This window comes from Streptomyces coacervatus (assembly GCF_029223485.1).
In the GTDB taxonomy this organism is placed as follows: Bacteria; Actinomycetota; Actinomycetes; order Streptomycetales; family Streptomycetaceae; genus Streptomyces; species Streptomyces coacervatus.
In genome coordinates, this window is sequence record NZ_JARHTP010000014.1 from 114691 (window position 1) to 230033 (window position 115343).

Below are 115343 nucleotides of genomic sequence, written 5' to 3' on the forward strand. Positions count from 1 at the left end.
TGCCCATGGCCATCGGGGCGCTGACATGAGCGGCGGTGACGATCCGGGCGACGAACTGCTTGCCCGTGTCCTTCTCAGCCGTGTCCTCGAACCGGGGGACGAGGTCGGCGGACGGTGGCTGCGGGAGCTCGGGGCGGTGGAGGTGGCGCGACGGGTGCGCGACGGCGGGCCGCAGCTCGTCGGCGTCACCGACAAGCGGTGGGCCGGGCTGCTGGACCGGGCAGGCCAGGCCGAGCCGGAGCGGGACCTTGCCGTCGCACAGGAGGCCGGGATGCGGTTCGTGGCGCCCGGGGACGGAGAGTGGGCCAGGCAGCTCGACGATCTGGGGGACGCGCGGCCAGTGGGACTGTGGGTCCGGGGACACCCCAGTCTGCGGATGTGGGCGCTCAGATCCGTCGCCGTCGTCGGGGCAAGAGCATGCACCGAGTACGGGGCGCACATGGCGGCCACACTCGGCGCCGGGCTCGCCGAGCACGGGTGGGTGGTCGTGTCCGGCGGCGCCTACGGGGTCGACGGAGCCGCACACAGAGGCGCGCTCGGCGCCGGCGGCGCCACCGTCGCGGTGCTGGCCTGCGGGGTCGACCGGGCCTACCCGCGCGGACACACCGAGTTGATCAACAGGATCGCGGAACAGGGACTGGTGATCGGGGAGTTGCCGCCCGGTGATCATCCGACGCCGAGCAGATTCATCGTCCGCAACCGCGTGATCGCCGCTCTGACCAGGGGCACCGTGGTCGTCGAGGCCGCCCACCGCAGTGGCTCGCTGGTCACGGCACGGGCGGCGCAGCGCCTGGGGCGCCACACGATGGGCGTGCCCGGGCCCGCCACCAGCGGCCTCTCCGCGGGAGTGCACGAACTCCTGCGGGGCGACGCCGTGCTCGTCACCGACGCGGCGGAAGTCGTCGAACTGGTCGGCGACATGGGAGAGCTGGCTCCGGACCGGCGCGGACCCGTGCTGCCCCGCGATCTGCTGGCGCCGGCCGCCCGGCGTGTCCTGGCCGCACTGCCGGGCCGCGGGGCGGCGCCGCCCCGCGAGATCGCGCGGGGTGCACAGACGACGCAGGACGACGCGATCGCGAGACTGTACGAACTCCGATCACTCGGTTACGTCGAACGACACGGCGACGGCTGGAAGTTGACACGCCAGGCGATGATCTCCGTCCGCGGGGGTCGGAGCCGATGCTGACCGAGCGTGTTCGGCCGTCCGGGGGAAGCCTGACACCTGTGGAAATACCCGCAGTTGACCTCCCCCGGAGGTCACGCACAGCGACCGCCGTGACCCCGTGGGGCGCCCTGCGGAACGTATCTGCGCACACCATCCGCGCCGACCTTCGCGCACCGCGACACTCCAGTCACGCTACGCTCACGAGGATTCCGGCACAGCCCGGCATCTCGACATCAGACCGACAGCTCACCCAGGCACCCCCACTTCACGGCAGAACGGCACAAGGCGACGAATGCCCCAGCACACCTCCGGGTCCGACCGGGCGGCGATCCCCCCAGCCGCCCGTGACGGTGGCAGCGTGCGGCCGCCCGCTCCCTCGACGCTCGACGAGCTGTGGCGGTCGTACAAGGACACGGGGGACGAGCGGCTGCGGGAGCAGCTGATCCTGCACTACTCGCCGCTGGTCAAATACGTGGCCGGCCGGGTGAGCGTCGGTCTGCCGCCGAACGTGGAGCAGGCCGACTTCGTCTCCTCCGGGGTCTTCGGGCTGATCGACGCGATCGAGAAGTTCGACATCGACCGGGAGATCAAGTTCGAGACGTACGCGATCACGCGGATCCGGGGCGCGATGATCGACGAGCTCAGGGCGCTGGACTGGATTCCGCGCTCGGTGCGGCAGAAGGCGCGGAACGTGGAGCGGGCGTACGCGACCCTGGAGGCGCGTCTGAGGCGGACGCCGTCGGAGGGGGAGGTGGCCTCCGAGATGGGCATCCCCGTGGATGAACTCCATGCGGTGTTCAGCCAGTTGTCGCTGGCCAATGTGGTGGCGCTGGAGGAGCTGCTGCATGTCGGGGGTGAGGGCGGCGACCGGCTCAGTCTGATGGACACGCTGGAGGACACCGCCGCGGACAACCCCGTGGAGGTGGCCGAGGACCGGGAGCTCAGACGGTTCCTGGCGCGGGCGATCAACACCCTGCCCGAGCGGGAGAAGACCGTGGTCACGCTGTACTACTACGAGGGGCTCACGCTCGCCGAGATCGGGAACGTGCTCGGTGTGACCGAGAGCCGGGTGAGTCAGATCCACACCAAGTCGGTGCTGCAGCTGCGGGCGAAGCTGGCGAGCTTCGGACGCTGAGCGGCCCGACTCACTCCCGTCGGGGGTGGTGCGTCCGTAAAGTGGTTGACGTGCCAAGGATTCGAGCGGCCTCCGTGGCCGAACACCGGTCGATGCAGCGAGCCGCCCTGCTGGACGCGGCCCGGTCACTGCTGTCCGAGGGTGGGACGGAGGCGCTGACGTTCCCGGCCCTCGCCGAGCGGACGGGGCTGGCGCGGTCGTCCGTGTACGAGTACTTCCGGTCCAGGGCGGCCGTCGTCGAGGAGCTGTGCGAGGTCGACTTCCCGGTGTGGGCTGCCGAGGTCTCGGCGGCGATGCAGCGGGCGGGGTCGGCCGAGGGCAAGGTCGAGGCGTATGTGCGGCAGCAGCTGGTGCTGGTCGGGGATCGGCGGCATCGGGCTGTTGTGGCGATTTCAGCGAGTGAGTTGGATGCGGGGGCTCGGGAGAAGATCCGGGCTGCGCATGGGGGGCTTGTCGCGATGATCGTCGAGGCGTTGGGGGAGATGGGGCATTCGGAGCCTCGGTTGGCTGCGATGTTGTTGCAGGGGGTTGTCGACGCGGCTGTGCGGCGGATCGAGCTGGGGGCGGCTGAGGATCCGGCGGCGATTACTGAGGCTGCCGTGGCTATGGCTTTGCGGGGGGTTCGCGGCTGAGGCCGGTCTGGGTTGCTCTGGAGGTGGGTTCGCTTGCCGCGCTTGCGGGGTGCCGCTCACTTTGGGTCGGGAGCCGCCCCAGCGGCACGACTGCCCGCAGGCTAGGGCAGTGGTACGCCCAGTACCGGCAGCAGCCTCGATGGGCCCCTGTGCAGTAGCCACGGTGGTAGGAGTGACAGTGGGTCGAGGTAGGTCTTGCCCCTCAGTAAGCCCCAGTGCACGCACGTGACCGGGCAGTGCCCGTCCGTCGGTTCCACCATCCCCACCACCTCGCCCGCCTCCACCTCGTCCCCCTTCTGCACCGACGCCTTCACCGGTTCGTACGTCGTTCGCAGGTCCGTGTCCGTCAGCTGTACGGAGACCACGCCCCGGCCCGCCACCCGGCCCGCGAAGGACACGCGGCCGGCTGCCACCGCTCTTACCGGTGTTCCGGCCGGGGCCGCCAGGTCCACGCCCCGGTGGCCGCGGCCGTAGACCGTCGCCGGGGGTTCCCAGCCTCGTAGGACATCGGGGTGCGTTCCCACGGGCCAGGCGCGGCCGACGGCCGGGACCGGTGGGCTCGGTGTCGGTGGTGGCGGTGGGGTGTCCGCCCACGCCCAAGGGGCCAGGACGGTCAACGTCAGTCCCAGCAGTACCGCCCACGTCATCTGCACGTATCGCCTCGCTCGCATGCAAGAACCGTCCCGCAACCCCGCCGATCATGGCCGGGAGCTGTGGACTACTGCCCGGTTGTGGACAGCGGCGTCACCCGGTGCCTCGCGGGTCCCGTACACTTCTTCTGGCGATCCGGGTCACCGGGTCGACTTCGCACGCCCCGACACCTGGTGGTCAAAAGCCGGTGTCAGCGCCCCTCGGTCCTTTGTGGCACGGCGCATGTGGGCGTCAGGCGCGGGAGCCGTCCGGCCCCCGCGGCACAACCGAGAAACTCAAGGAGAACGGCCATGGCCGTCGTCACGATGCGGGAGCTGCTGGAGAGCGGCGTCCACTTCGGTCACCAGACCCGTCGCTGGAACCCGAAGATGAAGCGCTTCATCTTCACCGAGCGCAACGGCATCTACATCATCGACCTGCTCCAGTCGCTGTCGTACATCGACCGCGCCTACGAGTTCGTCAAGGAGACCGTCGCCCACGGCGGCACGGTCATGTTCGTCGGCACGAAGAAGCAGGCGCAGGAGGCCATCGCCGAGCAGGCCACCCGCGTCGGCATGCCCTACGTCAACCAGCGCTGGCTGGGCGGCATGCTCACCAACTTCTCCACCGTCTACAAGCGTCTGCAGCGCCTCAAGGAGCTTGAGCAGATCGACTTCGAGGACGTCGCCGCTTCGGGTCTGACCAAGAAGGAGCTTCTCGTGCTCTCGCGCGAGAAGGCCAAGCTGGAGAAGACCCTCGGTGGTATCCGCGAGATGCAGAAGGTGCCCAGCGCCGTCTGGATCGTGGACACCAAGAAGGAGCACATCGCGGTCGGTGAGGCCCGGAAGCTCAACATCCCGGTCGTCGCGATCCTCGACACCAACTGCGACCCCGACGAGGTCGACTACAAGATCCCGGGCAACGACGACGCGATCCGCTCCGTCACCCTGCTCACCCGTGTGATCGCGGACGCGGTCGCCGAGGGTCTCATCTCCCGCTCCCGCGTCGCCACCGGCGACAAGGGCGAGAAGGCCGCGGGCGAGCCGCTGGCCGAGTGGGAGCGCGACCTGCTCGAGGGCGAGAAGAAGGCCGACGAGGCTCCCGCCGCCGAGGCCGAGAAGCCGGCCGAGGCCGCTGCTGAGGCCCCCGCCGAGGCTCCGGCTGCCGAGGCCCCCGCGGCTGAGGCTCCGGCCGCCGAGGCTCCGGCCGCGGACGCCGAGCAGGCCTGACCCGTCAGCGTCAGAGTTGACGGCGGGGGCGGCGACATTCAGTCCGCCCCCGCCGTTCACCCGTAGGTCGGCGGAGAGTCAGCGGCCCCCGACTACATGGGGGCCGTAGACCCCGTAGATCTTCGATCTTCCAGACTTCGAGAAAGATTCACAGACTCATGGCGAACTACACCGCCGCCGACGTCAAGAAGCTTCGTGAGCTCACCGGCGCCGGCATGATGGACTGCAAGAAGGCGCTGGACGAGGCCGAGGGCAACGTCGAGAAGGCCGTCGAGGCGCTCCGTATCAAGGGCCAGAAGGGCGTCGCCAAGCGCGAGGGCCGCTCCGCCGAGAACGGCGCCGTGGTCTCGATCATCGCCGACGACAACTCCTCCGGCGTCCTCGTCGAGCTGAAGTGCGAGACGGACTTCGTCGCCAAGGGTGACAGGTTCCAGGCCGTCGCCACCGCGATCGCCGAGCACGTCGCCAAGACCTCCCCGGCCGACCTCGAGGCGCTGCTCGCCTCCGAGATCGAGGCCGGCAAGACCGTCCAGGCGTTCGTGGACGAGGCCAACGCCAACCTCGGCGAGAAGATCGTCCTGGACCGCTTCGCCCAGTACGCCGACGGCTTCGTGACCGCGTACATGCACCGCACGATGCCCGACCTGCCCCCGCAGATCGGTGTCCTCGTCGAGCTCGACAAGCCCAACGCCGAGATCGCCAAGGGCGTCGCCCAGCACATCGCCGCCTTCGCGCCGAAGTACCTCTCCAAGGAGGACGTGCCGGCCGAGGTCGTCGAGTCCGAGCGCCGTGTCGCCGAGGAGACCACCCGCGCCGAGGGCAAGCCCGAGGCCGCCCTGCCGAAGATCGTCGAGGGTCGCCTCAACGGCTTCTTCAAGGACGCCACGCTGCTCGGTCAGCCGTACGCGCTCGACAACAAGAAGTCCGTCCAGAAGGTCCTGGACGAGGCCGGTGTCACCCTGAAGCGCTTCACGCGCATCAAGGTCGGCATCTGAGTCCGTACCGCGATCGGCGCGCGAGACCGATAAGGTCGAGTGCAGTCGTCAGCGTGCCGGGCGTATGCCGTGTCGCACGCGTGCGAGACGGACAGCAGATCTGACGAGGAGGCCATTGCCGAGCATGGGATGCGAAAAGCCACCCCAGCGGCAATGGCCTTCTTCGTATGTGCAACACGTGAAAGAGGCGGGATCTCCATGACCACCAAGCCCCAGAAGAGCGACGACGGCAAAGTACGCGGCCGGTTTCTGCTGAAGCTGTCCGGTGAGGCCTTCTCCGGTGGCGGGGGCCTGGGTGTGGACCCCGACGTGGTGCACAAGATCGCCCGCGAGATCGCGGCCGTCGTCCGGGACGGCGCCCAGGTCGCGGTGGTCATCGGCGGCGGCAACTTCTTCCGTGGTGCCGAGCTGCAGCAGCGCGGCATGGACCGGGCCCGCTCGGACTACATGGGCATGCTCGGCACGGTCATGAACTGCCTCGCCCTCCAGGACTTCCTGGAGAAGGAGGGCATCGACAGCAGGGTGCAGACCGCCATCACCATGGGCCAGGTCGCCGAGCCGTACATCCCGCTGCGCGCCGTGCGGCACCTGGAGAAGGGCCGCGTGGTCATCTTCGGCGCCGGTATGGGCATGCCGTACTTCTCCACGGACACCACCGCCGCGCAGCGCGCCCTGGAGATCGACGCCGAGGCGCTGCTGATGGGCAAGAACGGCGTGGACGGGGTCTACGACTCCGACCCGAAGACCAACCCCGACGCGGTCAAGTTCGACTCCCTCGGCTACGGCGAGGTCATCACGCGTGACCTCAAGGTCGCCGACGCCACCGCCGTCACGCTGTGCCGCGACAACAAGCTGCCGATCCTCGTGTTCGAGCTCCTGGCGGAGGGCAATATCGCGCGCGCCGTCAAGGGTGAGAAGATCGGCACGCTTGTGGGTGACCAAGTCAGCCAGGGCTGATGACCCTGACCGGGGGATGGACAATGTCCTGCCGGTCGGGAACCGTGCAGGAAGAAGACGCGACGCAGCCGGCCGCCGCCCCCACGCATATGGAACAGCAGCCGGGCCTACTCAAGACACGCAGGAGCAAGTGGTGATCGAAGAGACCCTCCTCGAGGCCGAGGAGAAGATGGAGAAGGCCGTCGTGGTCGCCAAGGAGGACTTCGCCGCAATCCGCACCGGCCGGGCGCACCCGGCGATGTTCAACAAGATCGTGGCCGACTACTACGGTGCGCCGACGCCGATCAACCAGCTGGCTTCGTTCTCCGTGCCGGAGCCGCGCATGGCGGTAGTGACCCCGTTCGACAAGACGGCGCTGCGCAACATCGAGCAGGCGATCCGCGACTCCGACCTGGGCGTCAACCCGAGCAACGACGGCAACATCATCCGGGTGGTGTTCCCGGAGCTCACCGAGGAGCGCCGCCGCGACTACATCAAGGTCGCCAAGGGCAAGGCCGAGGACGCCCGGGTCTCCATCCGCTCCGTGCGCCGCAAGGCCAAGGACGCCATCGACAAGCTCATCAAGGACGGCGAGGTCGGCGAGGACGAGGGCCGCCGCGCCGAGAAGGAGCTCGACGACTCCACCCACAAGTACGTGGCCCAGGTGGACGAGCTCCTGAAGCACAAGGAAGCGGAGCTGCTCGAGGTCTGATGAACGACTCTTCCTGGGGAGCGCCGCCACACACCGGGTCGGGGACCGGGTACTGGGGGCCGTCCGCGCAGGGGCATGTCCAGGGGGCTGCCCCGGCGGGTCCCGCGTACGATGCGCCCAAGGCGCAGCAGACTCGCCCCATGCCCATCGTGCCCGAGGTACCCGCGTACGGCGGTGACCAGGATGACGACCGGGGGGCCGCTCGGCTGAGCGGCCCCTTGTTCCGCGACCAGCCGCCGCAGTCGCCGCCCCACCCAGCGGCGCAGCAGAATCCGGAGCCCATGCCCGACGCCCCCCAGCCGGCGCCCCGCCCGCAGAAGAAGAGCGCGGGCCGTGACCTGGGCGCGGCCATAGGGGTCGGTGTCGCGCTCGGTGTGGTGATCATCGCGTCGTTGTTCGTCGTCAAGGCCGTCTTCGTCGGCGTGGTCGCGGTCGCGGTCGTGGTGGGCCTGTGGGAGCTGACCAGCCGGCTCCAGGAGCGCAAGGGCATCAAGGCGCCCCTGGTCCCGCTGGCACTCGGCGGCGCCGCGATGGTCGTCGCCGGTTATGTCCGGGGCCCCGAGGGCGCATGGGTCGCCATGGCACTCACGGCGCTGGCAGTGCTCGTATGGCGCATGACGGAGCCTCCGGAGGGCTACCTCAAGGACGTCACGGCGGGCGTCTTCGCGGCGTTCTACGTCCCGTTCCTGGCGACGTTCGTGGCGCTGATGCTGACGGCCGACGACGGCCCCTGGCGCGTCCTGACCTTCCTGCTCCTCACCGTGGTCAGCGACACGGGCGCGTACGCCGTCGGCTGGCGCTTCGGCAAGCACAAGCTGGCCCCGCGCATCAGCCCCGGCAAGACCCGGGAGGGGCTGCTCGGTGCGGTGACGTTCGCGATGGTGGCGGGCGCGCTGTGCATGCAGTTCCTGATCGACGACGGCTCCTGGTGGCAGGGCCTGCTCCTCGGTCTCGCGGTGGCGGGCAGCGCCACACTGGGCGACCTCGGCGAGTCGATGATCAAACGGGACCTGGGCATCAAGGACATGGGCACGCTGCTCCCCGGTCACGGCGGGATCATGGACCGGCTGGACTCGTTGCTGCCGACGGCGCCGGTCGCGTGGCTTCTGCTTGTGGTGTTCGTCGGGTCCGGCTGACGGTTCCGGCAGGCGGCTGTGGAAGTCCCGCTCGGTCGATGGCGTCGCCGTCGACCGAGTGGGACGATTCCGGTGTAAGCCCTCAAAGGGGATCTCCCGAAGAGGAGGCGCCATGTCCGCCATCCATGAAGAGTTCGACGTGGACCGCCGTCCCGAGGATGTCTGGGCGTACATGATCGACCCTTCCCATCTGCCGGAGTGGCAGCTGAGTGCGGTCGCCGCCGAACAGCTCGACGACCGCCCCTTCGGACTCGGATCCCGGGTCCGGGTCACCCGGCACGTGGGCCGCCGCGACATTCCGATGACCATGGAGTGCACCGAGTACGAACCGCAGCGGGCCTGGACCGTGCAAGGGGTCGACGGCCCGATCAGGGGCCGCTTCCACGGCGAGGTCGCGCCCATCGACGAAGGCCGCCGTACCCACGTGACGATGGACCTCGAATTCGAGGGACACGGCATCGGCAGGGTCCTGCTGCCCCTCGTCGTACGCCCCCAGGTCCGCAAGGAACTGCCGCGCAACGAGCAGCTGCTCAAGGACAAGCTGGAGCACACCACCGCCTAGCCGGGCACCTCACGAGGCACAGACGTCCTTCAGTTCGTCGGCCGCCTTGTCGATCCTGCGCGAGTCCGGGTTCTCGCCGTTCAGGACGGCCTTGTTGTAGTCGGCGACGGCTTGGTTCAGGTCGGCGACGGCCTTGTCGACCTTGCTGTCGTCCGTCTTCCCACCGCTCTTCCCACCGATCTTGTCGAGGTTCTTCTCGATCGTCTCGATGGACTCGCCGGTCCGCGAGGGGTCGCTCGCCGCGGCCGACCCGGCCTCGTGGATCGCCTTGAGACTGTCGACGATCGTGTCGTAGTTCCGCGCGCAGTCCAGCGAGTTGTTCGAGTTGTCCGAGTTGTCGAGGGCATCGGGGTTGCAGCCGGTGACCAGTCCTGCGGTCAGTACGACGGCTGTCACGGCAGTGGCGATGGCGGTGGTGCGACGACGGTTGGCGGCCATGGGACGGTCCCCTCCTGGAAGGCTCTGGTGGCGCTGTGCACCGTCCACGATCCCGGCGCGGAGCATGCCGTCACGAGGGAACCTCCACCCGCATTCATGGTGGAGCGGGCTACACCACGGGATCTGCGACACTGGTATGGCTATGCCTAAGCCCGGAGAACTCACTTTCGTTGCCCCCCGCGGAGCCAAGAAGCCGCCGCGGCACCTTGCCGACCTCACGCCCGCCGAGCGCAAGGAAGCGGTCGCCGAGATCGGTGAGAAGCCGTTTCGTGCCAAGCAGCTCTCGCAGCACTACTTCGCGCGGTATGCGCACGACCCGGCGGAGTGGACCGACATCCCCGCCGGTTCGCGCGGCAGGTTGCAGGAGGCGCTGCTTCCCGAGCTGATGACGGTCGTACGGCATCTGTCGACCGACCAGGGGACGACGCGCAAGACCTTGTGGCGGCTCTTCGACGGCACGCTCGTCGAGTCCGTGCTGATGCGCTACCCGGACCGGGTGACCATGTGCATCAGCTCGCAGGCGGGGTGCGGGATGAACTGTCCCTTCTGTGCCACCGGGCAGGCCGGGCTGGACCGGAATCTGTCGACCGCCGAGATCGTCCATCAGATTGTCGACGGGATGCGGGCGCTGCGGGACGGGGACGTGCCCGGGGGCCCTGCGCGGCTCTCCAACATCGTCTTCATGGGGATGGGTGAGCCGCTCGCCAACTACAAGCGGGTCGTCGGGGCCGTCCGTGCGCTGACTGATCCCGCGCCGGACGGGCTCGGGCTCTCCCAGCGCGGCATCACCGTGTCGACCGTCGGGCTGGTGCCCGCCATCCACCGGTTCGCCGACGAGGGCTTCAAGTGCCGGCTGGCCATCTCGCTGCATGCGCCGGACGACGAGTTGCGCGACACCCTCGTGCCCGTCAACACGCGGTGGAAGGTGCGCGAGGTCCTCGACGCCGGGTTCGAGTACGTCGAGAAGAGCGGGCGAAGGCTGAGCATCGAGTACGCGCTCATTCGCGACATCAACGATCAGGCGTGGCGCGGTGACCGGCTCGGGCGGCTGCTGCGCGGCAAGCCTGTACATGTCAATCTCATCCCGCTGAACCCCACCCCCGGGTCCAAGTGGACCGCCTCGCGGCCCGAGGACGAGAAGGCCTTCGTCGAGGCCATCGCGGCGCACGGGGTGCCGGTCACCGTCCGGGACACCCGGGGGCAGGAGATCGACGGGGCCTGCGGTCAGCTTGCGGCCACCGAGCGGTAGCCTGAGCCCGTACGTACACATCTTCATATTCCGACAGGGGAGCGCCACAGCGCTGAGAGTGCGGCAACCAGGCCGCAGACCCTCTGAACCTTGCCCAGGTCATTCTGGGTAGGAAGTTCGGTCTTCACTCAAGCTGTTGCGCCCTGCCCGGGAGCCGGTGGAATGCTCCGGCGGTCCCGGGCAGGGCCGCGTCTCTTCCTGGTCAGCCAGGAGGAATTCAGTGCACACCAAGATGTTGCACACCAAGACGTTGCACACCAAGACGTTCGTGGCCGCCGCGGTCGGCCTCGGCCTGATCACGCTCTCCGCGTGCGGGTCGTCGTCCGGCAGCGAGGGCTCCGGGAACTCCAAGACCGTCACCCTCGTCAGCCACGACTCGTGGGCGGTCTCGAAGAGCGTCCTCGCCGACTTCGAGAAGCAGTCCGGATACAAGGTCAGGGTCCTCAAGAGCGGCGACGCCGGGCAGGCCGTCAACAAGGCCATCCTCACCAAGGACAATCCGCAGGGCGACGTCTTCTTCGGCGTCGACAACACCCTGCTCTCGCGGGCGCTCGACAACGGTCTCTTCCAGTCCTACGAGGCGAAGGGTGCGGGGCAGATCCAGTCCCAGTACCTCGTCGACCAGGACAAGCACCGGGTCACGCCCATCGACTCCGGCGACATCTGCGTCAACTACGACAAGGCGTACTTCAGCAAGCACAGGCTGACCCCGCCCCAGTCGTTCGACGATCTGATCAAGCCCGAGTACAAGAACCTCCTCGTCACCGAGAACGCCTCCACCTCCTCGCCCGGCCTCGGCTTCCTGCTCGGCACCGCCGCCAAGTACGGCGACGACAGCTGGCAGGGCTACTGGAAGAAGCTCAAGGCGAACGGTGTGAAGGTCGTCGATGGCTGGGAGCAGGCCTACAACCAGGAGTTCTCCGGGTCCGCAGGAGGCAAGAAGGCCAAGGCGGACCGGCCGCTCGTCGTCTCCTACGCCTCCTCGCCGCCCGCCGAGGTCATCTACGGCGACCCGAAGCCGAAGACCGCGCCGACCGGGACGTCGTACGGCACCTGCTTCAGGCAGATCGAGTACGCGGGACTGCTCAGCAACGCCGCGAACACCAAGGGCGGCAAGGCCTTCCTCGACTTCCTGGTCACCAAGGAGTTCCAGGAGGACATGCCGCTGAACATGTTCGTCTACCCGGTGATCAAGGGAGCGGGCGTGCCCGAGGAGTTCACGAAGTACGGGCAGCCGGCCAAGGACCCCGAGACCATGGCGCCGACGAAGATCGCCGCCGACCGTGACCAGTGGGTCAAGTCGTGGACCTCGCTCGTACTGAAGTAGCCCGGCGCAAGGCCCGCAGGCAGGGGAACGCGGCGCGGCTGGGGCTCATGGCCGGGCCCGTCGCGTTCTTCGCGGTGTTCTTCGCCTGGCCCGTCGCCGCGATCGTGGCGCGCGGGCTCAAGGTCGACGGGGCCTGGCAGTTCGAGCGGATCGCGGATGTCGTCGCGCAGTCCGACATCCGACACGTCCTCTGGTTCACCACCTGGCAGGCGCTCGCGTCCACCATGCTCACGCTGGTGGTCGCGCTCCCCGGCGCGTATGTCTTCGCGCGCTTCGAATTCCCCGGCAAGCAAGTGCTGCGGGCCGTCGTCACCGTCCCGTTCGTGCTGCCGACCGTTGTCGTCGGTACGGCCTTCCTGGCGCTCGTCGGGCGTGGGGGACTGCTCGACGAGTGGTGGGGCGTACGGCTCGACACCACCGTCTGGGCCATCCTGCTGGCGCATGTCTTCTTCAACTACGCCGTCGTCGTACGGACCGTCGGCGGGCTGTGGGGGCAGCTCGACCCGCGTCAGGAAGAGGCGGCGCGGATGCTGGGGGCCTCGCCCCTGAGCGCCTGGCGCAAGGTCACGCTGCCCGCGCTCGCGCCCGCCGTGGCCGCCGCCGCGCTGATGGTCTTCCTCTTCACCTTCACCTCCTTCGGCGTGGTGCAGATCCTCGGCGGTCCGACCTTCTCCACCCTTGAGGTCGAGATCTACCGGCAGACGTCCGAGATCTTCGACCTCTCCACGGCCGCCGTGCTCACCATCGTCCAGTTCGTGGCGGTGGGCGCGATCCTCGCCGTGCACGCCTGGACCGTACGGCGGCGGGAGAGCGCGCTGCGGCTGGTGGATGCGTCCGTGACCGCGCGGCGGCCGCGCGGGGCCGGGCAATGGGCGCTGCTGGCCGGGGTCCTCGGCACCGTCGCCGTCCTGCTCGTGCTGCCGCTGGCCGTGCTGGTGCAGCGGTCCCTCGGCGCCTCCGACTTCGGCTACTACCGAGCGCTGACGCACGACGACGGCGGGACCTTCCTGGTGCCGCCGATCGAGGCGATCGGCAATTCGCTCCAGTACGCCCTCGCCGCGACCGCCATCGCCGTGGTCGTCGGCGGTCTCGCCGCCGCGGCCCTGGCCCGCCGGGACGCGGGCCGGCTGGTCCGCGGCTTCGACGCGCTGCTGATGCTGCCGCTCGGCGTCTCCGCGGTGACGGTCGGCTTCGGGTTCCTCATCGCGCTGGACAAGCCGCCGCTGGATCTGCGGAGTTCGTGGATTCTGGTGCCGCTCGCCCAGGCCCTGGTGGGCGCCCCCTTCGTCGTACGGACCATGCTGCCCGTGCTGCGGGCCGTGGACGCGCGCCTCAGGGAGGCGGCGGCCGTGCTCGGGGCGTCGCCGTGGCGGGTGTGGCGGGAGGTCGATCTGCCGATGGTGCGGCGGGCGCTGCTGGTCGCGGCCGGGTTCGCGTTCGCGGTGTCGCTCGGGGAGTTCGGGGCGACCGTGTTCATCGCGCGGCCCGACAACCCGACGCTGCCGGTCGCCGTGGCTCGGCTGCTGGGCCGGCCCGGCGAGCTCAACTACGGGCAGGCGATGGCCCTTTCGACGATTCTGATGGTGGTGTGCGCGGTGGCGCTGCTGGTCCTTGAGCGGCTGCGCACCGACCGGAGCGGGGAGTTCTAGATGCTGCTGAGCCTTGAGGACGCGACCGTGCGGTTCGGCGGGCGGGCCGTGCTGGACGCCGTCGGCCTCGATGTCGCCGAACACGAGATCGTGTGCGTGCTCGGGCCCAGCGGCAGCGGCAAGTCGACACTGCTGCGGGCGGTGGCCGGGCTGCAACCCCTGGACGGCGGGCGGGTGTTGCTCGACGGACGGGATCAGTCGGGGGTGCCCGCGCACAGGCGGGGGGTGGGCCTGATGTTCCAGGACCATCAGCTGTTCCCGCAGCGGGACGTCGGCCGGAACGTCGCCTTCGGGCTGCGGATGCACGGGGCGTCCCGCCCTCAACAGGACGAGCACGTACGGCAGTTGCTGGATCTCGTGGGGCTGCCGGGTGCCGCCCGCCGGGCCGTCGCCTCGCTCTCCGGTGGAGAGCAGCAGCGGGTGGCGCTGGCCCGTGCGCTCGCGCCCCGCCCGCGGCTGCTGATGCTGGACGAGCCGCTGGGCCAGCTCGACCGCTCGCTTCGGGAGCGGCTGGTCGTCGAACTCCGGGAACTCTTCGGGCAGTTGGGCACCACGGTCCTCGCTGTGACACACGACCAGGGCGAGGCCTTTGCGCTCGCCGACCGGGTCGTGGTGATGCGGGACGGGCGGATCGCCCAGTCCGGTACGCCACTGGAGGTGTGGCAGCGGCCGGCGGACGAGTTCGTGGCCCGCTTCCTCGGCTTCGACAACGTGGTCGAGGGGATGGTGAGCGGAGAGGCCGCGGACACCCCCTGGGGCAAGGTGCCGGTGCCCCAGGACGCCCCGCAGGGGACGCACACGCTGCTGGTACGGCCCGCCGGCGTCCGGCTCGTCCCCGCCGACGAGGGCCTGCGCTGCACGGTGGCCGCACGCACGTTCAAGGGCACCCATGTCGCCGTACAGGTACAGCCTGAGGACGCGCCGCGGATCGAGGCGGCGGTGGCGCTGCGGGACGCTCCGCGACTCGGGGACGAGGTCGGCGTGGAGTTCGACGCGGCCGAGATCGTCGTGCTCGGCTGAGGGGTGCGTCCCTGACGACTGTGGCCCGTCCCCCGGGGATACGGGGACGGGCCACAACGGTGTTCTGCGGGAGGCGTCAGCGGCCGCTGTTCGCCCCGCGACGGCGCATGCCGAAGTAGACGGCGCCGCCGCCGATGACGACCAGCGCGCCCGCGACACCGGCGATCAGGCCGGTGTTGGAGTTCGCACCGGTCTCGGCGAGGTTCGAGTCACCGGCCGCCGGGGACGGGGCGTTGCTGGAGGTGTCCGCCGGGGCGGTGCTGCTCTCCGAAGCCGACGGGGTCGGGGTCGGGGACTCCTCGGCCGGGGTCGAGGCGGACTCCGACGGGGACGGGCTCGGCGAGTCCTTCGCGCAGCCCTCGGACGGGGTCTTCAGGTTGCCGTCGATGTCCTTGTCGACGATCGGGTGGTCCTTGTCCTTCCCGGCCGTGACGTGGATGCGGTACTCGGCGTTCGCCGCCCAGTCCTCGTTGAAGGTGACGACGACACCCTCGCGGGAACCGGTGACGTCCTGCTCGCCGACCTGCTTGGCGTCGGCGCCGTTGTTCTCGAGGAACACGGTGATGGTCGCCGGGGTACCGGAGGCGTCCTTGTCGGTGACGGTGATGACGCCCTTGCTGCCGTCGCACTTGGCTTCGGCGGAGAACTCACTGATGTTGCAGGCGAGCGCACTGCCCGCGGCGCTCAGCGCGAGCGCGGAGGAGGCGGCGGCGACGCCAAGGATCTGCACGGAACGACGTGCGGTACGGCGAGTTATGGACACGTTTGCCCTTCACGGGATGCGCAACTGCGGGGGGTTGACGAGGGACGTGAAGCGACGGTGGAGGTGAAGCCTCACACTCCCCATGAGACTCAAAGGTTTATAAGCGTTCGATAAGGAGTGTCAATGCGTAGGCATACCTGGGCCGTTGGCTTTGCACTCTTATTAACCGCCGAGACGTTTCAGCGCCTCCGGAGCCTGCTCGATCCGGTCAACGAGGGCTATACGGGACTCCATCGAGCGTTCCCGGGCGAGTGACTGCAAGAGGGGCCAGGCCGGCAGCCGCTCCGTCCAGTGCGCGCGGTCGACCAGCACCATGGGCGTCGGCTCGCCGCGCGACTGGTAGTAGTTGGGCGTCGCGTTGTCGAAGATCTCCTGTACGGTCCCGGCCGCGCCCGGCAGGAAGACCACACCCGCGTTGGAGCGGGCCAGCAGGCCGTCCTCACGGGTGGCGTTGGCGAAGTACTTGGCGATGTGCGACGCGAAGGCGTTCGGCGGCTCATGGCCGTAGAACCAGGTGGGAATGCCGAGGGAGTGGTTGCCCTTCGGCCAGCGGGTGCGCACCTCGAACGCGGCCCGTGCCCACTCGGTGATCGAGGGGGTGAACGACGGTGACTTCGCGAGGAGTCGGCACGCCTCGTCCAGCATGGCCTCGTCGTACGGCGCCGCGTATGCGCCCAGGTTCGCCGCCTCCATCGCGCCCGGACCGCCGCCGGTCGCCACGGTGAACCCGGCGCGGCTCAGCTCGCGGCCGAGGCGCGCCGCACCGGCGTACGCCCGGGTCCCGCGGGCCATCGCGTGACCGCCCATGACGCCCACCACCCCTGCGCCGCGCAGGAGTTCGTCCAGGGCGTCGGAGACGGAGTCGTCGTGGACGGCACGCAGCATCGAGGCGAATATGTCGCCGTCGGCCTTGGTGCGCTGGAACCAGGCGTAGGCGAGGGCGTCCGGGGTCTCCTCGTACCCCTTCTCCAGCGAGGCGAACAGCTCGTCGGGCGTGTAGAGGTGCCCGCGGTACGGCTCGAAGGGCAGATGCGGGACCGGGGGGAAGACCAGAGCGCCGTCGGCACGGACCTTCGCCGCCGCGTCCTCCCGCATCGGACAGCCGAGGAAGACGGCCTGAGCCGTGTCGGTGGTGAGCAACTCCCTTGTACGGTCCGTCAGATCGACGCCCTGTACGCGGTATCCGGCGAGGGTGCCGCGGGCCGAGACGGTCGCGTCGAAGTCCTCGAGCGTCTCGATCTCGCGGTCGTCGTGGTGGGCCGCATGGGCCGGGCTCGTCTGCACGGGCCCATGCTAGGCACGCCGTTCGTCGAAGCCGTTGGTCAGCCCTGGACCGCCGCCGGGTCCATCCACACGACCTCCCAGCTGTGGCCGTCGAGGTCGTCGAAGGAGCGGCCATACATATAGCCGTGGTCCTGGACGTCGGAGTTGGCGGTGCCGCCTGCCGAGACCGCCTTGTTCACCAGTTCGTCGACCTTCTCGCGGCTCTCGGCGCTCAGACACAGCAGCACCTCGCTGGTCTTCGTCGAGTCCGCGATCTCCTTCTTCGTGAAGTCCGCGTAGCGCTGCTTGCTGAGCAGCATCGTGATGATGGTGTCGCTGATCACGACGCAGGCGCAGTCGTCGGTGCTGAACTGCGGGTTGATGGAGTAGCCGAGCTCGGTGAAGAACTTCTTCGACGCGTCGACGTCGTTGGTGGCCAGGTTCACGAAGATCATCTGCTGGTACATGCGAGGCCTCTCCCCTTGGGTGTGTGTCGTTCGCAGGGGTAGACCGGGGGCCCGCGCGGAACTCATCGGCTCCGGGGAATTCCGGTGGTACGAGTTCTCAGCGGGCCAGTGGCAGTGCCGCCAGCTCGGCCACGACCAGGGTCAGCGGGCCGAAGAGGGCGAGCAGCGCACCGGCCCGGAGGGCGGCGGCGCTGCGCAGCATCGTCGCGGGGGCGCCGAGGCGCAGCAGGGCGGCCGTGGTGTCGGCCCGGGCGTGCTTGGCCTCCACCGCCGCGGTGAGCAGCGTGGCGACCGTGCAGCCGCTCACGACGAGGGTGCCGAGCGTGGTGAGCGGGCCGAAGGCGGGGGCGCTCGTGTCGTACAGCGCCGTCATGGCGAACGCGCCGGAGGCGACCGCGCAGACGACGCCGAGGGGGCGGCCGATGCGGGTGGCCTCCTCCATCAGGACACGGCCGGCGAGCAGGCGCAGGGCGCCCGGGCGGGCCGTCTGCAGGAGGCGGCCGCACAGATGGGCCAGGCCGGGCCCGGCGACGGCCAGGCCGAGGACGGTGAGGGCCCAGCCGACGAGGACCGCGGGGGCGCCGATGGCGAGACGGCCGGGGAGGTCGAGGCCGGTGGCCGCCGGGGTGCGGCCGGCGTAGGTCTGCACGGCCAGGCCGGTGGTGAGGACAGCGATGCCCCAGGGGAGGCCGGCGGGGGTGGTGCCGGGTGCCGGGGGGTGGTGCGGGTCGTGGTCGGCGGCGGTGTTCGACTGGGCGTCGGTCGAGTCGTCGCCGGCCGGTGCCGCGAGTGCGGAGTCGCCGGCCTGCACCGGCGGGGTGCCGTCCTGCTCCGGGTCGGGAGCCGCGCCGGCGGTACGACTGCCCGCAGGTTCGCTGCGCCCGCGTGCGCCGAAGCGGCCGTACGCCCCGAAGGTCTCCCGGGCCACCGTCCGGCCGTACGCCCCGAAGCGGCCGTATCCCTGCCGTACCGCCCGTGCCGCGGCCGGCCTCGCGTCCCGGGGGAGCAGTACCAGCGCCACCGTCAGCGACGCGATCGCCGGGACCAGCGCCAGCAGCGTCAGGGCCGCCGGGACGGGCAGCGGCTGCCTCGCGGCCAGGAATTCCGCGGCCGCGCCGTCGAAGGGAATGCCCGTGAAGTCGCCGCGGAGGTGGAGGAAGAGGAGGAGGGCCAGCAGTGAGCCCAGCGTGCAGGACAGGGCCGTGGCCATGGCCGAGACCGTCATCAGGCCGATCGGGCCCAGGCCGACGGCCGAGAGGCCGGTGCGGGGTTTCGTGGCCGGGTCGGTGCGGGCCACCGCCACCGCGAAGTGGACGGTGGCGGCCAGCGGGGTCAGGCACCAGGCGAGGCGGAGGGCCGAGCCGCCGGGGTTCTCCGCATGGCTCATCGCGTAGCCGAGGGTGGACAGGAGGAGAAAGCCCGTGCCGGCCGCGGCCACCGCCAGCAGGAGGCGGCGCAGCTGTACGGCCGGGCGGGCGCCGCGGGTCAGACGGAGAGCGAGCACGCGGCCCGGCCTTCCGTCTCGGCGACCGGGGGCAGATGCACCGTGTTCACGCATCGGCCGTCCAGCAGCGACAGTGTGCGGTCGGCGATGGCCGCGGTCTCCACGTCGTGGGTGGCCACGACGACCGTGATGCCGTGCGAGCGGGCCGCCGTGGTGAGCGTGCGCAGGACATGGGCGCGGTCGGCGCGGTGCAGGGGAGCCGTGGGCTCGTCGGCGAAGAGGACGGTGGGGGCCTGGGCGAGGGCCCTGGCGATCGTCACGCGCTGCCGCTCGGCCTGCTTCATCTCGTGCGGGCGCCGACGGGACCGGTCGCCGACGTCGAGGCGCACGAGCCACTCCAGGGCGGCCGCTCTGGCGCGCTCGCGGCTGGTGCCGCGGAGCATCAGCGGGAGGGCGGCGTTCTCCAGGGCGTTCAGCTCGGGTACGAGCACGGGGGACGGGTCGATCCAGCCGAAACGGTCGCGGCGCAGGCGCTCCCGGGCGTGCGGGGCCATGGTGTGGACCGGCACGCTGTTGAACCAGACCTCGCCGCGCTGGCCCGTCACCAGACCGGCCAGGCAGCGCAGCAGCGTCGTCTTGCCGCTGCCCCGAGGTCCGCTGACGGCGAGGATCTCGCCCTCCCGGACACCGAACGAGACGCCGCTGAGCGCGGGCGAGCCGTCACTGTGCTGGAAGTGCAGTGAGCGTGCCCAGAGCACGTCGTTGTCCGGCGGGTCCACCATCCGCGTACACCTCGTTCAGATCCGTTGTTCCCGTGCCGATCCCCCGTGCGGGGGAACGAGGACAGGGCCGATCGGTTACCAGGCACGCTAAGGAGCCGGGAGCACGACCCCGGACAGCACGCGGCCCGGGGTGCACCCTTCTCACTCGTACGGGTGCACCCCGGGCCGTATAAACGGCTGAACCGCCGGAGGCTAGAGCTTGGTCCACGCCTCCGTGAGCGTCGCGCGCAGGATCTGCTCGATCTCGTCGAAGGTCTCCTGGTTGGAGATCAGCGGCGGGGCGAGCTGGACGACCGGGTCGCCGCGGTCGTCGGCACGGCAGTACAGGCCGTTGTCGTAGAGGGCCTTGGAGAGGAAGCCGTAGAGGACCCGCTCGGTCTCCTCGTCGTTGAAGGACTCCTTGGTGTGCTTGTCCTTCACAAGCTCGATGCCGTAGAAGAAGCCGTTGCCGCGGACGTCGCCCACGATCGGGAGGTCGTGCAGCTTCTCCAGGGTCGAGCGGAACGCGCCCTCGTTGTCGAGCACGTGCTGGTTGAGGCCCTCGCGCTCGAACAGGTCGAGGTTTGCGAGGCCGACCGCCGCGGAGACCGGGTGGCCGCCGAAGGTGTAGCCGTGCAGGAAGGTGTTGTCGCCCTTGTAGAAGGGCTCGGCCAGGCGGTCCGAGACGATGCAGGCGCCGATCGGGGAGTAGCCCGAGGTCATGCCCTTGGCGCAGGTGATCATGTCCGGGACGTAGCCGAACTTGTCGCAGGCGAACGTCGTGCCGAGGCGGCCGAAGGCGCAGATGACCTCGTCCGAGACCAGCAGCACGTCGTACTGGTCGCAGATCTCGCGCACCCGCTGGAAGTAGCCGGGCGGGGGCGGGAAGCAGCCGCCGGCGTTCTGCACCGGCTCCAGGAAGACCGCGGCGACCGTGTCCGGGCCCTCGAAGAGGATCTGCTGCTCGATCTGGTCGGCGGCCCAGCGGCCGAAGGCCTCCGGGTCGTCGCCGTGGATCGGGGCGCGGTAGATGTTGGTGTTCGGGACCTTGTGCGCGCCCGGGACGAGCGGCTCGAAGGGGGCCTTGAGGGCCGGCAGGCCGGTGATGGACAGGGCGCCCTGCGGGGTGCCGTGGTAGGCGACCGCGCGGGAGATGACCTTGTACTTGGTGGGCTTGCCGACCAGCTTGAAGTACTGCTTGGCGAGCTTCCAGGCGGTCTCGACCGCCTCGCCGCCGCCGGTGGTGAAGAAGACCTTGTTCAGGTCGCCCGGGGCCTCGTCGGCGAGGCGCTCGGCCAGCTCCACGGCCTTCGGGTGGGCGTAGGACCACACCGGGAAGAACGCGAGCTCCTGCGCCTGCTTGAAGGCGGTCTCGGCGAGTTCGGTGCGGCCGTGACCGGCCTGGACCACGAACAGGCCCGCGAGACCGTCGAGGTAGCGCTTGCCCTTGTCGTCGTAGATGTAGGTGCCCTCGCCGCGCACGATCGTCGGGACGGGGGAGTGCTCGTACGAGGACATGCGGGTGAAGTGCATCCACAGGTGGTCGTACGCGGTCTTGCTGAGGTCCTTCTGGCTCACGGTTATCGGGTTCCCCACATGTAGGTCTGCTTCTTGAGCTTCAGATAAACGAAGCTCTCGGTGGAGCGCACGCCGGGCAGCGCCCGGATGCGTTTGTTGATGACGTCCAGCAGGTGGTCGTCGTCCTCGCAGACGATCTCGGCGAGGATGTCGAACGAGCCCGCGGTCATCACCACGTACTCGACTTCCGACATGTCAGTCAGCGCTTCGGCGATCTTCTCCACGTCGCCCTCGACGTTGACACCGACCATCGCCTGCCGGCGGAAGCCCACGGTGAGCGGGTCCGTGACGGCGACGATCTGCATCACGCCCTGGTCGAGCAGCTTCTGGACGCGCTGGCGCACGGCCGCCTCGGACAGGCCCACGGCCTTGCCGATGGCGGCGTACGGCCGGCGGCCGTCCTCCTGGAGCTGTTCGATGATGGCGAGGGAGACGGCATCCAGATGGGGGGTGCCGTTCCTGGACTCGCGGGACGAGTCCCTGTGCTCTGCGCTTCGACTGGCCACGACCTCACTGTGCACGACGTCTCGACAGTTCCGCAAGGGTGGACCGATGAAATTCGTTGTTTACGTGAGTGAGACCTGCGGATTTCGCAGTCTTGATGCGACTGGGGGTGTTGAAAACGTGGGAGCGCGGATTAGGGTGGGTGTCTCAGTGGTTGGACACCCGAAAGATCAGACCTGACAGGAGGCCGGCAGTGAGCACCGAGCTGCGTGGGCTGCGCACACTCCGCAACTACATCGATGGTGAGTTCCGGGACGCCGCAGACGGACGGACCACCGAGGTGGTCAACCCCGCGACGGGCGAGGCGTACGCGACCGCGCCGCTGTCGGGCCAGGCGGATGTGGACGCCGCAATGGCGGCCGCCGCCGCGGCCTTCCCCGCCTGGCGCGACACGACCCCCGCCGAGCGGCAGAAAGCCCTGCTGAAGATCGCGGACGCGTTCGAGGAGCGGGCCGAGGAGCTCATCGCGGCCGAGGTGGAGAACACGGGCAAGCCGATCGGGCTCACGCGGTCCGAGGAGATCCCGCCCATGGTCGACCAGATCCGCTTCTTCGCGGGTGCGGCCCGGATGCTGGAGGGGCGCTCCGCCGGTGAGTACATGGACGGGATGACGTCCATCGTCCGCCGTGAGCCGGTCGGTGTCTGTGCGCAGGTCGCGCCGTGGAACTACCCGATGATGATGGCCGTGTGGAAGTTCGCACCGGCGATCGCGGCGGGCAACACGGTGGTCCTGAAGCCGTCGGACACCACTCCGGCTTCGACCGTCCTGATCGCCGACATCATGGGTTCGATCCTGCCCAAGGGTGTCTTCAACGTCATCACCGGTGACCGTGACACCGGCCGCCTGATGGTCGAGCACCCGACTCCGGCGATGGCGTCCATCACCGGTTCGGTGCGGGCGGGCATGTCGGTCGCCGAGTCCGCGTCCAAGGACCTCAAGCGGGTCCACCTGGAGCTGGGCGGCAAGGCGCCGGTCGTCGTCTTCGCCGACACGGACATCGCCAAGGCCGTGGAGGACATCTCGGTCGCGGGCTTCTTCAACGCCGGGCAGGACTGTACGGCGGCCACGCGTGTGCTGGTGCAGTCGTCGATCCACGACGAGTTCGTGGTGGCGCTGGCGAAGGCGGCCGCCGAGACGAAGACCGGGCAGCCGGACGACGAGGACGTGCTGTACGGGCCGCTCAACAACCCGAACCAGCTGAAGCAGGTGTCCGGGTTCATCGAGCGGCTGCCCGCCCACGCCAAGGTCGAGGCCGGCGGTCACCAGGTCGGTGAGAAGGGGTACTTCTACGCGCCGACCGTGGTGTCCGGGCTGCAGCAGGACGACGAGATCATCCAGAACGAGGTCTTCGGTCCGGTCATCACCGTGCAGTCCTTCTCCGACGAGGAGCAGGCGGTGGAGTGGGCGAACGGGGTCGAGTACGCGCTGGCTTCGTCCGTGTGGACCAAGGACCACGGGCGTGCGATGCGGATGTCGAAGAAGCTGGACTTCGGGTGTGTGTGGATCAACACGCACATTCCGCTGGTCGCGGAGATGCCGCACGGCGGATTCAAGAAGTCGGGGTACGGCAAGGACCTGTCCGCGTACGGGTTCGACGACTACACGCGGATCAAGCACGTGATGACCTCGCTGGAGGCGTAGGCCCTACGGACGTTGCGGCCCCGGACGGAACAACTGCCGTCCGGGGCCGCGCCGTTCCCGGCTCCCCGCCGGGCCCGGTCGCCCGATCGACAAGGTGTCCGGCCTGCGCGGAGGTACTCGACGCTTGGTCGATTGCAGGCGCACAGGCAGGGGCGGCATGCTGCGTCAATGCCCCTCACGCCGAAGACACCGTCCCCCTCTCGTCGGTCCCTGCTGCGCGCGCTGGGTGGTGCCGCGATGGTCGGCGGCCTGGCCGGCTGCGGGGTGCCCGCCGCGTATGTGAACCCCGGTGACCGGGCGGCCGCCGATCTGTCCGCCAGTGACAAGCGGCTGACCTGGGCGAACTGGCCGCTGTACATCGACACCGACGACAACGACGCGACGAAGCGGCCCACGCTGGACGCCTTCCAGAAGCGCACGGGGATCTCCGTCAAGTACACCGAGGAGATCAACGACAACGACGAGTTCTTCGGCAAGATCAGCCCCGCCCTGATGAACCATCAGCGGACCGGCCGCGATCTGATCGTCATGAGCGACTGGATGTGCGCGCGGTTCGTGCGCCTGGGGTGGGTCCAGGAGATGGACCGGGCGAAGCAGCCCAATGTCGCCAAGTACCTTGATCCGCAGCTGCGTTCGCCCGCCTTCGACCCGGGCCGCAGATACTCGGTGCCGTGGCAGTCGGGCATCACCGGAATCGCGTACGACCGCCGCAGGCTGGGCCGGGAGATCCGCCACGTCTCGGATCTCTGGGCGAACGACCTCAAGGGGCGGGTGACCCTGCTGTCCGGCCTGGACGAGGCGTTCGCGCTGCTGATGCAGGGCAATGGCGTCGACATCACCAAGTGGACGGCGGCCGACTTCCACAAGGTCTGCGACCAGGTCGAGAAGTACGTCGCGGGCGGCCGGATCCGCCGCTTCACCGGCAACGACTACACCAAGGACCTGGTCAGCGGCGACGTCCTGGCCTGCCAGGCGTACTCCGGCGATGTCATCCAGCTCCAGGCCGACAACCCGCACATCCGCTTCGTCGTCCCCGAGGAGGGCGCGGAGCTGTGGGCCGACTCCCTGATGATCCCGGACCGGGCGGTGCACAAGAGGAACGCCGAGCGGCTCGTGGACTACTACTACGAGCCCGAGGTCGCCGCCGAACTCGCCGCCTGGGTGAACTACGTCTGCCCCGTCCCCGCCGCCCAGGACGTCCTCGCCGCCGCCAAGGACAAGGACACCGCGGCCCTCGCCGAGAACCCGCTGATCTTCCCGGACACGGAGATGCGGCGGCGGCTCGCGATCGCCCGGGACATCACGTCGACGGAGCGGGTGGAGTTCGCGAAGAGGTGGAACAAGATCGTGGGGTTGTGACCCGTCGGCGGCCGCCGGACAGGCCCTGCGACTTGGCTACGACTTGGCCCTGACCAGCCCGGCGTCGTACGCCATGATCACGGCCTGGATGCGGTCGCGGGCGCCGAGCTTGGCGAGGACCCGGCCGACGTGTTTCTTCACCGTGGACTCGGTGAGGACGAGCCGTTCGGCGATCTCCGTGTTGGTCCAGCCCTGGCCGATGGCGACCAGGACCTCGCGTTCGCGGTCGCTGAGGGTTCGCAGCCGGGGGTCCTCCGGGGCGGGGGTGCCGGCCGGGGCGAGGACCTGGTGGGCGTAGGCGTCCAGCAGACGGCGGGTCAGGCGGGGGGCCACGACGGCGTCGCCGGTCGCCACCGCGCGGATGCCCGCGACGAGTTCCTCGGGGCGGGCATCCTTGAGCAGGAAGCCGCTGGCGCCGGCGCGCAGGCCGTCGTAGGCGTACTCGTCGAGGTCGAAGGTGGTCACGATGAGGACGCGGGTGCGGCCGCCGGTGGCGATGATGCGGCGGGTGGCCTCGATGCCGTCCATGCCGGGCATGCGGATGTCCATGAGGACGACGTCGGGGCGGAGTTCGGCGGCCATGCGGACGGCCTCGGCGCCGTGCTCGGCCTCGCCGACCGCGTCCAGGCCCGGGGTGCCCTCGATGAGCATGCGGACGCCCATGCGCTGCAGGGGCTGGTCGTCGGCGATGAGGACGGTGGTCATGACAGCTGTGCTCCCGAAGGTACGTCGAGTACGACGTCCACCAGCCAGCCGTGGCCGGTGTCGCGCGGTCCGGCGATGACGGTGCCGCCGTACATGGCGGCCCGCTGGCGGATGCCGACGAGGCCGTGGCCGGGGGAGTCGCCCCGGGTTTCCCGCCGCGGTTGCGAGGGTGCCCCCGGCGGTACACCGGTGTCGGCTACCCGGATCCGTACCTCTCCTGCCGCTACGGCGATGGCGACCTCGGCGGACGCGCCGGTCCCCGCGTGCTTGAGCGTGTTGGTCAGCGACTCCTGGACGATGCGGTACACGGTGAGCTGCACGCCGCTGCCCAGTGCGTCGATGTCGCCCGCCGTCCGGTAGGTCACCGTCAGTCCTGCCGCCCGTACCCGCGTCAGCAGGGGGTCCAGATCCGCGATGCCGGGCTGCGGGCTGAGCATCCGTACGTCTTCTTCTTCGTGTCCCCGGTCCTCGCGCAGGACGCCCAGCACCCGGCGGAGTTCGCTCATGGCCTGGCGGCCGGTGTCGCCGAGGATGCGCAGGGCCTCGGTGGACCGTTCGTTCCGGGTCGCGGCGAGGGTCGCGGCGCCGTCGGCGAGGCTGACCATGACGGAGAGGTTGTGGCCGACGATGTCGTGCATCTCGCGGGCGACCCGGGAGCGTTCGGCGGCGGCGGTGAGCCGGACCCGTTGGTCCTGCTCGATCTCCAGGCGTCTGGCGCGGTCCTCCAGGGCCTCCAGATACATCCGGCGGATACGGAGCGTCAGACCGACGGCGACGGACGCCGTCGCCGTGCCCAGCAGGAAGAAACTGCCGATCACCGGATGGTCGATCGGCACCAGGACGAAGACGGCCAGCAGCAGTTCGACCGCCGTGAGCCCGGCAGCCCAGCCGAGCACCCGCAGCGAACCGTTCCGGGCCAGGGTGTACAGGGCGATGAGCGCGCCGAAACCGGCCGGCAGCCAGATCCCCAGCGACCACTGCACGAGGGACACCGACGCGATCACGAAGTACGCGACGGCCGGGGCCCTGCGCCGCCACCACAGCGGAACGACGAGGGCGACGAGGACGGCGACCAGGACGGCGGACGGCAACTGGGCACGGGCGTCCGCGTCCCGGAAGGGGGAGTTGGCGTCGCCGCCGAGCAGGTCCGGCAGGCTGAGGGCGGCGACCATCAGCACCAGCGCGCTGTCCAGCAGCCACGGATGCCGCCGGTCCAGCCGCTGCAGACGGCTCTGGTCGCGCAGCACACGGCCCAGCAGCGGGTGCGCCCAGGCGGCCTCGAACCCGGGGGGCGGCACGGCCGCCGTCCCCCGGGCCGGGTCCGCGGCGGCTGCCGCACGGTGCGCAGTCATGGCCACCATTGTCCTCGTGCCCAGGTCAGACGTCGGTCTTGCGGAGCCGGAAGGCCGCCGCGGCAAGGGTCAGCGCCACCCAGCCGGCGAAGACCGCGAGTCCCGCCCCCGGGGAGAGGGCGTCGGAGGACTGGTGCAGGGCGTAGACGGCCGAGCCCGCGTTGCTGGGGAAGTAGGGGTTGATGTTGTCGTAGAGCGAGTCGGGCAGCAGTGAAGCCAGTCCGGGGAGGATCAGCAGGACGCCGACCAGGGTCGCGATGGCTCCCGCGGAGGAGCGCAGCAGCACGCCCAGGGCCACGCCGAAGACGGCGACCAGACCGAGGTAGAGGCCGGCGCCGGCCAGACTGCGCAGCACACCGTCGTCGCCCAGGGACAGCGCGATCTTCTCGCCGTCCAGGCCCGGGGAGCCCAGCAGGAACGCGGCCAGCGCGCCGGCCGTGGTGAGGACCAGGGCGATGGGCCCGAGCACGGCGGCCTTCGACCACAGGATGGGCAGTCGGCGGGGGACCGCGGCAAGGGTGGAGCGGATCATGCCGGTGCTGTACTCGCCCGCGGACAGCAGCACCCCGAGCACACCCACGGCCAGCGATGCGAAGGTCACGCCGGTCAGGGCCAGGCCGACCGCGTCGCTGTCGCCGCCGCCCGGGCCGGGCGGCCCGCCGGTCGTGACGGCGTCGGGACTGTACGTGTAGGAGGCGATCGCCCCGAAGAGGACCAGCAGGACCACGGCGACGCCCAGGGTGATCCAACTGGAGCGCAGCGACCAGAACTTGGCCCATTCCGAGCGCAGCACCCGGGGGCCGGTCACCTTGTAGTTCGTCGTACGGGCGGGGGTGGAGGCGGGTGCGGGGGCGAGGCTGGTGACGGTCATCAGGCGGCCTTTCCTGCGGTGCCGGCTCGTTCGGTGTCGGCTTGTCCGGTGTCGGCTCGTGCGGCGTCGGCCGGAGCACTCTGGTACTCGACGACGTCGCGGGTGAGTTCCATGAACGCCGCCTCCAACGAGACGGACTGCGGGGTGAGTTCGTACAGGACCACCCCGTGCTGGGCGGCGATCGCCCCGATCTCCCGGGCGTCGCGCCCGGTGACCAGCAGTTCCTCGGCGGAGGAGGAGCTGATCGTGACATCGGGGCCGGCCAGCAGCGAGCGCAGTTTCGCCGTCTCGGCGGTGGCGACCTTCACGCCCCCGCCGCCGGCCTCCCGGGTGAAGTCGTCCACCGTGGTGTCCGCGAGCAGCCGGCCGCGACCGATGATCACCAGGTGGTCGGCGATCAGCGCGGTCTCGCTCATCAGGTGCGAGGAGAGCATCACGGCCCGGCCCTCGTCGGCCAGCGAGCGCAGCAGATTGCGCACCCAGAGCACGCCTTCGGGGTCGAGGCCGTTGACCGGTTCGTCGAGCATGACGATCGCCGGGTCGCCGAGGAGCGCCGAGGCGATGCCCAGCCGCTGGCCCATGCCGAGCGAGAAGGCGCCCACCCGCTTGCCGGCGACGCTGGTCAGCCCGGCCAGCTCGATCACCTCGTCCACCCGGCTGCGCGGAATGCCGTGGGTGTACGCGAGCGCCATCAGATGGTTGAACGCGCTGCGCCCGGGGTGGACGGACCTGGCCTCCAGCAGGGTGCCGATCTCGTGCAGGGGCGCGGCATGCCCGGCGTAGGAGCGGCCGCCCACGGTGACCGAGCCCTTGGTGGGGGAGTCCAGGCCGACGATCATGCGCATGGTCGTGGACTTGCCCGCGCCGTTGGGGCCGAGGAAGCCGGTCACCTCACCGGGCCTGACCGTGAAGCTCAGGTTGTCGACGACGGTCTTGTCGCCGTACCGCTTTGTCAGCTCACGCGCTTCGATCATGGGAGTGGGCCTTTCGCGCCTCGGACTCGGCCGCGGATGCACCGCGGTGTCTGCAAGTCGAAGCTACGAGCGCAAAAGGCCCGGACTCCGGTACCGGAGGGGAATCTTCGGGGACCTGGGTGGTACCGGGGTACCACCTCGGGTCAGGCGGGAAGCGTACGGATGGCGGCGATGTCGAACTGGAGGCGCACCTTCTCGCTCACCATGGCGCCGCCCTCCGCCAGCTTCTGGCTGTACGTCAGGCCCCATTCGGAACGGTTGATGGTGGTCGTGCCGTCGAAGCCCACCCGCTCGTCCCCGAACGCGTCGACGACGTGGCCGATGTAGGTGAGCTCCAGGTCGACCGGGCGGGTGATGTTCTTGATGGTGAGGTCGCCGGACATGCGGTAGACCTCGCTGCCCGCGAGCTGCACCGCCGTACTGACGAAGCGCATCCGCGGATGGTTCGCCGCGTCCAGGAAGTCACGGCCGGTCAGATGGGCGTCGCGCTGTTCCACACCGGTGTCGACGGACCCGGTGGACAGGACGATCTCGGCGCGTGAGCGAGAGGGATCGCGGCCGTCGAAGTAGAGCCGGCTCTGGTACTCGGTGAAAGCGCCGCGCACGGTCGTCACCAGGGCATGACGGACGGAGAAACCGATACGGCTGTGCGCCGGGTCGATCACCCATTCCCCGGTCAGCGCCGCGAGAGCGGGATCCGGACGGCCCGCCGTGGGGGCGAACGCCGGTGGCCCGAGGGGGCGTTGCGGGGCGGTGGCGGTGGGGGAAGCGGTGGGGGGAGCCGGGCGGCGCAGGGACGCAGCACGGGTGAAAAGGTTCATGATTCACGTAACTACGTCATGGCAGGAACGGCCGCAAGCCATCTTCAAGACCCGCGCACAGGGTTGTCACCAATCACCCCGATCGACGGGACGAATCCTACGGTCCTGTGCGACTTTGCCGGCTCTTTACAACCTGCCCTGCCGCTGCCTCGTCTCTCCGCCCGATCAGTGACACAGCCCGCCGGTCGACCACCGTGCGGACCGATGAAGACGAAAGAGAGCGACTCATGCGCCGAACCGGCCTCAGTGCCATGGCACTTGCGTGCACCGCCGTGCTGGCGGGCGCGCTGCCCGCATTCGCCGACGGGGCGAGCGCGACCCCGAGCCCCGTCCCCAGCGTCACTCAGGCACCCAGCTCCGTCCCCAGTGCCGAACCCACCTCCACCACCGCCCCGAGTGCCGTCCCGAGCGCGGCCCCGACCCGGGTGCCGTCGTCGGGCCAGGTCTCCGTCGTGCCGAGCGGTGCGCCCAACACGGGTGTGGCGCCGACGACTTCGGACTCCTCTAACGCGGGTCCGCTGATCGGCGGGGGTGCCGCCGCGGCCGTCGTCCTGGGTGGCGGCGCCGTCTTCCTCGTGCGCCGCCGGCAGGCGAACGGGGCATGAGCCCGCGCTCCGGGCGTGCCCTCGCCACCGCGGCGCTGGCCGTCCTGCTCGTCGCCTGCGGCGGCCCCGGCGCCACGACCGGGAGCCCGGCGAGCACGCCGTCGTCCTCTGCACCGTCCCCTGGCAGATCCGCCAAGTCGGTGTCCGCGGTGGGGCGATCGACCCCGGTCAGGCTGCGGATACCGGCCATCGGGGTCGACACCCCGGTCATGAAGCTGGGCCTGGCCGCGGACGGCAGCGTGCAGGTGCCGCCGGTCACGGCGCACGACCGGGCGGGCTGGTACGAGCACTCCCCGACGCCGGGTCGGACCGGACCGTCGGTGATCCTCGGCCATGTCACGGTCGGCGCCTACGGGGACGGAGTCTTCCGGCGACTGGGGGAGCTGCACCGGGGCGAGAAGATCGTGACGCGCCTGGAGAACGGCACGGCTGCGGTGTTCGCCGTGACCGACGTACGGACGGTGGCCAAGGCCGACTTCCCGTCGGACGAGGTGTACGGGAACGTGAACCGGCCGGAGCTGCGGCTCATCACCTGCGGCGGCAGACGGACCGGTGACGGATACCTCGACAACGTGATCGTCTTCGCGGCGCTGACCTCCGCGAGCCCCTGACCCGGCCACTCGGAATCCGGGCCGGCGGAACGTACGCCGTCGGCCCGGGCTCTTCCTCCACGAGTGCCTCCCACGACCCTGGAGAACGTTGAAACGGTCCCGCGAGAAGGCCGCGTCCGAGCTGTTCGCCGCCCTCTATCCGCGTCTCGCCGGCTGGTGCCGCCGGCTGGTCGACGACGACGAGACGGCCCACGAGATCGCCTCGGAGGCGTTCACCCGGCTCTGGGCCCGCTGGACGTCCGTCGCGGAGCCGCGCGGCTTCCTCTACGTCACCGCGGCCAACCTCGTCCGGGACCACTGGCGCAAACTGGAGCGCGAACGCAGGGCTGTGCGCCGGGCGACCACCGAGGCCGCGGTGACCCCGCATCCCGAACAGGCCGACCCCTCGGTCCGGCTGCTCGTACAGTCCCTCCCGGAACGGCTGCGGGTCCCGATACTCCTGCACTACTACGCCGACATGCCGATCCGGGAGGTGTCCGTGCTGACCGGACGCAAGGAAGGAACCGTCAAGGCCGACCTCCACACGGCCCGCGAACTGCTCCGCGCCCACCTGAGGAGAAGCCTTGATCACACACTCTGACGAGGGCCCGGACTTCGACCCCGACGACCCGCTCACCGTCATCCTGCAGCCCCCCGCCGAGTACCTCGGCGCACCCCCCGGCCGCTACGAGGAGATCCGCCGCGGCGCGTCCCGCCGCCGCCTGCTGCGCGCAGCGGCCGGAGCGGCCCTGACCTGCGGTGTCGCCGCACTCGTAGTGCTGCCCCTGCACCTGACCACCGCCGGCCGTCCCGCCTCCCCGACGGTCCCTCTCGCCCCGCCGCCCGCGAGCAGCCGCTCTACGACGACGCCGCCGTCGACGACCGCACCCGCACCCGTCACTCCCAGCCCCAGCGCCAGGCCCACCACGACCCCCACCCGCACACCGGGCACCCGAACCGCCGAACCGTCCGTCACCTCCGTCCCCTCGCTCGTCCAGTCGGCGGCCCCCACCGGAGGTGCAACCCCGTCAAGGAAGTAGACGAATCCAGTTTTGAACACGTTCAACCAGGGGCGTACGCTGCCGCCATGAGCGACAGAGCCGCCCTGCTGAAGGGCATCCGCGCCTGGCTGGTCTTCTTCGTCGTCTGTCTGGCACTCAGCGGCGCCACGGCCTTCCCCCTGGTCCACGAACTGCACTGGACCGAGGACCTGCTGAGGTCCCTGTCCGTGCCGGACCACCTCCCGGCCCTGATGGACTGGATCGAGCGCGTCCGGCGCGGTCTCGACACCGCCGACGCCGAATACCCCTTCCTGCTCTACGGCACCGACTGGCTCGCCTTCGCCCACCTCGTCATCGCCGTCGCCTTCTACGGCCCCTATCGCGACCCCGTACGCAACATCTGGGTCGTCGAGTTCGCGATGATCGCCTGTGCCGGAATCATCCCGCTTGCCCTGATCTGCGGGCCGATCCGCGGCATCCCCTTCTGGTGGTCGGTGATCGACATGTCGTTCGGGGTCTTCGGGGTGATTCCGCTCTACGTCGTACGGAAGAAGATCAAGCGACTGGAGACACTCACCACCACCCCGAACCCCGCCCCGGCGCTCGCCACTTGAGCCGCCGAAAAAGTGTTATCCCGTCGGCCTCCACCGCGTCTCCTCTCGCATCCCCCATTCCCCGCACACCCGGGAGCCCCCCACATGCCCCGCCCGCACCCGGCGCCCACTGTGATCCCCGACATAGCCACCACCCCAGGTACGGCTGAGAAGGTGCGGTCGGACGGCGTATGACCTGGGAGAGGGGAATCGTGGACGAGCGGGCCGAGCGGGCCGAGCGGGCCGAGCGGGCCGGGCGGCAGTGGCGCTCCACCATCGCGGCCGCGCAGGCCGGTGACCGGCAGGCGCTGGACGAACTGGTCGCGGGCTGGCTGCCGCTGGTCTACAACGTCGTCGGCCGCGCCCTCAACGGCCACGCCGACGTCGACGACGTCGTCCAGGAGACCATGCTGCGCGCCGTCGACAACCTCGGCTCGCTCCGCGACCCGGACAGCTTCCGGTCCTGGCTGATGGCGATCGCCATGCGGCAGATACGGGACCGGGCGCGCCGCAGGTCCCCGCAGCAACTCGACGAGAGCGCCGCCCGGGAGGCCACCGACTTCGCCGAACTCACCGTGCTGCGGCTGCAGTTGGAGGGCCAGCGGCGCGAGGTCGCGGAGGCGGTGCGCTGGCTGGACGACGAGGACCGGCAGCTGCTGTCGCTGTGGTGGCTGGAGGTCGCGGGCGAGCTGACCCGGCGCGAACTGGCCGCGGCGGTCGGCATCAGCCGGCAGCACGCCGCCGTACGCGTCCAGCGGATGAAGGAGCGCCTGGAGACCTCGCGCGGCATCGTCCGCGCACTGGACGGGGCCTGCCCCGAACTGCGGGAACTGACCGGCCGCTGGGACGGGCGGCCAGATTCCGTCTGGCGCAAGCGGCTGGCCCGGCACATCAGGGGCTGCGCCTACTGCGGTGACGCGCGCGAGTCCGTCGTACCGGCGGAAAGGCTCCTGGTCGGCATCGCGCTCGTACCGCTCCCGGTCGGCTTCACCCTCTCCCTGGCCTTCGGCGGCAAGACGGCCGTGGCCGCCGGCTCCGTCGGCTGGTCCGCCAAGATGCTCGGCGTCCTGACCAAGCCCGCCGTCGCCGTGACGGCCAGCGCGACCATCGTCGCGGGCGGCGCCTACGTCGTCACGCAGACCCCGGTCACCCCGCCCCCGCGTGCGTCGAGCACCCCCACGGCGTCGAGCACCCACCGCCCGCCGCCGCCCTCCGCCTCGCCCACGCCCTCCCGGTCCCCGTCCCCGTCTCCTTCGGTGACGAAGCAGAAGACCGAGCTCTACGGCAGGGTCGTCGACGCCGTCGACAAGGCGCCCGCCCCGGACACTCCGCCCGCCGCCCTCCCGCACCGGCCCGCGTCCGGCGTCACCAGCAGCGGCGGCGCGCATGCCGTCATGAACCACCGCGGCGACAGAGTGACGCTCACCGGACAGGGCTATGTCCTGGTCCGCTGGCAGATCTCGCCCGGGTACCGGTCCGGCAGCCTGGTTCCGCCGAGCTGGACCGGCCTCAAGGGCAAGCTCTTCCATGTCGCCTCGGGCGGCGGCCGCCGCATGGACGACCGCGTCAGCAGCACCGACACCTCGGCCACTGGCATGGGCAGCACGGCGACCGGCTTCGACGTCCTGCCGTCCGGCACCCAGCAGATGTGGCAGAACGAGTACTTCTACCTCGACGGCAGCGTCACCCTCACCGTGAACGAACGCGGCGCCGACTACGGCCTGAGCGTCTTCCCGACCACCTGGGACGCCGTCGAGAAGGACGTCACCACCGGCCCCGACCAGGGTGCGACCCGCTACGGCCTGGTCCGCGACACCGGCAAGGACGACACCCCGGTCCCGCAGTACGTCACGCGCGCGACTCCAGCCGATCCGGCGACGGTCGTCCAGGAGTCCCGGGTGTAGGGCTCCTGCACCTGTGCCGGGCCGCTGCCGGGGCCCGTCAGGTGAGGGCGGCGTGCCCGGCCAGCCAGGCCAGGTAGTGCGGGCTGCGCGCGACCGCGTCCGCGTAGGCACGCTCGGCCCGTTCGGCCACGGCCGGGACACGTCGGGCCAGGGCGCTCCCGCGGTGCCAGAGCAGGACGTGCCGGATGCGCAGCGGCGAGCCGGTCAGCGGCAGCGGGACCACTCCCGCGGTGCTGCGGAAGGTGGCCTGGCCGAGTCCGACGGCCTGGCCGGCGGCGATGAGTTCACGGGCCGCGGAGCCCTCGGCCTCGTGCCGGACCGTGGCGGTGAACCCCTTCTTGGCGCAGAGCTCGGTGAATGCCTCCATCATGCCGCTGCCCTGACTGACCGGTAGCGCCCAGCGCGCGTCCCGCAGCTGCGCGATGTCGAGTTCGGGCCGGTCCGCCAGCGGATGCGAGGCGGACAGCAGCACGAAGACGGGCTCGGTGGCGACGGTGAGCGTGGCCACCTCGGGCGGCAGCGGCGGCCCGTCGTCGCGGACGTACTCCACCACGACGCCCAGGTCCTGCTGGCCGCTGGCGACGAGATCGAGCGCGGTGCTGACATGGGTCTCGGTGCGCAGGGTGACCTCGGTGCCGGGGAAGACGTCCTGCAACCCGTCCAGCAGACCCACCATCAGGGGGCCGGGGTTGGCGGCGTAGCGCAGGGGTCTGCGGCCGTCCATGAAGCCGACCTGGGCGGCCGCCTCGCGCTGGATCGCGTCGAAGGAGGCGATCACCGAGCGCGCCTTGGCCAGCACGAACTCGCCCAGCGTGGTGGGCGCGGCGCCCTGCCGGCTGCGGACGAACAGCGGTCCGCCCAACAGCCTCTCGATCCGGCTCAGTTGGGCCGTGAGAGTCGGCTGGGCCGTGCCGAGCTGAGCCGCGGCCTTGGTGATGCTGCCCGCCTCGCCTATCGCGCAGATGACCCGCAGGTGCCGGACTTCCAGATCCATAGCTTCATGCTATGGACCCTCGCGATCTGGTTGAGGTTTCACGCGTCTGTGAGGGTTTGCTTCCGGACACCCCACGTCCCCCTCAAGCTCCCCCCAGCTCTCCCTCAGCGTCACCCCCCCCACGTCCCCCCAACTGGTCCGGGAGAACGCGTGATTGACCATCCCCACAGACGTACCGCTCGCGAGATCACGGCACTTGTGCTGACCGGCCAACGCAGGTCGACGGGCCCCGACGGCTGCCCCTTGCTGCCCTGCCCCACCTGCCTGGACACACAGGCCACGCGGGTCGAACGGTTCGTCGCCGCCGGCCTGCCCATACGTTTCGTGCTCCCCGCCTTCCCCGGCAAATCCCCCAACTCCGCGAAGGTGTTGGGCACGCTGCCGGACACCGCCGAACGGCTCGCCCTGGAGTTCCTGGACGGTCTGACGGCACGCGTCCGCGAGGTGTACGCACCGGGCGCGCGGATCGTCATCTGCTCCGACGGGCGGGTCTTCGGCGACGCCGTCGGCATCCCCGACCCCCACATCACCGCCTATCAGCGCGAACTCCACTCGATGATCGAGGCGCTGCCGCACCGCGGCCTGGGCCTGTTCAACCTCGACGACGTCCCGGAACTGGCCGGAACGGATCACCGTGGGATGCGGGAGATTCTCACCGAACGGTACGCGGAGCCTCTGGAGCGTCTGCGCAAACGGATCCGCGCGGGCGAGGAGGTCGCCCTCTACCGGGCCGTCACCCGCTTCCTGTTCGAGGACGGCAACACCCCCGACTACACGGGGAGCCGGGCCGCGTTGCAGCGGGACGCCCGGGCCCGTGCGTACGTCGTCCTGCAGCGCAGCAAGGCCTGGGGCGATCTGCTCGCCGAACGGTTCCCGGACGCCGTACGGCTGTCGATCCATCCGCAGCCGTGCGGGGCGGAGAAGCTCGGCATCCATCTCGTCGACACCGCCGACAACTGGCTCACGCCGTGGCATGGGGTCGCGCTCGCGCACGGGGAGCGGTTCGTGCTGGTCAAGCGGGCTGAGGCGGAGGCGCTGGGGGCGCGGCTGGTTCATGTGGACGGCCGTCCGGGTTACTTCGCCCTGCCGGGCGTCGTCGCGGCCTGACGGCCGAGTGGTTCGTACCTGTCTGCGGGCCGGATGTGGCTGGTCGCGCAGTTCCCCGCGCCCCTAAAGGCAGGCTGCTCACCCCCCTTCTCTAAGGAGCCCCCGTGAACACCACCGTCCTAGAACCCTTCGGTGTCCGCGTTGACGCCGATCAGCCTGATGCTCGTCTCGATGAGCTCCCCGTTGCCGCGCTGCGTGCCCTCGCCCGCGAACACCACCTCGTCCTTCTGCGGGGATTCGGGGCGTTCCCCACCGCCGCCGCGCTGACCGAGTACGCGGCGGGATGGGGCGCGATCAGTATGTGGCCGTTCGGGGCGGTCCTGGAGCTGGTCGAGCACGAGAACCCCGACGACCACATCTTCGACCACTCCCATGTGCCGCTGCACTGGGACGGCATGTACCGCCCGCAGGTACCGGAGTTCCAGATCTTCCACTGCGTCAGCGCCCCCGGCGAGGGGCAGGGCGGGCGTACCACCTTCTCCCACACACCCGCCGTGCTGCGCGACGCCGAGCAGGCCGAGCGCGAGCTGTGGGAGCAGGTCACCGGGGTCTACCGGCGCAAGATGGAGTTCTACGACAGCAAGGCCGTCTCCCCGGTCGTCACCACCCACCCGGAGCGCGGGTTCCCGGTGATCCGCTACAACGAACCGGTCGCGCCGGACGCCGAGTTCATCAACCACCCCGACCTGGAGTTCACCGGCGTCCCCGAAGAGCAACTGGCCGAGTTCCACGCCACGTTGACCGCTGCCCTGAACGACCCGCGCCACTTGTACGCGCATGACTGGCAGACCGGTGACATCGTCGTGGCCGACAACTACACGCTGCTGCACGGCCGCGAGGCCTTCACCACGCGCGCCCCGCGCCACCTCCAGCGCGTCCATGTGCTCGGCGAGCCCGCCCTCGACAACCCGGCGCTGGTCCGATGAGCGACGCCGAGCAGCTGATGACCGCGGAGCTGATGACCGGCGAGGAGTACCTGGAGAGCCTGCGCGACGGCCGCGCCGTGTACGTCGACGGCGAACGTGTCGCCGATGTGACCCGCCACCCCGCCTTCCGCAACTCCGCGCTCTCCGTCAGCCGCCTCTACGACGCCCTGCACGCCGACGACACCCGCGAACTGCTCACCGCCCGGGACGAGTTCGGCACGCTCACGCACCGGTTCTTCAAGCCCAGCCGCTCCCCGGCCGATCTGCTGGCCGCCCGGGAGGCGATCGCGGCCTGGTCCAGGATGGGCTACGGCTTCCTCGGCCGTACACCGGACTACAAGGCCGCCTTCATGTCGGGGCTGGCCGTGAACGCCGGGTACTACGGCGACTTCGCGCCCAACGCCCTCGCCTGGTACCGGGAGTTCACCGCCAAGGGCCTCTACCTCAACCACGTCATCATCAATCCGCCCACCGACCGCAAGCAGGCCGTCCACGACATGCGCGACGTGTTCGTGCACGTCGAGCGGGAGACCGACGCCGGGATCGTGGTCTCCGGCGCCAAGATGCTCGCGACCGGCTCGGCGATCACCAACGCGAGTTTCGTCGCCCCGGTCGCCTCCGCCGCGCTGACCCCCGGCCACGGTGAGGACTTCGCGGTCGTCTTCTTCGCCCGGATGGACAACCCGGGCGTCAAGCTCGTCTGCCGCACCCCCTACGCGGCCCGCGCCGGGCTTCCCTTCGATGCGCCGCTGTCCAGCCGTTTCGACGAGAACGACGCCGTCCTCATCCTGGACCGGGCGTTCATCCCCTGGCAGGACGTGCTCGTCCACCGCGACATCGAACGGGCCACCGGCTTCTACGCCCGCTCCGGCTTCGCCAACCTGTACAACTTCCAGTCCGGCACCCGGCTGGCGGTGAAGCTGGAGCTGATGGCCGGCCTGCTGTCCCGGGCGACCCGCTCCAACGGCACCGACACCTTCCGCGGCGTCCAGGCCGCCGTGGGCGAACTGGTGACGATGCGTCATCTGGTGTGGGCCCTGACCACCGCGATGGCCACCGACCCGGAACCCGGCACCGACGGCATCGCGCTGCCCAGGCTGGAGTACGCCTCCGCGATGCGCATGTACAACGCGCAGATCTGGGACCGGGTGCACGAGCTGTTCGAGACCGTCCTCGGCGGCTCCCCGCTGGTCGTCCCCTCGACCGCCCGGGATCTGGAACACCCCGAACTACGGCCGCTCGTCGATCGGTTCTACCGCGGCTCCGACACCTCGGCCCACGACCGGATCAAGCTGTTCAAGCTCGTCTGGGACGCCATCGGCAGCGAGTTCGGCGGACGGCACGAACTGTACGAGCGCAACTACTCCGGCAACGGCGAGCAGGTCCGCCTCGACGCCCTGAAGTGGGCCACCGCGCGCGGCGCCGTCACGGCGTACGAGGAATTCGTACAGGAGTGCATGGACGACTACGACCTGGACGGCTGGACCCGGGGCCCCTGGGACTCGGCACCGGCGAAGCCGTGAGCGCGGGTACGGCGGCCCGAGCGCACTCCGCACGGCCGGTGACCGTCGCTCGGCGGTTCCGGCTGATGCGGGACGCGCCGGGCACGCAGTGGTGCCGCGCCGGGCACAAGGTGCTTGCCGGGAGCCGGAGTCCGCGACCGGAGTTTCGGGGGCGAGCGGTCAGCCGCTCTTGCGGAGGGCGCAGAGGACGTCGACGCGGTTGGTCGTGATCGAGTCGACGCCCAGGGCGATGAGGCGGCGCATGGAACGGCGGGTGTCCGGGGTCCAGACGGACAGCAGGTATCCGTCGTGGTGGACGCGGGCGGCCAGGTCGCGGTCCACCAGGGAGAAGCGGTAGTTGAGCCAGCGCGGCTTCACCGCGGCGAGCAGCGCGGGGCGCGGGGGCGCCAGGCTGGTGCGGGTCAGCGCGATCTCCGCGGACGGGTCGGCGGCGCGGACGGCGAGCATCGCGGTGGCGTCGGCGCAGTAGTAGACGCGGTCGCCGGCCCCGGCCTCCCGCACGGTGTCCACGATGCGGCGCGCCGTCCGTACGTCCCGCGTCCCCGGCAGGTCGAGCATCAACCGGGTGCCGTCGGTGGCGGCCAGCGCCTCCGCGAGCGTCGGCACCCCGCCGTCCGTGAGCCCGCGCACCTCGTCCGCCGACAGCGAGCGCAGCGGCCGCTGGTGCTCCCACAGCCGTTTCAACGTCTCGTCGTGCAGCAGCACGGGGACGCCGTCCTTGGTCAGCCGTACGTCGATCTCGACGGCGTCCGCGCCCTGTCGGAGCGCGGAACGCAGCGAGTCGATCGTGTTCTCGCGGACGCGGTAGGGGTCGCCGCGGTGGGCCACGGCGGTCACGTTCTGCATGGCCCCATTGTGGAGGGCGTGATTCTGGCCGGTGTCAGGGGGCGAGCCACGCCGAGGTGTAGGAGTCGATCTCGTTCCGGATCCGGGCCTTGCCGGGTTCGTCGAGGAAGGAGGCGTCGACGGCGTTCTTGGCCAGGGCGGCCAGTCCCTGCTCGTCGAGGTGGAGGAGACGCGCGGCGACGGCGTACTCGTTGTTGAGGTCGGTGCCGAACATCGGCGGGTCGTCGGAGTTGACGGTGATGACGATCCCCGCCTGAGCGAACTCCTTGATGGGGTGCTCGTCGAGGGTGCGGACCGCGCGCGTGGCGATGTTGGAGGTCGGGCAGACCTCCAGCGGGATCCGGTGCTCGGCGAGGTGCGCGAGGAGCTTCGGGTCCTGGAAGGAGTGGGTGCCGTGCCCGATGCGCTCGGCACGCAGATGGGTGAGCGCGTCCCACACCGTCTCCGGACCGGTGGTCTCGCCGGCGTGCGGCACGGAGTGCAGGCCGGCGGCGATCGCCCGGTCGAAGTACGGCTTGAACTGCGGCCGCGGTACGCCGATCTCGGGCCCGCCGAGCCCGAACGACACCAGCCCCTCCGGCCGCAGCCGGTCATCGGTGGCGAGCCGGGTCGTCTCCTCGGCGGCCTCCAGCCCTGCCTCGCCGGGAATGTCGAAGCACCAGCGCAGCACCGTCCCGAACTCGGCCTCGGCCGCCTTCCGCGCGTCCTCGACGGCGTCCATGAAGGCGTACTCGTCGATGTTGCGGCGGGTCGAGGACCAGGGGGTGATGGTCAGCTCCGCGTAGCGCACCTGCTGCCGGGCCAGATCCCGGGCCACCTCGTACGTCAGCAGCCGTACGTCCTCCGGTGTGCGGATGAGGTCCACGACGGACAGATACACGTCGATGAAGTGGGCGAAGTCCGTGAAGGTGAAGTAGTCGGCCAGGGCCTCGGGGTCGGTCGGCACCTTGGAGTCGGGGTGCCGGGCGGCGAGCTCCGCGACGATCCGGGGGGAGGCGGAGCCGACGTGGTGCACATGCAGTTCGGCCTTGGGCAGTCCGGCGATGAAGGCGTGCAGGTCGCGCGGAGCGGCGGCGAAAGCGCCGAGGTGCTCGGTCAAGGGTTCCTCCCCAAAGCGGCGTCCCGGGTCGGCTCGGCCGGGCGGGACGCGGGTGATCGGCTGATCGGTGAGTCCGGATCATCGTAGGCCTGAGGGGTGTGGCTCGCGGCTGGGCGGGGTGGGTGCGGGGACAGGCGACAGGGCGGAGGACGCTACGGGCGACCGACGGCGACGTGACGGGGGTGCCTCCGCAGGCAGGGGCGAGCTTCCAGGCTCTGGTCCGCGGTGCCCGGCTCGGGCCGTAGCATGACGGAACGTTCGAAAGAGGGGATCCCGCGCATGTCCGACGACGCGCAGCCGCCGGCCGCCGACGCCGCCCGTGACCCGTGGGCCGCGCCCTCGCCGGCCTCCTCGCGCGAAGCGGCCCCGAAGGTCCCCCTGGCCAAGCCGGACCGCCCCGCCGCCGACCCGGCCCCGGAACCGAACCCATGGGCACCACCGTCGGACACCGCCCGGCCGGGCCCCGGCAACACCCTCGGCGCCCCGGACGGCCCTTCCGTCCATGACCAGCAGACGGTCACGTCCACGCCCGGCACCGGCGATGCCCCACCCCCCGCCCAGCCCTGGGCCAACCCCTTCGCCGCACCGAGCTCCACCCCACCGGCGAGCGCCCCAGCGAACCCGTTCGCCCCGCCTGGCGCCGCGGCCCCGGTGGGCGGCCCGGGGAATCCCTTCGCCCCGCCTGGCGCCGCGGCCCCGGCGGGCGGCCCGGGGAATCCCTTCGCCCCGCCCGGCCCGACGGCTCCGACGGGCGCCCCCGCGAACCCCTTCGCCCCGCCCGGCCCGACGGCTCCGACGGGCGGCCCGGCGAACCCCTTCACCCCGCCCGGCCCGACGGCCCCGGCGAGCGACCCGACCAACCCCTTCGCCCCGCCTGGCCTGACGGCTTCGACGGGCGCCCCCGCGAACCCCTTCGCCCCGCCCGGCCCCACCGCACAGGCGAACGGCTCCGCTCACCCCTTCACCCCCCGTGCCCACGGCGAGCCGGTCCCCCCGCCGCCCATCGCCCCCGACGGCCCCGGCCAGGTCCCTTACGGCTACGGCTACCCGCCCCCGGTCGGGTATGGCGGCCACGGCCCGCAGCCCCAGGGCGCCCCGGGCTACTACGGCTGGCCGGGCATGGCTCCCATGCCCAACAACGGCATGGGCACCGCCGCCCTTGTGCTCGGCATCATCGCGGTCGTCGTCTTCTGCCTGTGGCCGATCGCCATCGTGCTGGGCGCACTGGCCGTGATCCTCGGCACGGTCAGCCGTGGCAAGGCCCGCCGCGGCGAGTCGACGAACTCGGGCCAGGCCCTCGCGGGGATCATCTGCGGCGCCGTGGGCGTGGTGCTCGGGCTGGGAATGATCGCGTTGCTGATCGCCAACCCCTGACCGCCCCCAGCCTCAACCGCCCCCAGCCTCAACCGCCCCCAGCCTCAACCGCCCCCAGCTTCAACCATCCCCACCCAACAGCCCCCGCGCCCCCATCAACGCAAACCCCAGCAAGTTCTCCCCGCGCCACCGCTCCGGATCAGCCGCCGCCTCGTCGTCCGCCGCAAGGCCGATGCCCCACACCCGGTCCATGGGGCTCGCCTCGACCAGAACCCGGTCACCGGTGCCCAGCAGGAACTCCCGCAGATCCGCGTGCTCGGCGAACTTGTGGACGGTGCCCTCCAGCACGATCCCGAAGCGCTCGCGCTCCCAGGTCTCCTCATCGAAGCCGCGCACCAGCCGCCCCGCCTTCTTGGCCTGAGAGGGGTGCCCGGCGGCGAGAATCCGGCGCTCGGCCTCCGGGTCGGAGAACAGCCGCGCCTTGCCGGCCATCATCCAGTGCTCCGCCGTCCCGTACGTCACCCCGTCCACGGTGAACGGCGACGGCCACCACTGACTCAGACAGCTCGGCCCCACTCTGCCGTCCGCCCGCGCGCGGTGCCCCCAGAAGTGCAGGTACTTCACCTTCGCGCCCTCGCGGACCGCCTTGACCAGCGCTTCCCGAGAGTCGATCTGCCCCGTGATCCTTTCCATGCATGCGAGTGTCGCAGTCACCACTGACACTCCGTCCCCCCTTTTCCATGCCGACTCGACACCTGGTCGACAGATTCCGTCGCGTAACCGAAAGGCAACAACGGAATCACTTGTAGGACGCCCATTGCTCTGTCAGGATCGGCACTCAAATCGAGCTGGAGCTACGCCACCCGCCCCCGGACGAAGCGGGGCGACGGCGGAGGAGAGCGACATGGAGAAGCCGGTCATCGCCGTACCGGAGACCGCCCGCTTCCCGGCGCAGGAGCGCTTCGCGGACGGCGCGCAGTTCATCGCGGGCCGTCCGACCAAGGGCACGTCGGGCCGTACCCACGCGGTCGTCGATCCGTCGACCGGCGAGGACGTCTATACGTACGAACTGGCCGGCCCCGACGACGTGGATGCGGCCGTCGCCGCGGCCCGCGAGGCCTTCCCCGGCTGGGCCGCCACCACCCCAGGCGAACGCTCCGACGCGCTGCACCGCTTCGCCGCCGTGCTCGCCGACCGCGCCGAGGACTTCGCCCGTGCGGAGAGCCTGCAGTGCGGCAAGCCGCTGAAGCTGACACGCGAGTTCGACGTGCCGGGCACGATCGACAACACGGCGTTCTTCGCGGGCGCCGCCCGGCATCTGCAGGGGCAGTCCGCCGGTGAGTACTCCGGGGATCACACGTCATACGTCCGGCGTGAGCCCATCGGGGTCGTCGGCTCCATCGCGCCCTGGAACTATCCGCTCCAGATGGCCGCCTGGAAGATCCTCCCGGCGATCGCCGCGGGCAACACGATCGTGCTCAAGCCCGCCGAGCTGACCCCGCTCACCTCACTGCTGTTCGCGCAGGCCGCCACCGACGCGGGCATCCCGGACGGTGTCATCAACATCGTCACCGGCACCGGCAAGGAGGCGGGCGAGCGCCTGGTCGGCCATCCCGACGTGGCCATGACCTCCTTCACCGGCTCCACGGCCGTAGGCAAGCGCGTCGCCGAGATCGCCACCGCGACCGTCAAGCGCCTCCACCTGGAACTCGGCGGCAAGGCGCCCTTCGTCGTCTTCGACGACGCGGACCTGGACGCCGCCGTCAACGGCGCCGTCGCGGGCGCCCTCATCAACACCGGCCAGGACTGCACGGCCGCCACGCGCGCGTACGTGCAGCGGCCGCTGTACGAGGAGTTCGTGCGGAAGACGGCCGCCCTCATGGCGAGCGTCCGGCTCGGCGACCCCTTCGCCCCCGGCACCGACCTCGGCCCGCTGATCTCGCACACCCAGCGCGACCGCGTCGCCGGATTCGTCGACCGGGCACGCTCCTACGCGCGCGTGGTGACCGGCGGCGAGGCACCCGAAGGGGAACTCTCCAAGGGCGCGTACTACCGGCCCACCCTCGTCGCGGACGCGGCGCAGGACAGCGAGATCGTCCAGTCGGAGATCTTCGGCCCGGTTCTGGTGGTCCTGCCGTTCGACAGCGACGACGAGGGAATCACGCTCGCCAACGACACCCCGTACGGCCTTGCCGCCTCCGCCTGGAGCCGCGACGTCTACCGGGCCAACCGCGCCACCCGCGAGATCAAGGCGGGCTGCGTGTGGATCAACGATCACATCCCGATCATCAGCGAGATGCCACACGGCGGCTACAAGGCGTCCGGCTTCGGCAAGGACATGTCCGCGTACTCGTTCGAGGAGTACACGCAGATCAAGCACGTCATGTTCGACAACACGGCGGTGGCCAGGAAGGACTGGCACCGCACGATCTTCGGGGACCGCTAGCAGAAGAGGCCGTCCGACCCGCGGCCGTCACTCCCGAAAGGGCACCACGCGCATGGAGCAGTACGAGCCCGACCGCCCGACACCGGCCGTGGCGGCCGCGATGCGGCGCAGCCTGCAGAAGGGCCGGGCAGCGGCAACGACCCGCCGGTCCCTGTTGCGCACCTCCGCCGGCGGCGCGCTCGCCTTCGGCGGCCTCGGGGCGCTGAGCGGCTGCGGGATCCCCGCCGCCGGCAAGACGCAGGGCGGTGTGTCCGCCGACGACCACTCAGCCAAGGAGAAGGAGATCAACTTCTCCAACTGGACCGAGTACATGGACGTGGACGACAGCGGCAAGCACCACCCGACGCTGGACGCCTTCCGCAAGCGGACCGGCATCACGGTCAAGTACACCGAGGACATCAACGACAACGACGAGTTCTTCGGCAAGATCCAGCCGCAGCTCGCCGCGGGCCAGGACACCGGGCGCGACCTCATCGTGCTCACCGACTGGCTCGCCGCCCGCATGATCCGCCTCGGCTACGTCCAGAAACTGGACGCCTCCAACCTGCCGCACGCCTACGCCAACCTCTCGGAGCAGTTCCGCAGCCCCGACTGGGACCCCGGCCGGGCCTACTCATACGTGTGGCAGGGCATCTCGACCGTCATCGCGTACAACAAGAAGGCCCTCGACGGCGTCGAGGTGAAGACGGTCTCCGACCTGCTCGACAACCCCAAGCTCAAGGGTCGTGTCGGCTTCCTGACCGAAATGCGCGACAGCGTCGGCATGACGATGCTCGACATGGGCAAGGACCCGGCGAAGTTCACCGACGACGACTACGACGCGGTGATCGCCCGCCTTCAGAAGGCCGTCGACAAGGGCCAGATCCGCCGCTTCACGGGCAACGACTACACGTCCGACCTCACCAAGGGCGACTTCGCCGCCTGTGTCGCCTGGGGCGGCGACGTCGTCCAGCTGCAGGCGGACAACCCGAACGTCGGCTATGTCATCCCCGACAGCGGCTACATGACGTCCACCGACAACCTGCTCATCCCCAACAAGGCACGCCACAAGACGAACGCCGAACGGCTCATCGACTACTACTACGAGCCGGAGCCGGCCGCCGAACTCGCCGCGTACATCAACTACGTGAGCCCGGTCGCGGGAGTGAAGCCCTACCTTGCCAAGATCGACAAGTCGGCGGCGGACAACCCGCTGATCCTTCCCGACCAGGCCATGCAGGCCAAGTCCCGCGCCTTCCGCTCACTCAGCTCGAAGGAAGAGACGGCCTACCAGCAGAAGTTCGCGAAGCTCACAGGGGCGTGACGAAGATGACGACCACAGACAACAGCGGCGACGTCCGCCTCTCCGGGATCAGCAAGACCTACGGCGCCTTCACCGCCGTACACCCGCTCGACCTGACCGTCCCGCAGGGCTCCTTCTTCGCCCTGCTCGGCGCCTCCGGCTGCGGCAAGACCACCACCCTGCGCATGATCGCCGGCCTGGAGGAGCCCACCGGCGGCACCGTCCACCTCGGCGACCAGGAGGTCACCCACCTGCCGCCGTACAAGCGTCCGGTGAACACGGTCTTCCAGTCCTACGCCCTCTTCCCGCACCTCGACATCTTCGAGAACGTCGCCTTCGGTCTGCGCCGGCGCGGCATCAAGTCGGTGAAGAAGCAGGTCGAGGACATGCTCGACCTCGTCCAGCTGGGAGAGCAGGCCCGTAAGAAGCCGCACCAGCTCTCCGGCGGCCAGCAGCAGCGTGTCGCGGTGGCCCGCGCGCTGATCAACCACCCCAAGGTGCTTCTGCTCGACGAGCCCCTCGGCGCCCTCGACCTCAAGCTGCGCCGCCAGATGCAGCTGGAGCTCAAGCGCATCCAGACCGAGGTCGGCATCACCTTCATCCATGTCACGCACGACCAGGAGGAGGCCATGACCATGGCCGACACGGTCGCCGTGATGAACGCGGGCCGCGTCGAACAGCTCGGCTCGCCCGCCGATCTCTACGAGAACCCGAACACCACCTTCGTCGCCAACTTCCTCGGCACCTCGAATCTGATCGAGGCCGAGGTCGACACCAAGAACGGCGACGACATCGTCCTCAAGGCGGGCGGCGGCAAGCTGGTCCTCCCCGAGGCGCGATGTTCCGCGCCGACGACGACCGGCGGCAAGGTGCTGGTCGGCGTCCGCCCGGAGAAGATCTCCCTCACCCACGCCGACGACGCGGGCGAGATCGCCGAGAACCGCAACCGGATCACCGGCCGGATCGCCGACTCCAGTTTCATCGGCGTCTCCACGCAGTACGTCATCGACAGCCCGGTCTGCCCGGAGTTCGAGGTCTACGCGCAGAACATCGACCGCGACACCCGGCTGGTGCCCGGCGCCGAGGTCGTCCTGCACTGGAACCCGGCGCACACCTTCGGCCTGGACGCCGCGCAGGACATCGACGCCGGCGTCGCCGAGGTCGAGGAGGACGCCGCCTGATGGCCGCCGTCACCGAGGCGCCACCCCTGGCGCCGGCCCCCGAGAAGAAGCCCCCGCGCAAACGGGGCCGCCTGGTGCCGTACTGGCTCCTGCTCCCCGGCATCCTCTGGCTGATCGTCTTCTTCGCGCTGCCGATGATCTACCAGGCCTCCACGTCCGTGCAGACGGGCTCCCTGGAGGAGGGCTACAAGGTCACCTGGCACTTCGCCACCTACTGGGACGCGCTGTCCGAGTACTGGCCGCAGTTCCTGCGCTCGGTCCTGTACGCGGCCGCCGCGACCGTCCTGTGTCTGGTGCTGGGCTACCCGCTGGCGTATCTGATCGCCTTCCGCGCGGGCCGCTGGCGGAACCTGATCATGGTCCTGGTGATCGCGCCGTTCTTCACCAGCTTCCTGATCCGCACCCTCGCCTGGAAGACGATCCTCGCCGACAGCGGCCCGGTGGTGAGCACCCTCAACACGCTGCACGTCCTGGACGTCACCAACTGGCTCGGCTGGACCTCCGGCGACCGCGTGCTGGCCACGCCGCTCGCGGTGGTCTGCGGACTGACGTACAACTTCCTGCCGTTCATGATCCTGCCGCTGTACACCTCGCTGGAGCGCATCGACGGACGGCTGCACGAGGCGGCCGGTGATCTGTACGCCAAGCCCTGGACCACCTTCCGCAAGGTGACCTTCCCGCTGTCGATGCCGGGCGTCGTCTCCGGCACGCTGCTGACCTTCATCCCGGCGGCCGGCGACTACGTCAACGCCGAACTCCTCGGCTCGACCGACACCCGCATGATCGGAAACGTCATCCAGACCCAGTTCCTGCGGATTCTGGACTATCCGACGGCCGCGGCCCTCTCCTTCATCCTCATGGCCGCGATCCTCTTCATGGTCACCTTCTACATTCGCAAGTCCGGGACGGAGGATCTGGTTTAAATGTCCGTCCTCAACTGGCTCAAGCGCCATCTCGTCGTCATCGCGGGACTGCTGACACTCGGATATCTGCTGCTGCCGAACGTCGTCGTCACGGTGTTCTCCTTCAACAAACCGAAGGGGCGCTTCAACTACCAATGGCAGCAGTTCTCCACGGACGCGTGGAAGGACCCGTGCGGCGTCGCCGACATGTGCGGCTCGCTCTCGATCAGCCTCCAGATCGCCTTCTGGGCGACGATCGGCGCCACGGTTCTCGGCACGATGATCGCCTTCGCACTGGTCCGCTACCGGTTCCGCGCGCGGGGCACCGTGAACTCGCTGATCTTCCTGCCGATGGCGATGCCCGAGGTCGTCATGGCGGCCTCACTGCTCACCCTGTTCCTCAACCTGGGTGCGCAGCTGGGCTTCTGGACGATCCTGATCGCCCACATCATGTTCTGCCTCAGCTTCGTCGTCGTCGCCGTCAAGGCGCGCGTGATGTCGATGGACCCGCGCCTGGAGCAGGCCGCCCAGGATCTCTACGCCGGCCCGGCGCAGACCTTCCTGCGCGTCACCCTGCCCATCGCGGCCCCCGGGATCGCCGCGGGTGCGCTCCTGTCCTTCGCGCTCTCCTTCGACGATTTCATCATCACCAATTTCAACGCGGGCTCGACCGTCACCTTCCCCATGTTCGTCTGGGGCTCGGCACAGCGCGGAACGCCCGTTCAGATCAATGTCATCGGTACGGCCATGTTCCTCGTCGCCGTACTGTTGGTCCTTTCCTCGATGCTCATCGGGAATCGTCGCAACAAGCAAAAGGCGTAATCGCAAAACACCTGCACAACGCCTGTAGGGAGTTGAAATCATGGCCCCAAGCGCCATGAGTCGTGGCAACAACTGGACAAAGTCTCTTTCTGACGCACAGCCCGTCCCGTACTGGCTGGAAGACCCCGGCAAGCCCCACCCCGAGCCCGCGCTCACCGGCGCCGAGACCTGCGATCTGCTGGTGGTCGGCGGCGGCTACAGCGGACTGTGGACCGCGCTGATCGCCAAGGAGCGCGACCCGGGACGGGATGTCGTTCTGCTGGAAGGCCGCGAGGTGGGCTGGGCCGCCTCGGGCCGCAACGGCGGCTTCTGCGCCGCCTCCCTCACCCACGGCCTGCCCAACGGCCTGGCCCGCTGGCCGGAGGAGATCCACAAGCTTCAGGAGCTGGGCGCCCGCAACCTCGACGAGATCGAGAAGGCGGTCGCCCGCCACTCCCTGGACTGCGACTTCGAGCGCACCGGAGAGATCGACGTCGCGACCGAGACGTACCAGGCCCGGGAACTGCGCGACTGGTACGAGGAGATGGAGCGCGAGGGCCTCGCCGACGGCATCGAGTTCCTGGACGCCGAAGCGGTGCGGGAACAAGTCGACTCACCGACATTCCAGGCGGGCCTGTGGGACCGCCAGGGCGTCGCCATGCTCCACCCCGCCAAGCTCGCCTGGGGCCTCAAGCGAGCCTGCCTCGCCCTCGGCGTCCGTATCCACGAGCGCACCCCGGCCCTCACCCTCAAGCCGTACGGCGCCGGCATGGCCGTACGCACCCCCTACGGCTCAGTCCGCGCCCGCAAGGTCGCGCTCGGCACCAACATCTTCCCGAACCTGCTCAAGCGGGTACGGGCGTACACCGTCCCCGTCTACGACTACGCGCTGATGACCGAGCCGCTGAGCGACGAGCAGCTGACGTCCATCGGCTGGAAGAACCGCCAGGGACTCGGGGACAGCGCCAACCAGTTCCACTACTTCCGGCTCTCCGCCGACAACCGCATCCTGTGGGGCGGTTACGACGCGATCCACCACTACGGCGGCCGGGTGCGCGCCGAGTACGACGACCGGCCGGAGACGTACGCCAAGCTCGCCGGGCACTTCTTCACCTGCTTCCCGCAGCTGGAGGGCGTCCGCTTCACGCACGCGTGGGGCGGCGCCATCGACACCTGCTCGCGCTTCTCGGCGTTCTTCGGCACCGCTCACCACGGCAATGTCGCCTACGCGGCGGGCTACACGGGCCTCGGCGTGGGCGCCACCCGCTTCGGTGCCGAGGTGATGTTGGACCTGCTGGCGGGGGAGACCACGGAGCGGACGTCGCTGGAGATGGTCCGCAAGAAGCCCCTGCCGTTCCCGCCCGAGCCCTTCGCCTGGACCGGCATCGCGCTCACCAAGTGGTCGCTGGCCCGCGCGGATTCGCATGGCGGCCGCCGCAACCTCTGGCTGCGGACGATGGACCGGCTGGGCCTCGGCTTCGACAGCTGAGTACGAGTCCGGGGTGCGATTCCCGAGTGTGATCCCTGAGTGTGATCCCTGAGTGTGATCCAGCTCACTTCAACTGGGTGTGGAAACCCGCGTAATGCCCGCCGGAGACCTCCCTCTCTCCCGTGACGCGACCAGCGTCCAGGAGAGACAGGAGGTCTCCTCATGGCTGGGGCGAACACGGCGGTCGAGTGGCTGGCGTCCGTTGCTCCGGATCCCGAGGCCTGCCGCTGGGAGTGGGAGCGCAATCCCCTGGGGATCGCGCTGCTGCCCGCAGGCAAGGCCTGGGACGTACTCATCCTGCCTGGCGAACTCGGCTATCCCACGCTCGACGTCCTCACCCGTTTCCTCGACCGGCCCGGCCCGGTGCTGGTCGACTTCGGCGACGCCCGCATGGGCTTCTTCGTGCCGCCGGGCACCGCGGCCCGCTGGCTCGGCACCGGCATCCGTACGGCAGGAGCCGGCACCTGGATCGTGGTGCCGTACCCGGGACGCTCGACCGGCGGCGTCCGCTGGCTGGTCCCCCCGGACGGCTCGGGCACCCTCACGGATCCCGCGCTCCTCGAACTGGCGATGCACGAGGCGGCGGCGGGCCTGGCGCGCGAGGAGGACACATGACGGGCGTCTGATGGTCAGAGGTCTATGCAGAGGTCTATGCAGAGGGCACAGACGGCCTGGACGGACGATCTACGACAGACGGTTCACGCAGACTTGCCGCATTCGCGTCGGCCCCCCCTGAGGCCGACGCGGACCAGGAAAAGCCGAAGAGACGCGAGCAGCACCGTGCACAGACACCAGCTGGCCACGACGTCCAGAGGCCAGTGATAGCCGCGCCGCACCAGCCCGAACCCGACCGCGAGGTTGACGACGGCGCAGGCGACGAGCAGCGCGCGGCGGGCGTACGTGGTGCGCAGCCAGGGGAGCAGGAGCAGGGTTGCCGAGCCGTAGGCGACGGCGGCCGTCGCGGTGTGGCCGGACGGGTAGTAGCCGGTGCCAGGGGGCACGACGGGGGTGCCCGGCCGGTCGATCAGTTCTTTGAGGGGGACGATCAGCGCCGGGACCAGCGCCATCAGGAGGGCGGCCGCGAGGGGCGGCAGCCACCAGCGGTACGCCCCCGCCGCACGGCTCCGCCAGGCCACGTAGACCAGGGCGACGACGAGCAAGGGCACCGCGACCTGGACATTGCCCAGGTCGGCGAGGAGTTCGGAGAACCGGTCCGGGTGCGCGAGAGCGCCGCTGACCCGCCGGTCAACGCGCAGCAGCAGGCCGTTGGACACGACCTGCCAGGTGATCAGCGCGAAGAGGAGGGCGGGAAGCCCGAGAAGGAGAAGAAAGGAGGTCGGCCGCCCCGGAACAGGGGGGGTAGTTCCGAGGCGGCCGATCAGATCGGATCGACGCCCACCCCGGGGGGTTTGGGGCGGGCGACTGTCCGATCGGTGAGGAGATCCGGAGCCGGAAGCTCCGGTTGTGTGCGCGAGGGCACGACCAGGTCGTAGCTGGGGAGGCCACGGCCTGAAATCGCCCACAGTCCCCTGTGAGCGGGGTGTATCTCTCATCTGGGTAGAACCTACGGCAGGGGGTGGGCGGAAGACAGGCGGAATCGCGTCCCGCCATCCACCTCGCACACGTTCTTCACACGGCCTGACGCCGGCCGCCCCGGCCCCGGAATCGCGGTGGATGCCAGGGCTGGGGCGGGTGGTGCGCATGGGACGTGCATCCTGTGTGTGAGCTGCGGATTCCGCTTGGCTCAGATCCGCGCGAAGGCCTGCTCGATGATGTCGAGACCCTCGTTCAGGAGGTCCTCGCCGATGACCAGCGGGGGCAGGAAACGCAGGACGTTGCCGTAGGTGCCACAGGTCAGGACCAGCAGGCCCTCCTGGTGGCAGGCCTTGGCGAGCGCGGCGGTCGCCTCCGGGTTCGGCTCCTTGGTCGTACGGTCCTTGACCAGCTCGATGGCGATCATCGCGCCCCGGCCGCGGACATCGCCGATGATGTCGAACTTCTCGGCCATTGCGGTGAGGCGGGCCTTCATGACCGCCTCGATGTTCTTCGCCCTGGCGTTGAGGTCGAGCTCCTTCATCGTCTCGATGGAGCCGAGCGCACCGGCGCAGGCGACGGGGTTGCCGCCGTAGGTGCCGCCCAGGCCGCCCGCGTGTGCGGCGTCCATGATCTCGGCGCGGCCGGTGACGGCGGCGAGCGGCAGGCCGCCCGCGATGCCCTTGGCGGTGGTGATCAGGTCGGGGACGATGCCCTCGTCCTCGCACGCGAACCACTGGCCGGTGCGGCAGAAGCCGGACTGGATCTCGTCCGCGACGAATACGATCCCGTTGTCGGCGGCGAACTTCCGGACCGCGGGCAGGAAGCCCTTGGCCGGCTCGATGAAGCCGCCCTCGCCGAGCACCGGCTCGATGATGATCGCGGCGACGTTGTCCGGGCCGACCTGCTTGGTGATCTGGTCGATGGCCTGCGCGGCGGCCTCGGGACCGGCGTTCTCCGGACCGGTCGGCCAGCGGTAGCCGTACGCGACCGGTACCCGGTACACCTCGGGCGCGAACGGCCCGAAGCCGTGCTTGTACGGCATGTTCTTCGAGGTCAGGGCCATCGTCAGGTTGGTGCGGCCGTGGTAGCCGTGGTCGAAGACGACGACGGCCTGGCGCTTGGTGTAGGCACGGGCGATCTTGACGGCGTTCTCGACGGCCTCGGCGCCGCTGTTGAACAGCGCGGACTTCTTGGCGTGGTCACCCGGGGTGAGCTCGGCGAGGGCCTCGGCGACCTCCACATAGCCCTCGTACGGGGTGACCATGAAACAGGTGTGGGTGAAGTCGGCGAGCTGCGCGGAGGCCCGGCGTACGACGGCCTCGGCGGACGCGCCGACGGACGTCACCGCGATACCGGAACCGAAGTCGATGAGCCGGTTCCCGTCGACGTCCTCGATGATCCCGCCGCCCGCGCGCGCGGTGAACACGGGCAGCACGGAGCCCACGCCCTGCGCGACCGCGGCGGTACGGCGGGCCTGCAGTTCCTGCGACTTGGGGCCGGGGATGGCGGTGACGATCCGGCGCTCCTGCGGAAGTGCACTCATGAGGGGCTCCTGGGGTTTCACGGGGTTTTACGGATGGGCTTCGGCGACTCTTGTCTTCTTTTCTCGCAGGTTAGGACCGGGGACGGGGGGTGGGCATGCTCCATGTGGGCGCTGTCGCGGGTTCGGGTTGTCCGCCGTGGACATGGCGCCCGCCACGGGGCCCGGCCGCGTAAGCGGTGAACTCCCCGTGCCGGGGCGTTAGATTGACCGCTGACGGTGGACGGAACGGCTGGTCAGGGAACGAGGGCGATGGACAGCGACGGGACGCAGGACGCACGGGGTACGCATGCGAATCCTGTGCCGCGTCCGGCACGTCCGCCACAGGTGCCGCCGCGGCCCACGGAAGCCCCCGGCATGCCGCCGCGGCCGGACGGATCGGCGTTCCTGACGTGGCTGCGGGCGCCGCGGCCGGAGGCGGCGCCCGGGGTGTGGCGGTTCGGGCATCGGCCGCGGCCGGAGGAGGAGCCGGAGAACATTCCGGGGCGGCAGTTGATCAGTGGGGCCGTGATTGCGTTTCTGGTGGGCTGGCTGATCTGGTCCCTGCTCCAGAACGGCTATCTGGGTGGCTGGTGGTGGGTTCCGCTCTTTCTGATCACCCCCGACTCCTGGCGCGGTGACAACAGCGACCTCGGCCCGACGGGCACCACCTTCCTCTACTACGGCTACGAGGTGCTCGTCGCGTTGATCATCATGGTCGTCGTGGGCAAACTCGGTCGCTGGGGCGAGGTGTGGCGCCGCTTCATCGCCCCACACCTGCGGCGCCCACAGCGCCAGGAATCGGTGCCTACCCCTACGGACGACCCCGCACAATGGCCCGCCCTCCGCGCAGCCGGCGCCGTGGACGCCGCCGAGCGGCTTGCCGCGGAGGCCCACTCCGGTCTGATGCGGGACGTGGACCACGCCCGGATCGTCCGCGCCTGGCAGGGCGTGCGCACCGGCCGGCACACCCTCGCCGCGTTCACCGGCGCCGTGCTCAAGGACGGCGCCGCCGCCTGTCTGCACCCTTCGGGCGAGCGCGACCTGCCGGCCCGGCTCGCCCGGCACGACCTGGTGACCGGGCAGGTACGGCTCGGGACGACGGCCGACGACCCCCGCAACCCGTACGCCTACCGCGGGGCCGGACTCGGTCTAGGCCCTGAACTGCTCGGCACCTCCCTGCTCGCCGTCGGCCCGGCCGGCTCCGGCAAGACCGGCACCGTGGTGCGGCCGCTCGCCGAGTCGCTGTGTCTGCACGCCCTTGCCGGACGCGCCGCGGTCGTCGTGGTCGGCGCGGCCGGCGCCGAGCTCGGCCCCGCCGACGCGTACGACGTCGTCGTACGGATCGGGAATCCGGAATCGGTGTACGACCTGGACCTGTACGGCGGGACGAGCGACCCCGACGAGGCCGCGGCCGTGCTTGCCGAGGCGTTGGTCGGGGACCTTGCCGATCCGCACCCGGGCAGTGACGGCCGCCGGTCCACGACTGTGCTCGCCCAGCTGCTCGGCCCGTTCCGGGCGGTCCACGGCCGCTTCCCCTCCGTGCCGGAGCTGCGGCAGCTGCTCGACGGGGCGCCCGGGCCGCTGGATGCGCTGCGCACGGCGCTGCAGGGCTCCGGGCAGGAGTCGCTGCTGCGTGAACTGGATGCCCGGGAGCGGCAGTTGGGGCAGCCCGGCGATGTTGCGGCCGTGCTGGCGGATCGGGTGGCGCTGCTGGACCGGCCCGCCTTCGCCGGGTTCTTCGACACGTCCGGACAGTCGAAGCCCTTCTCCCTCAAGGCCCTCGACCACCCGGTGCGGGTCCGAATCGACCTGCCCGAGCGCGGGCACGCGGACGCCTCGCGGATGCTGGCGCGGCTGGTGCTCGCCCAGTTCACGGCGAGCGTGGCGGTGCGGGAGGACCGGTCGCTGTTCGCCTGTCTGGTGCTGGACGACGCGACGGGGGTGGTGACCCCGGAGGCGGTGCGCGGGGTCCAGCGGCTGCGGTCGGGGAACGCAGGCGTCGTACTGACCCTGCGGACGCTGGACGACGTGCCGAGGCCACTGCGCGGGCCGCTGCTCGGCTCCACCGGATGCCGTATGGCGCTGTCCGGGCTCACCCCGTGGGACGGGCAGGACTTCGCCGAGGTCTGGGGCAAGGAGTGGACCGAGGCGCGGGACGTCACCGACCGGCAGATCATCGCCGAGACCCCGGCCGGCAAGGCCGTCCATATGCTCCGGCGCGTCATCACCGGCAAGGCGCCCACCGCACGGGCCGTGACCGTCCGCCAGGTAGAGCGGGAGCGCTGGTCGGCGTCCGAGCTGGCGCACGGGGTGCCGCCCGGGCACGCGGTGCTGTCGCTGACGACCGTGAAGGGCGAGCACGCGCCGCCGCTGCTGGTGGATCTGAGGGGTTAGGTCTGGACTTCACGGCACCCGGGGACCGTACGGTGAGGCAGAATCGCCACAGGCCGTTCATACGAGGCGGCCAAAAGATCCACAAGGTTCGCCCGATCCCCGCAGACCTGACCTGACCTGACCTGACCTGAAGGCCTCATGCCCCCGACGCTCGCCTCGCTCGTCCACCACTCCGCGCTCAAACTCACCGTGCGCGCGGGCGAGGACCGCCTCGACGTGCCGGTCCGCTGGGCGCATGTCAGCGAGCTCGCCGATCCCGTGCCGTACATGGAGGGCGGGGAGCTGTTGCTGATCACCGCGCTGAAGCTGGACGCGGAGGATCCGGAGGCGATGCGGCGGTATGTGAAGCGGCTGGTGGGGGCGGGGGTCGTCGGGCTCGGGTTCGCCGTGGGGGTCAATTACGAGGAGATCCCCGAGGCGCTCGTCGACGCGGCGGAGAGCGAGGGCCTGCCGCTGCTGGAGGTGCCGCGCCGCACGCCCTTCCTCGCGATCAGCAAGGCTGTGTCCGCGGCGATCGCTGCCGACCAGTACCGGGCGGTGACGGCGGGTTTCGCCGCACAGCGCGAACTGACCAAGCAGGCGCTGACGGGCGGGCCCGAGGGGGTGCTGTCCGCACTCGCCTCGCAGGTCGACGGGTGGGCGGCGCTCTACGACGCCTCGGGCGCCGTGGTCGCGGCCGCACCGGAGTGGGCGGGGCGGCGGGCCGGGCGGCTGACGGCGGACGTGGAGCGGCTGCGGGAGCGGCCGGCGCCGGCGTCCGCGGTGGTCGGCCCCCCGGACAACGAGGACCGTGTCGAACTGCACTCGCTGGGCACGGGGCGGCGGCCGCGGGCGGCGCTGGCGGTGGGGACGGCGGCGGCGCTCGGCACGGCGGAGCGGTATGCGGTCCACTCGGCGATCGCGCTGCTGACGCTGACGACGGAACGGTCCCGGTCGCTGCACGCGGCGGAACAGCGCATCGGTGCGGCGGTGCTGCGGATGCTGCTCGCGGGGGAGCCGGACCATGCGCGGGCCGTCGCGGGCCACCTGTACGGGGGTCTGCTGGACGCTCCCTTCCGGGTGATCGTCGCCGAGTCGGTCTCCGCGTCCGCCGCACGGGCCGCCGCCGACGCGGGCGGTGATCCGCTGGCCGGGCTCGCCGAGATCGTGGAGTCGGCGGCCGCGCGGGCCGGGGAAGCCGTGCTCGTCGTACCCGAGGGGGAGCGGCTGGTCGTGCTGGCCGCGGACGGGGGTGCGGCGGTCGCCGCCTGCGGGGAGTACGCGGCTGCGGTGGAAGCCGCGCGAGGCGGTGCGGAGGCGGCGCGGGATGCTGCCGGCGGTGACGAGGACGAGCTGGTGGTCGGGCTGTCGGCGCCCGTGGGGCCGATCGCGGCTGCGGCGGCGTACAAGCAGGCCGAGCAGGCGTTGTCGGTGGCCCGGCGGCGGGGGCGGGTGTGCGTGGGGCATGAGCAGCTGGCGGCCGGGTCCGTGCTGCCCTTGTTGGCCGACGACGCGGTGAAGGCGTTCGCGGACGGGTTGCTGCGGCCGCTGTACGAGCATGACGCCACGGGGCGGGGGGATCTGGTGGCCTCGTTGCGGGCGTGGTTGTCGCGGCATGGGCAGTGGGATGCGGCGGCTGCGGATCTGGGGGTTCATCGGCATACGTTGCGGTATCGGATGCGGCGGGTGGAGGAGATTCTGGGGCGGTCGCTGGATGATCCGGATGTGCGGATGGAGTTGTGGCTGGCGTTGAAGGCGACGTCTGCCGAGTAGACAACGTGGGTTTTCGCCCCCGCCTCCACCGCCCTACCGTGGACTCGAACCACCACCCTGCACACACCCCTAACGCGGAAGGGCCGGGACCCACATGACTTCCACCCACGCCTTCTGGCTCGCCGGCCGCCAGGTCACCGGCGAGGACAGCTTCGACGTCACCTCCCCGTGGGACGGCCGCCTCGTCGGCAAGGTGAGCGTGCCGACGGACGCCCAGGTCGAGGAGGCCGTCGCCGCCGCCCACGCCGTCCGCGAGGACTTCGCCGCCACGCCCGCCCATGTCCGCGCCGCCGCCCTCGACCATGTGAGCCGCAGGCTCGTCGAGCGCACCGAGGAGATCGCCCAGCTGATCTCCGCCGAGAACGGCAAGCCGATCAAGTGGGCCAGGGGCGAGGTCGGGCGCGCCGTCTCCGTGTTCCGGTTCGCGGCCGAAGAGGCCCGTCGGTTCAACGGCGGCGAGGCCCAGCGCCTCGACACCGACCTCGGCGGTCAGGGGCGACTGGCCCTCACCCGGCGCTTCCCGAAGGGCGTCGTCCTCGGGATCGCGCCCTTCAACTTCCCGCTCAACCTGTGCGCCCACAAGATCGCCCCGGCGATCGCCGCCGGCGCGCCGATCATCCTCAAGCCGGCGCCCGCCACCCCGCTCTCCGGCCTGATCATCGGTGACCTGCTCGCCGAGACCGACCTCCCGGCGGGCTCCTGGAGCATCCTCCCGGTCGCCAACGACAAGATGCCCGCCCTCGTCCAGGACGAGCGTCTGCCGGTCATCTCCTTCACCGGTTCCGAGAAGGTCGGCTACGCGATCATGGACTCGGTGCCGCGCAAGCACTGCACCCTTGAGCTGGGCGGCAACGGCGCGGCCGTCGTCCTCGGTGACTTCGCCTCCGACGCCGACCTCGACTGGGCCGCCACCCGCATCGCCACCTTCTCCAACTATCAGGGCGGCCAGTCCTGCATCTCCGTGCAGCGGGTCATCGCCGACGCGTCGGTGTACGACCGGCTGCTGCCGCGTATCGTCGCCGCCGTCGAGGCCCAGGTCACCGGTGACCCGGGTGACGACAAGACCGACGTCGGGCCGCTGGTCAGCGAGGACGCCGCGCGGCGCGTCGAGTCGTGGGTGAAGGAGGCCGTCGAGGCCGGGGCGACCCTGCTCACCGGCGGTGACCGCGACGGCGCCTCCTACGCGCCGACTGTCCTCACCGACGTACCGGCCGACACGACGATCTCCTGCGAGGAGGTCTTCGGGCCCGTCCTCACCGTGCAGAAGGTGGACGGGGAGGCCGAGGCCTTCGCCGCCGTCAACTCCTCCAAGTACGGCCTCCAGGCGGGCGTGTTCACGCATGACCTGCAGGTCGCCTTCCGCGCCCACCGTGCCCTTGAGGTCGGCGGCGTCGTCATCGGCGACGTCCCGTCCTACCGCGCCGACCAGATGCCGTACGGCGGCGCCAAGCAGTCCGGGGTCGGCCGCGAGGGCGTGAAGTTCGCGATGGACGACTACACGTACGAGCGGGTGCTGGTGCTCACGGGCCTCGCGCTCTAGCCCCGTTCCTCGGGGCCACACTCTAGCTAATGGGAACCATTTTCATATAGGCTGGCCGAAGAGGCCCGGCACCGATGCCTTCCGGTGCCGGGCCTCTTCTTCAAATCGGCTTCGCCCGGACCCTCAACCGGAGAAGCCGACGTGCGCGAGCCGCAGTGGGCCGCGCAGCCTGATGTGTACGTCGTGCACGCCCTCGGCGACGACGTCGGCGTCGAGTGTGGTGTACGCGTACGGGTCGTCCGAGGCGGTCGTCTCGTCCGGCGCCAGTACGGCGAGCAGTGCGCCGCCGTCCAGGGACAGTTCCAACACGCCGTCGCCCGCCACGGAGACCGTCACCTCCGCGATGCCGTCCCCGAAGTCGCAGTCCCGGTAGATCAGTTCGGCGTTCCGGCCCGTCGCCGGTGTCACCGCGTCGCCCGCCGCCTTCGTACGGTCGACGATCGCGACGCCGCTCTGCTCGTCGAAGTCGACCGCGTTCAGGCCGTGTCGGAGCACGGGGCGCGGGGCGTCGGGCTCGCCGTCCAGGGTCACGGTCGTGCGCAGGCGGATGTCCTCGCTGGAGGCTCCCACCAGTACGTCGTACGGGCCCGGCTCGCGGCGCCATCCGCCGCGGGCCACGTCCCAGAAGTCGAAGGCGGTCAAGGGGACTTCGAAGGACAGGTCCGCCTTCGCGCCGGGCGCGAGGGTGATCCGGCGGTGGGCGAGCAGCTCGCGGCGCGGGCGCGTCACCGTCGGCTCCACGGCACGGGTGTAGAGCTGCGCGACCTCGTCGGCGGTGATGTCGCCGGTGTTGGTGACCGTGAAGGAGACGTGCGCCGCCGCGTCGTCGACCCGCACCGACAGGTCGGCGTAGGAGAAGCTCGCGTACGACAGGCCGTGTCCGAACGGGAACAGCGGCGTCCCCTCGAAGTACAGGTACGTCTGGCGGCCACCGATCACGTCGTAGTCGAAGAGGTCGGGAAGGTCGGCGTCGTCCTCGTACCAGGTCTGCGGGAGGCGGCCCGCGGGGGAGACGTCGCCGGACAGCACCCGGGCCAGGGCGGTGCCCGCGGCCTGGCCGCCGTGCGCGGTCCACAGCACCGCCGGGAGCGCGGCGGTCGCGACCGCGTACGGATACGCGGAGACCAGTGCCAGCACCGTGTTGGGGTTGGTGACACGGGCGGCGCGCAGGATGCGCTCCTGGTGTGCGGGCAGCCGGAGCGTCGTACGGTCCTCGGTCTCGCGGCCGTTGATGTGCGGGTCGTTGCCCGCGACCACCAGCACCACATCCGCCCGCTCAGTGACCTGTGTCACTGCGTCCTCGCCGCGTTCGGTCACGATGAGCTCCCAGACATCCGGCTTCGCCTCCGGTTCCGGATTTCCGTCGGCAACCTTTACTCCGTCGGCGGCGACAGAGACGTGGCGGCCCGTACCGACGTGCCGGAGGAGGTGACCGTTGTCGTGAGGTTCCAGGCGGAAGGTCTCCTGGACGACCCAGCCGCCCGGCTGGTCCGCGGAGGCGCGTACATAGCCGTCGTCGGCCACCGAGAGGTAGCGGCCGTCGGGGGCGCGCAGGGTCAGGATGCCCTCGCCCCAGTCGATCAGCGCGAACTCGGTGCCGGTGGCGTCGGTGGTGAGCGGGGGCAGGTCCGTGCGGCCCGCGAGCAGGGCCGGGTCCAGGGCGCCCTCCGCGCCGCGCACCTCGTCGACGGCATCGGCGGCCGCGGGGACGTGCAGGAACGTACCGGCGGACGTCTTCAGGAGCACCCGGTCCACGCCCTCCGCGAACTCCACGCGCTCGGCGCCGAACCGCTCGTACAGGCCCTCCAGCGGAGTGGAGCGGTGGATGAGGGTGCCGCTGTACCAGTCGAGTTTGCACTCGTCGGCGAGCAGGCCGACGACGGCGATACGGGTGTCGGGGGCCAGCGGCAGCAGACCGTCGTTCTTGAGGAGCACGATCGCCTGCTCCGCCGCTTCCTGGGCGAGCGCGCGGTGGGCCGGGGTGTCGAAGTCCTTGAGGCCGGCGTGCGGGTCGTACAGCGGGTCGAACTCGCCGAGCCGGAAGCGGACGGAGAGCTGGCGGCGGACCGCCGTGTCGATGTCGGCCTCGGTCAACAGCCCGTCGGCGTGGGCCTTCTTGACCCGGGCGATGATCTGCGAACCGTCCGTCCCGTGATCGGTGAAGCTGTCGACGCCCGCGATCAGTGCGGCCGCCGTCGCCTCCTCGTGGGTGTCGTAGTAGTGCTCCAAGTCCACCAGGTTGGAGGGCGCGCCCGCGTCCGAGCAGACCAGCAGATCCTCGTCGGTCCAGGTGCGCAGGTGCTCGCGCAGATACGGGGAGACGTGGTTGGGGCGGCCGTTGACCAGGTTGTACGCCGGCATCACCCCCGCCACCGCACCCGCCTCGACCGCCTCGCGGAAGGCGCGCAGATCGTACTCGTGCAGCACGCGCGGACGGACCGAGGACGACGAAGTAGCCCTGTCCGTCTCGTTGTTGTGGGCCAGCCAGTGCTTGAGGACCGGGGCCGTGCGCCAGTACGTGGGGTGGTCGCCGCGCAGGCCGCGGGTGTACGCGACGGCGATCGCCGAGGTGAGCTTCGGGTCCTCGGAGTAGCCCTCCTCGTTGCGGCCCCACAGAGGGTGGCGCAGCAGGTTCACCGTGGGGGACCAGACGTTGAGGCCGACCCGGTCGTCCTGGGCGTGCATCGCCCGGGCCTCCTTGGACACCGCCTCACCGATGCGGCGTACGAGATCCGTGTTCCAGGTGGCGCCGAGTCCGACGGCCTGCGGGAAGACGGTGGCCGGGCCCATCCAGGCGACACCGTGCAGCGCCTCCTGGCCGGTGCGGAAGGCCTCGATGCCGAGGCGCCCCACCGCGGGCGCGAACTGGTGCAGGAAGGAGATCTTCTCGTCGAGCGTCAGCCGCTGGAGCAGGTCGTCGATGCGCTTCGCGAACGGCAGTTGCGGATCGCGGAACGGCGGCGTGGGCGGCGTCTGTGCGGTCACGTGGGGATCCCCTTGCGATGGAGCGGCGTAGCGCTTTCGAAGCGCTTCGATGCTCATTCGACGAACCTCCGGGTGTCAAGGGGCGCTCACCGATACTTCAAGCAGCGCATAAGAAAAGGTCGTTGGCGATAGCTCGGAGGAATCTTGGAATCGACCCTTGTGCACCCCCAGGCGTTCACTTAACCTCACAGCAACATCGAAGCGCTTCGACTAGGGATCGACCTCCAGAGGTCGAATGCATGGGTCGGAGGAATCGCTTCAGCTCAGCCAGTTCCACTCAAGACACCGCAGCCGACGGCCACCGCCGGGTGTCCTGGTGCGCCATGAAGGGTTGACGCAATGACGCCGAACGCCGCTTCCGCCTCCTCCGGGCCCAGCCGGAGAAGCTTCCTCGCCTCCACTGCGGTCGTCACCGCAGCGGTGGCGGGCGGGATGCCGCTGCTTGCCGCCTGCGGCGGTTCGGACAGCGGCTCCCGCGGAGGCACCACCTCCGGCAAGGACGCGAAGAAGCTGCTGCCGGCGTACGTCGCGAGCAACGTGGTGACGCCCGACATCCCCGCCAAGAACGGCTCGGCGATGGGCTTCACCCGCGAGCTGGCGATCGCCGACCTCAAGACCTCCGTCCCGAAGAAGCTCGGCAGGGGCGGCAAGGTCACCATCATGTCGCCGTTCTGGGGCTCGCCGCCGAAGGGCGACAACCCCTACTACACGGCGATGAACAGCCTCATCGGCGTCGACGTCGTCTGGCAGAACCAGGACGGCAACACCTACGACCAGAAGCTCGGCGCGGTCCTCGCCTCCAGCGACATCCCGGACGTGGTGGTCGTCCCCAGCTGGAACATGGGCGGCAAGATACCCAGCGCCATCACCGGCAAGTTCGCCGACCTCGGCCCGTATCTGTCCGGGGACAAGGCCAAGGAGTACCCGAACCTCGCGGCGATCCCGACGGACGCCTGGCAGCGCTCGATCTTCGGCGGTCAGCTGCGCGGACTGCCGCAGCCGGGCCCGTACGTCACGGGCATCGTGCCGCTCTACCGCAAGGACCTCTTCGACAAGGCGGGCTACACGATCCCCAAGTCCGCCGACGAGTTCACGGCGCTCTGCAAGGAGATCACCAGCCCCAAGGCCAAGCGCTGGGCCTGCGGTGACATGAAATGGACCGCGTTCAACATCTTCGGCGTGATGTCCGGCTCGGAGAAGCCGCTCGGCTGGAACCTCGTCGACGGCAAGATGATCTACCGCATCGAGACCCCCGAATATCTTGAGGCGCTGGAGTGGACCCGCAAGCTGTTCGCCGCCGGGTACGTCCACCCCGACTTCAAGTTGGGCAAGAGCCAGGCCACCGACCCCAGCCCCAAGTTCGCCGCCGGCGAGTTCCTGATCTGGAACAACAACATCGTCAACTGGTACGGGCAGCAGGCCGCCCAGGCCACCCAGAACCCGAGCTTCAAGATCTGGGGCATGGACCTCTTCGGCCACGACGGCGGCAACCCGACCCTGTGGGCCGAGCAGCCGGCCGGCATCTTCGCCTTCGTCAGCAAGAAGGCCTCCGAGTCCGTCATCCGTGATGTGCTGGCCGTCGCCAATGTCACCGCGGCGCCATACGGCACCAAGGAGTGGATGCTGACCAACTACGGCGTCGAGGGCACCCACTACGCGATGAAGAACGGCGTGCCCGTCAAGAACGACAAGGGCAACAACGAGGTCGTCAACGCCTACGTCATGGTCGCGAGCCCGGCCGCCACCATCGCCCACCCCGACTTCCCGGACATCACCAAGGCCAGCGTCGAGTGGCAGCAGCGGATGGGCGCCTTCACCAAGAAGTCGTCCTTCTGGGGCCTGACGATCTCCGAGCCCTCCCGCTTCACCAATCTCTCCAACGACATGGAGCAGATGGAGGACGACGTCGTCCGCGGCCACAAGTCGATCAGCGACATGCAGCAGTGGATCTCCGACTGGAAGAGCAAGGGCGGCGACAAGCTGCGCGACTGGTACAAGAAGCTGCTCGACGAGAACGGCTCGGCGGCGAGCTGACCCGGCACTGAGGCAAGGAGAACCGCCGTGTCCCACAGCACGGTGCCTCGGAGCAGCGCCGAGGCCAGTACGCCGGTGAAGACCCCGGAGGCGTCCGGCGGCGCCACCGGTTCCCGGAACCGGAAGAAGAAGGATCCGGGCAGGCTGAGCCTCGGGCTCAGGTTCAGACGCGACCGCGTCCTGCTCCTGATGACGCTGCCGGCCGTCGTGCTGATCCTGGTCTTCAACTACCTGCCCATCCTCGGCAACGTCGTCGCGTTCCAGGACTACGACCCCTACGTCAGCGACAACGGCATCGTCTCGATGCTGCACAGCCCGTGGGTGGGTCTGGAGAACTTCCAGGCGATCTTCGCGGACTCGGCCTTCTGGAGCGCCGTCCAGAACACACTGGTGCTCTTCTTTCTCCAGCTCGTCCTGTACTTCCCGATCCCGATCCTGCTGGCGCTGCTCATCAACAGCGTGGTCAGGCCCCGGGTACGGGCGTTCTCCCAGGCGATTCTGTATCTGCCGCACTTCTTCTCGTGGGTGCTGGTCATCGCCGTCTTCCAGCAACTCTTCGGCGGGGCAGGCTTGTTGTCGCAATTGCTGCGGCAACACGGCTTCGACGGGCTGGACATCATGACCGACCCGTCGACCTTCAAGCTCCTCGTCACCGCGCAGAGCGTGTGGAAGGACGCCGGGTGGGGGATCATCGTCTTCCTCGCCGCGCTGGCCTCGGTCCCCCCGGACCTGTACGAGGCCGCCGCGATGGACGGTGCCGGGCGCTGGCGGCGGATGTGGCACGTCACGCTTCCGGCGCTGCGGCCGGTGGTCGCCCTGCTGCTGGTGCTGCGCGTGGGCGATGCGCTGACGGTCGGCTTCGAGCAGATCCTCCTGCAGCGCGATGCCGTCGGACCGGGAGCGGCGGAGGTCCTCGACACCTTCGTGTGGTGGAACGGCGTCCGCAACCAGGACTTCGGCTATGCGGCCGCCGCGGGTCTCATCAAGGGCGTTGTCAGCCTCGGACTGGTCCTCGCCGCGAACAAGGTGGCCCATCTCATGGGCGAGCAGGGGGTGTACAAGAAATGACCGCCGTCATCGACAAGCCGTCCGTACGGGAGCCGTCCCGGTGGGCCGCCCCGCCGCGGCCGGTGTGGGAGGAGGAGCCCAGCAGGGCCGGAGTGGCCGGCAAGGGGCTCGTCCTCACCCTCGCCTGTCTGGGGATCCTCTTCCCGCTGTGGATCGTCGTGGTCACCAGCCTGTCCTCCCGCAAGACCATCGACCAGGCGGGCGGCCTGGTGATGGTGCCCAAGGGCATCACCTTCATCGCGTACAAGGAGCTGCTCAGCGGGGGTCAGGTCACCCGGGCCACGATCATCAGCGTGCTCATCACCCTGGTCGGCACACTGTTCTCGATGGCGGTGTCGGTGCTGTGTGCGTACGGGCTGTCCCGGACCGGGTCGCTGGGGCACCGGTGGATCCTGATGGTCCTGCTGGCGACGATGTTCTTCAGTGCTGGTCTGATTCCGACGTATTTGCTCGTGCAGTCTCTTGGGCTGATGGACAGCTATCTGGCGTTGATCCTGCCGAGTGCGATCAGCGTGTTCAACATTCTTGTCCTGCGCGGCTTCTTCATGGGGATCTCGCAGGAACTCATCGACGCGGCGCGGATCGACGGGGCCGGGGACTTCCGGATTCTGTGGCAGATCGTGATGCCGTTGTCGCGTGCGGTGCTGGCCGTTATCACGCTGTTTTATGCCGTGGGGTATTGGAGTGCGTGGTTCAACGCGTCCCTTTATTTGAACGACCAGGACATGATGCCGTTGCAGAACGTCATGATCCAGCTTGTGCAGAAACGGGAAGCCCCAGTTGGGCTGGGACAGGCTATCCGGACTGGGCAGTTGTCGGGGCTGGCGGTGCAGATGGCTGTGATGGTGGTGGCGTTGTTGCCGGTGGCTGTGTTGTCGCCGTTTGTGCAGCGGCATTTCAAGAAGGGCATGTTGACTGGCGCGGTCAAGGGCTGACCGGTTCGCCCACTGGGCTGGTTGGTTCGGTCGTATGGCGACTGCGGGTTCGTTGTGGCTGGTCGCACAGTTCCCCGCGCCCCTAAAAGCGTTGCTGCTCCCCTCTCGTATTGAAGTCCCCTCTTGCAGAACGAGGTATGTGTCATGTACGCGTCCCGTCTGAGCCGCCGGGCCGTTCTTGCCGGGACCGCGGCTGCCGCTGCGCTTACCGCCGTCCCCGCCATGCAGGGGCGCGCGCACGCCGCGGAGGCCGATGTTCCCGACTACCGTTGGCGCAACGCCGTGATCGGCGGTACCGGATTCGTCACCGGTGTGTTGTTCCACCCCTCCGCGCGCGGGCTCGCCTACGCGCGGACGGACATCGGCGGGGCCTATCGCTGGGACGACCGGGTCGGCCGCTGGACCCCGCTCATCGATCACCTCGGCTGGGACGACTGGAACCTCCTCGGTGTCGAGGCCGTTGCCGTCGACCCCGCCCACCCCGACCGGGTCTACCTCGCCCTCGGTACCTACGCCCAGTCCTGGGCCGGCAACGGTGCCGTCCTGCGGTCCGACGACCGTGGTGCCACCTGGGCCCGCACCGACCTCGCCGTGAAGCTCGGTGCCAATGAGGACGGGCGGGGCATGGGGGAGCGACTGCTCGTCGATCCGCGGGACAGTGACGTCCTGTGGTTGGGGACGCGGCACGACGGGCTGCTCAAGTCGACCGATCGCGGGGCCACTTGGGCAGCCGTCAGTGCCTTCCCGGGCAGCCCGAGCGCGACCGGGCAGGGAGTTACGTTCCTCGTCGCCGCCGGGCGGAGCCTCTACGCCGGCTGGGGCGACGGCGACGGCAGCTCCAGTGCGACGAACCTCTACCGGACCGTCGACGGAAGCTCATGGGAAGCCGTCCCCGGGCAGACCACCGGCACCTCCGCCAAGGTCCCGATCCGTGCCGCGTACGACTGCCACACCCGCGAGCTGTACGTGACGTACGCCAACGCGCCCGGGCCCAACGGCCAGTCCGACGGCAGTGTGCACAAGCTGGCCGTCGGCAGCGGGAAGTGGACCGAGGTCACCCCGGTGAAGCCCGGCGGGACCACGAGCGACGGCTCCGCCGACACCTTCGGCTACGGCGGTGTCGCCGTCGACGCCCGTCGCCCCGGCACCGTCGTCGTCTCCACCAACAACCGCTGGGCCGACGTCGACACCCTGTACCGGACCACCGACGGCGGCCGTACCTGGACGTCCCTCAAGGACGCTGCTGTCTTCGACGTGTCCGAGACTCCTTTCCTCAAGTGGGGTGCCGACAAGCCCAAGTTCGGGTGGTGGATCCAGGCCGTGGGCATCGATCCGTACGACTCTCGGCACGTCGTCCACGGCACCGGCGCCACCCTCTACGGCACACGGGACCTCACCCACTGGGCCCCGCAGATCCGCGGACTGGAAGAGACGTCCGTGGTCCAGCTGGTGTCACCCCCGGTCGGGGAGGCGCACCTGCTGAGCGGGTCCAGGGACATCGGCGTCATGTACCACGAGCGGCTCACCGCCTCGCCCTCGCGGGGCATGGCGTCGAACCCCGTGTTCGGGTCGGCGACGGGACTCGCGCAGGCGACGGCCAGGCCGGAGTACGTCGTGCGCACCGGGTGGGGCGACCACGGCAACGGCGCATACTCGAACGACGGCGGGCAGACCTGGGCGCCCTTCAAGGCCCAGCCCTCCATCGCCCACGACGCACCGGGGCCCATCGCCACCAACGCCGACGGCAGCGTGCTGCTGTGGTCCTTCGTGCACTGGGACGGCACGAAGTACGCAGCCCACCGCTCGGCGGACAACGGCGCCACCTGGGCCGAGATCTCCTCCTTCCCGAAGGGCGCCACGCCGGTCGCCGACCCGGCCGACCCGACGCTCTTCTACGCGTACGACACCGATACAGGAACGCTACTTGCCAGCACTGACAGTGGCCGGTCGTTCACGGCCCGTGCGACCGGACTGCCTTCCGGTGACAGTCAGTTCAAGCTGGTCGCGGCGCCCGGCAGATCCGGTGACCTGTGGCTGTCCACCAAGGGGAACGGGCTCCACCGGTCCACCGACGGCGGGGCCGCCTTCTCGAAGGTCGACAGTTGCCGGGCCTCGTACACCCTGGGCTTCGGCAAGGCGGCCGACGGCGCCGACTGTCCGGCGGTCTACCAGGTCGGGGCGGTGGAGAACAGCACCGCCGTCCTCCGCTCCGACGACGGTGCGAAGACCTGGGTGCGCATCAACGACGACCAGCACCAGTGGGGGTACATCGGCGAGGTCATCGTCGGTGACCCCCGGATCCACGGCCGTGTCTACCTCGCCACCAACGGACGCGGCATCCAGTACGGGGAGCCCGTCCGATGAGCGCAGACAAACGGCCGGGCCTCGCCGACGCCACCCGTGGCCGCATCCTCTTCGGCGGCGACTACAACCCCGAGCAGTGGCCCGAGGAGACCTGGCACGAGGACGTACGGCTGATGCGCGACGCCGGCGTCAACTCCGTCACCCTCGGTGTCTTCTCCTGGGCGAAGCTCGAACCCCGGCCGGGGGAGCGGGAGTTCGGCTGGCTCGACCGGCTGATGGACCTCATGTACGAAAACAGCATCGGTGTCGTCCTCGCCACCCCCACCTCCTCGCCCCCGCCCTGGCTCGGCCGGCTGCACCCCGAGACCCTGCCCCGCGACGAGGACGGCCGCAGCGAATGGTGGGGCGGTCGCCAGCACTTCTCGCACTCCAGCGCCGCCTACCGCCGCTACGCCGCCGCCATCACCGAGGACCTCGCCGCCCGCTACGGCGGCCACCCCGCCCTCACCATGTGGCACATCAACAACGAGTACTGCACCTACGACTGGGGCGACGAGGCCGCCGCCCGCTTCCGCCGCTGGCTGCAGACGAAGTACGGCACCCTCGACGCCCTCAACTCCGCCTGGGGCACCGCCTTCTGGAGCCAGGGCTACGGCGACTGGGAGGAGGTCCTGCCGCCCCGCCACGCCCACTACCTGAAGAACCCCGCCCAGGTCCTGGACTTCAAACGCTTCACCTCCGACATGCTCCTGGAGTGCTACGTCGCCGAGCGCGACATCGTCCGCCGTCACACCCCGTCCCCCATTCCGGTCACGACCAACTTCATGCCGCTGTGGGTCGGCCAGGACGCCTGGCGGTGGGCGGAGGAGGAGGACGTCGTCTCCGTCGATCTGTATCCCGATCCGCGCGACCCCCTCGGCGCCCAGCACGGCGCCCTCGTACAGGACATGACCCGCTCGCAGGCCCGCGGCCCCTGGATGCTCATGGAGCAGGCGGCGGGACCCGTCAACTGGCGCGGGGTCAACCACCCCAAGCCCCGCGGCCTCAACCGCCTCTGGTCCCTCCAGGCCGTCGCCCGCGGCGCCGACGCCGTCTGCTACTTCCAGTGGCGCCAGTCCAGGCAGGGCGCGGAGAAGTTCCACTCCGGGATGGTCAGCCATGCGGGGGAGGAGGGGCGTACGTACCAGGAGGTCAAGCAGCTCGGCGCCGAACTCGCCGGAATCAGTGGAGAAGTGACTGGCAGTCACACATCCAACGACATCGCGATCCTGCACGACTGGCACTCCTGGTGGGCCGGTTCCCACGAGGGCCGTCTCTCCACCCAGGTCGACTACGCCGAGGTCCTGACCACCTGGCACCGCGCCCTCTGGCAGGCCCACCTCGCCACCGACTTCGCCCACCCCGAACACGACCTGACCGCCTACAAGTTGGTCGTCGTTCCTCAGCTGTACGCCCTCACGGATGCCGCGATCGACAACCTCCTCGTGTACGTCCGCTCCGGCGGCACCCTCGTCTGCGGGTTCCTGACCGGCATCGCCGACGAGGACGACCGGGTGCGCCCCGGCGGCATGGACCCGCGCCTGCGCGAACTGTTCGGCATCCGCACGCTGCACGAGTGGTGGCCGCTGGACGCGGAGGAGACCGCCGAGACCGACGGCTTCTGCGGGACCCTGTGGTCGGAGGAGATCGAGGCGGCCGGGGATGCTTCGGTCGAGGTCGCCTACAAGGGCGGCGAACTCGACGGGCTGCCCGCCGTTCTCCGTAACGGCCGCGCCTGGTACGTGTCCACGCTCCCCGAGCCGCATGCGCTGCGTGTCCTGCTCGCCGGGATCGCGGCCGACGCCGGCGCCCGTCCCGTCCTCGACGGCCTGCCCGACCGGCTCGAGGCGGTCCGCCGCGGCGACCTGCTCTTCGTGCTCAACCACGGGCGGGAGTCGGTGACGGTGCAGGTGCCGGGCACCCACCGCGACCTGCTGACGGGAGCGACGGTCAGGGCCGAGGTCACCCTCGGCCGGTACGGCGTGGTGGTGTTGCGCCCATGAGCCCTATGCACCCCGTGAACCCCGTGAACCCCCTGAACCCCGTGAACCCCGTGAACCCCGTCCACGGAACCTGGGAATCTCTCCCCGCCACCCGCTGGGAGGACGGTTTCCTGAGCGGCAACGGCCACCACGGCGCCCTTGCGTTCGGTGATCCGAACGATGAACAGGTCGTCGTCTCGCACCACGCCCTCGTCCGCCCCAACGGCAGCGAGACCGCCCGTCCGCCCCGCCTCGCGGCCCAACTGCCTTTGCTACAGGACCAGTTGCTCGCCAGCGAGCTGCATGCCGCCGAGAGCTTCACGGACGGGCGTGACCTGCAGTGGGTGCAGCCCTTCCATCCCGCTTTTCAGCTACGGCTGCGCAGGGCGTCCGGCGAGGAGCCGCGCCGCTACCGCCGCTCCGTCGACTTCGCCACCGGCGTGGTGAAGGCGGTGTGCGAGGGCTGGAGCAGCCGCGTCTTCGTGTCCCGCGCCGACGACGTGATCGTCCAGCACGTCACGGCCCCCGACCCCGACCTCGACATCGCCCTGGACCACCGCCTGCCGGGCGTGCCCCAGGGTCTTTCCGTCGGCGACGCCGCGGTCCTCACCCCCGAGGGCGCCCTGCTCACCCTGCGCGTCCGCTACCCCGGCAGCGACACGGCGTACACGGGGGTCACGCTCGTCGTGGTCACCGGCGGCCGTACGGTGCTGACGCCCCCCGGCCTGAAGGTCACCGGCGCGGAGTCCGTCCTGCTGCTGACCCGAGTGCTGCGGCACACGGGCGAGCTGGACACGACGCCCCGCGCCCGCGCCCTGCGCGAACTGCTGTCGGCCGACGAGGACCCGTACACCGCCCTCCTGGACCGCCATACGGCCATCCACCGCACCGCCTACGAGCGCGTCACCCTCGACCTGGACGCCGACCCCGCCGAACGCGCCCTGCCCGGCTCGGAGTTGCTCGCCCGCCCGGACAGTCCCGCCCTCCTGGAGCGCCTCTTCGCCGCCGGCCGCTACCACCTGCTCTCCGCGAGCGGTCTGTTCCCGCCCCGTCTGGTCGGCCTGTGGACCGGCGACTGGAACACGGCATGGGCGGGGGCGTTCACCAACGACGCCAACCTCAACCTCCAGACCGCCTCCGCAGCGGCCGCCGCCCTCCCCGAAGTGACGGCAGCCCACGCCTCTCTGATCCAGCGTCAGCTGCCCGACTGGGCCGAGAACGCCCGCGCGGTCTTCGGTGCCCGCGGCGTCGTCGCCCCGGCCCACAGCGACGGCGAGTCCGGGCTGACGTACCACTTCAGCCGCGAGTACCCCCTGCACCTGTGGACCGCGGGCGCCGACTGGCTGCTCAAGCCCCTCGTCGACCACGACGAGACCAACGGCTCCAGGGATCCCCGTACCGCCCATGCACTCGCCCAAGTCGCCCTGTTCTACGAGGACTTCCTCACCCGGACCGACAAGGACGGCAATCTCGTCGTCGTCCCCTCCTACTCGCCCGAGAACCGCCCCGCCAACGCCAGCTGGGGCGCGATCAACGCGGCCATGGACCTCTCGGCCGCCCGGCACGCCCTGCTGACCGCCGCCGACTACCACCCGGGGCCGAACGGGGACCGCTGGCGCGCTCTCGCCGACCGGCTGCCGCCCCACCGCATCAACGCCGACGGCGCCCTCGCCGAATGGGCCTGGCCCGGCCTGGACGACACCTACGACCACCGCCACCTCAGCCACCTCTACGGCGTCTGGCCGCTCGACGAGATCAACCCGTACGACACCCCCGGCCTCGCGGCCGCCGCCCACCGTGCCCTCGAACTGCGCGGTGCCGAGAACGACTCCGCCCACGGCCATCTCCACCACGCCCTCGTCGCCGCGCGCCTGCGCGACGGCGAACGGGTCGCGCACGCACTCGGCCAGGTCCTCAAGGGCGACTTCTTCCACGCCTCCCTGATGAGCGCGCACTACCCGAACCGCGACGTCTACAACGCCGACGCCGCGCACACCCTCCCCGCCGTGCTGATCGAGATGCTCGTGCAGTCGACCCCGGACCGCCTGGTCCTGCTGCCCGCGCTCCCGATGGCGTACCCGAAAGGCCAACTCCTCGGAATCCGCACCCGGTTCGGGGCGGAGCTCGACCTCACCTGGAATCCGCAGGAAACGACCGCGGTGCTGCGCCCCACCCGTAGCCACCGCGTCGAACTCAGGACTTCCGCCGGCACCCGACCGCTCGATCTCGTCGCCGGAGAAGACCACGTCCTCGCCCTGGGGGCGTGGTAACCACCCCCGCAACTCCCCCCCACCCATGGAAGGGACACCCATGGCAAAGAGCACTCTTCGCAAGGTGACCATGGCCGTGCTGGCCCCGGCGATGGCCATCGGCGCCACCGTCGGCCTCGCGTCCGCCCCCGCCTCCGCGGCCGTCTGGAGCTCCTGCGCCCAGTACGGCAACACGACCCTGAACGGCTACACGCTCTACAACAACATCTGGGGCTCCGGCGCCGGCGCCCAGTGCATATGGGCCAACTCCGGCACCAACTGGGGCGTCAACGCCAACCACCCCAACACCAGCGGGATCAAGTCCTACCCGAACGCCAAGAAGGTGATCAACAAGTCGATCACCTCGCTCGGTTCGCTCTCCAGCAGCTACAACGTCAGCGTCCCGTCGTCCGGCGCGTACAACACGTCGTACGACATCTGGGACAGCAACTACAAGTACGAGATCATGCTCTGGGTCAACAAGACCGGAGCCGTCGGCCCGCTCGGCACCTCGCAGGGCACCCTCACCCTCGGCGGTCACACCTGGACCGTCTACAAGGGCAACAACGGCTCCAACGACGTGTTCTCGTTCGTCCGCACCTCGAACTCGTCCTCCGGCACCGTCAACGTCCTGCCGATCCTGAAGTGGATCAAGGACACCAAGGGCTGGTTCGGCAATGTGACCATCGGGGACTTCCAGTTCGGCTTCGAGATCACGTCCTCGTCCGGCGGCCTGGACTTCGTGGTCAACAGCGAGAGCGTCAGCAGCAGTTGACGTTGATGCGGGCGGGGTGGGGTTTGATGGACCCCATGCGTATCCTCACCCCCCTCCGCAGCGCGCTGACGGCCGCTGCCGCCCTGCTCGCCATACCGGGCACCGCGGCAGCGGCACCCGCCTCCGTGGCTCCCGTATCCCCCTTGCAGCCGGTCGCCTCCCTCGCCGCCGAACGCCTCGCCACCGCCGACCTGGTGGCCGCGGCCAAGTGGGGCACCGACAGCCCCATCGACGACCCCGCCCGCGAGCAGGTGGTCCTCGACACCGTCGCCGCACAGGCGAAGCAGATCGGCGCGGACCCCGACGAGATCCGCCGCATCTTCCGCGACCAGATCGAGGCGAACAAGGCCGTCCAGCGCGGCCTCTACGCCCGCTGGACCGCCCACCCCGACCAGGCCCCCACCACAAAGCCGGACCTGAACGTAGTCCGCCAGACCATCAACCGCATCAACACGGCCCTGGTCCAGTCCGTCGCCGACACGACACCGGAGCGCAGCGCCCTGACCTGCCGCCCCGAGCTCACAGTGGCGGTAATCGAGGTCCACTTCGAGAAACACCCGGACCTACTGCACACCAAAGCCTTGGTCCGCTCCCTGGTCTCCGTCTGCCGCAGCTGAGCTTTTAGGGGCGCGGGGCTGTATCGATATGCGGCTCCGCCGCGTGGGCGCGACCAGCCACGACGGCGCCGCGGTCGATCGACGACCGATCGCGGCACTTCCTACGAAACAACAGGCAACTGCGCCCCGTTCCGCAAGAACAGCGGAATCCGATCCAACGGCGCATCGACAGTCACAGCCGCACCGCCCTCATACGTCTCTCCCGTCCACGTGTCGGTCCACGTGGCCCCCGCCGGAAGATACGTCGTCCGAGCCGTCGCGCCAGCGGTAAGCACCGGCGCCACCAGCAGATCCCCGCCGAAGAGATAAGCATCGTCGACCGACCAGGCCGCCTGGTCCTGAGGAAACTCCAGGAACAGCGGCCGCATCACCGGCAACCCCTCCTCATGCGCCTCCCGCATGACCGACAGCACATACGGCGTCAGCCGCTCCCGCAGCCGCAGATACTTCTCCAGGATCGCGCCGGCCTCCTCGCCGTACGACCACACCTCGTTGGGCCCGCCGGTCATCTCCGGCCCCAGCGGCATCCCCGGGTCACGGAACCCGTGCAGCCGCATCAGCGGCGACAACGCACCGAACTGGAACCAGCGGACCATGACCTCGCGGTACGCCGGGTCGTCCGGGTCGCCGCCGTGGAAGCCGCCGATGTCCGTGTTCCACCAGGGGATGCCGGACAGCGCCGTGTTGAGCCCGGCCGCGATCTGCCGCCGCAGCGTCGGGAAGTCGGTGCCGATGTCGCCGGACCACAGCGCGGCGCCGTAGCGCTGACTCCCCGCCCACGCCGACCGGTTGAGGGTGACGACCTCCTCGCCCTCCGCGCGCAGACCCTCGTAGAAGGTGCGGGAGTTCTCGGCCGGGTAGATGTTGCCGACCTCCAACCCCGGGCCCGTCCAGTACCGCAGGTTCTCCTGGAAGCCGGGCTTCAGCTCCGGCTCGCAGGCGTCCAGCCAGAAGGCCGAAATGCCGTATGGGACAAGGTAGTTGTCACGAACCTTGGACCATACGAACTCACGCGCGTCGGGGTTCGTCGCGTCATAGAAGGCCACCTGGACCGTCGACGCGACCTCCTTGTCGGGCCAGTCGGCGTGCGCCATCGGCCCGTACTGCGTGCCGATGAAGTAGCCGCGCTGTTCCATGACCGGGTGGTTCTCGCTCAGCGGCGACACCGACGGCCAGACGCTGACCACCAGCTTGATGCCCAGTTCGTCCAGTTCCCGGACCATCGCCGCCGGGTCCGGCCACTCCGCGGGGTCGAACTTCCACTCGCCCAGGTGCGTCCAGTGGAAGAAGTCGCAGACGATGGCGGAGATGGGCAGGTCCCGGCGCTTGTACTCCCTTGCCACGGCAAGGAGTTCGTCCTGTGTGCGGTAGCGCAGCTTGCACTGCCAGAAGCCCGCCGCCCACTCCGGCAGCATCGGCGTACGGCCCGTCACCGCGCTGTAGCGGCGCTGGCCGTCGGCCGGGGTGCCCGCGGTGATCCAGTAGTCGATCTGCCGGGCGGAGTCGGCGACCCACCGGGTCCCGTTCCCCGCCAGCTCCACACGGCCGATCGCCGGGTTGTTCCACAGCAATGTGTAGCCGCGGCTCGACGACAGCACCGGGATGCCGACCTCGGCATTGCGCTGGACCAGGTCGAGGACCAGGCCCTTCTGGTCGAGCCGGCCGTGCTGGTGCTGGCCGAGGCCGTACAGTTTCTCGTCGTCGTAGGCGGCGAAGCGCTGCTCCAGGCGGTGGTGGCCGTTGCCGACGGCCGTGTACAACCGGGATCCCGGCCACCAGAAGTGGGCGCGTTCCTCGGCCAGCACCTCGCTGCCGTCGTCCGTGCGCAGGAAGCGGATCAGGCCCTCGGCGCTCACCTCCACGGTGAGGCCGCCGACGGTCAACAGCCCTTCCCCGTCACCGATCTTGATGCTGCTCTCGGTGGCCGGCGCCGCGTCGAGCAGAGCGCCCGGCAGGCCCTCAAGGATCGGGCCGCCGAGCCGGGCCCGCACCCGGACCGCGTCCGGACCCCACGGCTCGATACGGAGGGTCTCCTGACGGCCGCTCCACTCCAGCGCGCCGTCCCGCTCCCGGAAGGTGCCGACGGTGGGGGACGACTGGGCGAGGCCGGCGGTGCCTTGACTGGTCTGGTTTTCGGCAGGCTGGTTCACGAAGGGTGCTCCCGAAAGGACATAAGGGTGCCCGGAGGGCACGGAAGAGCGGGGTCAGGAAGTACCGGAGGGCGCCGGACCCGTGCTCGCCCGCACCGTCAACTCCGGTGCGATCAGCACGACTTCGTCCGTTCCGTGGCCGTCGAGCTTGGCGACCAGATGCTCCACGGCATGACGGCCCATCTCCTGTGCGGGGATGGCGACCGACGTCAGCCGCACCGAGGCCTGCACGGCGACCTGCTCGGGGCAGACCGCGACCACGGACACGTCCTCGGGCACGGCACGGCCCTGCTGGCGCAGCAGGGCGAGCAGCGGCTCCACCGCCGACTCGTTCTGCACGACGAACCCGGAGGTCGCCGGGCGCTCGTCGAGGATGCGGGCGAGCGTGACGGCCATCGCGTCGTACCCGCCCTCGCACGGCCGGTGCAACAGCCGTACGCCCAACTCCTGGGCGCGGGACCGGAGTCCGTCGAGCGTGCGCTCGGCAAAACCGGTGTGCCGCTCGTAGACGGCGGGCGCCTCTCCTATGACAGCGATGTCGCGGTGACCGAGCATCGCGAGGTGCTCCACGCACAGCGCGCCCGTCGCCCTGAAGTCCAGGTCGACACAGGTGAGTCCGGTGGTGTCGGCCGGCAGCCCGATCAGGACCGACGGTTGATCCGTCCCCCGCAGCAACGGCAGCCGCTCGTCGTCGAGTTCGACGTCCATCAGGATCATCGCGTCGGCGAGCCCGCTGCCGGTGACCCGGCGCACCGCGTCGGGGCCCTCCTCGCCGGTCAGCAGCAGGACGTCGTAACCGTGCGTGCGGGCCGTGGTGGCGACCGCGATGGCGATCTCCATCATCACCGGTACGTACATGTCGGTGCGCAGCGGGATCATCAGCGCGATGATGTTCGACTTGTTGCTGGCCAGGGCTCGCGCGCCCGCGTTCGGGTGGTAGCCGAGCTCGCGGATGGACTGCTCGACCCGCTGCCGGGTGGTCGTGGAGATGGACCGCTTGCCGCTGAGGACATAGCTCACCGTGCTCGCCGAGACTCCGGCGTGCTGGGCGACCTCGGCGAGGGTGACCATCCAGCTCTCCAAGCGGTGTGAAGCGCTTCGACAGTGCGCATTGCGAACAGGGGCGGGTGGGGGTGGTTCGACACTAGCTTCTCGCAGGAGCGGGTGTCCATAGGTTGTCGAAGCGCTTCGACAGCTTTCTTTTCCGGCGTGTTGTTTTGGTGTTGCTTCACGGAGCGCGGCAACCTGCCCGGCCGTCGGCGGCCACTGAGTGGTCGTACCCGAACCGTCCCCCGGAAGGACCCCCGATGCAACACCGCAGACCGCGTCTGTCCAAGAAGGCGAAGACCCTTGTCGCCTCCGCGGTCGCCCTCGCGGCCGCCGCCGGCGTCACCGTCGCGCAGGCGGGCGAGACGGACAAGAAGTGCACGGCCTTCGACACGATCACGCTCGGCAAGTACTACGTCAACAACAACCTCTGGAACCAGGACAAGGCCACCGGCAGCCAGTGCGTCTGGGGGAACTCGCAGTCCGGCTCGACGATCTCCTGGGGCACGAACTACAGCTGGGCCAACAACAGCAAGGGCACCGACTCCGACGTGAAGACGTACGCGAGCACGGTCCTCGGCTGGCACTGGGGCTGGAAGGTCGACAAGGCGTCCACCGGGCTGCCGATCCGCGTCGGCGACCGCAAGAAGGTCACGACCAGCTGGGACTTCTCGCTGAGCTCGAACCCCGGGACCCTCAACGTCTCGTACGACCTGTGGCTGCACGCCAAGAACAACGCGGACTGGCAGGACCGGCCCACCGACGAGATCATGGTCTGGCTCAACCGGCAGGGCGGCGCGGGCCCCCTCGGCACCAAGTACGGCAGCGTCAGCCTCGGCGGCACGATGTGGGACCTCTACCAGGGCAACATCGGCTGGAACGTCTACTCCTTCGTCCGTCGCACCAACACCACCAGGTCCACCCTCGACCTGGACGCCTTCACCCAGGCACTCGTACGGCGCAAGCTCCTCGGCAACGACAAATACGTCTCCGGCATCGAGTCCGGCACCGAGGTCTTCAAGGGCACGGGCCGTCTGGACACCAGGTCGTACTCGGTCGACATCGGCTGAACGACTGCGCAAAGGGTGGTGAGGTGGGCCGGGATCGGGTACATACGATCGGGTAGCACCGGTCGGTAACCAATTACGGTCCAAGATCCCGTTACGGTCAAGGATCCCGATTCGCGGCGAGGTGAGCCTCATGTCCGCCAGCCCCACCAAACCAACCGTCTCCGAACGTGAGGCCCGCCAGGTGGCGGAGGCGGCCCGGGAACAGGAATGGCGCAAGCCCAGCTTCGCCAAGGAACTGTTCCTCGGCCGTTTCCGCCTCGACCTCATCCACCCGCACCCCACCCCCTCCATCGAGGACGTGCAGCGCGGCGAGGAGTTCCTCGCCAAGCTCCGCGACTTCTGCGAGACGAAGGTGGACGGGGCGCTGATCGAGCGCGAGGCCCAGATCCCCGACGAGGTCATCAACGGCCTCAAGGAGATCGGCGCCCTCGGCATGAAGATCGACACCAAGTACGGCGGCCTCGGCCTCACCCAGGTGTACTACAACAAGGCGCTCGCGCTGGCGGGCTCGGCCTGCCCGGCGATCGGCGTACTGCTGTCGGCGCACCAGTCGATCGGCGTACCGCAGCCGCTCAAGCTGTTCGGCACGCAGGAACAGAAGGAGCAGTTCCTGCCGAGGTGCGCCCGCACCGACATCAGCGCGTTCCTGCTGACCGAGCCGGATGTCGGCTCGGACCCCGCTCGCCTCGCCACCTCCGCCGTACCGGACGGGGACGACTACGTCCTCGACGGCGTGAAGCTGTGGACCACGAACGGCGTGGTCGCGGACCTGCTGGTCGTCATGGCCCGCGTGCCCAAGAGCGAGGGTCACAAGGGCGGCATCACCGCCTTCGTCGTCGAGACCAACTCGCCCGGGATCACCGTCGAGAACCGCAACGCCTTCATGGGCCTGCGCGGCATCGAGAACGGCGTCACCCGCTTCCACCAGGTCCGGGTCCCGGCGGCGAACCGTATCGGCCCGGAGGGCGCGGGCCTCAAGATCGCGCTCACGACGCTGAACACCGGCCGGTTGTCCCTCCCCGCGTCCTGCGTCGCGGCCGGCAAGTGGTGTCTGAAGATCGCCCGTGAGTGGTCGGCGGCCCGTGAGCAGTGGGGCAAGCCCATCGCCCATCACGAGGCGGTCGGCTCGAAGATCTCCTTCATCGCGGCGACGACCTTCGCCCTGGAGGCCGTACTGGACCTGTCCTCGCAGATGGCGGACGAGAACCGCAACGACATCCGCATCGAGGGCGCCCTGGCCAAGCTCTTCTCCTCGGAGATGGCCTGGCTCATCGCCGACGAACTCGTCCAGATCCGCGGCGGCCGCGGCTTCGAGACGGCGGCCTCCCTGGCCGCCCGCGGCGAACGGGCCGTACCCGCCGAACAGGTCCTGCGCGACCTGCGCATCAACCGCATCTTCGAGGGCTCGACGGAGATCATGCACCTCCTCATCGCCCGCGAGGCGGTCGACGCCCACCTCACCGTGGCCGGCGACCTCATCGACCCCGAGAAGTCCCTGCAGGAGAAGGCGAAGGCGGGCGCGAACGCGGGCGTCTTCTACGCCAAGTGGCTCCCGAAGCTCGTCGCGGGACCGGGGCAACTCCCGGTCTCCTACGGCGAGTTCAAGCACGGCGTCGATCTCGCCCCGCACCTGCGCTACGTCGAACGGCACGCCCGCAAGCTGGCCCGCTCCACCTTCTACGCCATGTCCCGCTGGCAGGGGAAGATGGAGACCAAGCAGGGCTTCCTCGGCCGGATCGTCGACATCGGCGCGGAGCTCTTCGCGATGAGCGCGGCCTGCGTACGGGCCGAACTCCTGCGCAGCCAGGGCGAGCACGGCCGTGAGGCCTACCAGCTGGCCGACGTCTTCTGCCGGCAGTCCCGCATCCGCGTCGAGGAGCTCTTCGACCGCCTGTGGACCAACACCGACGACCTCGACCGCAAGCTGGTCAAGGGCATCATGTCGGGCACGTACGAGTGGCTGGAGGAGGGCATCGTCGACCCCTCGGGCGAGGGACCGTGGATCGCCGCGGCGGACCCCGGGCCCTCGGCGAAGGACAACCTGCACCGCCCCATCAGCTGACCTCCCGGCACCTTCCGAAGGGCCCCCGGTGCGTGATCTTCACGGCGGTTTGGCCGGGGGCTGTCCGGCGGATCAGGTCGGCTGTGGGCAAGGGCGCTTTTCGGCCGCCCCCTAGGGGGCTGGTGCGTGCAGCTGCATGGCGGAGGAGCCGTGTCGATCAGCCGCTGCCGCGGCGGGCGGCGCGGAGCGTCGGCAACCGACGGCAACGCCGCAGCTGTGCGTGCCAGGGCCCGCGACGCCGAGCCGATCCGCCGGACAGCCCCGCCCGGAGGGATCCCGCTTCAACCCCCGCAGAGCGCGGCAAGCCACCCGCCCGAGCGACGCACTGTCCTCCCGGCGGCCGGCCTCGGCAACAATGGAGGGATGAGCGACAGTCCAGCCCCACGAGGGGGCGCCCTCGCCGACCCGCATCTCGTCTACGACCCCGTGGCGGGCAGCGGCCCGAAGGACGTGGTGGTCCTCGGCTCCACCGGGTCGATCGGCACCCAGGCCATCGACCTCGTGCTGCGCAACCCCGACCGCTTCCGGGTCACCGGGCTCTCCGCCAACGGCGGCCGGACCGCCCTCCTCGCCGAGCAGGCGCACCGGCTGCGGGTACGCACCGTCGCGGTCGCCCGCGAGGACGCCGTACCGGCGCTGCGCGAGGCGCTCACCGCGCAGTACGGCGCGGGGGAGCCGCTCCCGGAGATCCTCGCCGGGCCCGGGGCGGCCACCGAGCTCGCCGCCTCCGACTGCCACACCGTGCTCAACGGCATCACCGGCTCCATCGGGCTCGCCCCGACCCTCGCCGCCCTGGAGGCGGGCCGCACCCTCGCGCTCGCCAACAAGGAGTCGCTCATCGTCGGCGGCCCGCTGGTCAAGGCGCTCGCCAAGCCCGGACAGATCATTCCGGTCGACTCCGAGCACGCGGCCCTGTTCCAGGCGCTGGCGGCCGGCACCCGGGCCGACGTACGCAAACTCGTCGTCACCGCGTCCGGCGGCCCCTTCCGCGGCCGTACCAGGGCCGAGCTGGCGAACGTCACCGTCCAGGACGCCCTCGCCCACCCCACCTGGGCCATGGGCCCGGTGATCACGATCAACTCCGCGACCCTGGTCAACAAGGGCCTCGAGGTCATCGAGGCACACTTGCTGTACGACATTCCCTTCGACCGCATTGAGGTCGTCGTGCATCCCCAGTCGTATGTCCACTCGATGATTGAGTTCACGGACGGATCGACGATCGCCCAGGCGACGCCCCCCGACATGCGCGGGCCCATCGCCATCGGCCTGGGCTGGCCCGAGCGCGTCCCCGACGCGGCCCCGGCCTTCGACTGGAGCACGGCGTCGACGTGGGAGTTCTTCCCGCTCGACAACGACGCGTTCCCGTCGGTGAACCTCGCCCGGCACGTGGGTGAGCTCGCGGGCACCGCCCCGGCGGTGTTCAATGCGGCCAACGAGGAGTGCGTGGAGGCGTTCCGCAGCGGCGCCCTGCCGTTCAACGCCATCATCGAGACCGTGACCAGGGTGGTGGAGGAGCACGGCACCCCGCGCACGGGAACTTCCCTGACCGTGCCGGACGTCCTCGAAGCGGAGACCTGGGCACGGGCCCGGGCCCGGGAACTGACGGCGCAGACGACTTCTGCCGCGGAGGCGCGTGCATGACATCCCTGATGATGATCCTCGGCATAGTGATCTTCGTGGTCGGTCTGCTGGTCTCGATCGCGTGGCACGAGCTGGGGCATCTGTCCACCGCCAAGCTCTTCGGCATCCGGGTGCCGCAGTACATGGTGGGCTTCGGCCCGACCATCTGGTCGCGGAAGAAGGGCGAGACGGAGTACGGCTTCAAGGCCGTCCCGTTCGGCGGCTACATCCGCATGATCGGCATGTTCCCGCCCGGCCCCGACGGCAGACTGGAGGCCCGCTCCACCTCCCCCTGGCGCGGCATGATCGAGGACGCCCGCTCGGCAGCCTTCGAGGAGCTCCGCCCCGGCGACGAGACCCGCCTCTTCTACACCCGCGCCCCCTGGAAGCGGGTCATCGTGATGTTCGCGGGCCCCTTCATGAACCTGATCCTGGCCGTGGCGCTGTTCCTCACGGTCCTGATGGGCTTCGGCATCACCCAGCAGACCACGACCGTCAGCTCTGTCTCGCAGTGCGTCATCGCCCAGAGCGAGAACCGCGACAAGTGCAAGAAGTCCGACGCCGACTCCCCGGCCGCCGCGGCGGGCCTCAAGGCCGGCGACAAGATCGTGTCCTTCAACGGGGTGCGGACGGCCGACTGGAACAAGCTCTCCGACCTCATCCGCGCCACCCCCGGCAAGGACGTGGCGATCGTCGTCGACCGCAAGGGCCAGGAGCTGACCCTGCACGCGAAGATCGCCACCAACCAGGTTGCGAAGAAGGACTCCACCGGCCACGTCGTCCCCGGCAAGTACGTCACCGCGGGCTTCCTCGGCTTCAGCGCGGCCAACGGTGTCGTCCGCCAGGACTTCGGCGAGTCCGTGTCCTGGATGGGCGACCGCCTCGACGAGGCCGTCAGCTCCATCGCGGACCTGCCCGGCAAGATCCCGGCCCTGTGGGACGCGGCCTTCGACGGCGCCCCCCGCCAGGCCGATTCCCCGATGGGCGTGGTCGGCGCGGCCCGCGTCGGCGGCGAGATCTTCACCCTCGACATCCCGGCCACCCAGCAGCTGGCCACGGCCCTGATGCTGATCGCCGGCTTCAACCTCTCCCTGTTCCTCTTCAACATGCTCCCGCTGCTCCCGCTGGACGGCGGGCACATCGCGGGCGCCCTGTGGGAGTCCCTGCGCCGCAACCTGGCGCGGGTGCTGCGGCGGCCGGACCCGGGTCCGTTCGACGTGGCGAAGCTCATGCCGGTGGCGTACGTGGTGGCGGGCGTCTTCGTCTGCTTCACCCTCCTCGTGCTGATCGCGGACGTGGTTAACCCAGTCAAAATCACCTAGTCACGCGGAGTTTGTGGCGGCCTGGCACGCTCTGTGCCAGGCCGCCTTCCATTGGGTGGGTTTACGGGCGGGATGTGCCCGGGCCTGGGCACGTGCCGTAATCTCGAAGCCTGGAGCCCGTTGTTCCGGGACCGGACCTTGATCCACGACTTGGGGTTGCACAGCAGATGACTGCGATTTCTCTCGGCATGCCGTCCGTTCCGACCAGGGTTGCCGAGCGTCGGCAGAGCAGGCAGATCCAGGTCGGATCGGTGGCGGTCGGCGGCGACGCACCCGTGTCCGTGCAGTCGATGACCACGACCCGTACCTCCGACATCGGCGCCACCCTCCAGCAGATCGCCGAGCTGACCGCCTCCGGCTGCCAGATCGTGCGGGTGGCGTGCCCCACGCAGGACGACGCGGACGCGCTCGCCACCATCGCGAAGAAGTCGCAGATCCCGGTCATCGCCGACATCCACTTCCAGCCCAAGTACGTCTTCGCGGCCATCGAGGCCGGCTGCGCCGCGGTCCGGGTGAACCCCGGCAACATCAAGCAGTTCGACGACAAGGTCAAGGAGATCGCGCGGGCCGCCAAGGAGCACGGCACCCCGATCCGCATCGGCGTGAACGCGGGCTCCCTCGACCGGCGTCTGCTCCAGAAGTACGGCAAGGCGACCCCCGAGGCCCTCGTCGAGAGCGCGCTGTGGGAAGCCTCCCTCTTCGAGGAGCACGACTTCCGGGACATCAAGATCTCGGTCAAGCACAACGACCCGGTCGTGATGATCGAGGCGTACAAGCAGCTCGCCGCCCAGTGCGACTACCCGCTGCACCTGGGTGTGACGGAGGCCGGGCCCGCCTTCCAGGGCACGATCAAGTCGGCGGTGGCCTTCGGGGCGCTGCTGAGCCAGGGCATCGGCGACACGATCCGCGTCTCCCTCTCGGCTCCGCCGGTCGAGGAGGTCAAGGTCGGCAACCAGATCCTGGAGTCCCTGAACCTCAGGCAGCGCGGCCTGGAGATCGTCTCCTGCCCGTCCTGCGGCCGCGCCCAGGTCGACGTCTACAAGCTGGCCGAGGAGGTCACCGCGGGCCTGACCGGCATGGAGGTCCCCCTCCGCGTCGCGGTCATGGGCTGCGTCGTGAACGGCCCGGGCGAGGCCCGCGAGGCCGACCTCGGTGTCGCCTCCGGCAACGGCAAGGGCCAGATCTTCGTCAAGGGCGAGGTCATCAAGACGGTCCCCGAGTCCAAGATCGTGGAGACCCTCATCGAGGAGGCCATGAAGCTGGCCGAGCAGATGGAGGCGGACGGCACGCCCTCGGGGGAGCCGTCGGTGTCGGTCGCGGGCTGAACCTCCCGCCTTCTCCAACTTCTTCTTACGCCCCGTCACATCTCTTGTGGCGGGGCGTAAGTGTTGTTTCCCATTACCTTCAACTGCCTTGACAGCTCCGATGTATGGCGAGACCTTGTGGGCCGCACGGGCCATCGTGCCCCATGAGATACGTACGTCCACCACATACGTCGGATGACCAAGGTGACCGTATGAGACGCCGCAGGCTCCTCGCCCTCTGGACCGCCCTCCTCGCGCTGCTGCTCACCACCGCCCCCGCAGCCCACGCCCGCGCCGCCGAACAGCCCCCGCCCCGCCAGGCCATGCTCCGAGGCGCGACCGCCGGGATGTTCCTGCACTGGGGCATGTTCACCGCCCCCAGGCACCTCGACTGCGCAAGCTGGGAGAAGGACGTCACCGACGGCGGCTGGAACCCGGACTACTGGGTCGACGAAGCCCGCAAGATCCGCGCGAGCTACATCGTGCTCGCCACCTTCCACTCCCGCCTCGGCTACGCCCGCCCCTGGCCGTCGAAGATCCCCGGCTCCTGCGCCACGAAGCGGGACATCCTGGGCGAGCTGATCAAGGCGGCCGACGCCAAGGGCCTCAAGGTCATCCTTTATATGACCGACGACCCCAAGTGGCACGACGAGCAGGGCGTCGAGACCCTCGACTCGGCCGCCTACTCCGCCTACAAGGGCCATGGCGTCGACCTCACCACCCGCCCCGGCTTCGGCGAGTTCAGCTACGACAACTTCTTCGAGGTCATGAAGAACTACCCGAAGCTGGCGGGCTTCTGGATCGACAACGACAACGAGTACTGGGAACAGCACCAGCTCTACGAGCAGATACGGCAGCTGCGTCCGGACATGACCCTGAGCAACAACAACGAGGACACCCCGATCATGGACATGGTGTCCCACGAGCAGAAGGTCGGCATGACCCCGCCGTACGACCAGCCGTCGGCGATCTGGACCCCCCTGCCCCGCCTCACCGAGTCCTGCTACAAGGTCCCCGACACGGGCAGCTGGTGGTACGACGGCCAGGACCGCCCGGTGTCGACCGCCCTCAACGTCGACCGGTACATCGCAAACGCCGGCAACTCCATCCGCTCCCTCATGGACTTCACCGCCATGGTGAACGGCCGGTTCCCGCCCCAGCAGGAGCAGTTCCTCGACCTGATGAAGGACTACCTCCCGCCCATCTGGCAGTCCCTGCACGGAGTCGACGGCGGCGGCTTCCTGTACGGCGGCATGCAGCCCGGCGCCTGGAACGACGGCTCGTACGGCTACATCACCGTCAGCCGCACCGACCGCACCACGCAGTACGTCCACGTCACCACGAAGCCGTCCTCCGGCGACCGGGTCCGCATCCGCGACAACGGCTACCGCGTCGAGTGGATCATCGACCTGCGAACCGGCAGGAAGTTCCACTTCGACCAGCGCGACGGCACCCTCACCATCAAGGGCATCGCCGACTGGGACCCGTACGACACCGTCTTCAAGGTGCGTACGGCACCGAAGCGGGAAGGCGTCTACCCGACCGGCACCGTCCACGCGAGCGAACCCGCCCTCACCGACGGCGACTTCACCACGTACACCGACAACAACGGTGTCCTGCCCGCGAGTTACACCCTCGACCTGGGCCGCGTCCGCAGGGCCGCCTACCTCGCGATCAACCAGCGCGAGTGGTCACCCACGTACAACAGGGAGACCTTCGGCAGGAAGGAGGACTCGGCGCGGATCAAGGACTACACCCTGTCCGTGAGTGACGACGGCACCACATGGCGTGAGGTGAAGGCCGGCGTGCTCGAAAGCGCCCGCGGGACACGGTTCATGGACCTCCCGGGCGCCGGCCTCCGCACCCGCTACATCCGCCTAGACGTTCCCACCACCTGGTCCGCCGCCACCGTCCCGGCCTTCTACCGACAGCTGCGCATCGACGAGATACAGGTCGGCTTCGGCCACCCCCTGAGCCACGGCTGACGCCCCTGCCCCATCGCGCCGTCCCATCGGGCGGCGCGGCACAAATTCGGCAGGTACAGTGCGGAGATCAGCAGAACCTCAGGGTGAGGGCCCGCACGTGTTGACGCAGACCACCTCACGGGTGCTCGAACCGAGCGACCTGGACGCCGCGCTCGCCGTCCTCGACCGCGAGCCGGTCGCGAACGCCTTCGTGACGTCGCGGGTGCAGGTCGCGGGCCTCGACCCATGGCGGCTCGGCGGCGAGATGTGGGGCTTCTACGAGGAGGGCATGCTGACCTCCCTCTGCTACGCGGGCGCCAACCTGGTCCCGATCTGCGCCACCCCGCGCGCCGTGCGCGCCTTCGGCGACCGCGCGCGCAGAGCCGGTCGCCGCTGTTCGTCGATAGTCGGCCCCGTCGAAGCCACCACCCTGCTCTGGCGCCTGCTCGAACCCAGCTGGGGCCCCGCCCGCGAGGTCCGCGCCCACCAGCCCCTCATGGTCACCGACCGTATGCCCGACGGCATCGCCCCGGATCCCTACGTCCGCCGCATCCGCAAGGACGAGATGGAGACGATCATGCCGGCGTGCGTGGCGATGTTCACCGAGGAGGTCGGCGTCTCGCCCCTCGCCGGGGACGGCGGGCTGCTGTACCAGGCCAGGGTCGCCGAACTGGTCGGATCCGGCCGCTCGTTCGCCCGCCTCGACGAGCACGGCAAGGTCGTCTTCAAGGCGGAGATCGGTGCTGCCACCCCCCACGCCTGCCAGATCCAGGGGGTATGGGTGGCCCCCGAGTACCGGGGGAGGGGGATCGCCGCCCCCGGCATGGCGGCAGTGCTGCGGTACGCACTGTCGGACGTGGCCCCGATAGTCAGCCTCTACGTCAACGACTTCAACACCCCGGCGCGAAGGGCGTACCAGAGGGTGGGGTTCCAGGAGGTCGGCGCGTTCATGAGCGTTCTCTTCTAGTCGCACTTCCGGCCGCACTTCACAGTGCTGTTCTGAGCCTCGTACGAGACCTGTAGTCTCCCCGGCATGCTGCGCTTTCCCGGTCACGGACACCGCCATCCCGAAGACGTGGTGATCGGCCCCCTCGACCTGACCGCCCGGGTCGACGAGGCCCTTGCAGTGCAGGCCGTGGCGTTCGGACTCGGCGCCGACGAGGTCGCCGTACGGCGGCAGATCGTCCTGCGGCACATGACATACCCGGGAGCCCGCGCGCTCGGCGCCACCGTCGAAGGCCGCCTGGTCGGCTTCGTCTACGGCATGCCGAACGACCGCACGCACTGGTGGTCCACCGTCGTCGAGCCCTACCTCCGCGCCCAGGGCCACGACGGCTGGCTCGACAACTCCTTCGTGATCACCGAGCTGCACGTCCACCCCCGCCACCAGAACAGCGGCATCGGCCGCTCCCTCATCACCACCATCACCGACGGCGCCACCGAGCCCCGCACGATCCTCTCGGCGATCGACGCCGACAGCCCGGCCCGCGGCCTCTACCACTCCCTCGGCTACCAGGACCTGGCCCGCCAGGTCCTCTTCCCGAGCGCCCCGAAGCCGTACGCCGTGATGGGCGCACCACTGCCCCTGCGGCGCCGGTAACGGATTTCCACCGGCACCGGCCCCCCGGCTAACCTCCTTGCCATCACCCTTACGCAGCAGGAGTACGAGAACCATGGCGAACGCACCGGTCCAACGCATGTCCCAGTTGATGGCGAAGACGCTGCGTGACGACCCGGCGGACGCCGAGGTCCTCAGCCACAAGCTGCTCGTCCGCGCCGGCTACGTCCGCCGCACCGCGGCCGGCATCTGGTCGTGGCTGCCCCTCGGCAAGAAGGTCCTCGCCAACGTCGAGCGCATCGTCCGCGAGGAGATGGACGCGATCGGCGCCCAGGAGGTGCTGCTCCCCGCCCTGCTGCCGCGGGAGCCGTACGACGCCACCGGCCGCTGGGACGAGTACGGCGCCGAGCTGTTCCGCCTCAAGGACCGCAAGGGCGGCGACTACCTCCTCGGCCCGACCCACGAGGAGATCTTCACCCTGCTGGTGAAGGACCAGGCGTCCTCCTACAAGGACCTGCCGGTCATCCTCTACCAGATCCAGCACAAGTACCGCGACGAGGCCCGCCCGCGGGCCGGCATCCTGCGCGGCCGCGAGTTCCTGATGAAGGACTCGTACTCCTTCGACACCGAGGACGAGGGCCTCGCCCAGTCCTACGCCCTGCACCGCCAGGCCTACCAGCGCGTCTTCGAGCGCCTCGGCCTCGACTACCGCATCTGCGCCGCGACCGCGGGCGCGATGGGCGGCTCCAAGTCGGAGGAGTTCCTCGCCCCGGCCGAGGCAGGCGAGGACACCTTCGCGGACTGCCCGAACTGCGACTTCGCGGCCAACACCGAGGCGATCACATACGAGCTGAAGGCGGTGGACGCCGAGGGCGTGGCCGCGCTGGAGGAGATCCCGACCCCGGACACCCCCACCATCGAGACCCTCGCCGCCTTCCTGGAGGTCCCCGCCTCCGCCACCCTGAAGAACCTCCTCGTGAAGGTCGACGGCGAGATCGTCGCCGTCGGTGTCCCCGGCGACCGCGAGGTCGACATGGGCAAGGTCGAGGCGCACTTCGCACCCGGGATCGTCGAGATGGTCACCGAGGCGGACTTCGCCGGGCGCCCGGACCTGGTCCGCGGCTACGTCGGCCCGCAGGGCCTGGGCGAGAAGGTCAAGTACATCGCCGACCCGCGCGTGGCCCCCGGCACCGCCTGGATCACCGGCGCCAACAAGGCCGGCATCCACGCCAGGAACGTCCTCGCCGGCCGTGACTTCGAGGTCGCGGAGTACGTCGACGTCGTGGTCGTCCAGGACGGCGACCCCTGCCCGAACTGCGGCACCGGCCTCAAGCTGGACCGCGCCATCGAGATCGGCCACATCTTCCAGCTCGGCCGCAAGTACGCGGATGCGCTGAAGCTCGACGTCCTCGGCCAGAACGGCAAGCCGGTCCGGGTCACCATGGGCTCCTACGGCATCGGCGTCTCCCGCGCGGTCGCCGCCCTCGCCGAGCAGACCGCCGACGAGCAGGGCCTGTGCTGGCCGGCCGAGGTCGCCCCCGCCGACGTACACGTCGTCGCCGCGGGCAAGGCCCTGCAGATCGAGCTGGCGCTCGAGGTCTCCGAGAAGCTGCGGGCGGCCGGTCTGCGCGTCCTGGTCGACGACCGCGCCGGGGTCTCCCCGGGCGTGAAGTTCACCGACTCCGAGCTGATCGGCGTACCGAAGATCCTGGTCGCGGGCCGTCGCGCCGCCGAGGGTGTCCTGGAGCTGAAGGACCGCAGGAGCGGTGAGCGCGAGGAGCTGACGGTGGACGAGGCGATCGCCCGCCTCACCGCATAAAGCGACTTCTCAGAAAGGTCTCTGAGCCCCTAAAGGGATCTCACAGACTTCTCTCAGGCCGTTCCCCGACCGTAGTGCGTGACAGAGCGTCACTATGGGAGGGGAACGGTCATGACAACCAGAGAACGAGGTGCCGCGGCGCTCGTCCGCACAGGCGCCCGGCGCACCGCGGCTGTCGCGGCAGCGATCACGCTCGCGGCCACCGCGGGAGTCTTCGCTCTCACCGGCACCATGCAGGCGGACGCCGACACCTCGGCAAGCAAGGGCAAGAGCTCAACCGCGAGCAGCAGCTCGACGGACAACTCGTCGAGCAGCTCGTCCTCCTCCAGTGACTCGTCCTCGTCGAGCAGCGGCTCCAAGTCCTCCTCCAGCGGCCTCACCTCCTCCTCCGGCGGCTCCGTCGACTCCACCTCGGGGGCGTCGTGATGGGCACGCAGCTGGAGCCCCGCACCTCGGCCGCCACCGACTGGCGTGCCCTCGGCACCGGCGTCCGGCTGGTCGTCACCGACCGGGCGCTGCTCGACTCCTGCAGCCTGCTCCTCGCCCGGCACCTCGCCGAGGTCGACGCCGCCTGCAGCCGCTTCCGCGACGACTCGGAACTGGCCGCCCTCGACGAGTCGGCGGGCCGTCCCGTCCGGGTCAGCCCGCTGCTCGCGGAGGCCCTCGCGGTCGCCCTGCACGCAGCCGGGACGACCGACGGAGCCGTGGACCCCACGGTCGGCTCGGCGATGGATGCCATCGGCTACGACCGCGACTTCACGCTGGTCCAGGAGGACGACCGCCCGGTACGGCTCAACGTGAAGCGGGTCCCGGGCTGGCGCACCGTGCAGCTCGACCGCGCGACCGGCACGGTCGCCGTCCCGGCCGGCGTCCGCCTCGACCTGGGCGCCACGGCCAAGGCCTGGGCCGCCGACAAGGCCGCCGCGATGCTCGCCGAGACGGCAGGCTGCGGAGTCCTGGTGAGCCTGGGCGGCGACACCGCCGTCGCGGGCGAGCCCCCGGCGGACGGCTGGCAGATCCGCATCCAGGACATCACCGGCCCGGTGGAGGAAACACCCGCGCAGGGCCCGTACGCCACGGTCGGCCTGCACAGCGGCGGCCTGGCCACATCGGGTACGGCAGCCCGCAACTGGCGCCGCGGGGGTCAAGACCTCCACCACATCGTCGACCCGGGCACGGGCCTGCCGGTCCGTTCCTCCTGGCGCACGGTCTCGGTCGCTGCGGCCACCTGCGGGGAAGCCAACGCTGCGACGACGGCAGCCCTGGTGAAGGGCGCGGGCGCGGAACGCTGGCTGACAAGGCGAGGGCTGCCGGCACGTCTGGTGAGCCAGCAGGGCCTGGTCATCACAACCCCGGGCTGGCCAACCACCCCAAGGGGCGCGGGGCTGCGTCGATCAGCGGCTCCGCCGCGGGGCGCGACCAGCCCCCACCGGGGGACAGCCGCATGACGAGCGAAACCCTCTGGTACGCCAACCGCGCCACGGGAGCCGTCTGCCTCGTCCTCTTCACGGTCGTGGTCCTGCTAGGCATCGCGGTGAAGCTCCGCGGCAGGATCCCCGGCCTCCCTCGCTTCGGCACGATCAGCCTCCACCGCACCCTCTCCCTCTCCGCCACCGCCTTCCTGGCCCTGCACATCGCACTCGCGGTGATCGACAGCTACGTCGACATCACCGTCGTAGATGTCCTGATCCCCTTCGCATCGGACTACCAGCCCCTCTGGCTCGGCCTCGGCACAGTCGCCGTCGACCTGATGCTGGCGGTACTGATCACCAGCCTGCTCCGCGCCCGGATGGGCCACCGCACCTGGCGCGCCGTCCACTGGCTGGCCTACGCCTCCTGGCCGGTCGCCCTGATCCACGGCATAGGCATCGGCACGGACACCGGCACCGACTGGATGACCTGGCTGACCATCGCCTGCGTGGGCACGGTCCTCACCGCCGGAGGCCTCCGCGTGGCGCACTCCGCCCGCACCGCCCGCCGCACCCCCGCCGCCCTTCTCCGCACGGCCGAAGGAGCCCGCTCATGACCGCCACCTTGCCCGACCTGTACATGCCCCCGCGGCTGCTCGCCCCCGGCGGCACCCCGGCCGACCTCACGACGCACGAGCAGCGCTACGGGCCACTGTCGTACGGCGACCCGGCCGCCCTCCTGAGAACCGTCGCCGCAGCCGGCCTCACCGGCCGCGGGGGAGCGGCGTTCCCCGTGCACCGCAAGCTCGCCGCGGTCGCCGAGTCCGGTCGCCGCACCGGCCGTACTCCCGTCGTCGTCGCCAACGGCGCGGAGGGTGAGCCCGCCAGCCGCAAGGACAAGACGCTGCTGGCGCTGTCGCCGCACCTCGTCCTGGACGGAATCCAGGTGGCGGCCAGGGCGGTCGGTGCGGCGCAGGCGTACCTTGCGGTCGAGGAGGGCGCGTCCTACCTGGAGTCGGCCCTCGCCGCCCTCCCCACCGACCGCTGCGGCCTCGCCGAAACCGCCCGCGTCCTGCGCTACCTGGCCCTCCAGTCGGCAGGCCAGTGCGGCCCCTGCCTCAACGGCCTCCCGCGCATCGCCACGGCCTTCCGGACCCTGGCCACTCCTGGCCCCCAGGGCACCACCCGCACCGACGTCGCCCGCTGGTCCGGCCTCGTCGAGGGCCGCGGCGCCTGCCACCACCCCGACGGCACGGTCCGCCTGGTACGCAGCGCGCTGACCACCTTCGCGTCCGAACTCGACGCCCACGCAAGGGGGTTGTGCACGGCTACCGACCGCACGCCCTTGCTGCCCGTACCTCAGGAGGCCTGACATGGACCAGCGAATCGACATCGACTGGACGTCCTGCCAGGGCCACGGCCTGTGCGCGGAACTCCTACCCGAACACATCACCCTGGACGAGTGGGGCTACCCCCAGGTCGACGGAACACCCGTCCCCGCGAGAACAGTGAAGCGAGCCCGCAGAGCAGCATCAGACTGCCCGGCCCTAGCTGTGAAACTGACGGTGCGTGGAGCGCCCTGAAGGGGCGCGGGGAACTGCGCGATCAACCCCCACACACCCGCAGTCCGAAAACAACGCACACGCCCGAGCTGAACCGCCCTAAACATCCGCCCAGAAATCCATCGGCACCCGCCCAGCAATACGGCCCCGCTCATCCAGCAGGCACCCCCCAAGCTTCACCGCCCGCAAAGTAACCGCCCGATCCACAATCTCCAGCCGCGACAACTTCCCCACCATCTCGCTCTCCAGCCCCACCGCATCGGCAGGAGACCGCAGCCACACACCAACCAAGAGATTGGCAGTGCCGCTCACAGCGGCGCACATCCGCACTTCGGGCAACCTCCCCAACGCCCGTGCCGACCGCTCCAGTTGATCCGGCGGCACCCGCAGCCATAGCAGCATGGTCACCGGCGCCGGGGACAGCGACCGCGCAACCTCGCAGCGCAGCCGGATCACCCCGCCCGCCAGGGCCCCGTTCAGATGACGGCGAACCGTGCTGGCGCCGACGCCGAGCCGCTCGGCCAGTTCGGCGTGCGCGGCCCGCGGGTTCTCCCCGAGGGCGAGCAGCAGGGCCCGGTCCAGCTCGCCGAAGCGGGGCGGCCCGGCCGGGGACGGGGGCGCGGCCGCGGCGAGTGTGCCGCGCTGACTGCTCGAGATCGCCCGCAGCTGCCAGCGGCTGCCCTCGGTGTACAGGTGGGGCGCCACCAGGGGCCGAGTCGCCACGACCCCCGGCAGCCCCGACAGCCGGTCCACGACATACCGCGACACCGCCCTCAGGTCGGCCGCCACCAGGTGCACCATCAGATCGCAGGGCCCGGCGACATGGTCGACGGCCACCACATGCGGGTCGGCAGCCACCTGCCGCGCCACCCGTACGGCCGCGCCGGGCGCACAGTCGACCTGGACGAAGGCGAAGACCAGCTGCCCCCCGACCGTGTGGCCCGGATAGGCGGTCAGCCAGGCCTCGCGCCGCTCGACCAGCCGCTCCCAGTGCCGGGCGACCGTCACCGGGCCGACGCCCAACGCCCGCCCGATCAGCGACCAGGGGGCGCGGGGGCTGATCTGGAGGGCGTTGACCAGAGCGAGGTCGGTTTCGGACAGCATGGCGGATCCTTCGGATTCGGGGCCCCTGAACGGCGTATTCCGCCAATTCCCGCGCGACGCCGCGCTGCCCTCTCATCATTGCCGACCACGTGGGCAATACACGCGACAAGTGGTGCACGGGTGACACGGGTGAGGGGAGAGGGATGAGTCTGCGAGACGATGCGCGTGAACTCCAGGGTGAACTGGCCGTCCTGCGCCGGGCGTTGCACCGGGAACCGGAGATCGGACTGCAGCTGCCGCGCACGCAGGAGAAGGTGCTGGCCGCACTGGACGGACTGCCGCTGGAGATCAGCACCGGCAGCTCGCTGTCCTCGGTCACCGCCGTTCTGCGCGGCGGCGCCCCCGAGGCCCGGCCCGGCCCCGTCGTGCTGCTGCGCGGTGACATGGACGCCCTGCCCGTCACCGAGCGCACCGGTGCGGAGTTCACCTCCCGCATCGACGGCGCCATGCACGCCTGCGGCCACGACCTGCACACCGCAGGTCTGGTCGGCGCCGCCCGGCTGCTCGCCGACCGGCGCGAAAGCCTCGCCGGGGACGTGGTGTTCATGTTCCAGCCCGGGGAGGAGGGCTGGGACGGCGCCGGGCACATGGTCGAGGAGGGTGTGCTGCAGGCGGCGGGCCGCCCGGTCGACGCCGCCTACGGACTGCACGTCAGCTCGTCGTCGTACCCGACCGGCGTCTTCGCCTCCCGCCCCGGCCCGCTGATGGCGGCCTCCGCGGGCCTGCACGTCCGCGTGGTCGGCGCCGGCGGCCACGGCTCGCGCCCGCACGCCGCCCTCGACCCGATCCAGGCGGCCTGCGAGATGGTCACCGCGCTGCAGACGATGGTCACCCGCCGCTTCGACGTCTTCGACCCGGTCGTGGTCACCGTCGGCGTCTTCCATGCCGGCACCCGGCGCAACGTCATCCCCGACGACGCCTCCTTCGAGGCGACGGTGCGCACCTTCTCCGCCACCGCCGCGGAACGCGCCGCCGAGGTCGCCGTACGCCTCTGCCAGGACATCGCCACCGCCCACGGCCTCACCGCCGAGGTCGACTTCGTGCCCGAATACCCGGTCACCGTCAACGACACCGCCGAGCACGACTTCCTCGCCTCCACCGTCCGCGAGGCCTTTGGGGAGGAGCGCTTCGAGCCGCTCGCCGACCCGATCACCGGCTCGGAGGACTTCTCCCGGGTCCTGGACCGGGTGCCGGGCGCCTTCGTCTTCCTCGGCGCCGACGCCACCGGTGACCCGGAGACCGCGCCCAGCAACCACTCCCCGCTCGCCGCCTTCGACGACGGAGTGCTGTCCGACGCGGCCGCCCTGCTCGCCGAACTCGCCGTCCGCCGCCTCGACAGTCTCGACCGTCTCGCCAAGGAGGTTCCGTGCGCCCCTACCACCTGATCCCCGCCGTACCCGCCCTGGGGCTGGTCCTCATGCCGTTCCTGCCGTTCGTCAACACCGACGGGCTGTGGTTCGGCCTGCCCCGGATGCTCGTGTGGGGCGCGGTGTGGTGCGTGATGTGCACACCCGCGCTGCTCCTCACGGAGCGCCTCATGAACCGTGAGGAGACCGACAAGTGACGACGATCCTGGTCATGACCTTCACCGGTATCGCGCTGATCGGCGTCCTCGGTTTCGTCGGCCGCCGCAAGCCCGCCGCCGACCTCTCCGAATGGGCCGTGGGAGGAAGGAACTTCGGCGCGGTCAGCATGTGGTTCCTGCAGGCCGGCGAGGTGTTCACCACCTTCACCTTTCTCGGCATGGCAGGCCTGGCCTTCAGTGGCGGAGTGGCGGCCCTCTACGCCCTCCCGTACGTCCCCATCGGCTACATGGTGCTGTTCTTCCTCGCCAAGCGGCTGTGGTCGCTCGGCAAGGAGCGCGGCTATCTCACCCAGGGCGACTACCTGGAGGACCGCTACGACAGCAGGCTGCTCGGCACGGTGGCGGCCGTCCTCGGCGTCGTCTTCGTGCTGCCGTACCTCCAACTCCAGATCACCGGCCTGGGGTTGATCGTGCAGCTGGTCACCGGCGACTCGGCGTCCGGCACACTCAGCATGATCATCGGCTCTGCCCTGGTCGTGGCCTTCGTGCTCTGGGCGGGCCTGCACGGCGTGGCGATGACGTCGTACTTCAAGGACGTCGTGATGCTGGTCGTCCTCGCCGTGCTCCTCATCGCGATCCCCGCCCACTTCACCGGCGGAGTGACGGCGATGTTCCACCGCATCGACAGACTGCACCCCGAGATGCTGACCATCCACTCCGGCCCCGCCGACCGGGTCTGGTTCACCACCAGCATGCTGGTCAGCATGATCGGCGTCGGCCTGATGTGCCTGCCGCACGCCTGGCCGGCCGTGATGTCCGCCCGCGACCCCAAGGTGCTGCGCCGCAACTACACCTGGATGCCGCTGTACGAACTCTGCCTCCTGATGCCCATCGTCGTCGGCTTCGCCGCCGTCCTCGTGCTCAAGCCGGGCACCCCGGCCAACGGCATCCTGCTGACGCTCAGCAAGCAGGTGCTGCCGACGTGGGCGACTGGCCTGGTCGTGGTCGCGGCCATCGCGACGGCCATGGTGCCGGCGGCAGGCATCCTGATCGGCATCTCGTCCCTGGTGGCCCGCAACATCGCACGGGTGCGGGACGAGCGGAAGCAGCTCTGGATCAACCACGGCACAGTGGTGGCCGCCTGCGGCCTCTCCCTGCTCCTCGCCATCTACCGCCCGGACCTGCTGGCCAACCTCCTCCTGCTCACCTACAGCGGCACGGTCCAGCTCGCCCCCGCCATCGCCCTGGGCTTCCTGGCCCGTCGCCCGGTGGGCAAGGTCCCCGTCCTGGCGGGACTCTTCGTCGGGGAACTGGTCGTCATCTGGCTGACGTTCTGGCAGAAGGGCCTGACCGGGAACGTCAACGTCGGCCTGGTGGGTCTGGGCGCGAACATCGTCGTGCTCGCCCTCGCGGCAGCCGCGGAGCGCGTGACCCGCAAGCCCTCTCCCGAACCGGAGAGCGACGAGTCCGTGGCAGTGACCGCATGAGCGAGCAAGGACTCCGTACGGTCTTCACGGGCGGCCTCGTCTTCGACGGCACCGGCGCCGATCCGGCCCCCGCCGACGTGGTCGTGGCCGACGGCCGCATAGTCGACGTGGGGCCGGGCCTGGACGGCGACACCCACGTCGACTGCACGGGCCGCACCCTCCTGCCGGGCCTGTTCGACTGCCACGTCCACCTCACACTCAACGGCATAGGCCTGCTGGGGGCGTTGCAGAAGCCCTTCTCGTACCAGTTCTTCGAAGCGGCGGTGAATCTGCGCCGCACCCTCGAAGCCGGCATCACCACGGTCCGCGACGCGGCGGGCGCCGACCTGGGCGTCAAACAGGCGGTCGAGGACGGTCTGGTCCCCGGCCCCCGCGTCCAGATCTCCATCGGCCTGATCAGCCAGACCGGCGGCCACGGCGACAACTGGATGCCCTCGGGCAACTGCGCCGGCCTCGCGGTCCCGCACCCGGGCCGCCCACCGGCGATCGCGGACGGCCCGGACGAGCTGCGCCGCACGGCCCGCACACTGCTGAGGGCAGGGGCGGAGGTGTTGAAGGTCTGCACGACGGGCGGCGTCCTCTCCCCGCGCGACGACCCCAGACACAGCCAGTTCACCCCACCCGAACTGGACGTCCTGGTCGCCGAGGCCACCGCCCAGGGCCGCTACGTCATGGCCCACGCCCAGGGCGCAGGGGGCATCAAGAACGCGGTCCGAGCCGGAGTCCGCTCCATCGAACACGGCATCCACCTCGACGACGAGGCAATCGACCTGATGCTCCAGCGCGGCACCTGGCTGGTCCCCACCCTGATCGCCCCGGTGGCGGTGATCCGCGCGGCCGAATCCGGCATCCAGATCCCCGAGGCCATGGTCCGGAAGGCGAGGGAGGTCGCCGAGACCCACGCCGATTCGGTACGCCGGGCGGCAGCGGCGGGCGTCCCCATAGCCATGGGCACGGACAGCGGCATCGGCCCGCACGGCAGCAACTTGGACGAGCTTCCACTGATGGAGGCGTGCGGCATGAGTTCCGGCCAGGTCCTCGCAGCGGCCACGTCGTCCTCGGCCCGCCTCCTCGGCTACGACGACCTGGGCGTCCTGGAGCCGGGCCGCCGCGCCGATTTGGTGCTGGTCGAAGGCGACGCGTACGACCTGACGGCGCTGCCCGACAACATCACGGAGGTATGGAAGGAAGGGGTGCAAGTAGCGATGGGGAAGTGAGACGCCCTCAAGGGGCGCGGGGAACTGCGCGACCAGCCACAACGAACCCGCACCCCGCAACGAACCGCAAGCCCCTCAAAGCCACCCGGCAAACTCCAACAACAACTCCGCATCCTTGGCCCGCCCCACGCGCAGTGCCCGCACACCCGACTCCACCGCCCGGAACAACGCCCACCCCCGCAACCGCTCCGGGTCCACATCCAGCGACTCGGCGAGCCGCTTCACCCGCCGCCGAGCCGTCGCCGCACCCGACGGCGAGGCGATCAGATCCTCCACCCGGTCCCGCACCAGCCGCGCGAGATCGAACGCACACTCCCCGACCACGGGATCCGGCCCCACGGCCAGCCAAGGAGCCCGCTCACCCGCCAGCACCTTGCTCTGCCGAAACGTCCCGTGCAGCAACCGCTGTTCCGGTGGCGCAACCAACAATTCCGCACGCGCTTCGAGAGCCCCGCTCACCAGCACCGCCGCGTCCGCGGACGCGCCCCTCATCGCCTCGGCCTGCCGCCCCGTCCGCTCGGCGACGGTCTCGAAGGGATGGTCACCCGGCGGCTCCACCCACAGCCGCCGCAACGTCCCCGCCGCCTCCAGCAGCGCCTTAGCCTCGGGCAACGACCGCACGGAGACATCCGGGTGCAGCCGCTCCAACAGCAGCACACCCTCGACCGTGGGCTCGTCCAGCAGCTGTACGGCACCGGTTCCGCCCCAGTGCGCGAGGGCATTCCGCTCGCTCTCGGGACGAGCCCTCGGCGGTGCCAGCTTCAGCACGGCGGGGCTCCCGTCGGGCCGCCGCACCAGTACGACAAGGCTGCTGCGCCCGCCGGGCACCTGCACCCTCTCCACCGTCAACTCGCGCAGTGCGACGGCCTGTTGGGCCGCCTCGGGCAGCTTCTCCAGCCAGTCGTCGCCGTCGGGTGCCGTCTCACCGAGCGCCCTGACCAGACGCTGCGGCGGTGCGAAAGCCATGCGCGAGTCGTTCCCTTCCAGTACGCGTTACGCCGTGGGTGCCGGCGAGGCCGAGGCGGCGGCCGCCCGCTCGGCGAGCCCAGGGAAGGCTACGCTCTCGCCGCTCCAGCGCACCGCCCGCACCGCCGCCTCCCGCAGCGCCCCGGCGGCCGCACGCCGCCGCTCGCCCTCGGTCGCCCGCACCAGGTCGGAGTACACCCCGGCCACCCGGTCCTCCAGCTCGGCGGCGAGCCGCACGGCCGCGGCCGAGTCCGGCACCGGGAACGGCAGCGCGTACGCCGCCGCGGCGGCCACCGGCGTGCCGCCCAGGTCCCGTACCTCACGCGTGAGCGCGTCACGGCGGGCCCGGTGCGCGTCGTACGCCGACCTGGCCTCCGTACGCCGTCCCGGGCGGATCCGCCCACCGACGACCCCGTAGCCGTACACCGCCGCATGCTCGGCGGCCAGCGCCGCCTGCAGGGCCTTCAGCTCCTTCTCTCTGCTCACTTGGCCGCCTCCGTCAGCAGATACGCATGCGCCGCCCCGGCCGCTGCCACCGAGGCCAGCAGCCGCGCCAGCTCGCCCGGCACGTCGAGGAGGGCCGTGCTGCGCCGGTCGGCGAGAGCCCGCTCGGCGGCGGCGAGGTCGGCGAGGGCGTCCTTGTCGTCGACCGGCGCAGCGGCGGACGGGGACGACGCCGTCTCCGGCGCTGTCTCCGGCGTCGTCGGGGAAGCCTTCCCGGCCGTCCCCCCGAACGCCTCCGCGTGCCGCACGACCTCCGCCCGCAGCGGCCGCAGCTGCTCCGCCACAGCGGGATGCGCGGCGATCACGGCGTCGTACCGCCCGAGCAACCCCACACTGTCCCGGGCCGCACGCGCGCGTGCCTTCTCGGCGACCGACGGACTGCCACTGGTGCTCTCCTCGGACTCCCCGGACCCGGAGGAGCACCCCACCAACAGGGCGGCGCCGGCGGCCGTGGCGAGCAGGGATCTTCTGCGCGGCCCGGAGGGGTTGCGCGAGGGCGGGGGGTACGACACGACTGACGTCCTCGGGGTTCGTACGAACGCATGGGCGGGAGGGCGGCCCGCCGTGATCACGGTACCTGCGCTTCCCCTGGACTTGCGCCACCGGCTCGACAGCCCCCTATAGGGGCGCGGGGAACTGCGCGACCGGCCCCACACAACCCGCACCCGCCTACTCACCACAGCCCCCGAGCTCGACGGCGTCCGGCCCCACCGCCGGAGGCAGGACGCAACACACCCTGCGACCGGATACCCTTTGACCAGACACGCGACCCATCCCACAACAGCACACGCGGCCGAGGAGTCACCCGGATGAGCACCACCCAGAGCGAGAGGCTGCGAGAGCTTCTGGAACCGCTCGTCGGCTCCCAGGGCCTGGATCTCGAAGAGATCGCAGTGGACTCCGTCGGACGCAAGCGGGTGCTGCGCGTGGTCGTCGACTCCGACACCGGTGCCGATCTGGACCAGATCGCCGATGTGAGCCGCGCGCTCTCGGCGAAGCTCGACGAGACGGACGCGATGGGCGAGGGCGAGTACACCCTCGAGGTCGGGACCCCGGGCGCGGAGCGCCTCCTCAAGGAGCACCGGCACTACGTGCGTGCCACCGGCCGGCTGGTGAAGTTCCAGCTGACCGACGGTGACGAGCTGGTCGCCAGGATCCTGAAGGTCGACGACGAAGGCCTCGACCTCGAAGTGCCCGGAGTCAAGGGCCGCAGGCCGACCGCCCGCAGACTCGCCCTCGGGGACGTCGACAGGGCGCGCGTGCAGGTCGAGTTCAGCCGCAAGGACAACAACGAGAAGGAAGAGGAGGCGTAGCCGTGGACATCGACATGAGTGCCCTGCGGGGCTTGGTACGGGAGAAGGAGATCTCCTTCGACCTGCTGGTCGAGGCGATCGAGTCGGCCCTCCTCATCGCCTACCACCGCACCGAGGGAAGCCACCGCCACGCGCGCGTGAAGCTCGACCGGGAGACCGGGCACGTGGTCGTGTGGGCGAAGGAGGACCCCGAGGACCTCGAAGAGGGCCAGGAGCCCCGCGAGTTCGACGACACCCCGTCCGACTTCGGCCGTATCGCCGCCACCACCGCCAAGCAGGTCATCCTGCAGCGGCTGCGCGACGCCGAGGACGACGCGACGCTCGGCGAGTACGCCGGCCGCGAGGGAGACATCGTCACCGGAGTGGTCCAGCAGGGCCGCGACCCGAAGAACGTGCTCGTGGACATCGGCAAGCTCGAAGCCATCCTGCCGGTGCAGGAGCAGGTGCCGGGCGAGACGTACCCGCACGGCATGCGGATCCGGTCCTACGTCGTACGAGTGGCGAAGGGCGTCCGCGGCCCGTCCGTGACGCTTTCGCGCACGCACCCGAACCTGGTGAAGAAGCTCTTCGCCCTGGAGGTGCCGGAGATCGCCGACGGTTCGGTGGAGATCGCGGCCATCGCCCGCGAGGCGGGTCACCGTACGAAGATCGCCGTACGGTCCACCCGGTCGGGCCTGAACGCCAAGGGTGCCTGCATCGGCCCCATGGGCGGGCGGGTGCGCAATGTGATGGGCGAGCTGAACGGTGAGAAGATCGACATCGTCGACTGGTCGGACGACCCGGCCGAGATGGTGGCGAACGCGCTCTCGCCGGCGCGGGTCTCCAAGGTGGACGTCGTGGACCTGGCCGCCCGCTCCGCGCGCGTGACGGTGCCGGACTACCAGCTGTCGCTGGCGATCGGCAAGGAGGGGCAGAACGCCCGCCTCGCGGCCCGGCTGACCGGATGGCGGATCGACATCCGCCCGGACACCGAGCAGACCGAGGACCAGCGCGGAGACCAGCGCGGAGACCAGCGCGGGGAATAGATCCAAGCCGCGCATCGCTCAGATCACGACAGTTGTATGCGCGGAACTGTTCGATTCTTGCCCCAAAGGGGTGAGGTCGCCACGGGGAGGTAGACTTAAGGGTGTCTGGCCGGACGCGCGCCCGCGCATGCCCTGAGCGCACCTGTGTGGGGTGCAGGCAGCGAGCGGCCAAGAAGGACCTGCTGCGCATCGTGGCGATCGAGGGTGAATGTGTCCCCGATCATCGCGGTACGCTGCCCGGCCGGGGTGCTTATGTGCACCCCGCCCTGGTCTGTCTCGACCTGGCGGTACGCCGCCGGGCGTTCACGCGGGCGCTGCGCGCCCCGGGAGCGCTCGACACAAAGGCGTTGCGCCTCTATGTCGAGCAGGCAACACCGTAAGACGTGTCGTACGGAACCTCCGTGCGGCCCTGGTACCCCGCGAGTTGGAAGTAGGTCGAGATTGCGATGAGCACTCGATGAGCACGCGATGAGTACGCCCATGAAGTAGCGACGGTCCGGACGCAACCCGGACCTAAAAGGAGCGAAGTGGCTAAGGTCCGGGTATACGAACTCGCCAAGGAGTTCGGGGTTGAGAGCAAGGTCGTCATGGCCAAGCTCCAAGAACTCGGTGAATTCGTCCGTTCGGCGTCTTCGACCATCGAAGCGCCCGTAGTCCGTAAGCTGACGGACGCCCTCCAGCAGGGCAGCGGCGGCGGCAAGCCCGCCCCCGCCCGCAAGGCTGCCCCGGCACGTCCGGCAGCCCCCTCTCCCGCGCAGGCCGCCCGCCCGGCAGCCCCGCGCCCGCCGGCTCCCAAGCCGGCCGCCGCCGAGCAGCCCGTGGCTCCCGCCGCGCCGGCCGCTCCCGGCCCCCGTCCCACCCCGGGCCCGAAGCCCGCGCCGCGGCCCGCCCCGGCGTCCCCGGCTCCGACCACGCCCGAGTTCACGGCACCTCCGGCGGCTCCCGCCGCTCCGGCTGCCTCCTCCGGCGGCTCCGGCCCGCGTCCGGGCGCTCCGCGTCCGGCCGGCCAGGCTCCGCGTCCGGGCGCCCGTCCGGGCGGCCCCGGTCAGGGCGGCCAGGGCCGTGGTGACCGCGGCGACCGAGGCGACCGTCCCGGCGGTCCCCGTCAGGGCGGCGGCGCTCCGCGTCCCGGTGCCCGTCCGGCCGGTCCCCGTCCGGGCAACAACCCCTTCACCTCCGGCGGCTCCACCGGCATGGCGCGCCCGCAGGCGCCCCGTCCGGGCGGTGCCCCGCGTCCCGGCGGCCCGGGTGGCCCCGGTGAGCGTCCCGGCGGCGCTCCGCGTCCGCAGGGCCAGGGCGGTCCCCGTCCCCAGGGTGCGGCGGGCGGTCCCCGTCCGCAGGCTCCGGGTGGCGCGCGTCCGACCCCGGGCGGCATGCCCCGTCCGCAGGGCGGTCCCCGTCCCGGCGGCGGCGGTCCCGGTGGCCCGCGTCCGAACCCCGGCATGATGCCGCAGCGTCCTGCTGCCGGCCCGCGTCCCGGCGGCGGTGGCCCCGGCGGCCGCGGTCCCGGCGGCGGCGGTCGTCCCGGTGGCGGTGGCGGCGGTCGTCCGGGCGGCGGCGGCTTCGCCGGTCGTCCCGGTGGCGGCGGTGGCGGCGGCGGCTTCGCCGGTCGTCCCGGCGGTCCCGGTGGCGGTGGCGGCGGTGGCGGCTTCGCCGGTCGTCCGGGTGGTCCCGGTGCCGGTGGCGGCGGTCGTCCCGGCTTCGGTGGCCGTCCCGGCGGTCCCGGTGGCCGTGGTGGCACGCAGGGCGCCTTCGGTCGTCCCGGCGGTCCCGCGCGTCGCGGTCGCAAGTCGAAGCGGCAGAGGCGCCAGGAGTACGAGGCCATGCAGGCCCCGTCGGTCGGCGGCGTGATGCTGCCTCGCGGCAACGGCGAGTCCATTCGCCTGTCGCGCGGTGCCTCCCTCACCGACTTCGCGGAGAAGATCAACGCCAACCCGGCGTCGCTCGTCGCGGTCATGATGAACCTCGGCGAGATGGTCACGGCCACGCAGTCCGTCTCCGACGAGACGCTGCAGCTCCTCGCGGGCGAGATGAACTACACGGTTCAGATCGTCAGCCCCGAGGAGGAGGACCGCGAGCTGCTCGAGTCCTTCGACATCGAGTTCGGCGAGGACGAGGGCGGCGAGGAGGACCTCGTGGTCCGTCCGCCGGTCGTCACCGTCATGGGTCACGTCGACCACGGAAAGACCCGACTGCTCGACGCCATCCGCAAGACGAACGTCATCGCGGGCGAGGCCGGCGGCATCACCCAGCACATCGGTGCCTACCAGGTCGCGACCGAGGTCAACGAAGAAGAGCGCAAGATCACCTTCATCGACACCCCGGGTCACGAGGCGTTCACCGCCATGCGTGCCCGTGGTGCGAAGTCGACCGACATCGCGATCCTGGTCGTCGCGGCCAACGACGGCGTCATGCCGCAGACGGTCGAGGCGCTCAACCACGCCAAGGCGGCCGACGTCCCGATCGTCGTCGCGGTCAACAAGATCGACGTCGAGGGCGCCGACCCGACCAAGGTGCGCGGTCAGCTCACCGAGTACGGGCTGGTGGCCGAGGAGTACGGCGGCGACACCATGTTCGTCGACATCTCCGCCAAGCAGGGTCTGCACATCGACTCCCTGCTGGAGGCCGTGGTCCTCACCGCGGACGCCTCGCTCGACCTGCGGGCCAACCCGAACCAGGACGCGCAGGGCATCTCGATCGAGTCCCGTCTCGACCGCGGCCGCGGTGCCGTGTCGACGGTCCTCGTCCAGCGAGGCACGCTGCGGGTCGGCGACACGATGGTCGTGGGCGACGCCTACGGCCGTGTGCGCGCCATGCTCGACGACAACGGCAACAACGTCGCCGAGGCCGGCCCGTCGACGCCGGTCCAGGTCCTGGGCCTGACCAACGTCCCGGGTGCGGGCGACAACTTCCTGGTGGTCGACGAGGACCGTACGGCCCGTCAGATCGCCGAGAAGCGTGCCGCCCGTGAGCGCAACGCCGCGTTCGCCAAGCGCACGCGCCGTGTGTCGCTCGAGGACCTGGACAAGGTGCTCAAGGCCGGCGAGGTCCAGCAGCTCAACCTCATCATCAAGGGTGACGCTTCTGGTTCCGTCGAGGCCCTCGAGTCCTCCCTGCTCCAGCTGGACGTCGGCGAAGAGGTCGACATCCGCGTCCTGCACCGCGGCGTCGGTGCGGTCACGGAGTCGGACATCGACCTGGCGATGGGCTCGGACGCCATCGTGATCGGCTTCAACGTCCGTGCGGCAGGCCGCGCGGCGCAGATGGCCGAGCGCGAGGGCGTGGACGTCCGCTACTACTCGGTCATCTACCAGGCGATCGAGGAGATCGAGGCGGCCCTCAAGGGCATGCTCAAGCCGGAGTACGAAGAGGTCGAGCTCGGTACGGCGGAGATCCGCGAGGTCTTCAAGTCGTCCAAGCTGGGCAACATCGCGGGTGTTCTCATCCGCTCCGGCGAGGTCAAGCGCAACACCAAGGCGCGCCTCATCCGCGACGGCAAGGTGGTCGCGGAGAACCTCAACATCGAGGGTCTGCGTCGCTTCAAGGACGACGTCACCGAGATCCGCGAAGGGTTCGAGGGCGGTATCAACCTCGGCAACTTCAACGACATCAAGGTCGACGACGTCATCGCGACGTACGAGATGCGCGAGAAGCCGCGCGTCTGATCCCAGCACGCGATCGGGGCCGATCGGCGGGGCAGTTCCCTCAAGGGAATTCCGTCGATCGGCCCCGGCCGTTGCGTGTACGGTTCCCGTATCGGCGTCGAAGCGTGGCGCCCGTACCCCGAACCGGCGGGACATCCGGATACACACATGTATGTGGGGACTCTGTCCTTCGACCTGCTCCTCGGCGACGTCCACTCGCTGAAGGAGAAACGCTCTCTCGTCCGTCCGATCGTGGCCGAGCTCCAGCGCAAGTACGCGGTGAGCGTGGCGGAGACGGGCAACCAGAACCTCCATCGCAGGGCCGAGATCGGGCTCGCGATGGTCTCCGGGGACACGGGACACCTCACCGACGTACTGGACCGCTGCGAGCGGCTGGTCGCCGGGCGGCCCGAGGTGGAACTGCTCTCGGTTCGACGCAGGCTCCACAGCGACGAAGACTGAAGCAACAAGAAAGACTTAAGGAGACGGACCAGTGGCCGACAACGCGCGCGCCAAGAGGCTGGCGGACCTCATCCGAGAGGTGGTGGCCCAGAAGCTGCAGCGCGGGATCAAGGACCCGCGGCTCGGCTCGCACGTCACCATCACGGACACCCGGGTCACCGGGGACCTGAGGGAGGCGACCGTCTTCTACACGGTGTACGGGGACGACGAGGAGCGGGCGGCCGCGGCCGCCGGCCTGGAGAGCGCCAAGGGCGTGCTCCGTTCCGCGGTCGGCGCGGCGGCGGGCGTGAAGTTCACGCCGACGCTCACCTTCGTGGCGGACGCTCTGCCGGACACCGCCAAGACCATCGAGGACCTTCTCGACAAGGCGCGGCAGTCCGACGAGAAGGTGCGCGAGGTCTCGGCCGGCGCCACCTACGCCGGCGATGCCGACCCGTACAAGAAGCCGGGTGAAGACGAGGACGACACCGCCGAATGACCCAGAAGAACCGGACGCCCGACGGGCTTGTCATCGTCGACAAGCCGTCGGGCTTCACTTCGCACGACGTGGTCGCCAAGATGCGCGGCATCGCCCGCACCCGCCGTGTCGGGCACGCCGGCACCCTCGACCCCATGGCGACGGGCGTGCTCGTCCTCGGCGTCGAGAAGGCCACCAAGCTTCTCGGTCACCTTGCGCTGACCGAGAAGGAGTACCTGGGGACGATCCGCCTCGGGCAGACGACCCTGACCGACGACGCAGAGGGCGAGATCACGGGGTCGGTCGACGCCTCGAAGGTCACCCGTGAGGCCGTCGACGCCGGGATCGCCAAGCTCACCGGCGACATCATGCAGGTGCCTTCCAAGGTCAGCGCCATCAAGATCGACGGGGTGCGCTCGTACAAGCGGGCACGGGACGGCGAGGACTTCGAGATCCCCGCCCGGCCCGTCACCGTCTCGTCCTTCGCGGTGTACGACGTACGGGACGCGGTCGCCGAGGACGGCACCCCGGTGCTGGACCTGGTGGTTTCCGTCGTCTGCTCCTCCGGCACCTACATCCGGGCCCTGGCCCGCGACCTGGGCGCCGACCTGGGCGTGGGCGGTCACCTCACCGCCCTGCGCCGCACGCGCGTGGGCCCGTACAAGCTGGACACCGCGAAGACGCTGGACCAGCTGCAGCAGGAACTCACCGTGATGCCGATCGCCGAAGCGGCCACGGCCGCGTTCCCGCGCTGGGACGTGGACGCCAAGCGGGCCCGGCTGCTCATCAATGGCGTACGGCTGGAGATGCCCGAGGTGTACGCGGGCGGCGGCCCGGTGGCCGTCTTCGACCCCGAGGGGCACTTCCTCGCGCTTGTCGAGGAACAGAAGGGCAAGGCGAAGAGCCTGGCTGTTTTCGGCTAGGCGCTCCGCTGGTTGTGCCGCGATAGGTCGTTTGTTGGCTGCGGCGCCGTTGTGGCTGGTCGCGCCCGCGCGGCGGAGCCGCCAATCGATACAGCCCCGCGCCCCTTTAGGGGCGCTGCCGGACCGCAGAGTACTTTGCCCGTGGAGCGGCGATCACGGGGTTGTGCCGCCGCTCCACGGTCCCCCCTCGGTTCCCCCACCCCTAGGGTGTATCCACCGACCCCCGCCTGTTCACCCGTCCGGGCAGGCGCTCGGAGTGAACCGAGGGAGCGGAAGGGGGCGCGTTCGCCAAGCGATCTGTCCCGCTGATCACCGCGCGCCTAACGTCGAACCAAGGGCACAGTTGTACGGCGGGGAGGCTCGAACATGGCGGGACGGGGCCCGCGGACCGGGGGCGCACACCGGCCGGCGGAGGATGCACGGACCGGGCGTACCGGTGCCGCAGACGCAACCGCCCGTGACGACGCCCTGGTCCGCATCCACGACCTGGCCGGCCGCCCCCGCGGCACCGGCTTCGTGGCCGACCACCACGGCACCGTCATCACCAGCCACGAGGCCGTCGACGGTCTGCCCAGGCTCGTCCTGCACGCCGCCGGCGACCGCACCTGCCTCGTGACCGCGGACGCCGTGACCCCGCTGCCCGACCTGGACCTGGCCCTCGTCCGCACCGAGGGCCTCGGCGTGGACCCGCTGCCCGTCACAGTGCGGGACAGGGTCGGGACGGGCACGTACGTGCAGATCGCCGCCGGCTGCTGGCGCGAGGCGCGGGTGCTCGGCGCGACCTCCGTGACGTACGCGGCGACGGACCGTTTCCATCTCCTCGACGAAGCACTGGAGTTGGCGATCGGCACGGCCGGCCGGGACGCGCTGCGGCTGGGCGGCGGGGCGGCCGGGGGACCGGTGCTGGACGCCGAAACCGGCGCCGTAGTCGCCGTTCTCGGAGCCGCGCTCCAGTGCGGCCACCGCGACGTCGGCTTCGCCGTCCCGCTCCGGCCCGCACCGGGGCGCTCCGCTGGGAGTGCCGCGATGGGCAGTCGATCGTCCGCGGCGCCGTCGTGGCCGGTCGCGCCCCGCGGCGGAGCCGCATGTCGATACGGTCCCGCGCCCCTTCAGGGCGCTGCCGAACCGCAGCGGACTTCACCCGACCCGCGGAGCGGCCCGCTCGCCGACCTGCTGGCCCGCAACGCGGCGACGGTGCCCGGATACGGAGCCGACCTCAACCTGGCCGGCGTACTGGAGCTGACGGCCACATCGGTGGCGCAGGACGGCCCGCCGGGGACGCTGGAGGGCTACGTGGGCCGGACGGGCGTCGACTCGGTCGAGCCGGTCGAACGGGCCGCCACGGCAAGGGAGTTCGCCGAATTCGTGCGCGGCCCGGCCGCCGTCCTCGGCCTCGTCGGGGCACCGGGCAGCGGCCGTACGACGGAACTCGCGTCCCTCGCCGCCCGCCGCAACCGCGGCGCCGAACCGGCCCCCACCCTGTGGCTGCGCGGCGCCGACCTGAGGGACGACGACACATCGGTCGCGGACGCGGCCCGCCGGGCAGTGACCCGGGCGGCACGGATCGTCGCGGCGGCACAATCCACCTGCGCGGCCGACCTCGGCGACACCGGCCCGAACCGCTTGGCCCACGTCGCCCGCGCGGCAGACCGCCCCCTGCTCCTCCTCCTGGACGGCCCCGAGGAGATGCCGCCCGTCCTGGCCGACCGCCTGCGGGAGTGGGCCGAGGGGACGGACGAGTGGCTGCGGGAGACGGGAGCGCGGCTGGTGGTGGCGTGCAGGCCGGAGTACTGGGAGGTCTTTTCAGCCCGTCCGGAGTTCGGGTCTTCAGCCCGTCCGGCGTTTGAGGACGAGGCCCCTTCAGGGCCGAAGCGGGGGTCTGGGGGCGGCAGCCCCCAGGGGACGGGAATGGGTAGGGGCGGCGGGGGCGACATTCCCTGCGTGCGCCTCGGCGACTTGACGGAGGACGAGGCCCGCAAGGCCCGCGCGCGATACCGCATCCCCGAGGGCACCTTGGAAGATCCCGACGCCCGCCATCCCCTCACCCTCCGCCTCCTCTCAGAGGTCCGCGCGGCCCTCCAGGACGCCCCCCACGCACGCGTGGACCGCAACGAGGTCCTCTCGGCCCACCTCGACCTGATGTGCCTGCGCATCGCCGTCCGGCTGGCCGCCGAGAACGGCTTGCGCGGCGCCGCGGTACGCCGTCTCGCCGCGAAGGTCTCCGGCCAGGTCCACGAGGCCGCCCGCCGCAGCCTCGGCCCCGGACAGGGCGAGCTGGACCGGAAGACGTTCGAGGCGGTGTTCCCCTGGGGGCCGGCCCCGGCGAAGCTGGGCGGCGGTACCGGCTGGGCGTCCGCCGTCCTCACCGAGGGCCTGCTCGTCCCCGCCGGCAGCGGCTACCGCTTCGCCCACGAGGAACTCGCCGACTGGCTCCAGGGCATGCACCTCGACCTGGACGAGGCCCTGCGCGCCCTGGTCCACCACCGCCAGGCCCCGGACGACGCCCCCTCCCTTCCCGTGCCGCACCACCGCATCGGCCCCGTCGTAGAGGCCCTGCTGCTTCTCGCCCGACAGTACGGAACCGCCCAACTCGCCGTCCGCCTTGAGGAGTTGGCAAACGTTCTGGACGCGGACCCGGACTCCTGGTGGCCCGCCCGTCTCCTCGTCGAAACCCTGGTGCGGGTACCGGACGCCACGCCGTACCTGGCCGTCCTGCGGCGGCTCGCCGACCGGCTCGTGGCGGCACGCCGGGACGACCGCCCGAGCCCGCGGGAGACGGACGGCGATCCCCGTCCGGCCCCCGCTGCCCCGGCGGATGGCTTCGGCCCCGACTTCTGGACCGCCCTGCCGATCCCGCAGTCCGAACGCCTCGACCTGCTCCGTCACCTGCTCCGCGCCGACGGCCCGCCGCAGGACACCGGCCCTCGTTTCCTGGACGCCGTCTCCCGTCTCCTCGCCGCCGACCCCACCGCCGTACAACCGCTCCTCACCCGCTGGTTCGACGACGACCGCCCGCTCCCCGCAACCCCGCACGCAACCGTCGCCAAGGCCGCGCAGGCGCTGCTGCACACCCACCGGCACCTCGCCCTGGACGACCTGACCGAGGTGCTCGTCGAGAGTGCGCACCCCAGGGCGGACGAATTGCTCGCCGTGCTGGCGGAGGACGAACCGTCGACGGTCTGCCGGGCCGTCGACCGGTGGGCGCACGACGAGCGGCCCGGGCGGCGGGTGGCGGCGATGGCGTACGGCCTGCGCGCCGCCCCGCACGTCCGCACGGCGGCCGACCGTGAACTGCTGCGCTACGCGGCCCTGGCCCTGCTCGCCCGTCCCGACGACTGCACCCTGCACGGCGGCGCGCTCGCCCTCCTCGTACGCGATCCACGCACGCGTGCCCGCCATCTCCCGCAGGCGCTGCGGCAGTTCGCGGCCGGTGACCCGCACTTCCCGCCGAGCGCACTGGTCGCCGCTCTGACCACGCACCCGGAACCGGTCCTCGACGCCTTCCGCGAGCGGCTGCGCAGGCCGGACCCCGGGCAGGCCCTGCGCACGCTCGCCGACGTCACCACGCCCCCGCTGGCGCGCAGGGTCGCCGTGCTCGTACGGGAGGCGGTGGAGCGGTGCCCGGAGACCGTCGCCGACATGGCCGCGTACGTCGACCGGCGGCTCGACCAGGGACCGGAGGCCCGGGCCGTGCTCTTCCCGCTGGTCACCGGTCTCCTCGACGGCGGCTCGGAGGAGGTGCGGGCCGCGCTCGCCGCCGTACTCGCCACTCCCGGCATCCCCGCCTCCCGCCTCCTGCGCCGCGAACTCCTCGACTTCCTGCTGGGCCACGAACACTCCCCAGCCGTCCTGGACGCCCTACTGCACGCCACGGCCCTGTGCGGCGGCGACGACGTACGCGAACTCGTGCACCGCACCGGCCTGCTCCTCGTCCGCACCCCGGACGGAGCGGCCCGTTTCGACCGCACCCTGGTCGACCTGGCCAGGCAGGTCCCCGGCTTCGCCGCGCGTATGGCGGGCTGGCTGACCGAGGCCCCGCAGACCTGGGCCGCGGTGGTGGGCCCGAGCACCCGCCGGATGATCGAGAACCTGGCAGGCGTCCACGTGCCCGCCTGAGCAGCGCCCCAAGCAGGCCGGGCGAAGTCCGCTGAGGCTCGGCCGCGCCCCTAAAGGGGCGCGGGGAACTGCGCGACCAGCCACGACGACGCCGCAGTCGGTCTCCGTCATATCGTGGCAATTCCCGCGGAGCGCTTAGCGTCGGGTCACAGCCCCCATGCCGATGCGGGCCGACCGCGCCCGGCATGGCACCCTTAGACCTGCGTAAGAGGTCGGTAGACACGGACACGGGTTCGAGGAGCGGTCACAGTGCAGCGCTGGCGTGGCTTGGAGGACATCCCCGAGGACTGGGGGCGCAGCGTCGTCACCATCGGTTCCTACGACGGGGTCCACCGCGGGCACCAGCTGATCATCCGGCATGCCGTGGACCGCGCCCGTGAGCTGGGCGTGCCCTCCGTGGTCGTCACCTTCGACCCGCACCCCAGCGAGGTCGTCCGCCCCGGCAGCCACCCGCCGCTGCTGGCCCCGCACCACCGCCGCGCCGAACTCATGGCGGACCTGGGCGTGGACGCGGTCCTGATCCTGTCCTTCACCAAGGAGTTCTCGAGGCTGTCCGCGGCGGACTTCGTCGTCAAGGTCCTGGCCGACAGGCTGCACGCCAAGGCGGTCGTCGAGGGCCCGAACTTCCGCTTCGGCCACAAGGCCGCGGGGAACGTCGAGTTCCTCGTCGAGCAGGGCAAGGTCTACGACTTCGAGGTCGAGGTCGTCGACCTGTATGTGACCGGCGAGGCGGGCGGCGGCGAGCCGTTCTCCTCCACCCTCACCCGGCGCCTGGTCGCCGAGGGCGACGTCGAGGGCGCCGCGGAGATCCTCGGCCGTCCGCACCGCGTGGAGGGCATCGTCGTACGAGGCGCTCAGCGCGGCCGTGAGCTGGGCTTCCCGACCGCAAACGTCGAGACCCTGCCGCACACCGCGATCCCGGCCGACGGCGTGTACGCCGGCTGGCTGCAGGTCGAGGGCGAGGCGATGCCGGCCGCGATCTCCGTCGGCACGAACCCGCAGTTCGACGGCACGGAGCGCACGGTGGAGGCGTACGCCATCGACCGCGTGGGCCTCGACCTGTACGGCCTGCACGTGGCCGTCGACTTCCTGGCCTACGTCCGCGGCCAGGCCAAGTTCGACTCCCTGGAGGCTCTGCTGGAGCAGATGGCCGAGGACGTGAAGCGGTGCCGCGAGCTGGTGGCGGCCGCCGAATAGCCGTTCCTGCGGTCGTTCCTGAGCCGATCCCAAGTCGTTCCTACGACGCCGAAGGGCGGCCGGTGCCTCGGAGCACCGGCCGCCCTTCGTTGTTGCCGTCCTAGCTACTGCTGCGTCCAGCCGGGCGGCATGGCGCCCGGCTGCGGCGGCTGGCCCTGCTGCGGGTCCTGGGGCGGCTGCTGCTGCCACCCCTGGCCCGGTGCCGGCTGCTGCGGGGGCTGCTGCCAGCCCTGCCCCGGCTGGGGGGCGCCGCCGGGCTGGCCGTAGGGCTGCTGCGGCTGTTGCTGCTGCTGCGGAGGCGCGTACCCCTGCTGGGGCTGCTGCTGGTACTGCATGTTCGGGTTGCCGAAGCCCTGCTGCGTACGGGACATGTCCTCGGCGATGATGGCCGCGAGATCGAAGTAGGCCTCGCGGGTCTTGGGACGCATCATCTCCAGGTCCACCTCGGCGCCCGCCGCGAGGTGTTCGTCGAAGGGGATCACGACGACGGCGCGGCAGCGGGTCTCGAAGTGCGCGACGATGTCCTCCACCTTGATCATCTTGCCCGTCTCGCGGACACCGGAGATCACGGTGACCGACCGCTGGACGAGATCGGCGAAGCCGTTCGCGGACAGCCAGTCGAGGGTGGTCGAGGCGCTGCTCGCACCGTCCACCGACGGGGTGGAAATGATGATCAACTGGTCGGCGAGGTCGAGGACTCCGCGCATCGCGCTGTAGAGCAGACCGGTACCCGAGTCGGTGAGGATGATCGGGTACTGCCGGCCGAGCACGTCCAGCGCGCTGCGGTAGTCCTGGTCGTTGAAGGTGGTGGAGACCGCCGGGTCCACGTCGTTGGCGATGATCTCGAGGCCCGAGGGCGCCTGCGAGGTGAAGCGGCGGATGTCCATGTAGCTGTTCAGCGACGGGATCGCCTGGACCAGGTCACGGATGGTGGCGCCGGTCTCGCGCCGCACCCGTCGGCCGAGCGTGCCGGCGTCCGGGTTGGCGTCGATCGCGAGGATCTTGTCCTGGCGCTCGGTGGCGAGCGTGGCACCGAGCGACATGGTCGTCGTGGTCTTGCCGACGCCGCCCTTGAGGCTGATCACCGCGATCCGATAGCAGGACATCACCGGAGTGCGGATCAGCCCCAGCTTCCGGTCCCGCTCCGCCTGCTCCTTCTTGGCGCCGAGCTTGAAGCGGGAGGGGCCCTGGTTGTTCTTGCGGGCCTTGGGCTGGTTGCGCAGCAGCCGGTCGGAGGAGAGCTCCACGGCGGCGTTGTAGCCGAGCGGAGTTCCCGGCGCGGCTTGCTGCTGCTGGGGAGCACCGGGTCCGGCCTGGGGGCCGGGCGGGGCGGTCCAGCCCTGGTTGCCGTACGCGGCGGGCTGCTGGGGCGCCTGCGGCTGCGGCTGCTGCGGTGCCTGCTGTGGGGGCTGGGCGGCCGGAGGCTGCTGCTGCGGTGCTGGCTGCGGCTGCTGCGGCTGGCCGGGCTGGGGGTAGCCGTAGCCCGGCTGCTGGGGCGGGTAGCCGTAACCGGCCTGCTCGGGCTGCGGCGGGTAGCCGTATCCGGCGGGCTGCGGCTGACCGGGGTGGGGCTGCTGCGGTGCGGGCTGCTGCGGGGGCTGGGCGGTCTGGGGCGCCTGGGGCGGGTAGCCGTATCCGGCGGCCTGCGGCTGCGGCTGACCGGGCTGCGGCTGGGGCTGCGCCGCCTGGCGCGGGTCGGCCGGTGCGGGCTGGCCGCCCTGCGCCGGGTATCCGGGCTGCGGCTGGGCCGGGCCGAACGTGCCCTGGGGCGGGGTCTGGTGGGCCGGGTATCCGGGCTGCGGCTGGGCGGGGGGCTGGCCCGGGGTCTGGGGGTAGCCGTATGCGGCTGCCGCCTGCGGGTCCGGCTGCCCGGCATGCGGAGGCATCCCCTGGCCGGGGTGTGCGGGCGCGAAGCCCTGCGGCAGCGGGGGAAGTCCCGGGGCGCCCTGGGGCGGTGCGGGGGTCTGCCCGGTGGGCTGCGCCTGCGGCGGCTGTGCCTGAGCGACGGGCGGGGGTACGGGAGCGGCGGGCGCTGCCGGTGCTTCCGGCTCTGCTTCCGCAGGCGCCGGCGCGGCCTCGGTGTCGGCCTGCGCGGGGGAGTCCCCCTCGGCACCGGCCACGGACCCGGCGGAGTCACCCGCCTCCGGCTCGTCGTCGTGTGTTGCCTCCGGCTCCACGTCGTCGTCGCCACCGCCGAAGAGCAGTGCCGCCTCGGCGTCGGCGGCGGCATGGTTGAGCTCGACCTCCGGCTGCTCGGGCGCCGGCGGTACGGGGGCGGGCTGTTCGGGGGCGGGCTGTTCGGGGGCAGCCGCAGCCGGGACGCCCGCCGCGGGGGTGGCGGACTGGGACGGGCCGCCCTGGGCGTCCTCGTCGACCGGGCGCAGCACGGGGAAGCCGGGCGCGGCGGCCGACGGCTGGGCGGGCGCGGGCTGCTGGGGCGCGGCGGGCGGCGGCGGGGCGGGGGTCTGGTGCTGGGGCGCACCGAAACCGCCCGAGGTGTCCTGGCTCGACTGGGGCGGCGCACCGGCTCCCGCCTGCTGGGGGTAGCCGTACCCGCCGGGCTGCGCCGCGGGGGCGGTGCCCTGCGTGCCCTGCTGCGGCGGGAATCCGTAGCCACCCGTGTCCTGAACGGGAGCGGCCGGAGCGGGCTGCGAGGGCTGTGCGGGCTGCTGCGGTGCGGCCTGGGCGGGCGGTTGTGCCGGTGCGGGGGCGGGCGGTGCGGGACGCTGCGGTGTGACGCCTGGCGGCCCCGTGGGCGCTCCGATGGGCGGCCCGCTGGGCGGTGGTGGCGAAGCCGGCGCGTTCTGCTGGCCGCCGGACGGGGAGCCACCCTGCGTGCTTTGGGCGTACCAGGCGGGGGGC

98 protein-coding genes and 1 pseudogene (2 of these 99 only partly in view) are annotated in these 115343 nt (G+C 70.5%); 71 read left to right on the forward strand and 28 right to left on the reverse strand.

Going from position 1 to position 115343, the window contains the following annotated elements:
* The 4 genes and pseudogenes from P2Q00_RS31245 to P2Q00_RS31260 form a co-directional block, all read left to right on the forward strand.
* A pseudogene (locus tag P2Q00_RS31245) lies at positions 1 to 29 on the forward strand (ATP-binding protein) (its annotated part extends 616 nt beyond the left edge of the window); the annotation flags it as partial.
* Positions 26 to 1186: a DNA-processing protein DprA gene (gene dprA / locus P2Q00_RS31250; RefSeq protein WP_275776630.1), complete on the forward strand. Its 1161-nt coding sequence runs from the start codon at positions 26 to 28 to the stop codon at positions 1184 to 1186. The pseudogene P2Q00_RS31245 and the gene dprA, both read left to right, overlap by 4 nt.
* Before the next feature lie 271 nt (positions 1187 to 1457).
* Positions 1458 to 2300: an RNA polymerase sigma factor WhiG gene (gene whiG / locus P2Q00_RS31255; RefSeq protein WP_275776631.1), complete on the forward strand. Its 843-nt coding sequence runs from the start codon at positions 1458 to 1460 to the stop codon at positions 2298 to 2300.
* A gap of 74 nt (positions 2301 to 2374) precedes the next feature.
* Positions 2375 to 2932 (forward strand): TetR/AcrR family transcriptional regulator, encoded by a 558-nt coding sequence (locus P2Q00_RS31260; RefSeq protein WP_275776848.1) that lies wholly within the window; start codon positions 2375 to 2377, stop codon positions 2930 to 2932.
* 101 nt (positions 2933 to 3033) lie between these two features.
* On the opposite strand, the gene P2Q00_RS31265 is transcribed toward P2Q00_RS31260, so the two are convergent.
* Positions 3034 to 3603: a murein hydrolase activator EnvC family protein gene (locus tag P2Q00_RS31265; protein ID WP_275776632.1), complete on the reverse strand. Its 570-nt coding sequence runs from the start codon at positions 3601 to 3603 to the stop codon at positions 3034 to 3036.
* A gap of 270 nt (positions 3604 to 3873) precedes the next feature.
* Between P2Q00_RS31265 and rpsB the strand changes: the two genes are divergently transcribed.
* The 6 genes from rpsB (at position 3874) to P2Q00_RS31295 (ending at position 9132) form a co-directional block, all read left to right on the forward strand.
* Positions 3874 to 4791 carry a 30S ribosomal protein S2 gene (rpsB, locus tag P2Q00_RS31270; protein ID WP_275776633.1) on the forward strand — a complete coding sequence of 306 codons (918 nt, stop codon included), beginning with the start codon at positions 3874 to 3876 and terminating at the stop codon, positions 4789 to 4791.
* 158 nt (positions 4792 to 4949) lie between these two features.
* Entirely contained in the window at positions 4950 to 5786 is an 837-nt protein-coding gene (gene tsf, locus P2Q00_RS31275; RefSeq protein WP_275776634.1) for a translation elongation factor Ts, read from the forward strand.
* A 198-nt stretch (positions 5787 to 5984) separates the two neighbouring features.
* Positions 5985 to 6743 (forward strand): UMP kinase, encoded by a 759-nt coding sequence (gene pyrH, locus P2Q00_RS31280; protein WP_275776635.1) that lies wholly within the window; start codon positions 5985 to 5987, stop codon positions 6741 to 6743.
* A gap of 133 nt (positions 6744 to 6876) precedes the next feature.
* The gene (gene frr, locus P2Q00_RS31285; protein ID WP_030943211.1) at positions 6877 to 7434 is read left to right on the forward strand and encodes a ribosome recycling factor; all 558 of its coding nucleotides are present in this window, start codon (positions 6877 to 6879) and stop codon (positions 7432 to 7434) included.
* A complete protein-coding gene (locus tag P2Q00_RS31290) occupies positions 7434 to 8570 on the forward strand; it encodes a phosphatidate cytidylyltransferase (protein WP_275776636.1) in 1137 nt (378 codons plus the stop codon). The genes frr and P2Q00_RS31290 overlap by 1 nt, the downstream gene beginning before the upstream one ends.
* Positions 8571 to 8682: 112 nt before the next feature.
* The gene (locus tag P2Q00_RS31295) at positions 8683 to 9132 is read left to right on the forward strand and encodes an SRPBCC family protein (protein ID WP_275776637.1); all 450 of its coding nucleotides are present in this window, start codon (positions 8683 to 8685) and stop codon (positions 9130 to 9132) included.
* 9 nt (positions 9133 to 9141) lie between these two features.
* On the opposite strand, the gene P2Q00_RS31300 is transcribed toward P2Q00_RS31295, so the two are convergent.
* The gene (locus tag P2Q00_RS31300) at positions 9142 to 9570 is read right to left on the reverse strand and encodes a hypothetical protein (RefSeq protein ID WP_275776638.1); all 429 of its coding nucleotides are present in this window, start codon (positions 9568 to 9570) and stop codon (positions 9142 to 9144) included.
* Between the two features lie 142 nt (positions 9571 to 9712).
* Between P2Q00_RS31300 and rlmN the strand changes: the two genes are divergently transcribed.
* From rlmN to P2Q00_RS31320, 4 genes are all read left to right on the forward strand, one after another.
* Entirely contained in the window at positions 9713 to 10819 is a 1107-nt protein-coding gene (gene rlmN / locus P2Q00_RS31305) for a dual-specificity RNA methyltransferase RlmN (protein WP_275776639.1), read from the forward strand.
* 232 nt (positions 10820 to 11051) lie between these two features.
* A complete protein-coding gene (locus P2Q00_RS31310; protein ID WP_425579608.1) occupies positions 11052 to 12146 on the forward strand; it encodes a thiamine ABC transporter substrate-binding protein in 1095 nt (364 codons plus the stop codon).
* Between the two features lie 47 nt (positions 12147 to 12193).
* Entirely contained in the window at positions 12194 to 13795 is a 1602-nt protein-coding gene (locus tag P2Q00_RS31315; RefSeq protein WP_275776640.1) for an ABC transporter permease, read from the forward strand.
* The gene (locus tag P2Q00_RS31320; protein WP_275776641.1) at positions 13796 to 14815 is read left to right on the forward strand and encodes an ABC transporter ATP-binding protein; all 1020 of its coding nucleotides are present in this window, start codon (positions 13796 to 13798) and stop codon (positions 14813 to 14815) included.
* Between the two features lie 76 nt (positions 14816 to 14891).
* Here the strand turns inward: P2Q00_RS31320 and P2Q00_RS31325 are convergent, their stop codons facing one another.
* The 7 genes from P2Q00_RS31325 to P2Q00_RS31355 all read right to left on the reverse strand — a co-directional run bounded on the left by P2Q00_RS31325 (position 14892) and on the right by P2Q00_RS31355 (position 21612).
* A complete protein-coding gene (locus P2Q00_RS31325) occupies positions 14892 to 15545 on the reverse strand; it encodes an LAETG motif-containing sortase-dependent surface protein (RefSeq protein ID WP_275776643.1) in 654 nt (217 codons plus the stop codon).
* A gap of 195 nt (positions 15546 to 15740) precedes the next feature.
* Positions 15741 to 16862, reverse strand: coding sequence for an LOG family protein (locus P2Q00_RS31330; protein WP_275776645.1), 1122 nt, complete (start codon positions 16860 to 16862; stop codon positions 15741 to 15743).
* A gap of 38 nt (positions 16863 to 16900) precedes the next feature.
* On the reverse strand, positions 16901 to 17308 hold the full coding sequence (locus tag P2Q00_RS31335) for a VOC family protein (RefSeq protein ID WP_275776647.1): 408 nt from the start codon (positions 17306 to 17308) through the stop codon (positions 16901 to 16903).
* Between the two features lie 97 nt (positions 17309 to 17405).
* Positions 17406 to 18812, reverse strand: coding sequence for a hypothetical protein (locus P2Q00_RS31340; protein WP_275776648.1), 1407 nt, complete (start codon positions 18810 to 18812; stop codon positions 17406 to 17408).
* Entirely contained in the window at positions 18794 to 19534 is a 741-nt protein-coding gene (locus P2Q00_RS31345) for an ABC transporter ATP-binding protein (RefSeq protein WP_275776649.1), read from the reverse strand. Before P2Q00_RS31345 ends, P2Q00_RS31340 begins: the two co-directional genes overlap by 19 nt.
* A 192-nt stretch (positions 19535 to 19726) precedes the next feature.
* Positions 19727 to 21091, reverse strand: a complete 1365-nt coding sequence (locus tag P2Q00_RS31350) for an aspartate aminotransferase family protein (RefSeq protein ID WP_275776650.1) — start codon at positions 21089 to 21091, stop codon at positions 19727 to 19729.
* A gap of 2 nt (positions 21092 to 21093) precedes the next feature.
* On the reverse strand, positions 21094 to 21612 hold the full coding sequence (locus P2Q00_RS31355) for an Lrp/AsnC family transcriptional regulator (RefSeq protein ID WP_275776651.1): 519 nt from the start codon (positions 21610 to 21612) through the stop codon (positions 21094 to 21096).
* 176 nt (positions 21613 to 21788) lie between these two features.
* On the opposite strand from P2Q00_RS31355, the gene P2Q00_RS31360 reads away from it, so the two are divergent.
* Both P2Q00_RS31360 and P2Q00_RS31365 read left to right on the forward strand, forming a co-directional pair.
* The gene (locus P2Q00_RS31360) at positions 21789 to 23237 is read left to right on the forward strand and encodes a gamma-aminobutyraldehyde dehydrogenase (protein WP_275776653.1); all 1449 of its coding nucleotides are present in this window, start codon (positions 21789 to 21791) and stop codon (positions 23235 to 23237) included.
* Positions 23238 to 23405: 168 nt separating this feature from the next.
* The gene (locus P2Q00_RS31365) at positions 23406 to 24596 is read left to right on the forward strand and encodes a polyamine ABC transporter substrate-binding protein (protein WP_275776655.1); all 1191 of its coding nucleotides are present in this window, start codon (positions 23406 to 23408) and stop codon (positions 24594 to 24596) included.
* 36 nt (positions 24597 to 24632) lie between these two features.
* Here the strand turns inward: P2Q00_RS31365 and P2Q00_RS31370 are convergent, their stop codons facing one another.
* From P2Q00_RS31370 to P2Q00_RS31390, 5 genes are all read right to left on the reverse strand, one after another.
* On the reverse strand, positions 24633 to 25301 hold the full coding sequence (locus P2Q00_RS31370) for a response regulator (protein ID WP_275776656.1): 669 nt from the start codon (positions 25299 to 25301) through the stop codon (positions 24633 to 24635).
* Positions 25298 to 26653, reverse strand: a complete 1356-nt coding sequence (locus P2Q00_RS31375) for a sensor histidine kinase (RefSeq protein WP_275776658.1) — start codon at positions 26651 to 26653, stop codon at positions 25298 to 25300. Before P2Q00_RS31375 ends, P2Q00_RS31370 begins: the two co-directional genes overlap by 4 nt.
* 25 nt (positions 26654 to 26678) lie before the next feature.
* Positions 26679 to 27524 (reverse strand): ABC transporter permease, encoded by an 846-nt coding sequence (locus tag P2Q00_RS31380; RefSeq protein WP_275776659.1) that lies wholly within the window; start codon positions 27522 to 27524, stop codon positions 26679 to 26681.
* Positions 27524 to 28498, reverse strand: a complete 975-nt coding sequence (locus P2Q00_RS31385) for an ABC transporter ATP-binding protein (RefSeq protein WP_275776661.1) — start codon at positions 28496 to 28498, stop codon at positions 27524 to 27526. Before P2Q00_RS31385 ends, P2Q00_RS31380 begins: the two co-directional genes overlap by 1 nt.
* 143 nt (positions 28499 to 28641) lie before the next feature.
* Positions 28642 to 29319 carry a YceI family protein gene (locus P2Q00_RS31390; RefSeq protein ID WP_275776662.1) on the reverse strand — a complete coding sequence of 226 codons (678 nt, stop codon included), beginning with the start codon at positions 29317 to 29319 and terminating at the stop codon, positions 28642 to 28644.
* Positions 29320 to 29546: 227 nt separating this feature from the next.
* Here P2Q00_RS31390 and P2Q00_RS31395 point away from each other — a divergent pair, with 227 nt between their 5' ends.
* From P2Q00_RS31395 to P2Q00_RS31420, 6 genes are all read left to right on the forward strand, one after another.
* Positions 29547 to 29924, forward strand: a complete 378-nt coding sequence (locus P2Q00_RS31395) for an LAETG motif-containing sortase-dependent surface protein (protein ID WP_275776663.1) — start codon at positions 29547 to 29549, stop codon at positions 29922 to 29924.
* Positions 29921 to 30535 (forward strand): class F sortase, encoded by a 615-nt coding sequence (locus tag P2Q00_RS31400; RefSeq protein WP_275776665.1) that lies wholly within the window; start codon positions 29921 to 29923, stop codon positions 30533 to 30535. Before P2Q00_RS31395 ends, P2Q00_RS31400 begins: the two co-directional genes overlap by 4 nt.
* Before the next feature lie 88 nt (positions 30536 to 30623).
* On the forward strand, positions 30624 to 31115 hold the full coding sequence (locus P2Q00_RS31405; protein WP_275776666.1) for an RNA polymerase sigma factor: 492 nt from the start codon (positions 30624 to 30626) through the stop codon (positions 31113 to 31115).
* Positions 31099 to 31554, forward strand: a complete 456-nt coding sequence (locus P2Q00_RS31410) for a hypothetical protein (RefSeq protein ID WP_275776668.1) — start codon at positions 31099 to 31101, stop codon at positions 31552 to 31554. The genes P2Q00_RS31405 and P2Q00_RS31410 overlap by 17 nt, the downstream gene beginning before the upstream one ends.
* A 47-nt stretch (positions 31555 to 31601) precedes the next feature.
* Entirely contained in the window at positions 31602 to 32129 is a 528-nt protein-coding gene (locus tag P2Q00_RS31415) for a hypothetical protein (RefSeq protein ID WP_275776669.1), read from the forward strand.
* Between the two features lie 170 nt (positions 32130 to 32299).
* On the forward strand, positions 32300 to 34012 hold the full coding sequence (locus P2Q00_RS31420) for an RNA polymerase sigma factor (RefSeq protein WP_275776670.1): 1713 nt from the start codon (positions 32300 to 32302) through the stop codon (positions 34010 to 34012).
* A 37-nt stretch (positions 34013 to 34049) separates the two neighbouring features.
* On the opposite strand, the gene P2Q00_RS31425 is transcribed toward P2Q00_RS31420, so the two are convergent.
* Positions 34050 to 35006 (reverse strand): LysR family transcriptional regulator, encoded by a 957-nt coding sequence (locus P2Q00_RS31425; RefSeq protein WP_275776672.1) that lies wholly within the window; start codon positions 35004 to 35006, stop codon positions 34050 to 34052.
* A gap of 150 nt (positions 35007 to 35156) precedes the next feature.
* Between P2Q00_RS31425 and P2Q00_RS31430 the strand changes: the two genes are divergently transcribed.
* The 3 genes from P2Q00_RS31430 to P2Q00_RS31440 all read left to right on the forward strand — a co-directional run bounded on the left by P2Q00_RS31430 (position 35157) and on the right by P2Q00_RS31440 (position 38562).
* Positions 35157 to 36113: an L-tyrosine/L-tryptophan isonitrile synthase family protein gene (locus tag P2Q00_RS31430; RefSeq protein WP_275776673.1), complete on the forward strand. Its 957-nt coding sequence runs from the start codon at positions 35157 to 35159 to the stop codon at positions 36111 to 36113.
* Between the two features lie 104 nt (positions 36114 to 36217).
* A complete protein-coding gene (locus P2Q00_RS31435) occupies positions 36218 to 37039 on the forward strand; it encodes a TauD/TfdA dioxygenase family protein (protein ID WP_275776675.1) in 822 nt (273 codons plus the stop codon).
* The gene (locus P2Q00_RS31440; RefSeq protein ID WP_275776676.1) at positions 37036 to 38562 is read left to right on the forward strand and encodes a 4-hydroxyphenylacetate 3-hydroxylase family protein; all 1527 of its coding nucleotides are present in this window, start codon (positions 37036 to 37038) and stop codon (positions 38560 to 38562) included. The genes P2Q00_RS31435 and P2Q00_RS31440 overlap by 4 nt, the downstream gene beginning before the upstream one ends.
* A 159-nt stretch (positions 38563 to 38721) precedes the next feature.
* Here P2Q00_RS31440 and P2Q00_RS31445 read toward each other — a convergent pair whose 3' ends face one another.
* Together P2Q00_RS31445 and P2Q00_RS31450 are read right to left on the reverse strand one after the other, a co-directional pair.
* Entirely contained in the window at positions 38722 to 39408 is a 687-nt protein-coding gene (locus P2Q00_RS31445; RefSeq protein WP_275776678.1) for a glycerophosphodiester phosphodiesterase, read from the reverse strand.
* A 34-nt stretch (positions 39409 to 39442) separates the two neighbouring features.
* Complete coding sequence (locus P2Q00_RS31450) at positions 39443 to 40507, reverse strand: adenosine deaminase (RefSeq protein ID WP_275776680.1); 1065 nt, start codon at positions 40505 to 40507, stop codon at positions 39443 to 39445.
* A 279-nt stretch (positions 40508 to 40786) separates the two neighbouring features.
* Between P2Q00_RS31450 and P2Q00_RS31455 the strand changes: the two genes are divergently transcribed.
* On the forward strand, positions 40787 to 41881 hold the full coding sequence (locus P2Q00_RS31455) for a DUF4190 domain-containing protein (protein ID WP_275776682.1): 1095 nt from the start codon (positions 40787 to 40789) through the stop codon (positions 41879 to 41881).
* A 60-nt stretch (positions 41882 to 41941) separates the two neighbouring features.
* On the opposite strand, the gene ybiA is transcribed toward P2Q00_RS31455, so the two are convergent.
* Positions 41942 to 42514 (reverse strand): riboflavin biosynthesis intermediates N-glycosidase, encoded by a 573-nt coding sequence (ybiA, locus tag P2Q00_RS31460; protein WP_275776685.1) that lies wholly within the window; start codon positions 42512 to 42514, stop codon positions 41942 to 41944.
* 211 nt (positions 42515 to 42725) lie between these two features.
* Here ybiA and P2Q00_RS31465 point away from each other — a divergent pair, with 211 nt between their 5' ends.
* From P2Q00_RS31465 to P2Q00_RS31495, 7 genes are all read left to right on the forward strand, one after another.
* On the forward strand, positions 42726 to 44267 hold the full coding sequence (locus P2Q00_RS31465) for a gamma-aminobutyraldehyde dehydrogenase (RefSeq protein WP_275776686.1): 1542 nt from the start codon (positions 42726 to 42728) through the stop codon (positions 44265 to 44267).
* A 52-nt stretch (positions 44268 to 44319) separates the two neighbouring features.
* Positions 44320 to 45570, forward strand: a complete 1251-nt coding sequence (locus tag P2Q00_RS31470; RefSeq protein ID WP_275776687.1) for a polyamine ABC transporter substrate-binding protein — start codon at positions 44320 to 44322, stop codon at positions 45568 to 45570.
* A gap of 5 nt (positions 45571 to 45575) precedes the next feature.
* On the forward strand, positions 45576 to 46730 hold the full coding sequence (locus tag P2Q00_RS31475; RefSeq protein WP_275776688.1) for an ABC transporter ATP-binding protein: 1155 nt from the start codon (positions 45576 to 45578) through the stop codon (positions 46728 to 46730).
* Entirely contained in the window at positions 46730 to 47653 is a 924-nt protein-coding gene (locus tag P2Q00_RS31480; protein WP_275776690.1) for an ABC transporter permease, read from the forward strand. The genes P2Q00_RS31475 and P2Q00_RS31480 overlap by 1 nt, the downstream gene beginning before the upstream one ends.
* The gene (locus P2Q00_RS31485) at positions 47654 to 48454 is read left to right on the forward strand and encodes an ABC transporter permease (protein WP_275776691.1); all 801 of its coding nucleotides are present in this window, start codon (positions 47654 to 47656) and stop codon (positions 48452 to 48454) included. It begins immediately after the preceding gene.
* Positions 48455 to 48494: 40 nt separating this feature from the next.
* Positions 48495 to 49922, forward strand: coding sequence for an NAD(P)/FAD-dependent oxidoreductase (locus P2Q00_RS31490; protein WP_275776692.1), 1428 nt, complete (start codon positions 48495 to 48497; stop codon positions 49920 to 49922).
* A 162-nt stretch (positions 49923 to 50084) separates the two neighbouring features.
* The gene (locus P2Q00_RS31495; RefSeq protein WP_275776694.1) at positions 50085 to 50537 is read left to right on the forward strand and encodes a bifunctional DNA primase/polymerase; all 453 of its coding nucleotides are present in this window, start codon (positions 50085 to 50087) and stop codon (positions 50535 to 50537) included.
* 83 nt (positions 50538 to 50620) lie between these two features.
* Here P2Q00_RS31495 and P2Q00_RS31500 read toward each other — a convergent pair whose 3' ends face one another.
* Both P2Q00_RS31500 and gabT read right to left on the reverse strand, forming a co-directional pair.
* A complete protein-coding gene (locus tag P2Q00_RS31500; protein WP_275776695.1) occupies positions 50621 to 51445 on the reverse strand; it encodes a phosphatase PAP2 family protein in 825 nt (274 codons plus the stop codon).
* Positions 51446 to 51666: 221 nt separating this feature from the next.
* A complete protein-coding gene (gene gabT / locus P2Q00_RS31505; protein ID WP_275776697.1) occupies positions 51667 to 53001 on the reverse strand; it encodes a 4-aminobutyrate--2-oxoglutarate transaminase in 1335 nt (444 codons plus the stop codon).
* A gap of 249 nt (positions 53002 to 53250) precedes the next feature.
* Between gabT and P2Q00_RS31510 the strand changes: the two genes are divergently transcribed.
* The 3 genes from P2Q00_RS31510 (at position 53251) to P2Q00_RS31520 (ending at position 58666) form a co-directional block, all read left to right on the forward strand.
* Positions 53251 to 55374, forward strand: a complete 2124-nt coding sequence (locus P2Q00_RS31510; protein ID WP_275776699.1) for an ATP-binding protein — start codon at positions 53251 to 53253, stop codon at positions 55372 to 55374.
* Positions 55375 to 55512: 138 nt separating this feature from the next.
* Entirely contained in the window at positions 55513 to 57126 is a 1614-nt protein-coding gene (locus P2Q00_RS31515) for a PucR family transcriptional regulator (protein ID WP_275776701.1), read from the forward strand.
* 94 nt (positions 57127 to 57220) lie between these two features.
* Complete coding sequence (locus tag P2Q00_RS31520) at positions 57221 to 58666, forward strand: aldehyde dehydrogenase family protein (RefSeq protein ID WP_275776703.1); 1446 nt, start codon at positions 57221 to 57223, stop codon at positions 58664 to 58666.
* 123 nt (positions 58667 to 58789) lie between these two features.
* Here P2Q00_RS31520 and P2Q00_RS31525 read toward each other — a convergent pair whose 3' ends face one another.
* The gene (locus tag P2Q00_RS31525) at positions 58790 to 61651 is read right to left on the reverse strand and encodes a glycoside hydrolase family 3 C-terminal domain-containing protein (RefSeq protein ID WP_275776705.1); all 2862 of its coding nucleotides are present in this window, start codon (positions 61649 to 61651) and stop codon (positions 58790 to 58792) included.
* Between the two features lie 339 nt (positions 61652 to 61990).
* Here P2Q00_RS31525 and P2Q00_RS31530 point away from each other — a divergent pair, with 339 nt between their 5' ends.
* From P2Q00_RS31530 to P2Q00_RS31565, 8 genes are all read left to right on the forward strand, one after another.
* The gene (locus P2Q00_RS31530; RefSeq protein ID WP_275776707.1) at positions 61991 to 63685 is read left to right on the forward strand and encodes an extracellular solute-binding protein; all 1695 of its coding nucleotides are present in this window, start codon (positions 61991 to 61993) and stop codon (positions 63683 to 63685) included.
* A gap of 27 nt (positions 63686 to 63712) precedes the next feature.
* Positions 63713 to 64753, forward strand: coding sequence for an ABC transporter permease (locus tag P2Q00_RS31535; protein ID WP_275776709.1), 1041 nt, complete (start codon positions 63713 to 63715; stop codon positions 64751 to 64753).
* Positions 64750 to 65688 (forward strand): carbohydrate ABC transporter permease, encoded by a 939-nt coding sequence (locus tag P2Q00_RS31540; protein ID WP_275776711.1) that lies wholly within the window; start codon positions 64750 to 64752, stop codon positions 65686 to 65688. The genes P2Q00_RS31535 and P2Q00_RS31540 overlap by 4 nt, the downstream gene beginning before the upstream one ends.
* 144 nt (positions 65689 to 65832) lie before the next feature.
* Entirely contained in the window at positions 65833 to 68052 is a 2220-nt protein-coding gene (locus P2Q00_RS31545) for an exo-alpha-sialidase (protein ID WP_275776713.1), read from the forward strand.
* A complete protein-coding gene (locus P2Q00_RS31550; protein ID WP_275776715.1) occupies positions 68049 to 70034 on the forward strand; it encodes a beta-galactosidase in 1986 nt (661 codons plus the stop codon). The genes P2Q00_RS31545 and P2Q00_RS31550 overlap by 4 nt, the downstream gene beginning before the upstream one ends.
* Positions 70035 to 70039: 5 nt before the next feature.
* Positions 70040 to 72283 (forward strand): glycosyl hydrolase family 95 catalytic domain-containing protein, encoded by a 2244-nt coding sequence (locus P2Q00_RS31555; RefSeq protein WP_275776851.1) that lies wholly within the window; start codon positions 70040 to 70042, stop codon positions 72281 to 72283.
* A 40-nt stretch (positions 72284 to 72323) separates the two neighbouring features.
* Positions 72324 to 73037, forward strand: a complete 714-nt coding sequence (locus P2Q00_RS31560) for a glycoside hydrolase family 12 protein (protein WP_275776717.1) — start codon at positions 72324 to 72326, stop codon at positions 73035 to 73037.
* Between the two features lie 35 nt (positions 73038 to 73072).
* Positions 73073 to 73654 carry a chorismate mutase gene (locus P2Q00_RS31565; RefSeq protein WP_275776718.1) on the forward strand — a complete coding sequence of 194 codons (582 nt, stop codon included), beginning with the start codon at positions 73073 to 73075 and terminating at the stop codon, positions 73652 to 73654.
* Positions 73655 to 73755: 101 nt separating this feature from the next.
* Here P2Q00_RS31565 and P2Q00_RS31570 read toward each other — a convergent pair whose 3' ends face one another.
* Entirely contained in the window at positions 73756 to 75804 is a 2049-nt protein-coding gene (locus P2Q00_RS31570; RefSeq protein ID WP_275776719.1) for a glycoside hydrolase family 31 protein, read from the reverse strand.
* 54 nt (positions 75805 to 75858) lie between these two features.
* Positions 75859 to 76875 (reverse strand): LacI family DNA-binding transcriptional regulator, encoded by a 1017-nt coding sequence (locus tag P2Q00_RS31575; protein ID WP_275776721.1) that lies wholly within the window; start codon positions 76873 to 76875, stop codon positions 75859 to 75861.
* A gap of 236 nt (positions 76876 to 77111) precedes the next feature.
* Between P2Q00_RS31575 and P2Q00_RS31580 the strand changes: the two genes are divergently transcribed.
* The 14 genes from P2Q00_RS31580 to P2Q00_RS31645 all read left to right on the forward strand — a co-directional run bounded on the left by P2Q00_RS31580 (position 77112) and on the right by P2Q00_RS31645 (position 92562).
* A complete protein-coding gene (locus tag P2Q00_RS31580) occupies positions 77112 to 77921 on the forward strand; it encodes a GH12 family glycosyl hydrolase domain-containing protein (protein ID WP_275776722.1) in 810 nt (269 codons plus the stop codon).
* Positions 77922 to 78051: 130 nt separating this feature from the next.
* On the forward strand, positions 78052 to 79983 hold the full coding sequence (locus P2Q00_RS31585; RefSeq protein ID WP_275776724.1) for an acyl-CoA dehydrogenase family protein: 1932 nt from the start codon (positions 78052 to 78054) through the stop codon (positions 79981 to 79983).
* A gap of 363 nt (positions 79984 to 80346) precedes the next feature.
* Positions 80347 to 81624 carry a 1-deoxy-D-xylulose-5-phosphate reductoisomerase gene (gene dxr, locus P2Q00_RS31590; RefSeq protein ID WP_275776726.1) on the forward strand — a complete coding sequence of 426 codons (1278 nt, stop codon included), beginning with the start codon at positions 80347 to 80349 and terminating at the stop codon, positions 81622 to 81624.
* Entirely contained in the window at positions 81621 to 82925 is a 1305-nt protein-coding gene (locus P2Q00_RS31595) for a M50 family metallopeptidase (protein ID WP_500692165.1), read from the forward strand. Before dxr ends, P2Q00_RS31595 begins: the two co-directional genes overlap by 4 nt.
* A gap of 167 nt (positions 82926 to 83092) precedes the next feature.
* Positions 83093 to 84250 carry a flavodoxin-dependent (E)-4-hydroxy-3-methylbut-2-enyl-diphosphate synthase gene (gene ispG, locus P2Q00_RS31600; protein WP_275776727.1) on the forward strand — a complete coding sequence of 386 codons (1158 nt, stop codon included), beginning with the start codon at positions 83093 to 83095 and terminating at the stop codon, positions 84248 to 84250.
* 191 nt (positions 84251 to 84441) lie between these two features.
* On the forward strand, positions 84442 to 86214 hold the full coding sequence (locus P2Q00_RS31605) for an alpha-L-fucosidase (RefSeq protein ID WP_275776729.1): 1773 nt from the start codon (positions 84442 to 84444) through the stop codon (positions 86212 to 86214).
* A 97-nt stretch (positions 86215 to 86311) separates the two neighbouring features.
* Entirely contained in the window at positions 86312 to 87160 is an 849-nt protein-coding gene (locus P2Q00_RS31610; RefSeq protein WP_275776731.1) for a GNAT family N-acetyltransferase, read from the forward strand.
* Between the two features lie 66 nt (positions 87161 to 87226).
* Positions 87227 to 87793, forward strand: a complete 567-nt coding sequence (locus tag P2Q00_RS31615; protein ID WP_275776733.1) for a GNAT family N-acetyltransferase — start codon at positions 87227 to 87229, stop codon at positions 87791 to 87793.
* A 73-nt stretch (positions 87794 to 87866) separates the two neighbouring features.
* Positions 87867 to 89570 (forward strand): proline--tRNA ligase, encoded by a 1704-nt coding sequence (locus P2Q00_RS31620; RefSeq protein ID WP_275776734.1) that lies wholly within the window; start codon positions 87867 to 87869, stop codon positions 89568 to 89570.
* A 111-nt stretch (positions 89571 to 89681) separates the two neighbouring features.
* On the forward strand, positions 89682 to 89996 hold the full coding sequence (locus tag P2Q00_RS31625) for a hypothetical protein (protein WP_275776735.1): 315 nt from the start codon (positions 89682 to 89684) through the stop codon (positions 89994 to 89996).
* The gene (locus P2Q00_RS31630; RefSeq protein ID WP_275776736.1) at positions 89996 to 91018 is read left to right on the forward strand and encodes an FAD:protein FMN transferase; all 1023 of its coding nucleotides are present in this window, start codon (positions 89996 to 89998) and stop codon (positions 91016 to 91018) included. The genes P2Q00_RS31625 and P2Q00_RS31630 overlap by 1 nt, the downstream gene beginning before the upstream one ends.
* Positions 91015 to 91596: a ferric reductase-like transmembrane domain-containing protein gene (locus P2Q00_RS31635; RefSeq protein WP_275776737.1), complete on the forward strand. Its 582-nt coding sequence runs from the start codon at positions 91015 to 91017 to the stop codon at positions 91594 to 91596. The genes P2Q00_RS31630 and P2Q00_RS31635 overlap by 4 nt, the downstream gene beginning before the upstream one ends.
* On the forward strand, positions 91593 to 92351 hold the full coding sequence (locus tag P2Q00_RS31640; protein ID WP_275776739.1) for an NADH-ubiquinone oxidoreductase-F iron-sulfur binding region domain-containing protein: 759 nt from the start codon (positions 91593 to 91595) through the stop codon (positions 92349 to 92351). The genes P2Q00_RS31635 and P2Q00_RS31640 overlap by 4 nt, the downstream gene beginning before the upstream one ends.
* Before the next feature lies 1 nt (position 92352).
* Entirely contained in the window at positions 92353 to 92562 is a 210-nt protein-coding gene (locus P2Q00_RS31645; RefSeq protein ID WP_275776740.1) for a ferredoxin, read from the forward strand.
* Positions 92563 to 92640: 78 nt separating this feature from the next.
* Here the strand turns inward: P2Q00_RS31645 and P2Q00_RS31650 are convergent, their stop codons facing one another.
* Entirely contained in the window at positions 92641 to 93645 is a 1005-nt protein-coding gene (locus tag P2Q00_RS31650) for an Lrp/AsnC family transcriptional regulator (RefSeq protein ID WP_275776742.1), read from the reverse strand.
* A 143-nt stretch (positions 93646 to 93788) separates the two neighbouring features.
* Between P2Q00_RS31650 and P2Q00_RS31655 the strand changes: the two genes are divergently transcribed.
* From P2Q00_RS31655 to P2Q00_RS31670, 4 genes are read left to right on the forward strand one after another with little or no spacing between them, the layout of a single operon-like run.
* On the forward strand, positions 93789 to 95030 hold the full coding sequence (locus tag P2Q00_RS31655; protein WP_275776743.1) for a M20 metallopeptidase family protein: 1242 nt from the start codon (positions 93789 to 93791) through the stop codon (positions 95028 to 95030).
* Positions 95012 to 95209 (forward strand): hypothetical protein, encoded by a 198-nt coding sequence (locus P2Q00_RS31660; RefSeq protein WP_275776745.1) that lies wholly within the window; start codon positions 95012 to 95014, stop codon positions 95207 to 95209. The genes P2Q00_RS31655 and P2Q00_RS31660 overlap by 19 nt, the downstream gene beginning before the upstream one ends.
* Positions 95206 to 96657, forward strand: a complete 1452-nt coding sequence (locus P2Q00_RS31665) for a sodium:solute symporter family protein (protein WP_275776746.1) — start codon at positions 95206 to 95208, stop codon at positions 96655 to 96657. Before P2Q00_RS31660 ends, P2Q00_RS31665 begins: the two co-directional genes overlap by 4 nt.
* Entirely contained in the window at positions 96654 to 97874 is a 1221-nt protein-coding gene (locus P2Q00_RS31670) for a metal-dependent hydrolase family protein (protein WP_275776747.1), read from the forward strand. Before P2Q00_RS31665 ends, P2Q00_RS31670 begins: the two co-directional genes overlap by 4 nt.
* 75 nt (positions 97875 to 97949) lie before the next feature.
* On the opposite strand, the gene P2Q00_RS31675 is transcribed toward P2Q00_RS31670, so the two are convergent.
* From P2Q00_RS31675 to P2Q00_RS31685, 3 genes are read right to left on the reverse strand one after another with little or no spacing between them, the layout of a single operon-like run.
* Positions 97950 to 98840, reverse strand: a complete 891-nt coding sequence (locus P2Q00_RS31675; protein WP_275776748.1) for an aminoglycoside phosphotransferase family protein — start codon at positions 98838 to 98840, stop codon at positions 97950 to 97952.
* Positions 98841 to 98867: 27 nt separating this feature from the next.
* Positions 98868 to 99326: a ferritin-like domain-containing protein gene (locus P2Q00_RS31680; RefSeq protein WP_275776749.1), complete on the reverse strand. Its 459-nt coding sequence runs from the start codon at positions 99324 to 99326 to the stop codon at positions 98868 to 98870.
* Entirely contained in the window at positions 99323 to 99856 is a 534-nt protein-coding gene (locus P2Q00_RS31685; protein ID WP_275776750.1) for a hypothetical protein, read from the reverse strand. Before P2Q00_RS31685 ends, P2Q00_RS31680 begins: the two co-directional genes overlap by 4 nt.
* 297 nt (positions 99857 to 100153) lie before the next feature.
* Between P2Q00_RS31685 and rimP the strand changes: the two genes are divergently transcribed.
* The 9 genes from rimP to P2Q00_RS31730 all read left to right on the forward strand — a co-directional run bounded on the left by rimP (position 100154) and on the right by P2Q00_RS31730 (position 112481).
* The gene (gene rimP / locus P2Q00_RS31690; protein ID WP_275776751.1) at positions 100154 to 100657 is read left to right on the forward strand and encodes a ribosome maturation factor RimP; all 504 of its coding nucleotides are present in this window, start codon (positions 100154 to 100156) and stop codon (positions 100655 to 100657) included.
* 2 nt (positions 100658 to 100659) lie between these two features.
* On the forward strand, positions 100660 to 101682 hold the full coding sequence (nusA, locus tag P2Q00_RS31695; protein WP_275776752.1) for a transcription termination factor NusA: 1023 nt from the start codon (positions 100660 to 100662) through the stop codon (positions 101680 to 101682).
* Between the two features lie 101 nt (positions 101683 to 101783).
* Positions 101784 to 102062, forward strand: a complete 279-nt coding sequence (locus P2Q00_RS31700; RefSeq protein WP_181362675.1) for a YlxR family protein — start codon at positions 101784 to 101786, stop codon at positions 102060 to 102062.
* Positions 102063 to 102209: 147 nt separating this feature from the next.
* Positions 102210 to 105347, forward strand: coding sequence for a translation initiation factor IF-2 (infB, locus tag P2Q00_RS31705; protein WP_275776754.1), 3138 nt, complete (start codon positions 102210 to 102212; stop codon positions 105345 to 105347).
* A gap of 147 nt (positions 105348 to 105494) precedes the next feature.
* Positions 105495 to 105788, forward strand: a complete 294-nt coding sequence (locus tag P2Q00_RS31710; RefSeq protein ID WP_275776755.1) for a DUF503 domain-containing protein — start codon at positions 105495 to 105497, stop codon at positions 105786 to 105788.
* Between the two features lie 31 nt (positions 105789 to 105819).
* Positions 105820 to 106266 carry a 30S ribosome-binding factor RbfA gene (gene rbfA / locus P2Q00_RS31715; protein ID WP_275776756.1) on the forward strand — a complete coding sequence of 149 codons (447 nt, stop codon included), beginning with the start codon at positions 105820 to 105822 and terminating at the stop codon, positions 106264 to 106266.
* Positions 106263 to 107168, forward strand: coding sequence for a tRNA pseudouridine(55) synthase TruB (truB, locus tag P2Q00_RS31720; protein ID WP_275776757.1), 906 nt, complete (start codon positions 106263 to 106265; stop codon positions 107166 to 107168). The genes rbfA and truB overlap by 4 nt, the downstream gene beginning before the upstream one ends.
* Positions 107169 to 107534: 366 nt before the next feature.
* On the forward strand, positions 107535 to 111284 hold the full coding sequence (locus tag P2Q00_RS31725) for a trypsin-like peptidase domain-containing protein (protein ID WP_275776758.1): 3750 nt from the start codon (positions 107535 to 107537) through the stop codon (positions 111282 to 111284).
* 249 nt (positions 111285 to 111533) lie between these two features.
* The gene (locus P2Q00_RS31730) at positions 111534 to 112481 is read left to right on the forward strand and encodes a bifunctional riboflavin kinase/FAD synthetase (RefSeq protein ID WP_275776759.1); all 948 of its coding nucleotides are present in this window, start codon (positions 111534 to 111536) and stop codon (positions 112479 to 112481) included.
* 104 nt (positions 112482 to 112585) lie between these two features.
* On the opposite strand, the gene P2Q00_RS31735 is transcribed toward P2Q00_RS31730, so the two are convergent.
* On the reverse strand, positions 112586 to 115343 hold the 3' portion of the coding sequence (locus P2Q00_RS31735; protein ID WP_275776761.1) for an SCO5717 family growth-regulating ATPase. 98 nt of this gene lie beyond the right edge of the window; the window shows 2758 of its 2856 coding nt (coding positions 99-2856); its start codon lies off the right edge, out of view; the stop codon is at positions 112586 to 112588.

Bases quoted from the DNA above. Each gene is read 5' to 3' on its own strand.
- truB (WP_275776757.1), top strand. From the start codon at position 106,263: ATGACCCAGAAGAACCGGACGCCCGACGGGCTTGTCATCGTCGACAAG.
- P2Q00_RS31560 (WP_275776717.1), top strand. From the start codon at position 72,324: ATGGCAAAGAGCACTCTTCGCAAGGTGACCATGGCCGTGCTGGCCCCG.
- P2Q00_RS31265 (WP_275776632.1), bottom strand. From the start codon at position 3,603: ATGCGAGCGAGGCGATACGTGCAGATGACGTGGGCGGTACTGCTGGGA.
- P2Q00_RS31390 (WP_275776662.1), bottom strand. From the start codon at position 29,319: ATGAACCTTTTCACCCGTGCTGCGTCCCTGCGCCGCCCGGCTCCCCCC.
- P2Q00_RS31415 (WP_275776669.1), top strand. From the start codon at position 31,602: ATGAGCGACAGAGCCGCCCTGCTGAAGGGCATCCGCGCCTGGCTGGTC.
- pyrH (WP_275776635.1), top strand. From the start codon at position 5,985: ATGACCACCAAGCCCCAGAAGAGCGACGACGGCAAAGTACGCGGCCGG.
- P2Q00_RS31725 (WP_275776758.1), top strand. From the start codon at position 107,535: ATGGCGGGACGGGGCCCGCGGACCGGGGGCGCACACCGGCCGGCGGAG.
- P2Q00_RS31550 (WP_275776715.1), top strand. From the start codon at position 68,049: ATGAGCGCAGACAAACGGCCGGGCCTCGCCGACGCCACCCGTGGCCGC.
- P2Q00_RS31445 (WP_275776678.1), bottom strand. From the start codon at position 39,408: ATGCAGAACGTGACCGCCGTGGCCCACCGCGGCGACCCCTACCGCGTC.
- ybiA (WP_275776685.1), bottom strand. From the start codon at position 42,514: ATGGAAAGGATCACGGGGCAGATCGACTCTCGGGAAGCGCTGGTCAAG.
- P2Q00_RS31335 (WP_275776647.1), bottom strand. From the start codon at position 17,308: ATGTACCAGCAGATGATCTTCGTGAACCTGGCCACCAACGACGTCGAC.
- P2Q00_RS31310 (WP_425579608.1), top strand. From the start codon at position 11,052: ATGTTGCACACCAAGACGTTGCACACCAAGACGTTCGTGGCCGCCGCG.
- P2Q00_RS31395 (WP_275776663.1), top strand. From the start codon at position 29,547: ATGCGCCGAACCGGCCTCAGTGCCATGGCACTTGCGTGCACCGCCGTG.
- P2Q00_RS31295 (WP_275776637.1), top strand. From the start codon at position 8,683: ATGTCCGCCATCCATGAAGAGTTCGACGTGGACCGCCGTCCCGAGGAT.
- P2Q00_RS31300 (WP_275776638.1), bottom strand. From the start codon at position 9,570: ATGGCCGCCAACCGTCGTCGCACCACCGCCATCGCCACTGCCGTGACA.
- rlmN (WP_275776639.1), top strand. From the start codon at position 9,713: ATGCCTAAGCCCGGAGAACTCACTTTCGTTGCCCCCCGCGGAGCCAAG.
- P2Q00_RS31615 (WP_275776733.1), top strand. From the start codon at position 87,227: ATGCTGCGCTTTCCCGGTCACGGACACCGCCATCCCGAAGACGTGGTG.
- P2Q00_RS31585 (WP_275776724.1), top strand. From the start codon at position 78,052: ATGTCCGCCAGCCCCACCAAACCAACCGTCTCCGAACGTGAGGCCCGC.
- P2Q00_RS31555 (WP_275776851.1), top strand. From the start codon at position 70,040: ATGCACCCCGTGAACCCCGTGAACCCCCTGAACCCCGTGAACCCCGTG.
- P2Q00_RS31315 (WP_275776640.1), top strand. From the start codon at position 12,194: ATGGCCGGGCCCGTCGCGTTCTTCGCGGTGTTCTTCGCCTGGCCCGTC.
- P2Q00_RS31645 (WP_275776740.1), top strand. From the start codon at position 92,353: ATGGACCAGCGAATCGACATCGACTGGACGTCCTGCCAGGGCCACGGC.
- P2Q00_RS31440 (WP_275776676.1), top strand. From the start codon at position 37,036: ATGAGCGACGCCGAGCAGCTGATGACCGCGGAGCTGATGACCGGCGAG.
- P2Q00_RS31480 (WP_275776690.1), top strand. From the start codon at position 46,730: ATGGCCGCCGTCACCGAGGCGCCACCCCTGGCGCCGGCCCCCGAGAAG.
- P2Q00_RS31520 (WP_275776703.1), top strand. From the start codon at position 57,221: ATGACTTCCACCCACGCCTTCTGGCTCGCCGGCCGCCAGGTCACCGGC.
- P2Q00_RS31290 (WP_275776636.1), top strand. From the start codon at position 7,434: ATGAACGACTCTTCCTGGGGAGCGCCGCCACACACCGGGTCGGGGACC.
- tsf (WP_275776634.1), top strand. From the start codon at position 4,950: ATGGCGAACTACACCGCCGCCGACGTCAAGAAGCTTCGTGAGCTCACC.
- P2Q00_RS31710 (WP_275776755.1), top strand. From the start codon at position 105,495: ATGTATGTGGGGACTCTGTCCTTCGACCTGCTCCTCGGCGACGTCCAC.
- P2Q00_RS31510 (WP_275776699.1), top strand. From the start codon at position 53,251: ATGGACAGCGACGGGACGCAGGACGCACGGGGTACGCATGCGAATCCT.
- P2Q00_RS31650 (WP_275776742.1), bottom strand. From the start codon at position 93,645: ATGCTGTCCGAAACCGACCTCGCTCTGGTCAACGCCCTCCAGATCAGC.
- P2Q00_RS31385 (WP_275776661.1), bottom strand. From the start codon at position 28,498: ATGATCGAAGCGCGTGAGCTGACAAAGCGGTACGGCGACAAGACCGTC.
- P2Q00_RS31595 (WP_500692165.1), top strand. From the start codon at position 81,621: ATGACATCCCTGATGATGATCCTCGGCATAGTGATCTTCGTGGTCGGT.
- P2Q00_RS31485 (WP_275776691.1), top strand. From the start codon at position 47,654: ATGTCCGTCCTCAACTGGCTCAAGCGCCATCTCGTCGTCATCGCGGGA.
- P2Q00_RS31625 (WP_275776735.1), top strand. From the start codon at position 89,682: ATGACAACCAGAGAACGAGGTGCCGCGGCGCTCGTCCGCACAGGCGCC.
- P2Q00_RS31365 (WP_275776655.1), top strand. From the start codon at position 23,406: ATGCCCCTCACGCCGAAGACACCGTCCCCCTCTCGTCGGTCCCTGCTG.
- P2Q00_RS31465 (WP_275776686.1), top strand. From the start codon at position 42,726: ATGGAGAAGCCGGTCATCGCCGTACCGGAGACCGCCCGCTTCCCGGCG.
- P2Q00_RS31545 (WP_275776713.1), top strand. From the start codon at position 65,833: ATGTACGCGTCCCGTCTGAGCCGCCGGGCCGTTCTTGCCGGGACCGCG.
- P2Q00_RS31470 (WP_275776687.1), top strand. From the start codon at position 44,320: ATGGAGCAGTACGAGCCCGACCGCCCGACACCGGCCGTGGCGGCCGCG.
- P2Q00_RS31455 (WP_275776682.1), top strand. From the start codon at position 40,787: ATGTCCGACGACGCGCAGCCGCCGGCCGCCGACGCCGCCCGTGACCCG.
- P2Q00_RS31420 (WP_275776670.1), top strand. From the start codon at position 32,300: ATGACCTGGGAGAGGGGAATCGTGGACGAGCGGGCCGAGCGGGCCGAG.
- P2Q00_RS31380 (WP_275776659.1), bottom strand. From the start codon at position 27,524: ATGACCGTCACCAGCCTCGCCCCCGCACCCGCCTCCACCCCCGCCCGT.
- P2Q00_RS31640 (WP_275776739.1), top strand. From the start codon at position 91,593: ATGACCGCCACCTTGCCCGACCTGTACATGCCCCCGCGGCTGCTCGCC.
- P2Q00_RS31370 (WP_275776656.1), bottom strand. From the start codon at position 25,301: ATGACCACCGTCCTCATCGCCGACGACCAGCCCCTGCAGCGCATGGGC.
- rpsB (WP_275776633.1), top strand. From the start codon at position 3,874: ATGGCCGTCGTCACGATGCGGGAGCTGCTGGAGAGCGGCGTCCACTTC.
- P2Q00_RS31490 (WP_275776692.1), top strand. From the start codon at position 48,495: ATGGCCCCAAGCGCCATGAGTCGTGGCAACAACTGGACAAAGTCTCTT.
- gabT (WP_275776697.1), bottom strand. From the start codon at position 53,001: ATGAGTGCACTTCCGCAGGAGCGCCGGATCGTCACCGCCATCCCCGGC.
- P2Q00_RS31540 (WP_275776711.1), top strand. From the start codon at position 64,750: ATGACCGCCGTCATCGACAAGCCGTCCGTACGGGAGCCGTCCCGGTGG.
- P2Q00_RS31635 (WP_275776737.1), top strand. From the start codon at position 91,015: ATGACGAGCGAAACCCTCTGGTACGCCAACCGCGCCACGGGAGCCGTC.
- P2Q00_RS31495 (WP_275776694.1), top strand. From the start codon at position 50,085: ATGGCTGGGGCGAACACGGCGGTCGAGTGGCTGGCGTCCGTTGCTCCG.
- P2Q00_RS31515 (WP_275776701.1), top strand. From the start codon at position 55,513: ATGCCCCCGACGCTCGCCTCGCTCGTCCACCACTCCGCGCTCAAACTC.
- P2Q00_RS31670 (WP_275776747.1), top strand. From the start codon at position 96,654: ATGAGCGAGCAAGGACTCCGTACGGTCTTCACGGGCGGCCTCGTCTTC.
- P2Q00_RS31630 (WP_275776736.1), top strand. From the start codon at position 89,996: ATGGGCACGCAGCTGGAGCCCCGCACCTCGGCCGCCACCGACTGGCGT.
- dxr (WP_275776726.1), top strand. From the start codon at position 80,347: ATGAGCGACAGTCCAGCCCCACGAGGGGGCGCCCTCGCCGACCCGCAT.
- P2Q00_RS31565 (WP_275776718.1), top strand. From the start codon at position 73,073: ATGCGTATCCTCACCCCCCTCCGCAGCGCGCTGACGGCCGCTGCCGCC.
- P2Q00_RS31605 (WP_275776729.1), top strand. From the start codon at position 84,442: ATGAGACGCCGCAGGCTCCTCGCCCTCTGGACCGCCCTCCTCGCGCTG.
- P2Q00_RS31400 (WP_275776665.1), top strand. From the start codon at position 29,921: ATGAGCCCGCGCTCCGGGCGTGCCCTCGCCACCGCGGCGCTGGCCGTC.
- P2Q00_RS31475 (WP_275776688.1), top strand. From the start codon at position 45,576: ATGACGACCACAGACAACAGCGGCGACGTCCGCCTCTCCGGGATCAGC.
- whiG (WP_275776631.1), top strand. From the start codon at position 1,458: ATGCCCCAGCACACCTCCGGGTCCGACCGGGCGGCGATCCCCCCAGCC.
- P2Q00_RS31580 (WP_275776722.1), top strand. From the start codon at position 77,112: ATGCAACACCGCAGACCGCGTCTGTCCAAGAAGGCGAAGACCCTTGTC.
- P2Q00_RS31530 (WP_275776707.1), top strand. From the start codon at position 61,991: ATGACGCCGAACGCCGCTTCCGCCTCCTCCGGGCCCAGCCGGAGAAGC.
- P2Q00_RS31675 (WP_275776748.1), bottom strand. From the start codon at position 98,840: ATGGCTTTCGCACCGCCGCAGCGTCTGGTCAGGGCGCTCGGTGAGACG.
- rimP (WP_275776751.1), top strand. From the start codon at position 100,154: ATGAGCACCACCCAGAGCGAGAGGCTGCGAGAGCTTCTGGAACCGCTC.
- dprA (WP_275776630.1), top strand. From the start codon at position 26: ATGAGCGGCGGTGACGATCCGGGCGACGAACTGCTTGCCCGTGTCCTT.
- P2Q00_RS31575 (WP_275776721.1), bottom strand. From the start codon at position 76,875: ATGGTCACCCTCGCCGAGGTCGCCCAGCACGCCGGAGTCTCGGCGAGC.
- P2Q00_RS31655 (WP_275776743.1), top strand. From the start codon at position 93,789: ATGAGTCTGCGAGACGATGCGCGTGAACTCCAGGGTGAACTGGCCGTC.
- P2Q00_RS31320 (WP_275776641.1), top strand. From the start codon at position 13,796: ATGCTGCTGAGCCTTGAGGACGCGACCGTGCGGTTCGGCGGGCGGGCC.
- P2Q00_RS31620 (WP_275776734.1), top strand. From the start codon at position 87,867: ATGGCGAACGCACCGGTCCAACGCATGTCCCAGTTGATGGCGAAGACG.
- P2Q00_RS31425 (WP_275776672.1), bottom strand. From the start codon at position 35,006: ATGGATCTGGAAGTCCGGCACCTGCGGGTCATCTGCGCGATAGGCGAG.
- P2Q00_RS31345 (WP_275776649.1), bottom strand. From the start codon at position 19,534: ATGGTGGACCCGCCGGACAACGACGTGCTCTGGGCACGCTCACTGCAC.
- P2Q00_RS31375 (WP_275776658.1), bottom strand. From the start codon at position 26,653: ATGACTGCGCACCGTGCGGCAGCCGCCGCGGACCCGGCCCGGGGGACG.
- ispG (WP_275776727.1), top strand. From the start codon at position 83,093: ATGACTGCGATTTCTCTCGGCATGCCGTCCGTTCCGACCAGGGTTGCC.